General features: G+C 68.8%; 101 protein-coding genes and 3 tRNA genes (2 of these 104 running past the window's edge). 56 read left to right on the plus strand and 48 right to left on the minus strand.

Annotated elements, in window-relative coordinates; translation table 11 throughout:
* From murJ (C1746_RS04070) to glnII, 6 genes are all read right to left on the minus strand, one after another.
* Positions 1–281: the beginning of a murein biosynthesis integral membrane protein MurJ gene (gene murJ, locus C1746_RS04070; RefSeq protein WP_162867364.1), read on the minus strand. Its footprint begins 1,258 nt before the window's first position; the window shows 281 of its 1,539 coding nt (coding positions 1–281); its start codon is at positions 279–281; its stop codon lies beyond the left edge, outside the window.
* Positions 282–469: 188 nt separating this feature from the next.
* Entirely contained in the window at positions 470–2,662 is a 2,193-nt protein-coding gene (locus C1746_RS04075) for a (Fe-S)-binding protein (RefSeq protein ID WP_116713404.1), read from the minus strand.
* Between the two features lie 128 nt (positions 2,663–2,790).
* The gene (locus tag C1746_RS21885) at positions 2,791–3,591 is read right to left on the minus strand and encodes an ABC transporter permease (protein WP_162867365.1); all 801 of its coding nucleotides are present in this window, start codon (positions 3,589–3,591) and stop codon (positions 2,791–2,793) included.
* Complete coding sequence (locus tag C1746_RS21890) at positions 3,588–4,511, minus strand: ABC transporter permease (RefSeq protein WP_162867366.1); 924 nt, start codon at positions 4,509–4,511, stop codon at positions 3,588–3,590. The genes C1746_RS21885 and C1746_RS21890 overlap by 4 nt, the downstream gene beginning before the upstream one ends.
* Before the next feature lie 56 nt (positions 4,512–4,567).
* Positions 4,568–5,662: an ABC transporter ATP-binding protein gene (locus C1746_RS04085; RefSeq protein WP_116713406.1), complete on the minus strand. Its 1,095-nt coding sequence runs from the start codon at positions 5,660–5,662 to the stop codon at positions 4,568–4,570.
* A 163-nt stretch (positions 5,663–5,825) separates the two neighbouring features.
* Complete coding sequence (glnII, locus tag C1746_RS04090; protein ID WP_116713407.1) at positions 5,826–6,839, minus strand: glutamine synthetase GlnII; 1,014 nt, start codon at positions 6,837–6,839, stop codon at positions 5,826–5,828.
* A 227-nt stretch (positions 6,840–7,066) separates the two neighbouring features.
* On the opposite strand from glnII, the gene C1746_RS04095 reads away from it, so the two are divergent.
* Complete coding sequence (locus C1746_RS04095) at positions 7,067–8,599, plus strand: GGDEF domain-containing protein (protein ID WP_116713408.1); 1,533 nt, start codon at positions 7,067–7,069, stop codon at positions 8,597–8,599.
* Between the two features lie 5 nt (positions 8,600–8,604).
* On the opposite strand, the gene C1746_RS04100 is transcribed toward C1746_RS04095, so the two are convergent.
* The 3 genes from C1746_RS04100 to C1746_RS04110 form a co-directional block, all read right to left on the minus strand.
* The gene (locus C1746_RS04100; RefSeq protein ID WP_116713409.1) at positions 8,605–9,801 is read right to left on the minus strand and encodes an ABC transporter substrate-binding protein; all 1,197 of its coding nucleotides are present in this window, start codon (positions 9,799–9,801) and stop codon (positions 8,605–8,607) included.
* A gap of 90 nt (positions 9,802–9,891) precedes the next feature.
* Complete coding sequence (locus C1746_RS04105) at positions 9,892–11,448, minus strand: hypothetical protein (RefSeq protein ID WP_116713410.1); 1,557 nt, start codon at positions 11,446–11,448, stop codon at positions 9,892–9,894.
* Positions 11,449–11,479: 31 nt separating this feature from the next.
* Positions 11,480–14,167 carry a PepSY domain-containing protein gene (locus C1746_RS04110; protein WP_116713411.1) on the minus strand — a complete coding sequence of 896 codons (2,688 nt, stop codon included), beginning with the start codon at positions 14,165–14,167 and terminating at the stop codon, positions 11,480–11,482.
* A gap of 289 nt (positions 14,168–14,456) precedes the next feature.
* Between C1746_RS04110 and C1746_RS04115 the strand changes: the two genes are divergently transcribed.
* The 8 genes from C1746_RS04115 (at position 14,457) to C1746_RS04145 (ending at position 21,232) form a co-directional block, all read left to right on the plus strand.
* On the plus strand, positions 14,457–15,035 hold the full coding sequence (locus C1746_RS04115; protein ID WP_116713412.1) for a DUF6529 family protein: 579 nt from the start codon (positions 14,457–14,459) through the stop codon (positions 15,033–15,035).
* Between the two features lie 42 nt (positions 15,036–15,077).
* The gene (locus C1746_RS04120) at positions 15,078–15,578 is read left to right on the plus strand and encodes a cupredoxin domain-containing protein (protein WP_116713413.1); all 501 of its coding nucleotides are present in this window, start codon (positions 15,078–15,080) and stop codon (positions 15,576–15,578) included.
* Between the two features lie 65 nt (positions 15,579–15,643).
* Positions 15,644–16,636, plus strand: coding sequence for a hypothetical protein (locus C1746_RS04125; protein WP_162867367.1), 993 nt, complete (start codon positions 15,644–15,646; stop codon positions 16,634–16,636).
* A gap of 143 nt (positions 16,637–16,779) precedes the next feature.
* Positions 16,780–16,929 carry a hypothetical protein gene (locus tag C1746_RS21895; RefSeq protein WP_162867368.1) on the plus strand — a complete coding sequence of 50 codons (150 nt, stop codon included), beginning with the start codon at positions 16,780–16,782 and terminating at the stop codon, positions 16,927–16,929.
* Positions 16,930–17,042: 113 nt separating this feature from the next.
* Entirely contained in the window at positions 17,043–18,881 is a 1,839-nt protein-coding gene (gene dnaK / locus C1746_RS04130) for a molecular chaperone DnaK (RefSeq protein WP_116713415.1), read from the plus strand.
* 3 nt (positions 18,882–18,884) lie between these two features.
* Positions 18,885–19,565, plus strand: a complete 681-nt coding sequence (locus C1746_RS04135; protein ID WP_116713416.1) for a nucleotide exchange factor GrpE — start codon at positions 18,885–18,887, stop codon at positions 19,563–19,565.
* A gap of 54 nt (positions 19,566–19,619) precedes the next feature.
* Positions 19,620–20,822 (plus strand): molecular chaperone DnaJ, encoded by a 1,203-nt coding sequence (gene dnaJ, locus C1746_RS04140; RefSeq protein ID WP_116713417.1) that lies wholly within the window; start codon positions 19,620–19,622, stop codon positions 20,820–20,822.
* Entirely contained in the window at positions 20,822–21,232 is a 411-nt protein-coding gene (locus C1746_RS04145; protein ID WP_116713418.1) for a heat shock protein transcriptional repressor HspR, read from the plus strand. The genes dnaJ and C1746_RS04145 overlap by 1 nt, the downstream gene beginning before the upstream one ends.
* An 83-nt stretch (positions 21,233–21,315) precedes the next feature.
* On the opposite strand, the gene C1746_RS04150 is transcribed toward C1746_RS04145, so the two are convergent.
* The 8 genes from C1746_RS04150 to C1746_RS04180 form a co-directional block, all read right to left on the minus strand.
* Positions 21,316–22,425, minus strand: coding sequence for a peptidoglycan DD-metalloendopeptidase family protein (locus tag C1746_RS04150; RefSeq protein WP_205711701.1), 1,110 nt, complete (start codon positions 22,423–22,425; stop codon positions 21,316–21,318).
* A 31-nt stretch (positions 22,426–22,456) separates the two neighbouring features.
* Positions 22,457–24,286: a hypothetical protein gene (locus C1746_RS22415; RefSeq protein WP_205711702.1), complete on the minus strand. Its 1,830-nt coding sequence runs from the start codon at positions 24,284–24,286 to the stop codon at positions 22,457–22,459.
* Positions 24,283–26,667 (minus strand): ATP-binding protein, encoded by a 2,385-nt coding sequence (locus tag C1746_RS04155; protein WP_116713420.1) that lies wholly within the window; start codon positions 26,665–26,667, stop codon positions 24,283–24,285. The genes C1746_RS22415 and C1746_RS04155 overlap by 4 nt, the downstream gene beginning before the upstream one ends.
* Positions 26,658–27,047 carry a TcpE family conjugal transfer membrane protein gene (locus C1746_RS04160; protein WP_116713421.1) on the minus strand — a complete coding sequence of 130 codons (390 nt, stop codon included), beginning with the start codon at positions 27,045–27,047 and terminating at the stop codon, positions 26,658–26,660. The genes C1746_RS04155 and C1746_RS04160 overlap by 10 nt, the downstream gene beginning before the upstream one ends.
* Positions 27,044–27,268 (minus strand): hypothetical protein, encoded by a 225-nt coding sequence (locus C1746_RS04165; protein WP_116713422.1) that lies wholly within the window; start codon positions 27,266–27,268, stop codon positions 27,044–27,046. Before C1746_RS04165 ends, C1746_RS04160 begins: the two co-directional genes overlap by 4 nt.
* Positions 27,269–27,335: 67 nt before the next feature.
* On the minus strand, positions 27,336–28,226 hold the full coding sequence (locus C1746_RS04170; protein WP_116713423.1) for a hypothetical protein: 891 nt from the start codon (positions 28,224–28,226) through the stop codon (positions 27,336–27,338).
* Positions 28,223–29,143 (minus strand): LysM peptidoglycan-binding domain-containing protein, encoded by a 921-nt coding sequence (locus tag C1746_RS04175; protein ID WP_116713424.1) that lies wholly within the window; start codon positions 29,141–29,143, stop codon positions 28,223–28,225. The genes C1746_RS04170 and C1746_RS04175 overlap by 4 nt, the downstream gene beginning before the upstream one ends.
* Positions 29,144–29,417: 274 nt before the next feature.
* The gene (locus C1746_RS04180; RefSeq protein ID WP_116713425.1) at positions 29,418–29,888 is read right to left on the minus strand and encodes a pyridoxamine 5'-phosphate oxidase family protein; all 471 of its coding nucleotides are present in this window, start codon (positions 29,886–29,888) and stop codon (positions 29,418–29,420) included.
* Between the two features lie 115 nt (positions 29,889–30,003).
* Here C1746_RS04180 and C1746_RS04185 point away from each other — a divergent pair, with 115 nt between their 5' ends.
* A complete protein-coding gene (locus C1746_RS04185) occupies positions 30,004–30,867 on the plus strand; it encodes an SDR family oxidoreductase (protein ID WP_116715560.1) in 864 nt (287 codons plus the stop codon).
* 82 nt (positions 30,868–30,949) lie between these two features.
* On the plus strand, positions 30,950–31,705 hold the full coding sequence (locus C1746_RS04190) for an alanyl-tRNA editing protein (protein WP_116713426.1): 756 nt from the start codon (positions 30,950–30,952) through the stop codon (positions 31,703–31,705).
* A 22-nt stretch (positions 31,706–31,727) separates the two neighbouring features.
* Here C1746_RS04190 and C1746_RS04195 read toward each other — a convergent pair whose 3' ends face one another.
* On the minus strand, positions 31,728–34,388 hold the full coding sequence (locus tag C1746_RS04195) for a cell wall-binding repeat-containing protein (RefSeq protein WP_116713427.1): 2,661 nt from the start codon (positions 34,386–34,388) through the stop codon (positions 31,728–31,730).
* A 245-nt stretch (positions 34,389–34,633) separates the two neighbouring features.
* Between C1746_RS04195 and C1746_RS04200 the strand changes: the two genes are divergently transcribed.
* Positions 34,634–35,668 (plus strand): DM13 domain-containing protein, encoded by a 1,035-nt coding sequence (locus C1746_RS04200; RefSeq protein ID WP_116713428.1) that lies wholly within the window; start codon positions 34,634–34,636, stop codon positions 35,666–35,668.
* 153 nt (positions 35,669–35,821) lie between these two features.
* Positions 35,822–37,816 carry an SDR family oxidoreductase gene (locus C1746_RS04205; RefSeq protein ID WP_116713429.1) on the plus strand — a complete coding sequence of 665 codons (1,995 nt, stop codon included), beginning with the start codon at positions 35,822–35,824 and terminating at the stop codon, positions 37,814–37,816.
* Between the two features lie 21 nt (positions 37,817–37,837).
* On the opposite strand, the gene C1746_RS04210 is transcribed toward C1746_RS04205, so the two are convergent.
* Positions 37,838–38,329 (minus strand): GNAT family N-acetyltransferase, encoded by a 492-nt coding sequence (locus tag C1746_RS04210; RefSeq protein ID WP_116713430.1) that lies wholly within the window; start codon positions 38,327–38,329, stop codon positions 37,838–37,840.
* A 61-nt stretch (positions 38,330–38,390) separates the two neighbouring features.
* Here C1746_RS04210 and C1746_RS04215 point away from each other — a divergent pair, with 61 nt between their 5' ends.
* The 3 genes from C1746_RS04215 to C1746_RS04225 are packed head-to-tail and all read left to right on the plus strand — an operon-like array spanning position 38,391 to position 41,611.
* A complete protein-coding gene (locus C1746_RS04215) occupies positions 38,391–39,308 on the plus strand; it encodes a c-type cytochrome (protein ID WP_116713431.1) in 918 nt (305 codons plus the stop codon).
* On the plus strand, positions 39,301–40,224 hold the full coding sequence (locus tag C1746_RS04220) for a QcrA and Rieske domain-containing protein (RefSeq protein ID WP_116713432.1): 924 nt from the start codon (positions 39,301–39,303) through the stop codon (positions 40,222–40,224). Before C1746_RS04215 ends, C1746_RS04220 begins: the two co-directional genes overlap by 8 nt.
* A gap of 16 nt (positions 40,225–40,240) precedes the next feature.
* Positions 40,241–41,611 carry a cytochrome b gene (locus tag C1746_RS04225; protein ID WP_116713433.1) on the plus strand — a complete coding sequence of 457 codons (1,371 nt, stop codon included), beginning with the start codon at positions 40,241–40,243 and terminating at the stop codon, positions 41,609–41,611.
* A 58-nt stretch (positions 41,612–41,669) separates the two neighbouring features.
* Here the strand turns inward: C1746_RS04225 and C1746_RS04230 are convergent, their stop codons facing one another.
* The 4 genes from C1746_RS04230 to C1746_RS04245 form a co-directional block, all read right to left on the minus strand.
* On the minus strand, positions 41,670–42,041 hold the full coding sequence (locus tag C1746_RS04230; RefSeq protein WP_116713434.1) for a hypothetical protein: 372 nt from the start codon (positions 42,039–42,041) through the stop codon (positions 41,670–41,672).
* Between the two features lie 26 nt (positions 42,042–42,067).
* Positions 42,068–43,201 (minus strand): glycosyltransferase, encoded by a 1,134-nt coding sequence (locus C1746_RS04235; RefSeq protein WP_116713435.1) that lies wholly within the window; start codon positions 43,199–43,201, stop codon positions 42,068–42,070.
* Positions 43,201–44,352, minus strand: a complete 1,152-nt coding sequence (locus tag C1746_RS04240; RefSeq protein WP_116713436.1) for a glycosyltransferase family 4 protein — start codon at positions 44,350–44,352, stop codon at positions 43,201–43,203. The genes C1746_RS04235 and C1746_RS04240 overlap by 1 nt, the downstream gene beginning before the upstream one ends.
* A 267-nt stretch (positions 44,353–44,619) precedes the next feature.
* Entirely contained in the window at positions 44,620–45,060 is a 441-nt protein-coding gene (locus C1746_RS04245; protein ID WP_116713437.1) for a DUF5318 family protein, read from the minus strand.
* 121 nt (positions 45,061–45,181) lie between these two features.
* On the opposite strand from C1746_RS04245, the gene C1746_RS04250 reads away from it, so the two are divergent.
* Positions 45,182–45,718 (plus strand): PadR family transcriptional regulator, encoded by a 537-nt coding sequence (locus C1746_RS04250; protein WP_162867369.1) that lies wholly within the window; start codon positions 45,182–45,184, stop codon positions 45,716–45,718.
* On the plus strand, positions 45,718–46,824 hold the full coding sequence (locus C1746_RS04255; protein WP_116713439.1) for an inositol-3-phosphate synthase: 1,107 nt from the start codon (positions 45,718–45,720) through the stop codon (positions 46,822–46,824). Before C1746_RS04250 ends, C1746_RS04255 begins: the two co-directional genes overlap by 1 nt.
* Positions 46,825–47,046: 222 nt before the next feature.
* On the opposite strand, the gene C1746_RS04260 is transcribed toward C1746_RS04255, so the two are convergent.
* Together C1746_RS04260 and C1746_RS04265 are read right to left on the minus strand one after the other, a co-directional pair.
* The gene (locus tag C1746_RS04260) at positions 47,047–48,525 is read right to left on the minus strand and encodes a CCA tRNA nucleotidyltransferase (RefSeq protein ID WP_205711704.1); all 1,479 of its coding nucleotides are present in this window, start codon (positions 48,523–48,525) and stop codon (positions 47,047–47,049) included.
* A 118-nt stretch (positions 48,526–48,643) separates the two neighbouring features.
* Entirely contained in the window at positions 48,644–49,720 is a 1,077-nt protein-coding gene (locus C1746_RS04265; protein ID WP_116715561.1) for a type IV pilus twitching motility protein PilT, read from the minus strand.
* A gap of 104 nt (positions 49,721–49,824) precedes the next feature.
* Between C1746_RS04265 and C1746_RS04270 the strand changes: the two genes are divergently transcribed.
* The 8 genes from C1746_RS04270 to trxA all read left to right on the plus strand — a co-directional run bounded on the left by C1746_RS04270 (position 49,825) and on the right by trxA (position 59,111).
* Positions 49,825–50,259 (plus strand): NUDIX hydrolase, encoded by a 435-nt coding sequence (locus C1746_RS04270; protein WP_116713441.1) that lies wholly within the window; start codon positions 49,825–49,827, stop codon positions 50,257–50,259.
* Positions 50,256–52,418: a DUF6049 family protein gene (locus C1746_RS21900; protein WP_162867370.1), complete on the plus strand. Its 2,163-nt coding sequence runs from the start codon at positions 50,256–50,258 to the stop codon at positions 52,416–52,418. The genes C1746_RS04270 and C1746_RS21900 overlap by 4 nt, the downstream gene beginning before the upstream one ends.
* Positions 52,415–54,175 carry a murein biosynthesis integral membrane protein MurJ gene (gene murJ, locus C1746_RS04275; protein WP_162867371.1) on the plus strand — a complete coding sequence of 587 codons (1,761 nt, stop codon included), beginning with the start codon at positions 52,415–52,417 and terminating at the stop codon, positions 54,173–54,175. The genes C1746_RS21900 and murJ (C1746_RS04275) overlap by 4 nt, the downstream gene beginning before the upstream one ends.
* A 27-nt stretch (positions 54,176–54,202) precedes the next feature.
* Positions 54,203–55,747, plus strand: coding sequence for a protein kinase domain-containing protein (locus tag C1746_RS04280; protein WP_116713443.1), 1,545 nt, complete (start codon positions 54,203–54,205; stop codon positions 55,745–55,747).
* A gap of 5 nt (positions 55,748–55,752) precedes the next feature.
* Entirely contained in the window at positions 55,753–56,337 is a 585-nt protein-coding gene (locus C1746_RS04285; protein WP_162867372.1) for an RNA polymerase sigma factor, read from the plus strand.
* 63 nt (positions 56,338–56,400) lie between these two features.
* Positions 56,401–57,627, plus strand: a complete 1,227-nt coding sequence (locus C1746_RS04290; RefSeq protein WP_116713445.1) for a hypothetical protein — start codon at positions 56,401–56,403, stop codon at positions 57,625–57,627.
* A 125-nt stretch (positions 57,628–57,752) separates the two neighbouring features.
* Complete coding sequence (gene trxB / locus C1746_RS04295) at positions 57,753–58,700, plus strand: thioredoxin-disulfide reductase (RefSeq protein WP_116713446.1); 948 nt, start codon at positions 57,753–57,755, stop codon at positions 58,698–58,700.
* A gap of 87 nt (positions 58,701–58,787) precedes the next feature.
* Positions 58,788–59,111 (plus strand): thioredoxin, encoded by a 324-nt coding sequence (gene trxA, locus C1746_RS04300; protein ID WP_116715562.1) that lies wholly within the window; start codon positions 58,788–58,790, stop codon positions 59,109–59,111.
* Positions 59,112–59,180: 69 nt separating this feature from the next.
* Here trxA and C1746_RS04305 read toward each other — a convergent pair whose 3' ends face one another.
* Together C1746_RS04305 and C1746_RS21905 are read right to left on the minus strand one after the other, a co-directional pair.
* Positions 59,181–59,828, minus strand: a complete 648-nt coding sequence (locus C1746_RS04305) for a GNAT family N-acetyltransferase (protein WP_162867373.1) — start codon at positions 59,826–59,828, stop codon at positions 59,181–59,183.
* Entirely contained in the window at positions 59,825–59,992 is a 168-nt protein-coding gene (locus C1746_RS21905) for a hypothetical protein (protein ID WP_162867374.1), read from the minus strand. The genes C1746_RS04305 and C1746_RS21905 overlap by 4 nt, the downstream gene beginning before the upstream one ends.
* A gap of 69 nt (positions 59,993–60,061) precedes the next feature.
* Between C1746_RS21905 and C1746_RS04310 the strand changes: the two genes are divergently transcribed.
* Together C1746_RS04310 and C1746_RS04315 are read left to right on the plus strand one after the other, a co-directional pair.
* Positions 60,062–61,294 carry an aminotransferase-like domain-containing protein gene (locus C1746_RS04310; protein WP_205711705.1) on the plus strand — a complete coding sequence of 411 codons (1,233 nt, stop codon included), beginning with the start codon at positions 60,062–60,064 and terminating at the stop codon, positions 61,292–61,294.
* A complete protein-coding gene (locus C1746_RS04315; RefSeq protein ID WP_116713448.1) occupies positions 61,291–62,253 on the plus strand; it encodes a D-alanine--D-alanine ligase family protein in 963 nt (320 codons plus the stop codon). The genes C1746_RS04310 and C1746_RS04315 overlap by 4 nt, the downstream gene beginning before the upstream one ends.
* Positions 62,254–62,322: 69 nt before the next feature.
* Here C1746_RS04315 and C1746_RS04320 read toward each other — a convergent pair whose 3' ends face one another.
* From C1746_RS04320 to rpmH, 8 genes are all read right to left on the minus strand, one after another.
* Positions 62,323–63,222 (minus strand): ParB/RepB/Spo0J family partition protein, encoded by a 900-nt coding sequence (locus tag C1746_RS04320; protein ID WP_116713449.1) that lies wholly within the window; start codon positions 63,220–63,222, stop codon positions 62,323–62,325.
* A complete protein-coding gene (locus C1746_RS04325; RefSeq protein ID WP_338066478.1) occupies positions 63,219–64,133 on the minus strand; it encodes a ParA family protein in 915 nt (304 codons plus the stop codon). Before C1746_RS04325 ends, C1746_RS04320 begins: the two co-directional genes overlap by 4 nt.
* Before the next feature lie 72 nt (positions 64,134–64,205).
* Entirely contained in the window at positions 64,206–64,853 is a 648-nt protein-coding gene (locus C1746_RS04330; protein WP_162867375.1) for a 16S rRNA (guanine(527)-N(7))-methyltransferase RsmG, read from the minus strand.
* A 110-nt stretch (positions 64,854–64,963) separates the two neighbouring features.
* Positions 64,964–65,473, minus strand: a complete 510-nt coding sequence (locus tag C1746_RS04335; RefSeq protein ID WP_162867376.1) for a Jag family protein — start codon at positions 65,471–65,473, stop codon at positions 64,964–64,966.
* 70 nt (positions 65,474–65,543) lie between these two features.
* A complete protein-coding gene (locus C1746_RS04340) occupies positions 65,544–66,590 on the minus strand; it encodes a YidC/Oxa1 family membrane protein insertase (RefSeq protein ID WP_116713453.1) in 1,047 nt (348 codons plus the stop codon).
* On the minus strand, positions 66,590–66,925 hold the full coding sequence (gene yidD, locus C1746_RS04345; protein ID WP_240598839.1) for a membrane protein insertion efficiency factor YidD: 336 nt from the start codon (positions 66,923–66,925) through the stop codon (positions 66,590–66,592). The genes C1746_RS04340 and yidD overlap by 1 nt, the downstream gene beginning before the upstream one ends.
* Entirely contained in the window at positions 66,922–67,266 is a 345-nt protein-coding gene (rnpA, locus tag C1746_RS23130; RefSeq protein WP_116713454.1) for a ribonuclease P protein component, read from the minus strand. The genes yidD and rnpA overlap by 4 nt, the downstream gene beginning before the upstream one ends.
* A 52-nt stretch (positions 67,267–67,318) precedes the next feature.
* Positions 67,319–67,453 (minus strand): 50S ribosomal protein L34, encoded by a 135-nt coding sequence (rpmH, locus tag C1746_RS04355; protein WP_116713455.1) that lies wholly within the window; start codon positions 67,451–67,453, stop codon positions 67,319–67,321.
* Between the two features lie 391 nt (positions 67,454–67,844).
* Here rpmH and dnaA point away from each other — a divergent pair, with 391 nt between their 5' ends.
* From dnaA to C1746_RS04410, 12 genes are all read left to right on the plus strand, one after another.
* Positions 67,845–69,263: a chromosomal replication initiator protein DnaA gene (gene dnaA, locus C1746_RS04360; protein WP_240598843.1), complete on the plus strand. Its 1,419-nt coding sequence runs from the start codon at positions 67,845–67,847 to the stop codon at positions 69,261–69,263.
* A gap of 323 nt (positions 69,264–69,586) precedes the next feature.
* A complete protein-coding gene (gene dnaN / locus C1746_RS04365) occupies positions 69,587–70,708 on the plus strand; it encodes a DNA polymerase III subunit beta (protein ID WP_116713457.1) in 1,122 nt (373 codons plus the stop codon).
* 22 nt (positions 70,709–70,730) lie between these two features.
* Complete coding sequence (recF, locus tag C1746_RS04370) at positions 70,731–71,912, plus strand: DNA replication/repair protein RecF (protein ID WP_116713458.1); 1,182 nt, start codon at positions 70,731–70,733, stop codon at positions 71,910–71,912.
* 10 nt (positions 71,913–71,922) lie between these two features.
* Positions 71,923–72,234, plus strand: coding sequence for a DciA family protein (locus tag C1746_RS04375; RefSeq protein WP_116713459.1), 312 nt, complete (start codon positions 71,923–71,925; stop codon positions 72,232–72,234).
* A 199-nt stretch (positions 72,235–72,433) separates the two neighbouring features.
* Positions 72,434–74,476 carry a DNA topoisomerase (ATP-hydrolyzing) subunit B gene (gene gyrB, locus C1746_RS04380; RefSeq protein ID WP_205711707.1) on the plus strand — a complete coding sequence of 681 codons (2,043 nt, stop codon included), beginning with the start codon at positions 72,434–72,436 and terminating at the stop codon, positions 74,474–74,476.
* A gap of 49 nt (positions 74,477–74,525) precedes the next feature.
* Positions 74,526–77,132, plus strand: coding sequence for a DNA gyrase subunit A (gyrA, locus tag C1746_RS04385; RefSeq protein WP_116713461.1), 2,607 nt, complete (start codon positions 74,526–74,528; stop codon positions 77,130–77,132).
* 106 nt (positions 77,133–77,238) lie between these two features.
* Positions 77,239–77,625 carry a DUF3566 domain-containing protein gene (locus C1746_RS04390; protein WP_162867377.1) on the plus strand — a complete coding sequence of 129 codons (387 nt, stop codon included), beginning with the start codon at positions 77,239–77,241 and terminating at the stop codon, positions 77,623–77,625.
* Between the two features lie 30 nt (positions 77,626–77,655).
* Positions 77,656–77,729: transfer RNA gene (locus C1746_RS04395), tRNA-Ile, on the plus strand.
* A gap of 476 nt (positions 77,730–78,205) precedes the next feature.
* A complete protein-coding gene (locus C1746_RS23310; protein WP_462686284.1) occupies positions 78,206–78,319 on the plus strand; it encodes a DLW-39 family protein in 114 nt (37 codons plus the stop codon).
* A gap of 10 nt (positions 78,320–78,329) precedes the next feature.
* A tRNA-Ala gene (locus C1746_RS04400) sits at positions 78,330–78,402 on the plus strand.
* Between the two features lie 247 nt (positions 78,403–78,649).
* The gene (locus tag C1746_RS04405; RefSeq protein WP_116713463.1) at positions 78,650–79,183 is read left to right on the plus strand and encodes a GNAT family N-acetyltransferase; all 534 of its coding nucleotides are present in this window, start codon (positions 78,650–78,652) and stop codon (positions 79,181–79,183) included.
* Complete coding sequence (locus C1746_RS04410; RefSeq protein WP_116713464.1) at positions 79,180–79,503, plus strand: hypothetical protein; 324 nt, start codon at positions 79,180–79,182, stop codon at positions 79,501–79,503. Before C1746_RS04405 ends, C1746_RS04410 begins: the two co-directional genes overlap by 4 nt.
* A 114-nt stretch (positions 79,504–79,617) precedes the next feature.
* On the opposite strand, the gene C1746_RS21910 is transcribed toward C1746_RS04410, so the two are convergent.
* Positions 79,618–79,848, minus strand: a complete 231-nt coding sequence (locus tag C1746_RS21910; RefSeq protein ID WP_162867378.1) for a cell division protein CrgA — start codon at positions 79,846–79,848, stop codon at positions 79,618–79,620.
* Between the two features lie 99 nt (positions 79,849–79,947).
* Here C1746_RS21910 and C1746_RS04420 point away from each other — a divergent pair, with 99 nt between their 5' ends.
* From C1746_RS04420 to C1746_RS04435, 4 genes are all read left to right on the plus strand, one after another.
* Positions 79,948–80,715, plus strand: coding sequence for a class E sortase (locus tag C1746_RS04420; protein ID WP_116713466.1), 768 nt, complete (start codon positions 79,948–79,950; stop codon positions 80,713–80,715).
* A 199-nt stretch (positions 80,716–80,914) separates the two neighbouring features.
* Complete coding sequence (locus C1746_RS22420; protein ID WP_205711708.1) at positions 80,915–83,719, plus strand: AMP-binding protein; 2,805 nt, start codon at positions 80,915–80,917, stop codon at positions 83,717–83,719.
* On the plus strand, positions 83,716–84,318 hold the full coding sequence (locus C1746_RS04430; RefSeq protein ID WP_240598845.1) for an anthranilate synthase component II: 603 nt from the start codon (positions 83,716–83,718) through the stop codon (positions 84,316–84,318). The genes C1746_RS22420 and C1746_RS04430 overlap by 4 nt, the downstream gene beginning before the upstream one ends.
* A 15-nt stretch (positions 84,319–84,333) precedes the next feature.
* Complete coding sequence (locus tag C1746_RS04435) at positions 84,334–85,305, plus strand: NAD(P)/FAD-dependent oxidoreductase (RefSeq protein WP_116713468.1); 972 nt, start codon at positions 84,334–84,336, stop codon at positions 85,303–85,305.
* Between the two features lie 13 nt (positions 85,306–85,318).
* On the opposite strand, the gene pknB is transcribed toward C1746_RS04435, so the two are convergent.
* The 7 genes from pknB to C1746_RS21920 all read right to left on the minus strand — a co-directional run bounded on the left by pknB (position 85,319) and on the right by C1746_RS21920 (position 94,077).
* Positions 85,319–87,250 (minus strand): Stk1 family PASTA domain-containing Ser/Thr kinase, encoded by a 1,932-nt coding sequence (pknB, locus tag C1746_RS04440; protein WP_116713469.1) that lies wholly within the window; start codon positions 87,248–87,250, stop codon positions 85,319–85,321.
* A 57-nt stretch (positions 87,251–87,307) separates the two neighbouring features.
* Positions 87,308–88,795 (minus strand): peptidoglycan D,D-transpeptidase FtsI family protein, encoded by a 1,488-nt coding sequence (locus C1746_RS04445; RefSeq protein WP_116713470.1) that lies wholly within the window; start codon positions 88,793–88,795, stop codon positions 87,308–87,310.
* Between the two features lie 79 nt (positions 88,796–88,874).
* Positions 88,875–90,266, minus strand: a complete 1,392-nt coding sequence (locus C1746_RS04450; protein ID WP_116713471.1) for an FtsW/RodA/SpoVE family cell cycle protein — start codon at positions 90,264–90,266, stop codon at positions 88,875–88,877.
* Between the two features lie 25 nt (positions 90,267–90,291).
* On the minus strand, positions 90,292–91,755 hold the full coding sequence (locus C1746_RS04455) for a Stp1/IreP family PP2C-type Ser/Thr phosphatase (RefSeq protein WP_116713472.1): 1,464 nt from the start codon (positions 91,753–91,755) through the stop codon (positions 90,292–90,294).
* Positions 91,752–92,210 (minus strand): FHA domain-containing protein, encoded by a 459-nt coding sequence (locus C1746_RS04460; RefSeq protein WP_116713473.1) that lies wholly within the window; start codon positions 92,208–92,210, stop codon positions 91,752–91,754. Before C1746_RS04460 ends, C1746_RS04455 begins: the two co-directional genes overlap by 4 nt.
* A 3-nt stretch (positions 92,211–92,213) precedes the next feature.
* On the minus strand, positions 92,214–93,056 hold the full coding sequence (locus tag C1746_RS04465; protein ID WP_116713474.1) for an FhaA domain-containing protein: 843 nt from the start codon (positions 93,054–93,056) through the stop codon (positions 92,214–92,216).
* Positions 93,057–93,360: 304 nt separating this feature from the next.
* Positions 93,361–94,077: a hypothetical protein gene (locus tag C1746_RS21920; protein ID WP_162867379.1), complete on the minus strand. Its 717-nt coding sequence runs from the start codon at positions 94,075–94,077 to the stop codon at positions 93,361–93,363.
* Positions 94,078–94,162: 85 nt separating this feature from the next.
* On the opposite strand from C1746_RS21920, the gene C1746_RS04480 reads away from it, so the two are divergent.
* The 12 genes from C1746_RS04480 to C1746_RS04535 all read left to right on the plus strand — a co-directional run bounded on the left by C1746_RS04480 (position 94,163) and on the right by C1746_RS04535 (position 107,964).
* A complete protein-coding gene (locus C1746_RS04480) occupies positions 94,163–95,098 on the plus strand; it encodes an oxidoreductase (protein WP_205711709.1) in 936 nt (311 codons plus the stop codon).
* Between the two features lie 264 nt (positions 95,099–95,362).
* Complete coding sequence (gene heR, locus C1746_RS04485; protein ID WP_116713476.1) at positions 95,363–96,190, plus strand: heliorhodopsin HeR; 828 nt, start codon at positions 95,363–95,365, stop codon at positions 96,188–96,190.
* Between the two features lie 69 nt (positions 96,191–96,259).
* A tRNA-Leu gene (locus tag C1746_RS04490) sits at positions 96,260–96,344 on the plus strand.
* A 458-nt stretch (positions 96,345–96,802) separates the two neighbouring features.
* Positions 96,803–97,888 carry a Fic family protein gene (locus C1746_RS04495; protein WP_162867380.1) on the plus strand — a complete coding sequence of 362 codons (1,086 nt, stop codon included), beginning with the start codon at positions 96,803–96,805 and terminating at the stop codon, positions 97,886–97,888.
* Between the two features lie 11 nt (positions 97,889–97,899).
* Complete coding sequence (locus C1746_RS04500) at positions 97,900–99,681, plus strand: potassium channel family protein (RefSeq protein WP_116713478.1); 1,782 nt, start codon at positions 97,900–97,902, stop codon at positions 99,679–99,681.
* A 150-nt stretch (positions 99,682–99,831) separates the two neighbouring features.
* Positions 99,832–101,742, plus strand: coding sequence for a YegS/Rv2252/BmrU family lipid kinase (locus tag C1746_RS04505; RefSeq protein ID WP_162867381.1), 1,911 nt, complete (start codon positions 99,832–99,834; stop codon positions 101,740–101,742).
* A 38-nt stretch (positions 101,743–101,780) separates the two neighbouring features.
* Entirely contained in the window at positions 101,781–102,761 is a 981-nt protein-coding gene (locus C1746_RS04510; RefSeq protein WP_276309952.1) for a sodium:calcium antiporter, read from the plus strand.
* A gap of 125 nt (positions 102,762–102,886) precedes the next feature.
* Positions 102,887–104,194 carry an oligosaccharide flippase family protein gene (locus tag C1746_RS04515; RefSeq protein ID WP_116713481.1) on the plus strand — a complete coding sequence of 436 codons (1,308 nt, stop codon included), beginning with the start codon at positions 102,887–102,889 and terminating at the stop codon, positions 104,192–104,194.
* Positions 104,195–104,232: 38 nt separating this feature from the next.
* Entirely contained in the window at positions 104,233–105,315 is a 1,083-nt protein-coding gene (locus C1746_RS04520; RefSeq protein WP_162867382.1) for a GNAT family N-acetyltransferase, read from the plus strand.
* A 2-nt stretch (positions 105,316–105,317) separates the two neighbouring features.
* Positions 105,318–105,965: a GNAT family N-acetyltransferase gene (locus C1746_RS04525; RefSeq protein WP_116713483.1), complete on the plus strand. Its 648-nt coding sequence runs from the start codon at positions 105,318–105,320 to the stop codon at positions 105,963–105,965.
* Positions 105,962–107,230, plus strand: coding sequence for a carboxylate--amine ligase (locus C1746_RS04530; RefSeq protein WP_162867383.1), 1,269 nt, complete (start codon positions 105,962–105,964; stop codon positions 107,228–107,230). The genes C1746_RS04525 and C1746_RS04530 overlap by 4 nt, the downstream gene beginning before the upstream one ends.
* A complete protein-coding gene (locus tag C1746_RS04535) occupies positions 107,227–107,964 on the plus strand; it encodes a hypothetical protein (RefSeq protein WP_116713485.1) in 738 nt (245 codons plus the stop codon). Before C1746_RS04530 ends, C1746_RS04535 begins: the two co-directional genes overlap by 4 nt.
* Here C1746_RS04535 and C1746_RS04540 read toward each other — a convergent pair.
* From C1746_RS04540 to C1746_RS04560, 5 genes are all read right to left on the minus strand, one after another.
* Entirely contained in the window at positions 107,956–108,741 is a 786-nt protein-coding gene (locus C1746_RS04540; protein WP_205711711.1) for a glycosyltransferase family 2 protein, read from the minus strand. The genes C1746_RS04535 and C1746_RS04540 overlap by 9 nt on opposite strands.
* Positions 108,738–110,219: a hypothetical protein gene (locus C1746_RS04545; protein ID WP_116713486.1), complete on the minus strand. Its 1,482-nt coding sequence runs from the start codon at positions 110,217–110,219 to the stop codon at positions 108,738–108,740. The genes C1746_RS04540 and C1746_RS04545 overlap by 4 nt, the downstream gene beginning before the upstream one ends.
* On the minus strand, positions 110,216–111,115 hold the full coding sequence (locus tag C1746_RS04550; RefSeq protein ID WP_162867384.1) for a hypothetical protein: 900 nt from the start codon (positions 111,113–111,115) through the stop codon (positions 110,216–110,218). Before C1746_RS04550 ends, C1746_RS04545 begins: the two co-directional genes overlap by 4 nt.
* A gap of 59 nt (positions 111,116–111,174) precedes the next feature.
* The gene (locus C1746_RS04555; protein ID WP_205711712.1) at positions 111,175–111,969 is read right to left on the minus strand and encodes a glycosyltransferase family 2 protein; all 795 of its coding nucleotides are present in this window, start codon (positions 111,967–111,969) and stop codon (positions 111,175–111,177) included.
* A 285-nt stretch (positions 111,970–112,254) separates the two neighbouring features.
* Positions 112,255–115,343, minus strand: the 3' portion of a protein-coding gene (locus C1746_RS04560) for a cell wall-binding repeat-containing protein (RefSeq protein WP_116713489.1). Its footprint extends 2,182 nt past the window's final position; only the last 3,089 of its 5,271 coding nucleotides appear in the window; the start codon falls outside the window, past its right edge — the gene reads right to left on this strand; the stop codon is at positions 112,255–112,257.

Raw genomic sequence — 115,343 nt, forward strand, 5'->3', positions numbered from 1 at the left:
AGGGTGGCGATGGTGTTGAACGTGCGGATCGCCCGGTCGGGGCGGCCGTCGGCAAGGTCGCCGGAGATGCTCGGGAGCATGCTCGTCACGACGGCGGTCGACAACAACGCGATGAGGACGTTGGGGACGCTCTGGGCGACGAGGTAGGCGTCGACCTCCGCGGAGGCGCCGAAGACGGCGGCGATGGCGGTCTCCCTCGCGAACCCGAGGAGCTTGCTGACCACGGTCGCGACCGTCACGAGGACGGCGGCGCCCATCAGGCCTGAAGACCCGCGGATCACGAGCCCGCGTCCGTCATGTCGACGCCTCCGCCGGGTCGGGGCCGATCATCTGCCTGCCCAAGCTGGTGGGTGGCCTTCCCCTCCCTGGCGGGCGGTACCTCCACCCACCGGGATCGACCCCCAACCGGACCATCCCTCGTGTACCGGCCAGGCCGAAACCGGGCGGGCGCGATGGGATCGAGCTCCGGCTACTCCGCCGGCTCCAGCTCGGGCTCTGCCTCCTCCACCGACCCGCCGTCGTCCGGAGCGTCCGGCAGGAACGTCTGCGCCAGGACCTGCGCGACGTCGAGCACCTGGACCTCGCCCTCCGACAGCACCCCGTCGGAGACCCGGTCGTTGGCGCCGTCTTCCAGCATGTTCTTGCAGAACGGACACGCGACGGCCACGACGTCCTGCGGTGGTTCACCCGCGACCGGCGGGGCGTCGCGCAGTGTCGTGATGGCCTCGTCGACGCGGTTGAGGTTCACCCGTTCGCCGACCTCCTCCATGAAGAACTTCGCGCCGCCGGCACCGCAACAGAAGCTCTGGTTGCGGGACCGGCCCATCTCGACGGTCTCGACCCCGTCGACGGAGGACAGCAGGGAGCGCGGCTCCTCGTAGATCTCGTTGTGCCGGCCGAGGTAGCACGGGTCGTGGAACGTCACGCGCTGGCCGTCGCCCGACCGCTGGGGGGAGAGCTTCCCGTCGACGATCAGCTGGGCCAGGATCTCGGAGTGGTGGATGACCTCGAAGTGGCCGCCGAAATCGGGGTACTCGTTCTTGAGCGTGTTCAGGCAGTGCGGGCACGCGGTGATGATCTTCGTGACACCCGCGTCGTTCAGCGTCTCGATGTTCATCTGCGCCATCATCTGGAACAGGTACTCCATCCCGAGGCGGCGAGCCGGGTCGCCCGTGCAGGCCTCCCCCTGACCCAGGACGGCGAACGACACGCCGGCGGCCTGCAGCAGCTGGGCCGTTGACACGGTGGTCTTCTTCGACCGGTCTTCGAACGCTCCGGCGCAACCGACCCAGAACAGGTACTCCACCTCGGCCATGCTCTCGACGTCCTCACCCAGGACCGGGATCTCCATGCCCTGGGCCCACTCCAGCCGCTTGGTGCCTCCGGCTCCCCAGGGGTCACCGGAGTTCTCGATGTTCCGCAGCATCGCGCCGGCCTCTTGTGGGAAGGCCGACTCCATCTGCGCCTGGTAGCGGCGCAGGTCGACGATGTGGTCGACGTGCTCGATGTCGACGGGGCACTCCTCCACGCACGCTCCACAGGTGGTGCAGGACCAGAGCACGTCGAAGTCGATGACGGCGTTGTCCTGGCCGGGCTCGTCACCCACCAGCATCATCCCGAGGACGTCGACGTCTTCGTGGGCGTCTCGTCCGCCGTCCAGCAGGTACGGACCGGCCTCGAAGAGGTGATCCCGCAGGTCCATGATCAGCAACTTGGGCGAGAGCGGCTTGGCGGTGTTCCACGCCGGGCACTGCGACTGGCAACGGCCGCACTCGGTGCACGAGTAGAAGTCCAGGAACCGTGAGAAGCCGAACTGCTCGATCTGGCCCACACCGAGGACGGTGTCCTCGTCCATGTTCTCGATGTCGATCAGCTCACCCTCCAGTGCACCCAGCGCTTTCGGGGTCCGGCTGAAGGCGACCTGTGGCACGATCGCCAAGACGTGGAGGTGCTTGGAGTACAGCGTGAAGACCAGGAACCCCCCGAAGGAGGCGATGTGGGCGAGCAGGGCGACGACGCCGATGACCTCGAGCGTCTCGAGCGGGATGCCCTCCATCTGCTGGCCGAACCAGCGGCTGACGAACGCGCCGTCGGAGTAGGGGAGGAGGCCCTCCTCGAACCGGACGCCGCGGAGGATCAGCACGGAGTAGACGAGGAAGAACTCGAAGAAGAGGGTGTACCAGCCCTCATCCAGGTTCGAGCCCGAGAACCGGGATGAGCGGCCCTCCCGTCGTGGGGCCTGGGTCAGTCGGATGATCGCGAAGCCCACGATCGACACCAGCACGAGGAGCGCCACGAAGTCCTGCAGGAAGCCGAGCAGCTCCGTCCACCAGTTCCCCGGCCCGAAGAAGGGGATGTGGAAGTCCTTGTCGAAGACCTCGCCGAGCGCTTCCAGCGTCAAGGTCTGATGGATGATGAAGGCGTAGAAGATGAACGCGTGGAGGACCCCGGGGACGGTCCACTTGAGCAGCTTCTGCTGGCCGAGGACGTGCTGGAGCTGCCAGCGGATGGTGTTGAGGGCGGTGCCCTTCATCCGGTCGGGCATCGGCTGGGCGATCCTGACCAGGTCGATCAGGTACTTCGCCCGCCGGGCGGCGATCGCGAAGGCCGCGCCGAACAGCACCAGGCCACCGACGATGCGGATGAGGTCGAGGGTCTCCATACCGGCGGATGGTAACGGAGCCGGGCGCGGCCGACGAAGTTCGGTGTTCCCGGGATTGGGTCACATGTTGCAGGAACCCGCCACGACGCGGGCTTCGTGCACCATGTCACACCATGGCCGCGCCCGGATCAGGCCCGGTTCGTCTGCCCGCGCCACAGGAGGTAGGCCAGGCCCGTGGCCACCAGCGCCACGACCAGCAGGATGCTGGAGGCGGCCGCCACGTCCGGGCGCACGGCATGCCGCACCTGCGGCCACACCACGGTGGGAAGGGTCCGGACGTTGCCGCCGGCCAGGAACAGGCTCATGACCAGCTCGTTCAGGCTGGCGACGAAGGCCAGGATGGCGCCGACGACCAGGGCCGGGCCGAGCAGTGGGAGGGTGACCTCCCACGTTGCTCGGGCCGCGCCCGCGCCCAGAGACCGTGCCGCCTCCAGCAGACCCGGGTCCAGTCGGTCGTGAGCGGCCTTCAGCACGAGCATCGCCAACGGGAGTCCCCAGAGGCTGTGAGCCGCCACGATGGACAGCAGCGACCCGCGGATGCCGAGCGCTTCGAAGGCGACCAGGCTCTGCATGCCGAGGATCACCGTCGGCACGGTTGCCGGGATGACGATCGCACCGGTCAACCAGCGCAGCCGGGGCGTGCGGCTGAGGCCGATGACGAGCGGCAGCGCCAACGTCAAGCTGACGGCCGCCACCAGCACACCGACGACAGCCGAGTTGACCAACCCCTGCCGGTACAGCGGATCGGTCAGGACGATGCCGTACCAGTCCAGCGTCAGCCCTGTCTCGATCGTGGGCAGGCCGATGGAACGACCGGGGAAGAACGAGACCAGCAGGCTGATGACGAACGGCGTCACCAGGAAGGCCACGACCGTCGCGGCGAACAGGTGGAATCCGCTGCGCCGCAGGAATCCCAGGGCGACGCTCACGCCGAGGCACCCCCGCGCGGCTCCGCCGAGCGCCGTTGGATGGCGCGGAGGACGAGGTTGGCGCCCCCCAGTGCCAGCCCGAACGCCCCGACGGAGAGGATCGCCCACCCGGCAGCGTCGACCCACTGCAGACGCTCCAGCGCCCGGAGGTAGACCTCGACCGCGACGGTGTAGTAGGGCGGGTTGCCGAGCACGAGCGGACCGACGAAGGCGCCGACCGCCCAGACCGCGCTGATGATGGCGGCACCGACCACCGCTGGCCACGCCGGCCGGATGACCGTCTCGAGGTAGGCCCTGACCGGTCCAGCGCCCAGCGACCGTGCCGCGTCGAAGTGGCGGCTGTCGGAGGCCTCGAAGGCGGCGAGCAACAACAGGACCGGGTATGGGAGGACGACCAGGACCTCGGTGAAGACCACGGCGAAGAGGTTCCCGAAGAGCCGGAGAGGTTGATCCACGATCCCAAGCCCGAGGAGGACGTCGTTGATGACCCCGCCCGAGCCGAGGGTGAGCAGGACCCCGTACAGCAGCACCAGCAGGTTGACCAGCTTGGGCAGGGCAACAGCGGAGATGAGTGCGGCCTTCACCCAGCCCCGGCGGGTGTGGATGTAGGCGGCGAACGGGACCGCGACGGCCATGCACACGCCCGTGATGATGATGCCGGTGCGGACCGTCACGCCCATCACGCTGCGGAAGAGCCGCTCGCCGGCCACGTCGAGCAGGTTGGCGGGCCGGAAGACGGAGAGGTCGAAGAAGGTGCCGGTGCCAGCAGGCGGGTCGCCTGCCACAGCCACCCGTCCGACACCGATGAAGGGGAGGACGAACACGACCAGGAAGAACAGCACAGCAGGGAGGGCGAGCCAGGCTGGCCGGCCGGCCCAGCTCCGGCGGGCGCCGGCGGCCGGGGACGATGCAGTGGTCATGGGCTCAGCCGCAGCCGCCCGGCGTCCGGCATCCACGAGGGGTGTTCTGGAGGAGGTCACGCCGTCGTACCGGGCAGCAGACGGACGGCGGAGACTCGCGCAGTGACCGTCACCGCGTCCCCCTCGGCGATCCGGGCCTGACCGTCGGGCTGCTGTTCACGGACGGTGATTCGTCGCCCGGCTGCCTCGACGGAGTACGTCGCGGTCCCTCCCGCGTAGAAGACGCTGCGGACGGTTGCCTCTCCGGATGGCTCCAGTCGAAGTGCCTCGGGACGCAGGCACGCGACGGCGTCCGCCGGCCCAGCCGTCCCTCCACCCGTGACGCCGCCCTCACTCCGGCTCTCGGTGGCGTCGCCGGGGAGTCGGTCCAGGGCACCCGCGATGCCGGACACGGAGACACGCCCGTTCTCGGTCGCCTCGACGGGCAGCAGGTTCATGTCCCCGAGGAACGTCGCAACGAACGCGTCGACCGGTCGCTGCCACAGCTCGACAGGTGTGCCGACCTGCACCAGCCGGCCCTCCCGCAGGACACCCACCCGATTCGCGAAGCTCAGCGCCTCCTCCTGATCGTGCGTCACCAGCACGCTGGTGATGCCGACCGCAGAGGTGATCCGGACCAGCTCTTCGCGCAACGATTCGCGGAGACGGCGGTCGAGATTGGCGAGGGGCTCGTCCAGAAGCAGCAGGCCCGGCGAGGGCGCCAACGCCCGCGCCAGCGCCACGCGTTGCCGTTGGCCGCCGGAGAGCTGGTGCGGCTTGCGATCCGCCTCCCGCTGCAGGCCGACCAGCTCCAGCAGCTCGTCCACCCGCTCCCGTCGTTCGATCTTGGCCACCTTGCGCATCCGCAAGCCGAAGCCGATGTTCTGGCGAACCGTCCGGTGCGGGAAGAGCGCGTAGTCCTGGAAGACGACCCCGACGTTGCGCTTCTCCGGTGGCAGGTGGTCCACGGCCTCCCGGGCCAGCGACACCGATCCCGCATCGGGCGCCTCGAAGCCGGCCACCAACCGCAGGATCGTGGTCTTCCCCGACCCGGACGGCCCGAGCAGTGAGAATCGCTCGCCCGCCGAGACCGTCAGGTGCACGCCGTCGACCGCGCGGACGTCCCCGTAGTGCCGGACCAACCCCTCCAGCTCAAGTGCCACATCAGACATTCGCCGTGAAGGGTATGTCGGTCCGGCGCCGGCTAGCCGTGCACTTCTCCCGAATCGCCCGTGCACGTCTTCCGGGATATGCGGCAGAACTGCACCAGAAGCGAGAACGGCCCCCGGCTCGGAGGTGAGCCGGGGGCCGAATGTGGCGTGTCGTACCTGACTGCTAGGCGAGCGCCCCACAGATCGTGTTCGTCAGCAGCGCCGTGACGACGTACGGGTCCGCGTTGGCGTTCGGACGACGATCCTCGATGTAGCCCTTCTTGTCCTGCTCGACCTGCCACGGGATGCGGATGGACGCGCCGCGGTCTGAGACGCCGTAGCTGAACTGGTCGAAGCGCTGGGTCTCGTGCTCACCCGTCAGGCGATCCTCGATGCCGATGCCGTAGCCGGCCAGGTGCCGCTCCGGTACGCCCGCTTCACCCATGGCGTCGCACGCCGCGATGATCGCATCCCACTCGTTGCGCATCGCCTCGGTCGAGAAGTTGGTGTGCATCCCCGCACCGTTCCAGTCGCCCTTCATGGGCTTGGCGGCCAGCGAGATCTCGATGTCGTGCTTCTCGCCAACCCGGTAGAGCAGGTAGCGGGCGATCCAGAGGTGGTCAGCGACCTCCAGCGTGTCAGCCGGGCCGATCTGGAACTCCCACTGCCCGGGCATGACCTCCGCGTTGGTGCCGGAGATCTTCAACCCAGCCTCGATGCACAGCGTCGTGTGCTCCTCAACGACCTCACGACCGTGGATCTTCAGCGCACCGACGCCGCAGTAGTACGGACCCTGCGGACCGGGGAACCCGCCTTCGGGGAACCCGGCAGGCCAGCCCGTCTTGACGTCCAGCATCGTGTACTCCTGCTCGAGACCGAACAAGGGCTTCTGGTCGGCGTAGGTCTCCAGTGCCTCCCGAGCCGCTGCCCGCGTGTTGGTCGGGTGCGGTGAGAGATCCCTGGTCAGGGCCGTCTCACACATGACGATGATGTCGTCACCGCCTCGGATCGGGTCGGGGACGACGCGCACCGGCTGCAGGACGACGTCGGAGTTGTCTCCGGTCGCCTGGTTCGTGGAGGACCCGTCGTACCCCCAGATGCCCGGCTCGTCACCGTCTGCGAGGATCTTGGTCTTGGAACGGATCTCGGCAGTGGGTTCGGTGCCATCGATCCAAAGGTATTCAGCCCGGAAGGCCATTGATTCAGCTCCTGTCAGTTCTGAAATCGCGAACGTAAGTCACACAGTGGAACCACGCCGTGTTACAGCCATGTTTCGTACACGACTCGGCTCGGCAAAATCGTCCGCCGCGCTCAGGCGACGTGGCCAAGTGGCCGAGATATGGGGTCGAGGTTCACTTCTGCGCGCACGGGTCGGGCTGCTTTCGTACGTCCTACATCCCGACGCCGCACCACACCCCTACCCACATGATCGATTTCTCCACCACAACCGATCCGCAAGCCGTCGCCCACCACGAGGCGATGCTCCTCGGTGCCGCGGTCGGGTACGGCGATGGGACACTGGCCACCCTGACCAGGTCCCGCGAGGTGGCGCAGGACAACGGCTGGACCGACGTCCTGCTGGCGCTCCGCAGGGTGGAGGTCGCACACGCTCGACGGTGGAACCCCGATCGCTACGCCGATCTGCTTGCCCTGGCCGAGCGGGAGTCCGTCGCTGCCGGCAACGACGCGAGTCTGGCGCTGTGCGTCCTACGGCAGGGCGTCGACACGTTCAACGCGGGCGACTCGAGCACGTTCCTGACCGACGTGGCGGCCGGCGCGGCGCTCCTGCGCTCGGACACCTCTCCCGTCCTTGATCGGGCTGCTGGCTTCTTCACGCTGGGCGCCGCCTTGGACTCCGCGCGGCTGTGGGAGTTGGCCGAGGAGTCCTACGCCGAGTGCGAGGCGCTGTTGTCGACGTTTCGCGGCTTCGACCCGCTCCGACGCTTCCTCTGCCACAACCGCGCGGAGGTCGTGTTGATGCGGGCCCTCGCGCTGGCCGAGGCCGGGCGAATCACGGCGTCTGTCGACGCGATGCGGGACAACGACGAGATCATCGAAGCAGGGCTTGCCAACGTGGACGTGCCGTTCAGCGTGAGCCGCATCAGGGCGCTCCTCGCCGTCGCGAGACGCCTGACCGACCAGCCGGTGGACCAGGCCGAGGTCCAGGCGTTGGTCACCGAGTTGCGGCGTCATGCCGACGAGCCGGTGACCGAACTCGTTCTGCAGCTCCTGCCCTTCGACCCTGATGATCCACCCCCGCCTCCCACGACCCACGAGAGCCTGTTCCACACCACCGGACTGCTGCTCTACGCGCAGGGCCTGGGCGAGGCCCGTGCCGCCCCGGACCTGGTGATCGAAGCCCACCGTGCCCACGCCGTGGCGTTGGCGGACCACAGCTGGCGCTCACGACGCTCGGTGGTCGAGGGCGTTGCGGCCTCCATCACCTCCTACCACACCTCCGAGGACCGGGAGCGGTTGGCCCGCCAGGTGGTGACCGACCCACTCACCGGTCTCGGCAACCGTCGGGCTCTGGATGCGATGCTCGAGGAGCAGGCCGGCCGCCAGATGGTCATCCTCGTTCTCGACCTGGACAACTTCAAGCAGATCAACGACACGTACGGACACCAGGCGGGGGACGCCGTCCTGATCCGCTACGGCGACATCCTCCGCGACGTGGTGGAGACCTGGACCCGGAGCGACGAGGCGCTGATCGTGCGCCTGGGTGGTGACGAGTTCATCGTCCTGTTCCCCGGCGGCAGCCTCGAACGGGGCCGGGACCTCGTGCGGGCCATCGAGGAGGAGTTGGCATCTCAGGACTGGTCTGAGCAGACCCCGGGCTCCACACCGGGGACCAGCATCGGGATGGCCAGCGGGCCCGCCGGATCGGACCTGTTGGCGCAGGCCGACCGCGGCCTGTACGACGAGAAGAGGCGCCCGGCCACCACCTTGCGCCGCTGACCTGTCTAGGCGCGCAGGACGTCGTTGTCCCAGACCTCGGCGATCCGGTCGGCGTTCGCGGCGTAGACGTCGTAGGGGTAGTACTTGAGGTTCGCGAAGTCCTCCTCCGACGCGGGGAAGGCCGCCGCCCAGACCTCGTCGGAGGCCGCGTAGGTCTCTGCGATGTCGGGGATCGCGCAGGAGTACTCACCTGACTCCGCCAGTGACTGCTGGAACTCGCGGCTGCAGATGTGGTCCAGCGCAGCCAGCGACAGATCGACGTTCCGGACGTTCTGCGGCACGGAGAAGAACAGCTGCACGTAGGCATCGGTGCCGGAGGGGATGGTCCCCTGCACGGGTTCGCCGTCCTTGATCGGAGCGAGCAGGCCGTTGCCATGGATGTTGCCGGCCGCCACCTCTCCGTTGACGAGGGCGTTGACGCCGTCGGCCGTCGAGGGCCAGTAGAACTGCACCTGATCACCGTTCGCGGCGGCGAAGGCCAGGACCCCCTCCAGGTCGTCCTCCAGCAGTGCGACGCCCATGCCGGGCTCGAGCCCCTCAGCCTCCGCCATCATCTCGGCGAAGGTGTAGAGGGACATGTAGCTGAGGTTGTAGAGCATGAACCCGCGCTCGGGTGTCCGCTCGAGCAGTTCCCCCCACGTGGTGAAGGGCTCGGCTTCCAACTCGGTATTGGTCGCCAGGGTCATGGCCGAGGAGTGGAAGGGGATCCCGAACCCCTCGTCGTAGACCGTGGCGTTCAGGAGATTCGGATGGAAGTTCGCCGCAGCGTTCGGCACGCGGTCGACGTCGAACTGCTGGAACAGGCCCTGCTCAACCGCCGGCAGGCCCTGGGTGGGGTCGGTCAGGACCAGGTCGAACGGTGGCGCCTCAGTCGGTGCCGCGTCCAGTCGCGCGATCCCCTCGGTCCAGGCCGAGTCGATGGTGACGGATGCGCCCGTGGCAGCCTCGAACTGGGGGACGAAGAAGTCGCGGTACAGGGTCTCGGTCAGGCCCGAGTAGACGAGCAGCGTGATCTCCTCGCCGTCGAACTCGTTGCCGGCCGCCTGCGGTGACGCGGACCCCTCCGTCGCGGGCGCTGGGGACTCCGGCCCGGGTGAGGACGCCGTGTCCTGCACGCTGGCGCAGGCACCGAGCAGTGGCACCGCGCCGAGGCTCAGCCCGGTCGCGCGCAGAAGTGAACGGCGTGAAATCTTGCGTTGCATGACAAGCCCCTGTAGTCGCAATCGTGAGTGAGAGCGGTCGGATCCTACGTAGTTCTACTGAGCAACGCAGTGGTCACCCTTCGAGTTCCCTCAGTTCCCGGCATCCTCGGTCGCTTGCTGTTCCTCGAGGGTGGGGCCGCCGACGACCTGGAACTCCGCGAGACCAACCGACTCGCCGGTCCGCTCCAGGGTGAGCTCCAGCGAGTGCTGGCCCGACGGCCAGCCGGCCTGTGGGACCTGCCGCGTGAACCGCGTGATGCCCTGGCCCGGACTCAGGTCGGCGCGCTCGAGACCGAACGGCTGCCCCTCCACCGTCCACTCAGCGATCAGGGCGTCGTCCGGCTCGGCCCCGTCGTACTCGATGGTCACGGAGATCGGGTCGAACGGATCGGCGGTCGGGTTGTCGAAGTCCGGGTCGCTGCCGATGCCGACGGCGACGCCGGCGCGTGACAGGACGAACGCGGGCCCCGGGTCGGCTGGTGGAGCGGCTTCGGAGACCTCGGCACCGGCCTCGGCGTCATCGGGACTCGGGTCATCGGTCGGGGTGGCGTCATCAGCATCGGGCGTGGCCGCAGCGGCAGCGGCGTCGGCACCGTCGACGGCCGCCGGGGTGACGTCGTCCGCCGGCTGCTCGCTGGCGGAGTCTCGGCCGGAGGTGCGCCAGAAGTAGAGACCCACCAGGGTCGCGACCAGCAGGACGACCACGATCCAACCCCACGGCGTGCGGCGCGGCGGCCTGCCGGGGGTGCCGAGCTCTGGCTCTTCCTGTGCCTCGGAGAGGTCGATCTCATCGGCATCCCGCTCGTCCAGGAACTCCCCCTCGACGTCGGCGTCCTCCACGTCGGCGTACTCGTCCCCGTCGAGGTATGCGCCCTCGTCGAGGTACCCGTCCTGGTCGACGTACTCGCCCTCGTCGACGTACTCGCCCTCGTCGACGTACTCGCCCTCGTCGAACTCCTCCGCCGACGATGACTCCTCGACCTGATCGTCGTCCGCGCCTGCGAACCACTCCGGTTCCAGCGGCTCGCTCTCGATGACCGCGGGGTGGGCACCCGCAGCGGACTCGCGAGCCGGATCCGACTCCTGCTCATCAGCCTGCCCCTCGGCGGGGGTCAGCGGTCCCTGTCGGACGGCGACCTCGTCGAGCAGATCCTGGGGGACGTCGACCTTGGCGATCTCGATCAGCTCATCGCGGCCGGTGAGGATCATCTCCCGAAGGTGCCCGAGTGCCTCGCTCTGTCTCGCCGCAGCGACGTCGGCCGGGTTGCCGACGGCCAGGCCGCCGAGGCGCTCGGGGTGGGTGATCTCGAACTGCACGTCGGGTCCCAGCGCCTCCAGGCGTCCGTGGGCCAGTTCCGTCCTGGCCTCACGGGCATCGACGCTCGCCAGACCGGCCGCGGAGTCGAGCCCGATCCCGATCGCGTCGTGCAGGAGCGCCAACTCGGATGCGGGGCACATCGTGGGGGCGGTCACGGCGGCGGCACGGACCCGTCGCAGGAGGATCTCACGGCGGAGTTCGTCGTCGGCACCCGGCACCTCAGGACGGGCGACGGCAGCCAGGACCGCGGTCCTCGCGGTCTGCTCACTGCCCGTCAACCACCACGCGTAGGTGTAGGCCAGGGCGACCTCTGCGGACTCGACGTTCATTGGTTCGGCTGAAGGGTACAGCGCGACCTGATCAGCCGATGATGGGCAGCAGCACGCCGTCCACGTCGTCGTCCGGGATGTCCTCGGGCAGGACGAGCGCCTCGACCGTCCCCTCCGGTCCGGTGATGCTGAACCCGGTCACCTGGCCCTCGTCCTGGGCCGCGACGTCGATGACCCGCAGCACCCACGGTTGGGTCGCGCTGGGCGGATAGAACCCGGCGCAGACGTCGGCAGAGGCGGTCAGGGAGAGGTCATCGTCGGAGTTCTGCGAGTCCGGCTCCCAGAGGTCGACGCGGCAGAGGATGTCCGTGGTCTCCGACAGCAGGTCCACCACCAGGATCGACACCGACAGGTCCCCGACGTAGGTGTGCTGGATGTCGACCTGGGCGGTCACCTGGCCCGCGGCCGGTGGTGCTTGCCCGGCCGGGGGATCAGCCGCAACCGGCTCCTCAGTTGCGTCCTGGGGCGCAGCGGGCTCCGCCGTCGGTTCGGCCACCGGCGGTGCCGAGGCCACCGGCCCATCGACGCCCATCGGGGTCGGGGTGGTCGCGCCGATCTGGGCCGTCACCCCGACCGGATCGTCGTCCGGGATGATCTGGGGCAGGGAGGACGCCAGGAAGCGCCGGCCCGCATGGCTGATCGAGAACTGGAAGAGCGTCCCCTCGTCCTCCACCGCGAAGTCCCTCGCGGTCAGCAGCCACACCGAGTCGGGGCCCGGTGGGAGGAACTCGGCACACGTGGTTCCGTCCAGCCCGAAGCGGCCCGTGATGTTGTCCTCGGAGTCGTTCGGGTCCGGCGAGACCAGCGTGGCGCTGCACAGCTGGGTGTTCTGGCCATCGACGACATCGAGCACCAGTTCGATGTCACCGCGGTAGGTGTGCTGGATCTTGACGCCGACGACCGAGTCGGCCGCTTCGAAGTCGTCGAGGCCGTCGATCTGCGTCATCGGCGTGCCGCTGGCCTGCAGGCCGCGTGCCGCGAACACCTGCTGGATGATGTCGGCGTTGGTGCTCGCGTAGAAGGTCTGGTCCGACACGGCGAAGGCCGTCGCCGCATCATTGAGGTCCAGGGTCGGCGTGAGGAAGGGCAGCGAGCCGAGGAGGGTGCCGTAGACCTGGTCGCGCACCGCGTCGCACGGGTTGGTCTGGCGGTCCTGGCACTGGTTCGGCGTCAGGCCGGTCTCGCGGTCGAGGACCTGCCGGAAGATCTCCCACACGGCCCCGGTGAAGATCTCGCCGTCCAGGTGGACCTCGAACCGCAGGTCGTCGGGGTAGACGAGCTCGCGGTCGACGCGGCGGATGCACACGCCCTGCTCGGCCCAGTGGAAGAGGCACTCGACATCGCCGTTGCGGAACTCGAGGGTGGTGAAGACGCTGGCCAGGTCGGCGAAGCCCTCGTGGAAGGCGATGCCCTCCTCCGTGCGGATGTTGGGGACGGCGGCCTGCAGCAGTGCGTGGCCGTACTCGTGGATGATGCCCTGGGCGTCCTCCGCTTCGTTCACCCCGTCGCCGCCGCTGCCCATGCGGATGAGGTCCTCGAGGAAGAGGTACTGCGCGTTGTCGGGGAAGTCCCGGGCGATGGGCTCGAAGTCGACGGGGTCATCGGCGTGATAGCGGTACCCCAACTCCTGGACGATCTGCTGGGAGTAGTCGATCCAGTAGTAGGTCATCCCGGATTCGAAGGTGATGTCCTGGCCACCTCGGCCACCCTGGCCGTGGACGCCGTCGGGGTCGCTGTAGGCGGCCAGGGACGGCGGGGTGATCTGGGCGTAGCGGCCGATCAGGTCGCCACCAGCGGGGTTGGTGAGATTGGCGAGGGGCACCCCGACCAACGTGCTGTTCGCCTGGGCGGGACTGATGCCGGGGTTGCCGCTGGCGTAGATCGGGTCGACCACGAAGATGCACGCGCTCGGCGGCGCCGGGGCGTTGCAGCCGCCCGCTTGGGCCACCTCATCTCGTCCAGCAACCTCCGCATGGCCTGCTCCGTCGCGGGCCTCGGTGCCGTTGTCAGGCGGCGTTCGGTAGCTGTGGTCCGTCGAGAGCCGATCGACGCTGAGGACCTGTCCGTCGGTCGCGTCGACCACGACGGCGTAGCCAGCCGGTGGGTCCTCGGTCGTGACCTGCACCTCCCAGCCGAGCCGCAGTTCGGTCCCGACCTCGAGCCACGTAGCCGTGGTGGTCGGGTCCCCGACCACGGTCCCGGGGACGGCCTTCTCCGCGATCTCGAACGCCTCGTCGGCCGTCAACTCCTCGGTCACGCCGTCGCCGGGGAGGGTCTCGGTCAACGACTGGCTGGCCCCGATGACCTCGCCGTTCTCCCGGACGTGCACGATGAACTGGGCGCCGCGAACGCTGACCTCGTCGTGCTGTTGGACGAAGGTGAGGTGGGTGACGTCGGCGGTCTGACTCACCTGCTCGAGGAAGAGCTCCTCTCGCAGCATGTCGGTCAGCCCCGACTCCTCGGCGATCCAGGTTCCAGTGGCGTCCAGGATGGCCGGTTCCACATCGAGGTCGACACCGGGGGCGAACATCACGGCGTCGCCCCCAGCGCCGCCCCCAGCCTGCGTGTCCTGCTCCTGACCGTCGGACTGCTCGCTGGTGGTCTCCCCTCCATCTTCGGGCTCGTCGCCTCCGCCGGTGCACGCGGCCGCAACAACCGCCAGGACGAGGAGCAGCGCGAGGACGCGGGGAGTGGCCGATGGCGCGCGTGAGTCGGTCATTGCGAACGATCCTGATCTGCTTCGGACTGGCTGACCAGCAGATCCTACGTTCGTAAGCACCTCGACATGGTCGCCCGTGGACTGAGTGGGGCCTCACAAGGCCCGGTTGCGGCCGGGTCCGGACCGCCGGTCGGACGACGATTGCGACCCGATTCGAAAAAGATCCGAACCGAATGACGGGGCGTCCCGTACAGGTCACCACAGGCCCACCGCTCCGCCCCCCGGGTCCGAACCGGCCGGGCGAATCCACGTCGCCGGGTCGCCCGGCGCCCCCAGAGGAGATCTTGGCATGTCGACACTCGACCCCCCCGCGCTCGACGCGACCGGCACGACCGCCCCCCGTCCCGCCAGTCGGACACTGATCCGCCTGACCGTGATCGGGGCGCTGGTCTCGGTCGCACTCGGCACCTACGGCCAGGTCCACACCGCCACCGGTGAGCGGATCGTCACCTTCGGGTTCGCCGACACCATCACCATGAAGGCGTGGCTTGCCACGGGGGCAGCCGCCCTCGCCGTGGTCCAAGCCGCCTCCGCGGCGTGGATGTTCGGTCGGCTGCCACGGGTCGGCCCGGCACCGTCGGGAGTGGCCGCCGTCCACCGCTGGTCCGGGACCGTGGCGTTCGTGCTGACGCTACCGGTGGCCTACCACTGCCTCTGGTCACTCGGCTTCCGCTCCGCCACACCGCGCGTGCTGATCCACTCCGTGCTCGGGTGCCTTTTCTACGGCGCCTTCGTCACCAAGATGCTGACGCTGCGCTCCGAGGACCTGCCGGGCTGGGCCTTGCCGGTCGTCGGCGGGGTGCTGGTCGCGCTCCTGGCGGGTCTGTGGACGACGTCCTCCCTGTGGTTCTTCACGACCTTCTCCTGACCTCCCCTCAACTGAACCACGACGCCCGAAGGAACCACCGCCATGCGCTCGACCATCACCCCCACCCTCGCCATCTGCCTGATCGCCGGCATCGCCGCCGGGATCGCCCTGGCCCGACCCGCACGCACCGTCGCGGTCGCAACCGACGTGGCCGGCGTGGTCACCCAGGCGCCCGATCCGGTCGCCGCGGACCCGGCCTACGGCGCCGGGGGCCAGGCCGTGACCCCGCCACCGCCAGGTGCGCCGGGTGAGGCGCCGGCCGCCACGCAGCAGGCCGCACCGCCACCCGCGGCACCGACTCCCGTGCTGACGATCAGCGACTTCTCCTTCACCAGCCCACCGACGGTGCCGCCCGGATCACCGATCCAGATCACGAACGCCGACGGCGTCCCCCACACCGTGACGGCCACCGACGGGCAGTTCGACACCGGCGAGATCGCCGGCGGGGCGACCGCCACCCTCACCGCGCCCACGGCACCGGGTCAGTACTCGTTCTTCTGCGCCATCCACCCGTCCATGACCGGTGTCCTGACCGTCGCCTGACACCCCCACGTTCCACGACCGAAGTCCCCGTCAGCTACCGCCAACACGAAAGAGAGATGAGATCCATGAACACCCGATTGATCCTGATGACCGTCGTCGCCGCACTGCTCCTCGCCGCCTGCGGAGGAGACGCGGCAGAGACGACCGCCACCGCACCACCCGACACCGCCGTTGCTGCGGCAACCACCGAAGCCGCGCCGCCGGCACCGGCCCCGACCGTCATCTCCGCCAGTGCGGGGCAGACCGATCTGGGACCGACGCTCGTCGGCGAGAACGGCCTGACGCTGTACGGCTTCACCAACGACACCCAAGCTGCGTCCACCTGTGGCGGAACCTGCGCCGAGGCATGGCCCCCGGTCATCGTCAGCCCGGACTGGGACGTCGCACCCGACCTGGACGCCGGCATCTTCGCCACCACCACCCGCGACGACGGCTCGTTGCAGCTCGTGGCCGGACGCTGGCCGCTGTACTACTTCGCCGGCGATGCCGCTGCGGGTGACATCAACGGTCAGGGCTCAGGCGACGTGTGGTTCGCCGTCGACCTGGACGGTGGGCTGTACACCGACCAAGCCGCTGCTGCTGACGACGCCGCTGCTGAGGAAGCCGCCCCTGAGGCGGCGGATGGGGCCGAAGCCGAGGCGGCAGCCCCCGCCACCATCGTCTCCACCGGCGACACCGACCTGGGCCCGGTTCTGGTCGACGCGGATGGACTGACCCTGTACGGCTTCACCAACGACGTCGACGGTCAGCCGACCTGCGAGGACGACTGCGCCGACGCGTGGCCGCCGGTGATCATGGACTCCGCCGAGCTGCCCGAGGGCCTCGACGCCGAGGTCTTCAGCGTGGTGGAACGTCCCGACGGTTCCTTCCAGCTCTCCGCCGGTGTCTGGCCGCTGTACACCTTCGCTGGTGACGGTGCCCCCGGCGACGTCAACGGGCAGGGCTCGGGCGACGTCTGGTTCGCCGCCACGCCGGAGGGCGGGCTGATCCGCGACGGTGCCGACGCCGCTGCTGCAGAGGAGGCCCCGGCGGAGTCCGACTCCGACGACGGCTACTAGGCTGCCCGCCTTCCACGACGACTCTGGGTCCGCAGATCTGGGCAACCGCCCAGTCCTGCCGGACCCAGAGTTGCGTTGTGCCTGGTCACACTGCCGTCCAGTACGGTGAGCACACCCCAGCCACCACCTCCAGGAGACCTGCGATGCTCGACCCCGCCATCATGTGGATCATCGGCACCGTCATCGTGCTGCTGCCGTTCGTCCTCACCTACGTCTTCCACAGCCGCAACCAGTCGGACTCGCGCGGGCGTCGGGTCAACCGACGCTGGCAGGGACACTCCTTGATCGAGTGACGTATAACCTTATAGCGGTACGCTCAGGTTTCCTTGCGGATCTGAGGTAGATCGCTACACTCCGAACCACGCGTTCACTTGCAAGCACCAACACTCGTGCGGAGGTAGCACACATGCCAAAGGCCGTCGGTATCGACCTGGGGACCACGAACTCGGTGGTCTCCGTCCTGGAAGGTGGGGAACCCACCGTCATCGCCAACGCGGAGGGCGCCCGGACGACCCCCTCGGTGGTCGGCTTCTCCAAGTCCGGAGAGGCTCTGGTGGGTGAGGTCGCCAAGCGGCAGGCCGTCACCAACCCCGACCGGACGATCATCTCCGTCAAGCGGCACATGGGGACCGACTGGTCCACCGACATCGACGGGAAGACCTACACCGCGCAGGAGATCTCCGCGCGGATCCTGATGAAGCTGAAGCGGGATGCCGAGGCCTACCTGGGTGAGGACGTCACCGACGCGGTCATCACCGTGCCGGCGTACTACGCCGACGCCGAGCGGCAGGCCACCAAGGAGGCGGGCGAGATCGCTGGCCTCAACGTCCTCCGCATCGTCAACGAGCCGACCGCGGCCGCGCTGGCCTACGGGCTCGACAAGGAGGGCGAGCAGACCGTGCTCGTCTACGACCTGGGTGGTGGGACGTTCGACGTCTCGGTCCTCGAGATCGCCGACGGCGTCTTCGACGTCAAGTCGACCTCGGGTGACACCCGCCTCGGTGGTGACGACTGGGACCAGGTGGTCATCGACTGGATGGTCAAGTCCTTCAAGGACACCGAGGGCGTGGACCTGTCGGCCGACAAGATGGCCCGACAGCGTCTGAAGGAGGCGGCGGAGAAGGCCAAGAAGGAGCTCTCGACCGCCCAGGACACCCAGATCAACCTGCCCTTCATCACTGCTCGCGACGGCCAGCCGCTCCACATGGAGCTGACGCTGACCCGGTCGCAGTTCCAGCAGATGACGGCCGACCTGCTCAAGCGGACCGAGTCACCCTTCAAGCAGGCCATCAAGGACGCCGGCATCTCCACCTCCGACATCGACAACGTGATCCTGGTCGGCGGCTCGACCCGGATGCCCGCGGTCGTGGACCTGGTTACCCAGCTCTCCGGCGGCAAGGACCCATCCAAGGGCGTGAACCCGGACGAGGTCGTCGCCGTCGGTGCCGCACTGCAGGCCGGTGTGCTCCGCGGTGAGGTCAAGGACGTCCTGCTCCTGGACGTCACGCCGCTGTCCCTCGGCATCGAGACCAAGGGTGGCGTGATGACCACGCTCATCGAGCGCAACACGACCATCCCGACCCGCAAGTCCGAGGTGTTCTCGACCGCGGCCGACAACCAGCCGCAGGTGGAGATCCACGTGCTGCAGGGCGAGCGCGAGATGGCCGCCTACAACAACTCTCTCGGCAAGTTCGAGCTGACCGGCATCCCACCGGCACCACGCGGCGTCCCGCAGATCGAGGTCACCTTCGACATCGACGCCAACGGCATCGTGCACGTCAACGCCAAGGACAAGGCCACGAACAAGGAGCAGTCGATGACCATCACCGGTCAGTCGGCGCTGCCCCGCGAGGACATCGACCAGATGATCGCGGATGCCGAGAAGTACGCCGAGGAGGACCGCAAGGCCCGCGAGGCCGCCGAGGTCCGCAACGCCGCCGACAGCATGCTGTTCCAGTCCGAGCAGCTGCTGAAGGACAACGGCGAGCAGATCGACGCCAGCCTGAAGGCCAAGCTGGAGGAGGCGCAGGGCAAGCTGCGCGAGGCCATGGAGGGCGAGGACAACGAGGCCGTCAAGACCGCCTCGGACGAGCTCACCCAGGTTTCCCAGGAGATCGGCCAGGCCCTCTATGCCGCGTCGGCGGACGCCGGTCCGGCCGCAGCTTCCGGCCCCTCAGCCGATGACGACGACACGATCGTCGACGCCGAGGTCGTCGAGGACGAGGACGAGCCGGGGGCTGCATAGCCCGTGGCCGACAACTCACCTGACAACGGCGCACCCGACGAACCCGTCGACGACGCGCCGGCTGACCCCGACGTGCTCGACATCGAGGAGGGGGGCGCCGCCACAACTGGCGCGGCCCCGCCCGACGGTGATGAGTACGACGCCGGCTCGCTTGGAGCCGTTCCCGCCGAAGAGGAGGGACCGCCGGTCGATCGCCCCGAGTTGGGCGAGGACCATGCCGGCCCCAAGCCCGAGCCCGACCCCTTGGAACAGGCCCAGGCCGAACGGGACGAACTGCGAGACCAGCTCCTCCGGGCACGCGCGGACTACGACAACCTCAACAAGCGCCGCCACAAGGAGGTGGCGGCCGCCCGAGGTCGCGGCGCAGCAGCCGTGATGGAGGGCCTGCTCGAGGTCCTCGACAACTTCGGCTTTGCGCTCCAGGCAGCTGCGAGGTCTGAGGACGCCCAACTGGCGAAGGGCGTGCAGCTGGTCCACGACCAGCTGCTCGAGGCGCTCGAGAAGGCCGGCCTCTCCGAGGTCGACGGGGTGGGATCGGTGTTCGACCCCGCGCACCACGAAGCGCTGATGAGTGAAGCCGACGGCGAGGACCGCCCGCAACCCGAGGTCGCCGAAGTCCTCCGAGTCGGCTACCGCTACCACGACCAACTGCTGCGCCCCGCGTCGGTCAAGGTCGTGGAGTGACCCCCAGCATCATCGCGCTGCCGCGCGAGCATCGACACCAGAGAGGAGGACCCGATGTCACAGGCTGATTGGCTCGAGAAGGACTACTACAAGATGCTCGGTGTGGCATCGGACGCCTCGGCCGACGAGATCCGAAAGGCCTACCGGAAGCTGGCCCGGGAGAATCATCCCGACGCCAACCCGGACAACCCGAAGGCAGAGGAGCGCTTCAAGGAGGTCAGTGAGGCCAACAGCGTCCTGTCGGATCCATCCAAGCGCGCCGAGTACGACCAGTTCCGCCAGTTGGCTGCCAGCGGTGGATTGGGGGGCGGCGGGTTCGGCGGCTTCCAGGGCGGCGCACCGTTCGGGGGCAGCACGCAGAACATCGATCTGAACGACCTGCTCGGCAACATCTTCGGCGGTGGTGGCGGCAGCGCCCGCGCCTCCGCTGGTCGTGGTGGCAGGCCGACCGGCCCGCGACGCGGCAACGACGTCAAGACCGGCGTGACCCTGTCCTTCGAGGACGCCATGGCCGGAGTCACGGTCACCCTTCGGGTACGCGGCAACGCCGTCTGCTCCACCTGCTCCGGCATGGGGGCCCGCCCGGGCACCTTCCCCCACCGCTGCGACCGGTGCGGCGGCCAGGGTGTGGTCAATGACAACCAGGGCCTGTTCGCCTTCTCCCAACCCTGCCCGGTGTGTGCCGGTCGCGGGGAGGTCATCGACGACCCCTGCCCGACCTGTGCCGGCTCGGGTATCGAGCAGCGGACCCGAACCGTCAGGACCCGGCTGCCCGCCGGGGTGAGGGACGGTCAGACGGTGAAGCTGCCCGGCAAGGGCGAGCCTGGCATGTACGGCGGTCAGCCCGGGGACCTGCTGGTCGAGGTGACGGTGGCCGAGCACGACGTCTTCGTCCGCTCGGGTGACAACCTCAAGCTCAGCGTGCCGATCACCTTCGCTGAGGCCGCGCTCGGCGCCCAGATCTCGGTCCCGACCCTGGATGGCTCGGTCACCCTGAAGATCCCCGCCGGGACGGAGTCCGGACGGACCTTCCGCGTCCGTGGCCGGGGTGCCCCGAAGCGCGGGAAGGGCAAGAAGTCCGGCGGCGACCTGCTGGTCACCGTGACCATCACCGTCCCACAGAAGCTGACCAAGACCCAGAAGAAGGTCGTGGAAGACTTCGCCGCGATGGACGACTCCGATCCGCGGGCCACGTTGAACGCGTTGTCACGCAACGGCGCGACGGCGGATGCTGCGAGCGAGGACGTGGACGTCTGATGCGCGAACGTGCGGTGTACATCATCTCGGTGGCTGCCGAGCTGTCCGGTGTGCACCCCCAGACGCTGCGCACCTACGAGCGGCGCGGGCTGCTGAAGCCCCACCGAACCCCCGGCGGAACCCGACGGTACTCCGCGCGTGATGTCGAGCGGGTCCAGCTGATCCAGGAGCTGACCCAGGGCGACGGCATCAACCTGGCCGGGGTTCTGCGGATCCTCGCGCTCGAGGACCGTCTGGACGAGATGCAGGACCGGCTGGCGGCCGCCCAGCAGGAGGTCGAGGACGTCAAGGCCGAGGCGCGCGCAGCAATCCGTGAGGTGCAACGCTCCCGGACCAGCGACATCGTGCTGTATCGCCGCCCGACCGACGTCGAGCGTCACCAGGGCGCCCAGCGCGGCCGTCGGCGCTGAGCCGCACGCGCTGCTCGTCCACTCGGTCCGGATGATCCGACTCGGGGGACACGCACGCTGGAAGACCGCTCCCGAGCTGAGGCTCATAGGGTGACGCCCTGACTGGCCAGGAAGCTGTGGGGATCCGTGGTCCCGCCCCCTGCCGGGTAGACCTCCAGGTGCAGGTGGGGACCGGTCGAGTTGCCGGTGCTGCCGCACGCAGCGATGTGCTGACCGGCCACGACGGTCTGGCCCGGTGAGACGACGAACGAGCCGTTCTGCAGGTGCAGGTAGCGGGTGCGCAAGCCCTCACCGTGGTCGACCCACACCACATTGCCGGCGCCGCCCTCCCGGCGGGTGTGGGCTACGGTTCCGGACCCGGCTGCGACGATGGGACTGCCTGCCGGGCAGGCCAGGTCCAGACCGGCGTGGAACCTCCTGGCACCGCTGATCGGGTGGATCCGATAGCCGTAGCCGCTCGAGATCCGGACGTACTGGGGGGCCGGGTTCACCCACGCGCCACCGCCGATCACCAACGGCTCACCGTCCAACGTCGTGGCTGCGGCCAGGTAGGTGGTCATCCACGTCAGCACCTCCTGCACGTACTCATAGGACCGGTTGTACGCGCCGACGGCCTGACGACGACCGGTGTCGGAGTCGATGGCATCACGGGCCGCCGCACAGAGGTAGGTGGCCGCCGAGAGGGCCGCGTCGAAGAAGTTGTGCGGGTCGGCCTGCCCGTTCCCGTCACCATCGCTGCCGTAGGCGGCCCAGGTGCCGGGGATGAACTGCATCGGTCCGAGTGCACGGTCGTACCCGGTGTGGCCGTCCAGCCGGCCGTCGTCGGTGTCGAGGATCGGCCGCGTGCCGGGGAGTGAGCCGTCCAGCAGAACGCCCTGGATCGGCGGCCGGACATCGCCGTCAGCTGCGGCGACCGACCCCCCGAAGCGCCCGTGGTCGGTCTCGACCTTGCCGATCCCGGCCAAGAGGGCCCACGACACCGGACAGGGCCCGCCATCGGTCTCGTCGCGTTCGGCCAGTCGTTCGGCGGCGTGAGCGTAGGCGCGCGCTGCCGTCTCGGGGATGTCCTGATGTGTCCGAACGAGCGCCGCGCCCGAGTCGGCGCCACCCGCGGCGACGAGGACGATGAGCGCGACCACGAACACAACCGGCAGCACCGGCGCGACCAGGATGACCACCTTCCAGCCGGTCACCGTGAACAACCCGCTGTCGCGGACACACCGATCACGTCCCCGAGGCCTGCTCTCGCGGCTGCTGGGTGCGCCGGGACATCGCCCGCAGGCGACTGCCGCGATTGAGCGCCGTCGGTGCCAACCCCGTGCCGAGTCCCTCCAGCCCCTGCCTGACGACGGTGATGCCGGCCTTGACCGCCACCGCGCCAGCATGGACGTCGGCCGCAGTGGCGGCGGCCCTGGCCGTGCCGCGGGCGACCGCGCCGCCGACGGCAGCACCGGGACCACGACCCTGCGCCCCGACGTCGGCGCCCGGGCCGGCCACGCGTGCGGCGGTGCTCCTCGCGGCGAACCGCATCGACTTGAACACACGCCCCCGGACGATGACGAGGGCCCACGCGAGCACCAGCGCAAGCGCCATCCTGACCACGATGGGCTGACCGAACGCCCGATCCAGGACCGTCCCGACCGAGGTCAGCAGCAGAGAGAGGAAGAAGCCCGACCCCATGAAGAGGACAGCAACCTTCAGCAGGCTGTGGAACCATCGGGCGAGCAGCTCCCGGCCGGCACCGGGCGCGATGCCGGCCACGAAGGCAACGGGCATGGCGAGGATCAGCAGGACGCCGGCCACCTGCGCGATCAGCAGGGTGCCGGCGGTGAGCATCACGGCCACCCCGAACGCGGCGGTGGCCACCGCATAGGCACCCGAGGCCATGACGCGGCTGGCACTCATCCTGGCGTTGAACAGGCTCATGTTGGGGCAACCGACGTCGTTCATCCAGCGGCGCGGCTCGTCGATGTTGTCCCAGGCACGCTGCTCGACCAGTTCGCCGGCGACCGCGCCGCAGGCACTCTCGGGATCCGGGATGGACCCCCACTGCAGCACCATGAACGGCTCGTGGACGAAGGTGTCGAAGTGGTTGTTCAGCACGTCGTCGAAGCGGCTCTGCGCCGGAACACCGCCGGCGCAGTAGTCCGACCGTGCCTGGTCGGGGTCGCCGTCGGTGCTGCCGAGCTCCATCATCCCAACGGTCAGGTCGCTCATGACGGACAGGCCGGTGCAGGCCGTGTTCTCCGCACCGTGGAGCAGGCCACCGCCGATCAGAGCAATGGACACTGCCACCAACACCTCGCCCATGGCTGCTTGTGCTCGGTGGCGGAAGATCTGCCACCCAGCGTGTGCGATCGCTAGCAGCAGCATCAGCTCGCTGAGCGGGATGCCGGAGCGGCCACCACGGAGCAGGTGGCCGTAGGACTGGCTGAGCGCGGACACGTCACCGCTGAGCAGGTGGGCGATGTCGAATCGCAGGACCAGTCGGAGCACCCACCCCGCAACCGTGAACACCCAGACGCCGATCGAGAAGAAGAAGCGCGCGATGGTGACGAATGCCCGATCCACCAGGTCGACGGACGCGCCGAGTTCGTAGTGGGCGAGGTTCCGATCTGCTGGGCTGGCATGCTCGCCCAGCAGTTCGGTGACGAGGTCAACCGCGGAGAACTCTTCCTCGTCGTAGCCACGGATGTCCTCCACGACATCTGGCACGCTGCTCGGGTCCCCCCGCTCGGGTGAGGCTCCCGACCCGAGTCCCTCGATCGGGGCGAGCACCGGCGCCTGGTCATCCGGACCCTCGTCGGCCTGGTCCACGTCATCCGGCGGCGGGGCCGGCTCGTCCAGTGGCGCCCCGACCGAAGCCGGTGGGATCTCCGACGGCGTGGGGCTCCGCACCGGCTCGGGCGTGGTGTCCGGGCGTGGCTCAGTCGGGCCGCCGGTGGCCTCGTCGGCCAGGGGTTGCGCCCCGGACATCGACGGTGACCAGACCACCGCGACGACGACCACCAGCAGCCCTGCCCATCGGAGGCGTCTGCCCCGACCGGCCGTCATGCGGCTGCCGCCGGTGTGGTGTCCAGCGCCTCCTCGACTGCAGCGGTGGCGGCCGGCAGGACCTGGACGAGCCCGACGCGGTCCTGCACGTCGCGAAGCAGGCACTGCCCGGTCTGCAAATCGGCCGTGACCAGCCCGATCAGATCGTCGGTTGCCTCCAGGCCCAGGAAGTCCAGACCGGCGGCTGCGGCGCCGCGACTCTGCCGGAACAGCATCCGCATGCCCAGGAGGTGGCTCAGGGCATCGTCCCCGAGGTCTCCGGGGTGTTGGGAGAGCAGCCACACGGCGGCGTTGTGCTTGCGGCCGTCGCGGATCGAGTCGAGCAGGAGCTGTCGACCCTGGGGGCTGGCCGTCAACGCCCAGGCCTCATCGATCAGCGTGGCGCCGAACCGCTCGCCGTCCTCGAAGGTCAGGGTCCGCGCGACGGCGGCGACGAGGTACAGCAGCGCCTGGCCGAAGATCTGCTCGGGGAGCAACTGGCGGGCCAGGTGTTCGTGCAGCATCGCCTCGCGGTCGGGCAGCGAGAGTCCGGGCGCGTGGAAGCAGATGTAGTCGGCGTCCAGTGCCAGTGGTGGGCGATCGGCGAACACCAGCTGGGCCAACGGATGATCGGTGTAGCTCGCCAGCTTGCGGCGCAGACCGTGCGCCGCGGGCTCGTCGTCGGCTTCCAACGCACCGAGGACGTCGGCCAGCACGCCGCCCGCTGCCGCCACGCGGCGAACGGCCTGGGCCAGGACCGCTCCGTCGACGTCGGAGGGGGTGGTCCGCGTGAGCAGGGTGAGGAACCCGAGCGCCACCCGGACTCCGGTCTCGTCGCCGAACACCCGCAGTGGGTCCATGCCGACCTGGGTCTGCTCGTCCAGTCTGACCACGGCGGCGTCACCTGGAACCGCACAGGCGAGGGTGGCGTACTCGCCGGCTGAGGTCCGGTCGAGGGTCACGACTCGCCCTGCGCGGGCGATCGTCCCCAGCAGCAGGCGCTTGATGAAGTAGGACTTGCCGCTGCCCAGGGCACCGAAGATCCCCAGGGAGCCGGACCGGTTCGTCGCCGGTCCGAAGGCCGGGTCCAGCAGGACCGGCGCGGGCTGCCCGCCGGAGAGGTTCAGCCCGATCGGGATGCCCTGGGGGTCCCCGACGGCGGTCCCTGCCACCGGGACGCCGGCGGCCAGGTCGCGGGGCAGGAGGTGTTGGGTGTAGTCGCGGCAGACGGCTGGCACGGTCGAGCCGGGTAGACCGGCTTGGAACAGTGCCACCTGGCCGCCCGTGGGTCGGTGCAGGCTGTACCCCCACGGCTCCAGCAGGTCCTTCAGTCCCGCGGCCCGGGTGTCCACCTCGGCCGGCGAACGGCCCGCGACGACGTAGGTGATCGTGACCAGCAGCTCCGGGTCACCGGGGTGAGCCACGAGGGACGCCTGTTGGTCGTCGACCCCCTCCAGCGCCGAGGCCAGCGTCCGGGGCGCTCCGGCGGGTTCCCCCTCGTACTCGGCGTACTGGGCGTTCAGCTGCCGCTGCTGGCGTCGGGCCCGGGTCTGCGCCTCGATGTTGGGTACGGCTTCCAGGCGGGCATGCCAGTCGACGTCGAATGGGGCCAGGTCCGCCATGCCGAACCACTCACCACCGCCGGGGTAGGAGAACCGAGCCGGCATCTCGGAGACGACGAGCGCGCTCTGATAGGCCGTGCCGACGTCGGTGTCGACCCGCAGGTACCGGCGATGACGAGGGCGTCCCGGGTCCTCGGCCGTCCCGCCTTCCCACAGCACCACATCGTCCAGGTGACGGCTGGCCGTCAGCCGCTCACGGCGGGCCAGCGGCGGTGCGTCCAGTCCGCGCAGCGCGGCTCGGCGATACAGCCATCGGAGCTCGCCAGGACCCACCTGGTCCACGTCGATCGTCCGAGCCAATCGGCTGCCGAGGTCGGCAGCCCGCTGGGCGGCGACGCCGCGGTCGGTCTGGGGCGTCTCGGCCACCGGGATGCCGAAGGTGCCTGCGACGGCCGCGCAGGCGCTGTCGAACACCGTGCGAGCCCGGGGCCGGATGATCTGTGCCGCCAGGTACACCCGCCGCTCGACGGGCCGCTGCTCGACCAACCTGCTCAGGGGCTGTCGTGCGTGGGTTCGCCATCGGGCGGCGGCGGCTGCGGGGACGGCGGCGGCGACCCGCTCGGCCAGCTCCCGGGCATCAACCGGCCGCGTCACACCGATCAGTTGGGAGACCCGTGGCAGGGCGACGATGGCATCCTTGACGCGGGCGTGCAGAGCAAGCTTTCCCTCCGAGGGCAGGAAGGGATAGCTGGGCAGTTCCACACGCCACACCGCCCACACGGCCCCGTCGCGCGTCCAGATCCGGTTGCCGTCGATGTGCCGGGCCGGGGTCAGGGCCACAGCGCACCTCCGTCCGCCGGTCGAAGGGTGTGGGGTCGGACGGCCCGGACGGGCTGACCATCCCGCACACCTTGTCGTGGCCGTGCGGCGTAGGTCAGCAGACCGAGGGCGTAGCGCCCGGGCGACCGTCCCTCGACGCGGGCGTGCCTGACCGCCCAGGCCAGGACGAGGGGCAGGAGCATGGCCACGACCAGATCGAGTGCGCCCGGGAGGACGGCCCAGAGGTGTCGGGTGGACACCTCCAGGATCACCGTCGTGAGCAGCACGCCGACCTGGGCTGGCGTCAGTGGCGTGGGGAGTGCGTAGCCGCCGACCTTGCCGATCACCAGCGGGAATCGTCGGGCGTGGGTGTAGGTCCGGCACTCCATCGCTCGCGTCACTGCACCCAGGTCTGGGCGTCGACGTCGATCTGCCCCTCGAGCAGTTCGACGTTGCCGGTGGCCCAGACGACCAATCCGGCCATGACCACGGCGGTGATGGTGGGCACCAGCGCCTTGGTCTTCCACCACACGCCGGCGACGTAGACAGAGGCGGCGACAGCTATGGCTGCCTGGATGACGGTGCCGAACTGGTTGATCATCTGACTCAGGAAGTCGATCACGGTGTTGCCTTTCGGTTGGTGGTGGAACAGTGAGCTGGCGTCGGAGGCTGCTCGGGTTCGAGCGAGCTCACCCCGTGCCGGGCGGGGCCTCCAGCGGCACGGCCGGGAGGACGCTGCGGACTTCGAAGTGCGTGCCGCTGCGATCCATGAGCAGGGGGAGGTGCATCACCTCGATGCGCCCGTCGGTTCCGATCGTCCGGGCCTCGACCAGGGCGATGGCCTGGGTGGGGCCGTAGGGCGAGGCAGCGATTCGCTGGACGTTCACCTCCTGCACCGGGTGCAGGAGCGGCTCGACCTGGGCGTCGGTGGCGACGTAGCGGTCGAGCTCACCCGCCCCGCTCAGGTAGGCGCGGGCGAAGCCGCCAGCGGACTGGTGGGCCGGGTCCTGCTCGTCCGGTGGCTGCAGCGGTGGCAGGAGCGACTGGGGGTGGCTGTCGGGGGCCGGCCGGCTCACGCGCGTGGGGCGCATCTCGACCAGCGGTCCGGTGGGCGACATGGCGATGGTCACCTGGTAGGTCAGGACCACGCCGTTGTCGGCGACGCCGACGGTGACGCCCCAGCGGTCCGGCCCAGCCCGCGCGACACCGAGGGTGGCGACGTGGTCAGGCCGAGCCCGGCGTGCCGTGACGTCGGCCTCCAGGAGTTCGGTGGGGACCGACCGGTCGATCGCCGCGACGGCGAAGGCTCGCGCCGCGGGTTCGAGCCAGGGGTCGACGGTGCGCCCTGCAGTTCCGAGGTGGGCGATCACGGCGAGTTCGGCCAGTCCGGTGACGCCGGCCGGTGGTGCGGGCGGCGCCTCCGGTGGGAGCGCAACAGGCGGTCGCAGGAGCGCCGCGGTGCCGATCAGTGGCCCGAGGACCACAACGGTCCACAGCGCCGACGTCAGGAGCCTGACCCGAACCCGCGGCGGGATCGCGGTTCGATCCACGCCGCGGGCCGCCGCCCCCATCGTGGTCACGACGCGACCACCACATCAGGTGGCGGCAGGGTGAGGACCTCGCCGGGCCGGATCAGGTCCGGGTCGCCCGAGGAGACGGTCTCGGCCTCGAGGTTCGCCTCGATCAACCGCAGCCAGTAGGCGTGGACCTGGCGATCGGTGGGACGGTCCTCGCCGCCAGACAGCGCCCCACGGGCGATGACCCAGAGGTTCTCGCCGACCGCAACGGTGTGCGAGTCGACGCCGGCTGTCGGTGGTGCGGGGGCCGCGACGCCCGGGCCTCCTGCGGGCGTCGCAGACTGAACCGAGTCCGGTGGGGGTGGGCCGTGACCCGTGGAGGGCGGGACCGCCGGGGGTGCAGGAGTCGGCGTCGGGGACGCCCCGCCGGGGCCGGTCGTGTTCGGCGGGTCGACTGGATTGGGGGTCCTGACCGGGTCGACCGGGTTCGCAGTTGGGGCAGGGTCGACCGGGTTCGCAGTTGGCGCGGGGTCGACCGGGGGAGCGGTGACACCGATGGGGTCGGAGCCGATCACCGGCACCGGCGGGGATACCACCTGCTGGACCGGGACGGCCTCAGAGACCTGCGACGCCGCTGCCGCCGGGCCGGCGGCCACGGTCAGGACCAGCGTTGCCCCGACGGCGCGGTTGACCACCCGCTGGACCCATGCGGGCGCGATACCCGGCCGGGGCCCGGCCGCCCCACGATGCGAAGCCGTCCTGGCGTGGACCAGAGCCCCGACGAGGTCGACCACGGTGCCGAGGAGCAACCACCAGGTCGCCAGCCAGGCTCCGAGGTGGACCGTGGCCGTCAGCAGGTCAGCCAGTTCGACCGATCGGACCCACGTCACGGTGAGCTGCGCCCGATAGGGCAACGACAGGGAGTGGGTCAGGGCCACACCGGCGCCCTGGGCCGCAACCAACAACAGCAGTCGTGTCATGGCTGGGCACTGTACGGCCTATCAAGCTAGGCCAGCAAGTCTTGGCCTGTGTAAAACCATGTCAACACTTGCCATGCCCCCTTGGACCGGCGCCTCAACACGCCTGAGTTGGCGCACCGAGAAGACCAGGTGAGAGCACTGCCCAAGGGGCATCAGCCCCGACGTCCATTCGACCCCACGTTGGACACACCTGGGCGGCTGCCCGATGGCCGCTGCCTGACAGCCACCGGCTGAGCGCCGCGACCCCCTCGCCGTGCGCCCCGGTCGTCGCTAGCTAGACGTCGATCGTTCCTCGCCCGCCCGCGTCGGGCGTGTCATCGGTCACCACGGCCTTGCCGATCTGGAATGCCTGCACCAGCTTGTTCGGTGCGGTCCAGTACTCCCAGACATCCGCGGCGAGGTGCGCCACCACGGCATCGGCCTTGCCGTTCTCGAACCATGCGGCCGTCGCCTCGTCCCATAGCTCGTCCAGCAACTCGGCGCTCTCGGAGATGGTGAGCGTCCCGGAGATCGACACCCACACGTCGTCGTCGGTCAGGCTGACGTTCGCGGCCCGTGCCCCCGACATGACCCACTCCGCACCGCTGTCCACGACGAAGACCACGTGCCCCTCGTCATCGATGTCCTGCACGGTGAGGGGCCGCGCTCGGAGTCGTCCGGTCACGTCCATGGTGGTCAGCATCGCGATCTTGACATCGTCGATCTGGTCGCGGACGTCCTGGAGGGAGAGTTGTTCGTCAGCCATGGTTCTGCCCTAGCCGAGGTGGCCGGGTCTGAATCACCACAATTCGTGCCGGGCGATGCCACGGGTAGCCTCGTCGATCCTGTCGGAGACCCACTTCCAGGAGGACACCCAGACCATGGCCGGAGTAGAAGGACGAGTCGTCATCGTGACCGGGGCAGGTGGCGGGCTGGGGCGGCAGCACGCGCTGCTGCTGGCCTCCCGCGGCGCCAAGGTCGTGGTCAACGACCTGGGTGGGAAGCGGGACGGGACCGGTGCCGGCAGCCAGATGGCCGACCAGGTGGTCACCGAGATCGAGGAGGCCGGGGGAGCGGCCGCTGCCAACTACGACGACGTTGCGACGGAGGAGGGCGGAGCAGCTGTGGTCCAGACCGCGCTGGACGTCTTCGGCCAGGTCGACGGCGTGGTCAACAACGCCGGGATCCTCCGGGACGGCACCTTCCACAAGATGGAGTACGCAGCCTGGGACGCGGTCCTCAAGGTGCACCTGTACGGGACCTACAACGTGACCCGGGCCGCGTGGCCCCACTTCCGCGAGCAGTCCTTCGGGCGGGTGGTGATGACCACATCCACGAGTGGCTTGTACGGCAACTTCGGCCAGACCAACTACGGGGCCGCCAAGCTCGGGATGGTCGGCCTGATGAACACGCTGGCCCTCGAGGGGAAGAAGTACTCGATCGGGGCGAACGCCGTGGCCCCCATCGCGGCCACCCGCATGACCGAGGACATCTTCGACGAGGCGTCGCTCGAGAAGTTCGACCCGGCGTACGTCTCGCCCCTCGTCGCCCATCTGTGCAGCGAGGAGATGACCGACAGCGGCCAGATCATCCTTGCGGGCGGCGGCAACTACGCCCGGGTCGCTTTCAGCCAGTCGGCCGGGGCGTCCTTCGAGGACATACCGACCCCGGATGCCATCGCCGAGCAGTGGGACACCATCACCGACATGGACGGTGCCAGCCTCGGGATGCCCTTCAGCGGTTGAGCCTGCAGCCACGGAGCCAGCGCCTGGTGCGTTCGCCGGATGGCCGGCGAGGTGGCCGGTCCAGTGGTCCTAGGATCCCCGTATGACCGAGCCGACCGACGAGCTGTACAGCACCGACGCCTACCTGCGGACCTTCGAGGCCACGGTGGTCGCGGTGGACACCGATGCCCACCGCGTGGCGCTCGACCGCTCGGCGTTCTACCCCGGCGGCGGTGGCCAGCCCGCGGATCGTGGCCTACTGGCGGTGGACGGCGGCGCCGACGGGATGCTCTCGTTGGACGTCACCAAGGTCGGCAAGACCAAGGCGCTCGTCTGGCACGAGTTGGCCGACGGAACACCGCTGCCCGACCCGGGCACGCCGGTGGAGGGGACGCTCGACTGGGAGCGCCGGCACCAGCTCATGCGGACCCACACCGCCCTGCACATCCTCTGCGGCGTGATCTGGGCCGACTTCGGTGTGGCCGTCACCGGTGGGAACATGGAGCCCCTCAAGGGTCGGCTGGACTTCGAGCTCGACGCCATGTCTGCAGAACTCGGCCAGCAGGCGCAGCGGCGGATCAACGAGGAGATCGAGCGGGCCCGCGAGATCATGGTCGACTTCATCTCACGAGCTGAGGCCGATGATGACCCGGCGCTGATCCGCACCAAGGCCAACCTCATCCCAGCCTTCATCGACCCCCTCCGCGTCATCGACATCGCCGGTCTGGACCGGCAGGCCGACGGCGGCACCCACGTTGCCACCACGGCGGAGGTGGGTCGGGTGGAGGTCACCAAGACCGAGTCGAAGGGCAAGGCCAACAAGCGCATCCGCCTGGTGGTCAACGACGCGGCCACGTAGGGCACGATCTCCTGGTGGACCGCTACTCGAAGCGGACCTCGACGGTGCCGTACAGCTCGGCCACCAAGCCGTCTTCGGTGAGGCGCAGTTGGCCATCGCCATCCTCGTCCTCCCAGGCCACCACCTGTGTGCAGTCCGGCCCAGCGGAGCTGTCCAGCGCCACTGATGCCTGATCGTCCTGCACCTCCACGTGAGGCAGGAGGGCCGCGCCATCGACGGACTCACCGTTCGACCGAACGATCAGAGCTGTGCCGGTGTCGGTGCTCCCGAGTGCATCGGCTCGGCCGTCGCCGTCGACATCGGCCTTCTCCAGCTGGAGCTGATCGTTGATCGTCACCGACGAGCTTGCGCACGGCAGCAGGCCGACGGCGAGCGTCTCGGGCAGCACCTGGTCGGGGAAGAACGGCTCGGCCTGAATCGTCACCGCATCGCCGACCGCGACGGCCTGGTCCTCACCGAGACGGAGGAACTGACTGGCGCCGGCGTCGCTGTCCACCGGTCCTCGCGCGTCGGTGACCCCGATGGCTGCGGCGAGGACGTCCACACTGACGGCCGCCGTCCCACCGATCGCCTGGACGGCGTCGGGGAGGGAGGCCGTCGGATCGGCCAGGTAGGACACCGCACCGCTCCCGAGGCGCGTGGGCGACTCGGTCAGGACGATCGGGGACCCCGTCACCGCGCCGTGGGGACCTGCGGCCAGGACGTCGACGAAGAGGTCACCCCGGCCCAGAAGGACGCTGGTCCCGGGTACCCATCCGGCCCGCACGGAGAGCTGGGCGATGCGCTCGACGGTGCGCAACCGATCAGCGCCCGCGACCCGCTCGACCGTGATGTCGAGGTCGGCGATCTGCTCCTGCACCGCAGGGGTGATCTGATCGTCGTTCCCCAGCAGGTAGACCTGCTGGATCTCGAGGTCGGTCAGGGACTGCGCGGTCTCTTCAGGCAGTCGGTCGGTCTCGGCCAGCAGGATCGGGAAGCCCTGCGCCGCGGCGGCCGGCGCCGCAGCGAGCGCGCTGGCGAAGTCGCCACCCTGGGCGACGAATGCGGTGGTCTGCCCCTCGACCTCGTTGATGCCTCGCTCGGCGGCGAGCAGCTCGGCGGCGCGTGCAGCCGTGGCGAAGCGGTTGGGCCCCTCGACTCGCTGGACGTCGGTGACGGAGTCCGGGAGCGCACTCACCACGGCCTCGCCGACCGCTGCGGTCCCGCCCATGATGATCGCGGTGCTGGCACCGAGGTCGGTGATGGCCCGCGCCGTCTCGTCGTTCAGGCGGTCGGAGTCAGTCACCAGGACCGGTACGTCACCACGGGGTGAGAGCGGCGCTGAGGCGAGCGCGTCGGGGAAGTCGTCAGCCCTCGCGAGGATGACCTCCTCCGCGCCGTCGGGGTGGTCAAGGGCGGCCAGCTCAGCCGCAGTGTTGTAGCGGTTGACGCCATCCACCCGCGCGGGGACGGTGCTGCCATCCGGGATCGGGCCGCCCTCCGAGATCACCTGGACGTCGAAGGTGATGTCGTTGACCTCGACTCCGCGGTTGGTGTTCTCCCCGTTCACGACAGCCACCGAGACCCGCTCGGCCTCGTCCAGGCCGTCGAGTGACAGCGTGACCGTCCCGTTCTCGAACTGGCCGGAGCGCTGCTCCACCGTGCCGTCCATTCGTGACGCGACCAGCGCAGCACCTCCCAGCAGGTAGTCGGCAGTCGACACCTCCACCGTGACGTCGGCCGTCGGCTGGATGTCGTAGACGGCGTAGGCGGCAGGGCTCAGCGTCGTGCTCGCCGAGCCGTCCGCCCCGATCGTGTCCTGTCGGGCGACCTCCGGGTAGGTGACCACCTCACCCTGGGATGTGTCCCGCGGGAACACGCCCGGCTGGTTCCAGATCATCGACGCCTCGGCGAACTCGACGAACTGCTCGGCGAATGACGAGCCCCGCTCGACCAGTTCGTCATTCATCGCCGCCAGCGGCAGGCCGTTGTTCTGCGCCGTCCGGGCCCAGATGTCCTGGATCAGCGCCAGGTCGAACTGGTCGTCCAACCACTGCATGACCACGTGGGCGCCGTACTCGGTCGCGCCGTCCTCGGCGTCACGCAGGGGCACATCGGTGTTGCCCGCGTAGGCGAAGATGTCCCCGGTTCGAACTCGGTCGGTGTTGGCCACCTCCTCGAAGGTCGATGTCGCCTCACGGAGCCACGGCTGGGTGATGCCCGAGATCGCAGCCTGTGTCAGGTGGTGGAGCTCGTGAAGGGCGATGCCGAGGATGTCCTCGTCCGCCATGTCGACCTCCATGCGAATCGACCCGGAGATCGACGGGCACTCGGGTTCCTCACAGGCGCCGTCATAGTCGGCGAGTCCCAGTTGGCCCATGAGGTCCTTCAGGTAGACGTCGATTCGTCCGTCGCCGCCGAGCTGGCCGTCGTCGAGCGGCGGCCTCCACCCCTCCTGGATCACGGTCAGCTCATACGCCTCGTCGAAGGCCGCGGCCATCCGTTCTGCCACGTCTCGGCTCGTCGCATCTGGTGAGGACTCATCGGTGGTGTAGTGGATCCTGAACCGCTCGGTGTCGAGCGTCTCGGGGAGGTCCGAGGGTCGTGGCTGCCCCACCGTGAACTCCTGCTCCTGGGCCGTGGCGGGCGCTGGCAGCACCAGCAGCAGCAGTGCGAACATCGCTACGAGGAGGCGACATGACATGACAGTTCTTCCTTCGGTCGTTGGACGACGGTCTCACCCCCGAAGACGTGTGGGGGACCCTCTGGGTTGACGTGGTCTCCCGCAGGTCACGCCCGAACGGCGACGAGTGTGACATTCGGGGTGGATCGGCAACGCACCCCGGTGTGGTGGTGCCCGGCCGTTCGTCGCGCAAACGCCCGACAAGGGTCATTACAGTGTCGTAAGAACTGGAGTTACCCACGCCGACGACGCGTTCACTGGACCCCATGAGCACCCAACAGGCACCACACCACACTGCTCCGCCGCCCCCGCCGCCGTCCGGCCCACAGCAGCCGTCATCCGGCGCGTCGCTGGCCCCGCGCATCGTCCTCATCGGACTGCCGATCCTGGTCGGCATCGTCGTCGGGATCACCCGCCCCGAGGTCTACACGGCCCTGTTCAACAGCCCACAAGCCATCGCGATCGTTGCCGGGATCATCGCCGCCATCCTCGGCCTCTCGGCGCTGCTCCGCCGCTACCTGTCGAACCAGTGGCTGATCACCGGTCTGCTGCTGGTCCCACTGGCCGTCGTCGGGTACCTGTTCATCGCGCCCTACTACGCCGAGGACGTGGTGGTCGACGAGGCACTCCCCGGCCTGGAGACCGCTGCTGTCAGCGCCGACCAGGCCGAGGAGCCTGCGGGGGCCGCCGATGCTGAGGCCGGGTCGGCTGAGGCCGAAGCTCCGGCCGACGACACCGCGGAAGCGCCGACTGATGCCGAAGGGTCGGCCGCGGATCCAAGCGTTGAGAACGAGGAGGCCGTCGGGGACAGTCCTGCCCAGGACGGAGCGGCCCAGGACGGAGCGGCCCAGGACGGGGCTGCCGACAGCGCTGCCGAGCCAGCCGGCGAGCCGGACGTCGCCCAACCCGAGGACGTGGAGCCCGAGCCCGCCCCCGAGGAGCCGGCAGCCCCTGCCGGCCCCGTGCAGCTCAGCAACGGCACCTTCGTCGGCCTGGACAACCACTTCGCTGAAGGCGAGGCCGCGATCTACACGCTGGAGGACGGCAGTTCGATCGTCCGCCTCGAGGACGTGAACCTGCAGCAGGTCCCCGAGGCCGTCGTCTACCTCGTTCCGGGCACCAACCAGGAGGGCCTGGCAGAGGGCAACATCAACCTGGGACCGTTGACCGGCAACGTCGGCTCGTCCAACTACGCCATCCCGCCGGAGGTGGACCTCCCCGCCGGCGAGTGGACCGTGCTGGTCTGGTGTGAGGTGTTCGCCTCACCCGTCGGCGGCGCCACCCAGGTCGCGATCGGCTGATCCCCAGCACCCCCCTGCGTGTGGTTCAGGTTCCGAATACGCGACCAGAACCACACAGTCCCGGTCGGCGCCGCCCTGAACGCGCCGTCCAACGGCACGTAGGGGGCGGTCCAGGCCGGCGCGCACCTGGCCACGTTCGTTACGCTCCACGACGTGACCTACTTCATCACCGGTGGGACCGGGTTCATCGGGCGGAACCTCATCGAGCGGCTGGCCCGCCGGCCCGGGACGATCCACTGCCTCGTCCGTGCGGAGTCGGTGGGCAAGCTGGCGGCCATCGGTCGCCGCTACGGCCTCCAGGAGGACCGCCTGATCCCGGTCATCGGCGACCTGACCCTCCCCAACCTGGGGGTCGACGCCGCCACGATCGAGGGCCTGGCCGGCCAGGTCGACCACCTGTTCCACCTGGCGGCGGTGTACGACATCACCGCCGACCCGGAACGCCAGCGGATCGCCAACGTCGACGGCACCCGTCGGATGCTCGATCTGGCCGAGGCCATCCAGGCCGGCACGGTCCACCACATCTCCTCGATCGCCGCCGCCGGGACCTACCGAGGGACGTTCACCGAGGACATGCTGGAGGAGGCAACCGGCCTGTCCGACCCGTACTACCGGACCAAGCACGAGTCCGAGAAGTTGGTCCGGTCCGACTGCACCCGCCCGTGGCGGATCTACCGACCCGGCATCGTCTTGGGGGACTCACGCACCGGCGAGATGGACAAGGTCGACGGACCCGCGTACGCCTTCGGCCTGCTCAAGCGGCTGCGCCACAGCCTGCCGGGCTGGTTCCCCCTCATCGGCATCGAGGGCCGGCGACCCAACCTGGTCCCGGTCGACTTCGTCGCCGACGCGCTGGACCACATCGCCCACACCCCGGACCGGGACGGCCAGACCTTCCACCTGACCGACCCGAACCCGCAGACCGCCGGCCGGGTCCTGAACACCTTCGCCAAGGCCGCCGGAGCCCCCCGGTTCGGGATCCGGATCGACCCCGGCGTCTTCGATCTGGTCCCGAACACCGTCACGCTCGGCCTGATGGCCCTGGCACCGGTTCGGCGCATCGTGCAGGCCATCACGGACAGCACCGGCATCCCCCGCCAGTTCTTCACCTACGTGTCGAACCCGACCACCTTCGACTCGACCAACACCCAGGCGGCGCTGGAGGGCACGGACATCGACGTCCCCGCCGTCTACAGCTACGCGGACAAGGTCTGGGACTACTGGGCCCGCAACCTCGACCCCGCCCTGTTCGAGGACCGCTCGCTGGCGGGCGCGGTCGCCGACAAGCGGATCATGATCACCGGGGCCTCCTCCGGCATCGGACGGGCGGCCGCCCAGCAGATCGGCGCCGCCGGTGGGACGGTCCTCCTCGTGGCCCGGAGCACCGAGAACCTGGAGGCGACGAAGGCCGACGTCGAGGCAGCCGGCGGCACCGCCTTCGTCCATCCCTGCGACCTGACCGACGACGATGACGTCGCCCGCCTCGTCGAGGAGGTCCTGTCCACCCATGGCGGGGTCGACATCCTGGTCAACAACGCCGGTCGGTCGATCCGCCGCGGGTTGGCCATGTCGTATGACCGGCTGCACGACTTCCAGCGCACCATGCAGCTGAACTACTTCGGCGCGCTCCGGCTGATCCTGGGGTTCCTCCCGGGGATGCGGGAGCGACAGTTCGGCCACATCATCAACGTCTCCTCCATCGGTGTGCAGACCAACGTCCCACGGTTCAGCGCCTACGTCGCCTCCAAGTCGGCGCTCGATGCGTTCAGCCGGTGCGCCGGCACCGAGATCATCGACGACAACTGCCACGTCACCACCATCTACATGCCACTGGTCCGCACCGAGATGATCACACCGACGAAGATGTACGACGCCTTCCCGGCCAGCACGCCGGAGACGGCCGGCGGCCTGATCTGTCGCGCCATCATCGACCGGCCGAAGCGGATCGCGACCGGTCTCGGCAACGCGGCTCAGGTCGGCCAGGCCCTGGCCCCCAAGCTGATGGACGCCATCCTGAACACCGGCTACCACCTGTTCCCCGACTCCCGGGCCGCACGCAACGGCTCGTCCGAGGTGGCGACCGACGAGGACGAGGCGTCGTCAGAGGGCCTGGCATTCGCCCACCTGCTCCGCGGCATCCACTGGTAATGCTCGCTGAGCCCCAGCCGCCTAGCTGAGCTCCAGGCAGAAGCCCTCCGCGCGCACGCCCGGCGCCGGCTCGTGATCCAACTCCGGCATGCGCACGAACCCGTCCCGCTCGACGATCTCCCGGATGGCGTCCATCATCTTCATGACCGTGGCGACGACACGACCCTTGTTCGAGGCCCGAGCCTCCTCCACCACCCACCTGACCAGGGCCGTCCCGATGCCCTGATTGCGCTGGTCGGGCAGGACCGCCAGGAGGCGGATGGCGACGGTGCCCTCCTGGACGCCACGCCACTCGCGGAACATCGTCACCGTTCCGACGATCTCGCCCGACTCGTCGACCGCAACGACGATGTCCCCGTCGTGCTTGCGCCCGTGCACGTTGGCGATGTCGCGCGCGAACATCGCCCAGGCGTCCGGTGACATGGCGGCGGCGAACTCGGCGTACGCATCGACGACCAACTGGGCGACTCCGTCGAGTTCCTCTTCGGTGGCGAGCCTGATCGTGAGTTCCATGTTGCCAAGCGTAGAGGCTGGAGAGCCCACCGAGAAGTCGAGAGTCTGCTAGTAAGGAACTGTGCAGACGACCCCGTCCCGAGCCAGGACCTACGGAGCGTGGTTCGTGGTCGTCGTCGCGCTGCTCGCGGTCGCGGTGCTGAGCCTCCGCCCCGCCAGCGCGGTCGAGGGTGACGAGGAGGATCCGATCGCCAACCCCGTCGCCTTCGCCGAGGCCAGCTACGCGGGCGTCTGCGCCGAGTGTCACGGTGGCGACGGCAACGGCGGCGTCGTCCCGGGCAGCGAACGGTTGGCGCCGTCCCTCCGGGACGAGGGCGTGACGGAGGCCTACATGGACCTCGTGTTGCGGACCGGCCGGATGCCCCCGCCGGGCGACCCCTTCGACAACCGGGCGCGCGAGGTCTTCTACACCGATGCCGAACGTGAGGCGATGGTCGACTGGTTGGTGGCCGAGTTCGGCCTGGAACGCGACATCCCAACCGTGGAGGAGGGCGACGTCGCCGTCGGCCTCGAGCTCTTCGCGCTCAACTGTGCGCACTGCCATGGCAACACGGGTGCTGGAGGCAACGCCGGCCAGGACGCCTTCACGCCCACGGTGACGGGCCTCGGGCCCATTGCCGTGGCTGAAGCCATCCGGGTCGGCCCGTTCGAGATGCCGGCCTTCAACGACGAGACGATCACGCCGGAGGAGGTCAACGCCATCACGAGCTACCTGGAGGCCGTCGAGGAGAAGGGCGGCACCCCGCTGTTCGGCCTGGTCGAGTTGAACCCGGTGTTCGCCTCGGGCTTCGTCGCCGTCTTCGCCGCGGCACTGATCGGCTCGCTCCTCTACATCGGTGGCCGGCCGCAGCCCTTCGAACAGGTCCCGGTCGGCGACGCGATGGACCACCCCGACACCACACCGATCGAGACCGAGGTCGCCGAGCCGGAGGGCACCACGCCGATGCCCGACGACGACCAGGAGGATCCAGATGGCTGACCCGGCATCCCCCGACCCGTCACCTCCCAACCAGCAGGCGACCCCGGCGGCACCGGTCGTCGACCTCGAACCGGAGCACGAGCTCATCGTCCTGGCCCGGACGACACCCGAGGCCAGCAGTGCCAACGACACACTGGTCATCGGCACGGCCATCGGCGCCGCGGTCTTCGGAATCGCCTTCGCGGTCAGCCTGGTCATCGGCCTGCCGATCGGCTGGTACGGCATGTTCCTGGCCCTGGCGTTCTTCAGCCTGGGCCTGTCGATCCGCCGCTACTTCTTCGACCGGTTCCCCGAGATCGAGGCGGCCGAGCTCCGCGAGGTTCCCGACGACCAGCCGGAACGGCCCGTCAGCAACGTGCCGGCGCTGGCCCGCCGACCCCTGCTCACGCGGGTGCTGCTGGGCTCAGCCGGAGTCTTCGGCGCCAGCTTGCTGGCCCTGGTGCCCTCGCTCGGCCCCCGCGTGGGCGAGCAGCTTCGATCGACGCCCTGGGCCAGTGGTGTGCGGCTGAAGACGACCGAGGGTGAGGACATCCGCGCGGAAGACCTGGCGATCGGGACGGTCGTGACCGCCTGGCCGGCCGACAACATCGGCTTCGAGCGCGCAGCCGTGCTGGTCATGCGCTTGTCCGACGAGCCCGCCGAGCCGACCAACATGGAGTGGGTCATCGAGAACTCGCTGGTCGCCTACTCGAAGATCTGTACGCACGCCGGCTGTCCCGTCGCCCTGTTCCGCGAGCGGGAGAACTCGCTGTTCTGCCCCTGCCACCAGTCCACGTTCGACGTCCGACGGGCCTGTCAGCCGACCTTCGGACCGGCCACACGCCCCCTGCCGCAGCTGCCGCTCGGCACCGACGACGCGGGCTTCCTGATCGCCCTGGGCGACTTCGTCGAGCCGCCCGGCCCCTCCACCGGTTGAGGATGGTGATGTTGTAGTGACTCCCCTGTTCAGTGCACTGTTCGACTCCCTCGACAAGCGCATGAAGCTGAAGGGCCCGACCCGTCAGGCGGCCAACAAGGTCTTCCCGGCGAACTGGTCGTTCCTGCTGGGTGAGGTGGCCACCATCTCCTTCGGCGTCCTGGTCGCCACCGGGATCTTCCTGACCCTGTTCTACCGGGCCTCGACGGACCCCGTCGTCTACACCGGCTCCAACGAGTTCTTCAACGGCGTCACCCTGCCGGCCGCCTTCGAGTCGGTCATCCGCCTGAGCGATGACATCCCGGGTGGTCTGTTCGTCCGACGGGTGCACCGAGCCGCCAGTCATCTCTTCATCGCCACGATCGTGCTGCACATGCTGCGCATCATCATGACGGGTGCGTTCCGCAAGCCACGCGAGCTGAACTACCACGTGGGCATCGGGCTGTTGACGGTGTCCTTGGCGGAGGGGTTCCTCGGCTACTCCCTGCCGTACGACTCGTTGGCAGGCACCGGGATCCGCGTGGCCTACTCGATCGTCCTGTCGATCCCGTACGTCGGGGAGAACGTCGCCTTCTGGGTGTTCGGGGGCGAGTTCCCGACCGGCGACATCATCCCGCGGTTCCAAGCCCTCCACGTGTTCGTGCTGCCGCTCGTGATCTCGGGGCTGATCGCGGTGCACGTCGCCATCCTGATCCGGCAGAAGCACACCCAGATGCCCAAACCGGATGTCGACGGGCACACCTACATCGTCGGCAAGCCGCTCTGGCCCGGCCAGTTCGCCGAGTCCACGACGTTGTTCCTGTGGGTCGGCGGGTTGCTCGCTCTCTCCTCGACGCTGATCCCGTGGAGCGATGTGGAGCTGCTGGGCCCCTACCTCCCGGGGGAGGTCGGCAACAACGCCCAGCCCGACTGGTTCCTGTTCTGGACCGATGGGCTGCTCAGAGCCCTGCCGCCGTTCGAGTTCACGATCCTCGGCGGCACCTTCAACACCGTGTTCGTCGCTGGGGCGGTGATCCCCGGGATCATGTTCGGGCTGCTGATCGCCTACCCGTTCCTCGAACGGAAGGTGTACAAGCTGGAGGGGGATTGGCACGTCCTGACCAATCCGCTCGACATCCCGCTCCGCGGTGCGATGGTCATGGGAACCTTCTCCTTCGTCCTGCTGGCATCGGCCAACGCCACCAACGACATCCTCTCGCGGATGATCGGCATCCCCATCGAGACGATGGTCTGGGTGTTCCGCCTGTCGATGCTGTTCGCGCCACCGCTGCTGGCCTACGCGGTGTACCGCTACTCGAAGCAGCGGCTGATCGAGACGGGCTCGCGGGTCGCAACCAACGAGCAGGAGGCCCAGAGTCGCTTCGACGCCTCACAGGTCTCGGGCTGAGAACCCCGTCAGCGGCTGAACACCCCGTCAGGGGCTGAGAACCCCGTCAGCGTGCTGATCAGCGGGGCAGGATCGCCCGCACGGCGCTGGCCAGGTCCCGGCTGATCTGGCCGGCCGGGACTGCCCGCGCGACCAGGCTCGCACACGCGGGCCACTCATCTCGTGGGTGCCACGTCACGGCGACGACCGGTGGCGGGTCACTGCTCAGGGCACGAAGCCGGTCGAGGGTCGGGTCGGCCGGCGACAGCACGGTCACCACGGCCTGCTGCTCGTCGACGGCGGCACGCAGGATCCGGGCGACCACCACCTCCTCGTCCCGGTCGAACGCGGCGGTCCGGCACACGAGGACATCGGCGGAGCGCAGCAGCCCGGCCAGCAGCTCGACGGTCCCGCCGTACCGGGCAACCACGACGACCCCGCCTGCCGTCACGTCCTCACATCCCAGCCGACGCGCGATCAGCCACGGCGGAGGGCCTCCTCAGGGGCTGCTGGCACATGACCATGGATGGCCAGCATCCGGGTCACAGCCCGATCCCACGTGAACGGTTCGGCAGCGGCCCGTGCGGCGGCCCTCGCCTCGTCGGCGCCCGAGAGCAGCTGTGTGATGGCTCCGGCCATGGCATGGCCATGGTTGTACGCGCTGGCCCCGAAGGGCTCCTGCAGGATGTCGGCCAGGGCGCCGGACTGCGACGACACGACCGGTGTCCCACATGCCAGCGCCTCGAGCGCCGTCAGCCCGAAGGTCTCCAGCGGGCCCGGACAGATGGCGACGTCGGCGGCGGCGAGCACCTCGGCGACGTGCTGGCGGCTGCTGAGATGACCGAGGAAGGTCACGGGCAGGTCGCGCGCCTGTCGCCGGAGGGCACGCTCGCTCGAGCCCGTCCCCGCGATGACGAGGTGCGCGTCGACGCCCTGCTGTCGGAGCACCGCGAGCGCATCGAGGGCTGATCCGGCCTGCTTCTCCGGCGACAGCCGGACGACCATGGCCAGCAGCACGTCGTGCCCGTCACGCAAGCGGCGACCGACCACCGGGCTGCGATGTCGGGGATGGAACTGATCGACGTCAACTCCCCAGTCCACGACCTCGACCGGGAGGTCTGCGGCGAACTCCTGACGGGCCCAGGCGGAGGGCACCACGACCCGGTCGAAGCGGGCGGCGGTCCGACGATTGTCCCGCCGGGCCATCAGGGCCGGACGGATCAGCCACGGCAGGTACTGGTCGGCCAGCCGATCCAGCCGCTCGTGGACCACCATCGTCGAGGGAACACCGGCACTGGCAGCCCAGTCACCGAGCCCGCGCAACGTGGAGCGGTCGTGGACCTCCAGCCGGTCGGGTCGCACCTCGTCCAGGGTGCGGCGCACCGCTCGCAGGTTGGTGATCATCCGATACCCACCGGTGCCCGGCACCACCGGGGAGGAGATGGCGATGGTGAGGCCGTGCGGGCCGATCTCGCGGTCGAATGCCGGCCCCGGTCGGATCAGGATCGTGTCGACGCCGCGCGCCGCGTAGCCCTTGCGGAGCGCCGCGATGGTGCGGGCGATCCCACCGGAGGTCGGCGAGATGAAGTTCGCCAGCTGGACCACCCGCATCAGCCCACCGCCGCCCTGGGTCGTGGATGCTCCTGGAGCACCGACGGGGCGACCACGGCCTCGTAGTGGCCCACGAGCTCATCGGTCAGGGTGCTCCAGGTCCGGTGCGCGACGCCCGGCCGTGCCGCCAGGGCGAGGCGTACTCGTTGGTCAGCGTCGTGAACGAGCCGGGCGACAACGCGCCGCAAGCTACGCCCGTCGCCCGCACGGTACAGAAGTCCGTTGTGGTTGTGCCTGACCAGATCCAGGGGTCCGCCGATCGCCGGAGCAATCGCCGGAACGCCGCTGGCCAACGCCTCCTGGATCGTCTGGCAGAAGGTCTCGTGGGCGCCGGTGTGGACGAACAGATCCAGGCTGGCGTAGATCCGTGCCAACTCGACCCCGCCCTTGTAGCCCGTGAAGACCGCGTCGGGCAGCTGTCGGGCCAGCTTCTCCCGGTCGGGGCCGTCACCGACCACGACCAGACGGGCGCCGGGCGTCCCCCGCAGGGCGCGGAGCAGGCCGACGTTCTTCTCAGGCGCCAACCGGCCGACGTAGCCGATGAGCAGGCAGTCGCCGTCGTCGCGACCGGCGCCCAGTGCTCGTCGTATCTGCGCGGACCGCTTGGTGGGGTGGAAGTGCGTGCTGTCCACTCCGCGGCCCCACAACGCCACGCGTGGGACGCCATGTCGTCGGAGATCCCAGGCAGCCGACCGAGACGGGGCCAGGGTGCGGTGCGCCATCGAGTGCAGGTGGCGGGTCCACCGCCAGGCGAGGTTCTCGGCGGCCGCGACCTTGTAGTGCCGGGCGAACCGGGGGAAGTCGGTCTGGTAGACCGCGACGCTCGGTGTGCCCATGCGCCGGGCGACCGACAGCGCCCACGCGCCCAGCGCGACGGGACCAGCCACGTGGATGACGTCTGGTCGGAACGCGGCGAGGTCGTGGAAGGTGTCCGCGGTCGGACGACCCACCGGGATGGCCTGGTAGCCGGGGAGTGGAACCGATGGCGTGCGGACGACGGTGATGTCACCGAAGCGGGCCGGCCCGGGACCAGGCCCGACGATGAGCACATCATGCCCGCGGGCGTGCAGCTGTTCGCTGACGCGAGCAACCGAACCGGACACGCCATTGATGGTGGGGAGGAATGACTCGGTCACGATGGCAACTCGCATACAGCGAGTGTGCGGGCCACGCCAACGAATTGCCCGGCCTCTGGGTTACCGCCAGGCGAACTCCCGCAAAAGGTCCGCCCCGCCAACGGGGGGTGGCGGGGCGGACATGAATCGCTGCTCTACGGGGGGACGAGCAGCGACTGGGAGGATGAGATACGGGGGGTCCCATCGCTCGGTTGCGAGTATGGCACCACCCCACAGCAAGATCAACGGCACAACAGTATTTAGGCCACAATTCGTAAGATCCAGTCGCAAGATCCAACCGAGCTAGCGTGGCCTGTCAGCCGGCTGCAGCAGGTGCCGCCCCGGCAGGTGGTCGGTACCGAACAGCTCAGCGGTCACCAGATGGTTCCAGCCGCACACCAGGCAGCACTCGACCGTGTAGGCGGTGAAGCTCGCGTACCGGCTGGCCAGGTCATGGAGTTCGTCCGTCGTCCACACGACCCGGCCGGACCGTTGTCGGAGCGAGGACCCGAACACGTAGGTCACCTCACGCAGGGTGGTGTCCCGATCGTGTGGCACGGCTGCCCGCTCGTCCGCCAGTCGGCAGATGGGACAGGTCCGCGCCGTGACCCGCCCGACGTTGGCCGCTGCTCGTAGGAGCTCCGGGTGGGCATCGACCACGTCCTGCACGGCCACGGCGCCGCGCGTGACCTGGCTGACCAAGGCGCGCTTGGCCATCCGATAGTCGATCCGTCCGGTACTCATGGGCAACCTTGAGTCTGCCAGGGCACGTCAACCGCGGCGGTGTGGGCGGGCTGTCGCTACCGTTGCATGTGTCGCGGCGCTATATCGCCCCGATATATCCGCCGTTACCGAGGAGATCGCGTTGCTCGACCTGGCCATTCTGGGCCTGCTCAAGGAGGGCGCGATGCACGGGTACGAGCTGAAGCGCCAGCTGGGGCAGCGGCTCGGCTTCTTCTGGACGGTGTCCTACGGCTCGCTCTACCCCACGCTGCGCAAGCTCGAGGCCGGCGGGTACGTGGAGCGCATCCCCGATGCGGACAGTCGGTCGCGACGACGCCAGGTGGTCCAGATCACGGCGGCTGGCGAGGCGAGGTTCCTCGACCTCATCAGCCAGCGCTCCACCAGCGCCTGGGAGGAGGAGAAGTTTCCCCTCCGCTTCGCGTTCTTCACCTACCTGCCGACCGAGACGCGGGTCTGGCTGCTGCAGCGGCGACGCGATTACCTGCTCGACCGCGTACAGGAGGGCGAGTCGGGCCTCAGGCGGGCGACGCGCGGCCGCGCGGACAGCTACACGATCTCCCTGATCCGTCATGGCGTCGAGCGAACACGGCTTGACCTCCGGTGGATCGAAGACCTTCTGCTTGCTGAAACAACCCCCCACTCCAAGGAGACAACCTGATGAGTTCTGTGCCCGACACCGGTCACACCAGTTCACGATCGGTTCGCATCGCCATCGTCGGCGTCGGGAACTGCGCCAGCTCGCTGGTGCAGGGCGTGACGTACTACGCCGACGCCTCACCTGACGAGCGCGTTCCAGGTCTGATGCACGTGGAGCTCGGGGGGCTCCACGTCCGCGATCTCGAGTTCGTGGCTGCGTTCGATGTCGACGCGAAGAAGGTCGGACGGGACCTCTCCGAGGCGATCGTGGCCGAGCCCAACAACACCATCACATTCGCCGATGTGGCCCCGACGGGTGTGACCGTGCAGCGTGGACCGACGCTGGACGGCTTCGGCGAGTTCTACAGCCAGGTCGCCACCGAGTCCGACGACCCCGTCGTCGACGTCACTCAGGCGTTGAAGGACGCTCGTGCCGATGTGCTGGTGTGCTATCTGCCGGTGGGGTCGGAGGAGGCCGCCAGGTTCTACGCCCAGTGCGCCATCGACGCTGGCGTCGGGTTCGTCAACGCCCTGCCGGTGTTCATCGCCACCGACGAGGCTTGGGCCGCGAAGTTCGAGGCAGCCGGCGTGCCCATCATCGGGGATGACATCAAGAGCCAGGTCGGTGCGACGATCACGCACCGGCTGCTGACGAAGCTCTTCGAGGACCGTGGTGTGACCGTGGACCGGACCTACCAGTTGAACTTCGGCGGGAACATGGACTTCATGAACATGCTGGAACGCAAGCGGCTGACGTCGAAGAAGCTGTCCAAGACCCAGTCGGTGACCTCGCAGATGATCGAGCCGGTGAGTTCCGACCGCATTCACATCGGCCCGTCAGACCACGTCCCGTGGCTGGAGGATCGCAAGTGGGCCTACATCCGCATGGAGGGCCGCAACTTCGGTGACGTGCCACTCAACGCCGAGCTGAAGTTGGAGGTCTGGGACTCCCCGAACTCCGCCGGTGTGGTCATCGATGCCGTCCGGTGCATCAAGCTGGCGCAGGAGCGCGGCATCAGCGGGCCACTGCTCGGCCCGTCCTCCTACTTCATGAAGTCCCCACCCGTCCAGTACGCCGACAGCGTGTGCCATGACATGGTCGAGGAGTTCATCGCCACGGAGGGCTGATGGGATCGTCACCGACGTTCCGTCCTTCGGCGATCACTCCCAGTAGCAAAACCGTTCCAGGAATTCCCAGTTCTTCACCTCAACCGTAAACCCCGTCGATGTAGTTCGAGGTCGACCCCACCACAGGTTATGTCATCCTGATCCGGACTCGGGATCTCCTGACCAGGGGAAACGCGGCGAGGCGCCATCTGGCGCACGTACGCCCTCTGATGATCCCTCTGACTACCCCTTCTGGTCCTTGACCTTCGGTGGTATGCGCGTTCCGACGGGCGTCAGTCCCTCACCGGCTGCCCACTCGTCCAGCAACTCGTAGGCGACGTCCTCTGACACCGGCCCACGTTCCAGTGCCTGGTCCTTCAGGTGGTTCCAGGCCTTCCCCACCAGAGGACCGGGCTCGATGCCGAGATAGGCCATCATCTGCGTCCCGTCGATGGCCGGGCGTACGGCGTCCACCGCCTCCCGCTCCGCGAGGATCTCGATCCGCTCCTCCAGATCATCCATGGCCCGTGCGAACCGGCGGCGCTTCCGCTTGTCGCGGGTGGTGACATCGGCCCGCGTGAGCAGGTTCAGACGACGGAGCCGGTCGGTTGTCTCGGCATCGTGGACATACCGCCGCACCGCCGAGTCGGTCCACTCGCCGTCGGAGTACCCGTGGAACCGAAGATGCAGCCGCACCAGCTCGGACACCTCGCGGATCATGTCCTTGGAGTACTTCAGCTCACGCATCCGGTGACGCGTCATCCGCGCGCCGACGACGTCGTGGTGGTGGAAGCTCACGGTGCCATCGGGGTGGAACTCCCTGGTGGCCGGCTTCCCGATGTCGTGGAACAGGGCCGCCAACCGCAGGATCAGATCGTCCGCGTCGCACGACTCCACCACCGCCAACGTGTGGGCGTAGACGTCCTTGTGGTGGTGGGCGGGATCCCGCTCCATCTGCAGGGCCGAGACCTCCGGGATGATGTACTCCGCAAGCCCCGTGCCGACCAACAGGTCCAGGCCGCGCCCGACGTGTTCGCCGACCATCAGCTTGTCCAACTCGACCTGGATGCGCTCTGCGGAGACTGCAGTCAGATCTGCGGCCATGGCGGTTGCGGCGGCTACCGCCTCGTCGTCCGGCACGAACCCGAGTACCGCGGCGAAGCGGGCCATCCGCAGCATGCGCAGCGGGTCGTCGGAGAAGCTCACCTTCGCATCCGAGGGCGTCCGCAGCGTGCCGGCGCGGATGGCCTCCCAGCCGTGATGCGGGTCCACGACCAGTCGGTCGGGCACGCGGACGGCGATGGCATTGATGGTGAAGTCCCGCCGAGCGAGATCTGCCTCGATGCTGCTGCCGAAGTTGACCTCCGGGTGCCGCGAGCCGGCCGTGTAGGCATCCGACCGGTAGGTCGTGATCTCGATGGTCTGGTCACCACGCGCGGCGCTCACGGTGCCGAACCTGGCCCCGGTCAACCAGATCGTGTCCGCCCAGCCGCGCAGCACGCCCTCGGTCTGCTCGGGCGTCGCAGAGGTCGCGAAGTCGAGATCGCCGCTCACCGCGGCTGACGCGCGCCCCATGAGGACGTCCCGGACGATGCCGCCGACCAGGAACAACTCATGGCCGGCCTCGTCGAACAGGTGGCCCAGCTCGTCGGCCACGGCGACGTCGATCAGCGCACCGAGCACCTGCAGTTGCTCGGCACGGGAGTCGGCGGGGCTGGCCATGCCATACATCGTACGGGGCGCAGGGCTGGCGCCGGGTGACCCGACGGGCACGGCAGGTCGCGCCTGCCCGGGCACCGCCCGCCAAGCCGGCAGGGGTTCCCGACCGGCTGCAGGAGACCTAGGCCACGGGAAGTCCGGCGGCGCGGACGTTGATCTTGAAGTCGTGCGGGCTTGTGGACGCGGCCAGCGCATCACGGAGGTTGATGCGGCCGCTCGCGTACAACTCGAGCAGGTGCTGGTCGAAGGTCTGCATCCCGTAGTAGGCACCCTCGGCAATCGCGTCACCGATGTCCTCGGTCTTCTCCGGGTCGGCGACGAACTCGTACAGGCGCTGCGTCATCACGAAGGTCTCGAGAACGGCCACCCGTCCGCCGTCGACCTGCGGGACGAGCCGCTGACAGACGATGCCCTTCAGCGCGTTGGCCAGCGACAGTCGGGCCTGACCCTGCTGATGTGGGGGGAACATGTCGAGAATTCGGTTGACCGTCTCGGTGGCATTGGTCGTGTGCAGCGTGGAGAGCACGAAGTGCCCGGTCTCCGCGGCCTGGAGCGCGGCGGTGACCGTCTCGACGTCTCGCATCTCACCGATGAAGATGACGTCCGGGTCCTGCCGGGCGACGGAGCGCAGGCCCGTGGTGAAGTTCTCGGTGTCCACACCGATCTCACGCTGGTCGATGATCGAGAGGTTGTCGCGGTGGAGGATCTCGATCGGGTCCTCGAGGGTCACGACGTGTGCCCGGCGTGAGGCGTTGATGTGGCCCAGCATCGCGGCAGTGGTCGTCGTCTTCCCCGACCCGGTAGGTCCGGTGACCAGGACCAGACCGCGGTGCTCCTCAGCCATGGCGCGGCAGACCGGGGGCAAGCCGAGCTCGGCGAACGACTGGTTGCCCACGGAGACCTTCCGCAGCACCAGCCCCGTCGATCCGCGCTGCTTGAAGACCGCAACGCGGAACCGGCCGAGACCGCTGACGGAGTAGGCCGCGTCAGCCTCCTGGCCTCGGTTGTAGGCCTCGAGGGCCCGGCCGCCGAGCACCTCCAGAGCCATCGCCTCGGTGTCCTCCGGATGCAACCACGGCAGGTCGTTGACCTCGTTGAGGTCACCGTCCACCCGGATGAAGGCGGGGCCGCCGGCCTTGAGGTGCAGGTCCGAGCCGCCCTTGTCGACGAGCACTTGGAGATAGTCCCTGATCTTCATGCCGTTCGTATCGGCAAGCCACCCCACCTCCTTGACCAATCCGGTTCACGGAGGGCCACGACGATGGCCCAAGACAGCCTGGGGAGCACGTAAGGTGAAGGCCGTTGGCCAGGTATCCGACCAAACACGCGACGTCCGCAGGCGGGCTGGTTCTCGATGACCGTCCGGACGGCCGTTGGGTTGTCCTGATCGCGCATCGTGGGGCCGATGGCCGACTGCAGTGGACCCTGCCGAAGGGCGGTCTCGAGCACGGGGAGAGTCTCGAGGCAGCAGCGGTCCGTGAGGTTCGGGAGGAGACGGGCCTCGACGCCGTCATCCTGCGGAAGTTGGGGGTCGTCGACTACTGGTTCGTGTGGCACCCCGACAGGGCCCGGTACCACAAGTTCGTCCACTACTACCTCATGGCCTTCGAGGGCGGCTCATTCGACGACCGCGACGACGAGGCCGAGGACGTGGCCTGGGTGCCGTTCACGCAAGCGCTGGAGCAGCTGTCCCACGCCAACGAGGTCGAGCTGGTCCAGAAGGCTGCCGCGGCGTGACCGGATGGCAGCTCCGGCGCCCGACTGCGCCGCTCCGGATGCTCACGACCCTCGCGGCCGCCGTCCTGCTGGTGGTGGTCGCGGGGCCGGCGGGTGCACAGTCCGAGCAGGCAGCGCCCGACCCGGCCGGCCCGCTGGGTGCGTTCGAGCTGGTCGAGATCGATGCCGTGGTGGAGCACATCCCAACCGATGAGGAAGGCGACTCACAGGAGGAGCCCGCACCCCAGCCGATCGCGCTGGGCCTGCAGGTCGACACCGGCCCCGTGGCGCGCAGCGACCTGCGCGTGGTCACGTCGGTCTACACCAGCACACCGGATGTCGAGTCCCTCCGAGCGGCCGTGGCGGGTGAGTTGCCGACGCTGTTCAGCTCCACCTCATCCGAGCTGCCCGACCTGGCTGCGGGCACCTCCCGGGTCGTCCGCCTGGACCTGAATCCAGAGGAGTTGGCGTTGCGGGGCGAGGACCGGACGGGCGTGTACCCGCTGCAGGTCCAGCTGTTCAGCGGTGCCGAGCTCCTCGGCACGCAGACGACCTCGGTGATCGTGTTGCCCGAGCGGCAGGCCCGGCCGCTGCCGACCACGCTGCTGCTGGACGTCGTGGCGCCCACGGCCCCGTTGCTCGGGGATCAGCCCGACGCCGGATTCGCCGAGCTGCTGCGGCCCACTGGCGCGGTGCAGTCGACCAGCACAGCGCTGGAGGACCTCGTGGCGCGGGGCACCGCCGCCGGACTGACGCTGGCGGCGGACGGGCGAACGCTCGAGGAGCTCTCCGGACTGGCCGACGGCTGGGTGACCGCTGATGACGCGGTGGTCGACGCGGCCTCCCGGCCCGCCCGGCGGGCCGACCGTGCCATGGATGTGCTGGCGGCCCTGGCGCGCCGCAGTGACACCGAGGTCGTGGCGTATCCGTACGGGCCTGCCGATCTTGTGGCGCTCGTGCGTGGCGGGCTGGCCTCCGAGGCCCGAGCCGCTGTCGCCGACGCTTCGGCCACGGTCAGCGACCTCCTCGACCAGCCGGTCAACGGTCAGATCGTCGTGCCGCCGGCCGGCCTGGACGCTGCGACCCTGGCGGTGGTCGGCCAGACCGACCCCTCAGCCGTGGTCCTCCGCGAGCGTGCCGTCACCTTCGCCGCAAGCCAGACGCTGGAGCCGCTTCGTCGACTGCGAACTGCGGACGGCGGCGAAGTGCGGGTGCTGGTACCCGACGCAGGGCTGAGCGACGGTCTGCGGAACGACCCGTCCACCGCGGGCCTGCAGTCCTTCTTGGCGGAGACCGCGCTCGCCTGGCTCTCGGCGGGCGAGGCCCAGGCCTCCGCCGGCGTGCTCCTCGACATCGATGCGCTGAGCCTGGGCGCCGATGACGGGCGTCCGGCGCTCGACCTGACCGCCGTCCACGACGCCATCCTCGCGGCGCCGTGGCTGCGGCCGGTGTCGCTGTCGACCATGACCGAGGAGCTGCAGCCGTCCGCGCGGCTTGCGCGGCTCGCCTACGGCCCGGATGCGGTGGCCGCAGAGCTGCCGCCGGAGTACATCGCCGCGTACGGCCGGGCACGAGACGCCCTTGACCCGTTGGCCTCGATGCTCCCTGCAGATGACCGCTCGCCGTTCGGGTTCGCCCAACTGCTGGAGCCGATGCCCTCGACCCGGTACCGCCTCCCCTCGCGTCAGACCGCGGGCCTGCTGCGCGGCAACCAGGTGATCACCCGCCTCGATGCCCTGACCCGGGCCGTCGAGATCCTCCCCAGCGCGTCGATCACCCTGACCGCCACGACCGGAGAGGTCCCGGTCACCGTCGCGAACACCAGCGACGTCACTCTGCGGGTCCGAGTGGCCCTCGACTCCCGACGCTTCGAGTTCGACGAGGGCAGCAGCCAAGACATCACCATCACCCCGGGCGCCTCACAGCGCCTGAGCTTCGCCGCTCGATCACGGAATCCGGGTGGCTTCGCCCCGATCTCGGTCGCCCTGACCGACCCCGCGGGCACCCTGACGCTGGCGACGACCCAGCTGTCCGTGCGCTCGACCGCGATCCCCGTGGTGGGTCTGGTCGCCACGATCGGCAGCGCCCTGTTCCTGACGGCCTGGAGCGTCCGTCGGCTCAGGCGACGGACGATCGGCACCTCCGCAGCGCCCGACACCAGGCAAGAGAGCGCCGCGTGACGGGTGAGGGGCCTTCGACGGCCAGCCGGCTGCCCGATTCCTCACGCGGCTCGTTGCTCGTGGCGGCCGGGATCGCCCTCTCACGCGTCGCCGGCCTGATCCGTGAGATCACGATCGCGGCGTTCTTCGGCAACAGCGTCGCCACCGACGCCTTCAGCGCTGCATTCCGGATCCCCAACATCCTGCAGAACCTGCTGGGCGAGGGGGTCCTGTCGGCCTCCTTCATCCCGTCCTACACCGGGTTGTTGGCTCGGGGCCGCACCAAGGAGGCCGGCAAGGTGGCCGGCACCATCCTGTCCCTGCTGATCCTGGTCACGGCCGCCTTGGTCCTGGTCGGCGTGTTCGCCGCGGACACCCTGGCCGGCATCTTCGCACCCGGCTTCACCGGTGCCCGCCGCGAGCTCACCACCACACTCATCCGCGTCGTGACGCCGGGCATCGGCCTGCTGGTCCTGTCGGCCTGGTGCCTGGGGATCCTCAACAGCCACCGCCGCTTCTTCCTCTCCTACGTCGCCCCGGTCCTGTGGAACCTCGCCCAGATCGTCGGTCTGCTGGTTGCCGGCGTCTTCGCGTTCACCGAGATCGAGGGTGCGGGGACCGTGGTCACCAGCGACGCCCGGGGATTGATCATCGTCCTGGCCTGGGCAACCGTTGCGGGTGCCGTGTTGCAGTTGGCCGTCCAGATCCCCACCGTGGCCAAGTTGGAGCCGGACCTCGAACTGTCCCTCCACATCGACCGGGAGTCCGGAACGGTCCTCAAGCGATTCCTGCCGGTGGTCGGTGCCCGCGGGGTGGTGCAGCTGAGCGCCCTGCTCGACACCCTGCTGGCGTCGTTCCTCGTGGTCGGCGCTGTGTCGGCGCTGCGGTACGGGCAGGTGCTCTACATCCTCCCGATCAGCGTGTTCGGGATGAGCATCGCCGCCTCGGAGCTGCCCGAGCTGTCGTCCGACGCTGCGGTCGGCAAGCGGGACGAACGGGTGTCCGCGATCCGCGTGCGTCTGCGGACCGGGCTGGCCCGGATCAGCTACTTCGTGGTGCCGACAGCCCTGGTGTACGTCGTCGCCGGCGACCTGATCGTCGGGACGCTGCTCCAACGAGGCGAGTTCGAGCGCAGCGACACCGTGCAGGTCTGGTCCATCATCGGGGCGTACGGGATCGGCCTCGTGGCAGCGACCTGGGCACGCCTGCTGCAATCTGCGCTCTACGGGATCGGCGACACCACCAGCCCGGCCCGAGCCAGCCTGGCCCGGGTCGGCACCTCGCTCGTGGCCGGTGCGATCCTGATGGTGCAGTTCGACCAGATCGGCCTTGGTCCGGAGGGTCTCACCGTCGTGGGCGACCTTCCGGCCTTCTCGCTGGTTCCGGCTGAGGTGCGGGAGGCAGCTGACACGATCCCGCGCCTGGGGGCCATGGGCCTGGCGCTTGGTGTATCCGTCGGCTCGTGGGTCGAGTTGCGGCTCCTGCGCGACCGCCTGACGCGTGTCGTGGGCCGCTTCGACGTCGTCGGCGGCGTCCGGGACAACGTGCTGCAGGCGGCGTTCCTGGCCGCTGGTACGACGGTTGTCGTGCGGCTGATCACCGAACAGGTCCCGGTCTTCGCTCGCGGGGTGCTGGCCGTCGCCGCGGCGACGATCACCTACCTGCTCGCCAGCAAGAGCCTCGGCTTCCCGCTGGCTCGTGCGCTGAACGGTCGCGGACCTGACCGCCGACCCGCCCGGACGGCCAGTGCCCGGCGGTCCAACGACGGCGGTCGTTGACGCCGACCTACTGTGGTGCGGAGTTCGATGGGACCTCCTGCAACCTCTGATCTCCTGGCGAACCGATACGTTCTCGAGGAGCACATCGCGGTCGGTGGCATGGCCGCTGTGTGGCGTGCTCACGATGAGGTCCTGGCCCGCACCGTGGCGATCAAGATCCTGCACGACGACCTCTCTCGTGACGCCACGATCCGGGAGCGGTTCCGCCGTGAGGCGGTTGCCGCCGCCAAGCTGGTCCACCCGGGAATCGTCTCCCTCTTCGACACCGGACTGGACGGCGACCGCGTCTACCTGGTCATCGAGTTCATCGACGGCCAGACCCTGGCCGACCGGCTCAAGGAGGGCCCTCTCGAGCCGGACGAGGCGGCCCGCATCACCCTCCGGATCGCCAGCGCCTTGGCCCACGCTCACGATCGCGGGATCGTCCACCGCGACATCAAGCCGGCCAACGTGCTGCTGACCGCGGACGGCGGCGTCAAGGTCACCGACTTCGGCATCGCCAAGGCCGCTCGTGATGCCAGCCTGACGATGTCGGGCCAGATCATGGGCACGGCCGCCTACGTCGCCCCCGAGCAGCTGACCGCAACCGGCGAGGCCGGCTCACCGTCGATCGATGGCCGCGCCGACCTCTACGCCCTCGGGCTGTGCCTGTACGAGATGGTCACCGGACGCAAGGCCTTTCCGGGAACGGACCCCGTGGCGGTAGCCCGCGCGAGGCTGACCGCATCCGCCCCGCAGGCACGACGAGTGCGGGCCGACATCCCCAAGGGCCTGGAAGCCCTGATCACCGAGCTGACCGCCTTCGACCCCGAGAACCGTCCCCAGTCCGCCCACGTCGTGGTGCAGGCACTGCGCCCCTTCCAGCCGGATCCGGCCATCCCGCTGGTGACCGAGGTCGACCCACCCGCGGAGAGCGAGTCGATCCGGTCCGAACTGCGGTGGCTCTTCCCCGTCGCGGGCCTCCTCGTGCTCGCAGGGGGGCTGGTCGGCATCGGCACGCTGAGCGGGCCGGTCGAGCCGACGCAGATCTCGCTCCTGGACGCCCAGGAGGTGACCCCGCCTCCGCTCGCGGGGCCGACGGACGAACCGGAGGTGCCGGAGGCGACCCCCGAGCCCACCCCCGTCGAGTTCGGCCCCATCACCGCCTTCGACCCACCCGGCGGCGACGGAACGGAGCAGGACGACGAGTTGGTCAACATCGCCGACGGCGATCGCGAGACCGTCTGGACCACAGAGCAGTACGACACCGCCGCCTTCGGGAACCTGAAGAACGGGGTGGGCTTCCACATCGATCTGCGGTCACCGACCGCGATCTCGTCCGTGGCGTTGACCGTTCCTCGAGGTGGCTTCGATGTCGAGTTGCGCGTCGCCGACCGTCCGGACGCCGATCCGGCGAACTGGGCGACGATACAGGCCATCAACGACATCCCCGCAGGCACCACCACGTATGGACTGCCGGACATGCCGGAGGCCCGCTATCTGCTGGTGTGGATCACCGGTGACCTGCAGCCGTTCCGGTCACAGTTCCGTGCAGAGGTAGCCGAGGTCGTGGTGACGACTTTGGCATCCTAGTGGGGATGTCCGAGACACATGCCAGCGGGGGGGAACTCGACGACGAACAGCTCGTCGCGGACTTCGTGGCGGGCGACGAGCAGGCCTACGCGGCGCTCATGGACCGCTATGCCCGGCGCGTCCACGGCATCTGCTACCGCTACTTCGGCAACACCACCGACGCGGAGGACGCGGCGCAGGACGCCTTCGTGACGCTGTACCGCAAGGCACACCTGTTCAGCGGCAAGTCCAAGTTCTCGACCTGGATGTATCGGGTGACGACCAACGCCTGCAACGACCTGGGCCGCAAGCGAGCCCGGCGCCCGCAGAAGGCCGACGCCGAGGTGTCGGACCTGCAGCTCGAGGAGCCGACGGACGCCATCGGACAGAAGACCCTCCAACTGGAGCTGCGGAAGGCGCTGATGCAGTTGGAGCCCGACTACCGCGACGCGGTCGTCGCCCACACCGTCGAGGGGCACCCCTACGCCGACATCGCCGAACGCACGGGTGTGGCCGTGGGGACCATCAAGTCGCGGGTCCACCGGGGCCACGCGAAACTGGCCAAGATCCTGTCCGGGGAACCATCTGGCCGCGCGCCACCTCATACCTAGCGGGCACACGCCCGCCTTCCCCGACCACTCCGGTCCCATCAACGCGGATCCACCAGCCACGGCATGAACCAACCACCCGACATCGCAGAGCAGCTCGCGGCCTTCCTGGCCGGCGAGCTGGATGACGACGCCGCGGCGGCTGTCCAGGCCCGGATCGATGGTGAGCCGTGGGTGGCGGAGCTGGCCGACCAGACCGCGGACATGCTGATGGGATTGGGTCAGGTCGATCAGATCGAGCCGGCGCCCGGCTACGAGGACCGGCTCCGTGCCGCGGTCGCGCAGGAGCTGGGACGCCCGGTCGAGGACCTGGTCCCCGACGCTCGCTCGCTGGCCACGGCCGCGGCGGCAGCCACGGGCTGGGCGACCGAGAAGGAACCTCAGCCAGGTGGATCAACCGGCGCAGCACGCGCGACCCAAAGCCGGCAGGACCGCACCCGAACTGGCCGGTTCCTGGCCATCGCCGCCGGCTTTGCGCTGGTTGCCGTCGCGGCGGTGGGCACGCTGGTCAGTTCCGACTTCGGCAGCGGTGACGACGGCGACGCTGAAGCCGCAGCGGATACCGCAGAGGTGGACGACTCGGGCGATGAGGCGACGGAGGGCCGGAGCTTCGACTCGGCGGCTTCGGACGTCGGGGAGGAGTCGTTCGACGAAGAGGCCATGGCGGACGAAGCCGGGGAGGAGGCCATGGCGGAAGAGGAAGCCGTGGAAGACGAAGCCATGGAAGACGAAGCCATGGATGAGGAGGAGCCGGCCGACGACGGCGATCAGGCGCTGGCCCAGGACGAGGCCGTGGAGGAGGACGCGGCTGCGGATGCCCAGGAACCCACTGAGGGGCCCCAGGCGGCGGCAGACGCAACCGGAGCCGACCAGACAGCGGCCGCAGCGGTCGGACCCCAGCAGCTGACGCTGGGCAGTGTTCCCGGTGGTGTCGAGGAACTGCGGACACTCGTTGCCGACGCGCCCGCGGCGACGGCGCTGCTCGGCACCCCCGTCGACCAGGTCGCCGAAACCGCCGAGAACTACCTCAGTGAGCTCCTTCGAGCCCAGCCGTACGCTGATGGGACACCCGCCGGACAGTGCCTGGAGCAGGTCCTGACCGAGGCCGCGGCCGCACCGCTGACGGCTGAGGCGGACCTGGTGCCGGCCGTGGCCGCGCGCGTGGACCTCCCTGCTGGCCCGTCCATCGCCTTTGCGATGGTGCGCTCGGCGAATGGGACGCAACTCGACCGCGTCGACGTGTACGTGGTGGATGCCGCCGACTGCACGCTGCGACAGGTCCTCGGCGGCTGACCACCACCTGCCGGTTGGGCACCTCCGAGTCGGGAATACTGATCGCCTCGTGTCGTTGAGATCTGTCGCACGACACCCCGCACTGCACCGCCAGACGCCCCGACCCCCTCGTAGGTACTGACCCAATGAGTGACTCCCCCTCCAGCGACTCTGCCCGCAACGTGGTGATCGTCGGCTCCGGCCCCGCCGGGCTCACGGCTGCCTTGTACGCCGCGCGAGCCGATCTGGAGCCCCTGGTGATCGAAGGTCAGGCGGCGGGCGGGCAACTCATGCAGACCACGGAGGTCGAGAACTTCCCGGGCTTCCCCGACGGACGGATGGGCCCGGAGCTGATGATGGACTTCCGCAAGCAGGCGGAGAAGTTCGGGACCGAGTTCCTCACCCGCGACGTCGACGAGGTCGTCCTGACCGACGGGTCCCCCTTCACCCTCACGGTCGGCTCCGAGGAGATCCTGGCCAAGACCGTGATCATCTCCACCGGCGCCACCGCTCGGTGGCTCGAACTGGAGAACGAGCAGCGACTCATCGGCAAGGGCGTCTCGGCCTGTGCGACCTGCGACGGCTTCTTCTTCCGGGATCGGGAGCTGCTGGTGGTCGGTGGTGGCGACTCGGCCATGGAAGAGGCGACGTTCCTGACCAAGTTCGCGTCGAAGGTCACCGTGGTCCACCGCCGCGATGAGCTGCGCGCATCCAAGATCATGCAGGACCGCGCCTTCGCCAACGACAAGATCGATTTCCTGTGGAACACCGAGGTCGTCGATGTCCTGGGTGAGGACCAGCTGACCGGAGTGGTCCTGTCCGACACCACGACCGGGGAGACCCGGGAGCACGCGACGGACGGCTTGTTCCTCGCGATCGGGCATGACCCCACCTCGGCCCTGTTCCTCGGACAGGTCGACACCGACGAGGACGGCTACATCCTGGTGGAGGAACCAACCACCGCAACGAACATCCCCGGTGTCTTCGCCGCCGGCGACATCACCGACCGGATCTACCGCCAGGCCATCTCAGCTGCCGGGCAGGGCTGCAAGGCGGCGATGGACGCCGAGCGGTGGCTCGAAGCCCAGCACTGACCCCTGCCCGCCACGGAATACGACGGTCAGCCGGATCGTTGATCAGACCAGATCACCCCGCCAATCAACACATGTGAGGACATGAACATGAGCAACGCCCCCGCAGTAACCGACGCCACCTGGACCGAAGAGGTGCTGCAGTCCGACAAGCCCGTCCTGATCGACTTCTGGGCTGAGTGGTGTGGCCCGTGCCGCATGGTCGCACCCGTCGTCGACGAGATCGCGCAGGAGCAGGCTGAGCACATCAAGGTCGTCAAGCTGAACGTCGACGAAAACCCCGACACGGCACGGCACTACAAGGTCATGTCCATCCCCACGATGCTGGTCGTCTCCGACGGCGTGGAGAAGAAGCGGATCGTCGGCGCCAAGGGCAAGGCTGCCCTGCTCGGCGACCTGTCGGAGTTCCTGTAGTCGGTCGCCTCACGAATGCTGTGAGATCCCCCACCCCGGCCCCCGCGGCCGGGGTGTTCCCTGTCCGGATCAGGGGCTGACGGCTCTCGACTCCAGTGCGGGACGGCCTCGGACGGCCTCGCGTCGCGACAGGGTGGCTGCGACCCCGCCGAGCGCGTGGCTCATGGCCTCCGCCCACCGGATCGTCCGAGCGGTCTCGATGCGATACAGGCCCAGCTCGGCGTCCGCCCGGTAGAGCCGGAAGCCCAACGCCGTCAAGGCCGCGCCCGGCAGGATGCATGACCCCGGCCGATCGGCCTCCAGTGCGCCGTGGCGACCGAAGGCCTCCACCGCCGCGGTCTCGTGCAGCAACGCCTCCCGCATGACCGTCTGCAAGAGCTGTCGCGCCGCGCCTGACCGCCGCACCTCCGGGTCGACCCAGATGGTGGCCAGGACCAGCGCGTCCTCGCTGACGTGCAGCCCCAGGACCCGAGTCCTGCGCAGCATCGAGGGTGGCGCGAAGACGCAGAACGCGACCAGCCGCTCATCGGCCCAGATCCCCTTGGCAGGCGCCCCCCAATCGAGCTCGACGGACTTCCACCAGGCATCCTGCCCGGCCTCGTCAGAGCCACTGTCGGTCGAGTGCGTGCCCACCTCCTCGGATTGCCAGAAGAGGCAGCCGCGGCACGGGCCTGGCAGGCTCTCCAGGTCCTCCACACGCAGGTCTCGCACCCTCACCTGATGCGTCCGTCCTCGTCCGGTCGACGCTCGGTCAGACGGGCCAGCAGGCCCACGGCCACGCCGAGCAACAGACCGACGACGGTGCGCCGCAGCAGCGCTGTGCCCTCGAGCGCTCGAGCCGAGCCGCCGGCTTCCGAGCCGGTTGGATTCGCGCCGGACATGGCCCTCCAGCCTACGCCATGCGCAGTGGTCCGTTCGGTGGCCGGCGGCGTCCCAACTACTCTGGAGCCATGAGCGTCCTCGATCCCCATCTTGCGCGGTATGCCGCACGCGCCAAGGGCATGACAGCCAGCGAGATTCGGGCGCTGTTCGCCGTCGCCTCCCGACCCGAGGTGGTGTCCCTGGCGGGTGGCATGCCGGACGTCAGCGTCCTCGACTACGACCAGGTCGCAGCCGTCGCGGCCGAGGTCATGGCCAGCCAGGGGGACGTCGCCCTCCAGTACGGCGGCGGTCAAGGGTCTCCCGAGCTCCGCGAACAGCTCTGCACGGTCATGCGCACCGAGCACGTGAGCGCCCGGCCGGACGATCTCGTCGTCACCGCCGGAGGGCAGCAGGCCCTGGATCTCCTCGCCCGACTGTTCATCGATGCGGGCGACGTCATCGTGGCCGAAGGACCCTCCTACGTCGGTGCCCTGAGTGCCTTCGGACAGTACGAACCTCACATCGTGCACGTCCCCATGGACGAGGGTGGGCTGATTCCCGAGGCGTTGGCCGAGACACTCGACCGACTCCGCGACGAGGGCCGGACGCCGAAGATGCTGTACACGATCCCGAATCATCAGAATCCTGCCGGTGTGTCGCTCGACCTGGAACGGCGCCAGGCCATCCTGCGCTTGGCCGAGGACCACGACCTGATGGTCATCGAGGACAACCCGTACGGCATGCTCGACTTCAAGCACGAGACACGAACCCCACTGGTGACGCTTGCGCCGGAGCGGGTGATCTACATCGGGACGCTGAGCAAGATCTTCTCCCCCGGCATGCGCGTCGGTTGGGTCCTGGCGCCCCGGTCCGTCCGTGACCGACTGGTCCTGCTGAAGGAGGCATCCGACCTCTGCCAGTCCAACGTCACCCAGGCGATCGCCGAGGCGTGGCTGCGGACCCAGCCATGGATGGACCAGGTGCGTGCCTTCACCGAGCTCTACCGCGAGCGGTGCGACGTGATGTTGGCCGAGATCGAGACGGCCTTTCCCGCGGAGGCGGCCGTGGCTGCACCTACAGGAGGGCTGTTCGCCTGGGTCAGCCTGCCGCCTGCCATCGACACCGGAGCCATGTTGCCCCGGGCCATCAATGCCCGGGTCGCCTACGTCCCCGGACGGGCCTTCTTCGCCGATGGCGGAGGAACCCAGCAGATGCGACTCAACTTCAGCTACGCCGACAGCACCAAGATCGCCGAGGGGATCCGTCGCCTGGGCAAGCTGATAGGGGAGGAGCTGACCCTCCTGGAGGCGTTCGGCCGATGAGCGAGGAGACACCGGCCACGTTGTCCATCGCGGTCATCGCTGGTGGCCTGTCGTTGGAACGCGACGTCAGCCTCCGCTCCGGGACCCGTGTGGCTGCAGCGCTCGAGAGTCAGGGTCACGACGTGACGCTGCTGGACGTCGACCAGCACCTGCTGGACACACTCGAGACCGCACGGCCCGACGTCGCCTACATCGCCCTCCACGGCCGCATGGGCGAAGACGGAACCGTGCAGGGCCTGCTCGAGCTGCTCGACATCCCATTCACCGGTCCGGACGCTCGGGCCTCAGCAGCCTCATGGGACAAGGCCGTGGCGAAGGGTGTGTGGCGGCGGGCGGGTCTTCCGACACCCGACTGGGTCTCGTTGTCCTCCGACGCCATCCGGGATCTCGGGGCCGCCAGGATCCTTCCGCAGATCGTGCAACGACTTCCCCTCCCGCTGGTGGTCAAGCCCGCCCAGGGTGGTGGCAGCATGGGTGTTGGTTATGTCAACTCAGCTGAGCAGCTGACCGATGCGCTGATCGGCTCATTCCGCTATCACCCGGTCGCCGTTGTCGAGCGATTCGTCGCAGGTGTCGAGGTCGCCGTCTCGATCGTCGACGACCAACCACTCCCGGTCGTGGAGATCGAACTGCCCGACGAGGGCGGGGAAGACGTCCACTACGACTTCGCGGCCCGATACACCCCCGGCGGCGTCACCCTGCACGCTCCGGCACGTCTGGGCGAGACCGTGCTCAAGAACGTCACTGAAGTTGCGGTCGCTGCGTACAGGGCGTGTGATGCTCGGCACGTCACACGAGCAGACATGATCGTCGACCCGGGGGGGAATCCCTGGCTCTTGGAGTTGGACACCTCGCCAGGGATGACCGAGACCTCGTTGCTCCCCGCGGCGGCGGATGCCGCAGGGGAGACCTTCGCCGCCCTCTGCGACCGCATCGTCCGGGCCGCTGTGGATCACTGAACAGGCTAAACGCGCTCAGATCCACTCTGACGGGAGATAGCAGCTACCTTGTGCCCGTGGGTAGGCCGACTATCCCGCCAGGAGATCGCGACCAGCTCCGCGGCCCACGATGTCCAGGAGGCGCTCCAGGTCTTCGGCGCCGGAGAAGTCGATCACCAGGCGACCCCGCTTCAGGGAGCCCTTGATCTGGACCTTCGTGGCCAGGGCGTCGACCAGTCGCTGCTCGACGTGCGCAAATGTCGACGCGGACCGCTCGCGGGCGGCACTCGCCAGTTCGTTCATCTGGGCATCTGCCGCACGAGCGTGCCGCTCACTGATGGTTCGGACGAGCTCCTCGGTGTTCCGCACCGACAGCCCTTCGGCCAGCACCTGCTGCGCGACCCGGACCTGCTCATCCCGCTCGTCCAGGCTCAGGAGCGCTCTGGCGTGGCCTGCGGAGAGGCTGCCCGCCACGACGTGCTCCTGGACCGGTTCGGGGAGCGCCAACAGGCGCAGGGCGTTGGAGATGGCTGACCGTGATCGGCCCAGCTTGGTGGCCAAGGCGTCGTGGGTCATGCCGAAGTCGTCCAGCAGCTGCCGGTATGCCGTGGCCTCTTCAATCGGATCCAGATCGGCACGGTGGACGTTCTCCACCAGCGCTTCGGTGAGGAGCTGGTCATCTGCCGTATGCCGAACCACGACAGGCACGTCGACCAAGCCCGCCATTCCCGCGGCCCTGAAACGCCGTTCACCGGCGACGATCTGGTACCCGCCCTCAGGACGAGGTCGAGCCACGATGGGCTGCAACATCCCGACCTCGGCCAGGCTGATGGCAAGTTCGTCCAGCAGCGCGTCATCGAAGTGATCGCGTGGCTGACGTGGGTTCGGATGCAGGTCGCCAAGAGGGACCGTTATCAGTCCGGACTCCCCTGGGGCCGCTGCGGGGATCAACGCACCCAACCCGCGGCCCAGACCACCTTGCTTGCTCATGCCGACTCCTTGTTGTCCAAATCGCGGTGCTGTGCATCGAGGCGTTCGATGACCTCACGAGCCAGCCGCCGATAGGCCATCGAACCGCGGGATGCTGGGTCGAACTGGGTGATCGGCTGACCGAAGCCGGGGGCTTCCGCCAGACGGACCGTCCGCGGCACCATGCTCTGAAACACCAGGTCACCGAAGTGTTCGGTCACCTCGTCGACGACCTGCTGACTCAGGTTCGTGCGGCCGTCCGCCATGGTCAGCGCGAAGCCCAGGATGTCGAGCCCAGGGTTGAGTTGGCCCTTGATCAGCTCGGCGTTTCGACGGAGTGCACCCAATCCCTCCAAGGCGAAGTACTCGCACTGGATCGGGACGATCACACCGGTCGCCGCAGCGAGGGCGTTCACGGTCAGCAACCCCAGACTGGGTGGGCAGTCGACCACGATGACGTCGACGTCGGCACGGACGGACTCCAGCGCACGAAGCAACTTGTGCTCCCGACTGAACGCACTGACCAACTCCACCTCAGCGCCAGCCAGGTCGATGTTGGCGCGAACCAACCGCAGGCCCGGTTGGCTCGTCGCCACGATTGCCTGCTGGATCGGGGCGTCGTCAACGAGGACGTCGTAGATCGTCGTCTCATCGGGTGCCGCCCGCAGACCCAGGCCCGAACTGGCATTTCCCTGTGGGTCGAAGTCGATCAGCAGGACGTGGAGCGAGCGCTCGGCCAGCGCTGCGGCCAACGAGACCGCGGTTGTTGTCTTGCCGACGCCGCCCTTCTGGTTCGCCACCGCAAGAATGGGGGCGGGCGAGTAGCGGCGGGCCTGATTCTGCGTGTGGGGGGCGCCCCACCCAACTGGCGGGTCGGCCTCCGTGGGTGGCAGCACGCCAACAGGCGGAGGGGCTGGAACAGCGTCGCTCAAGTGTCTACCTCGTCGGTGTTCCACGTGAAACATCGGGTGTGGAACCCGTGGTCGATGATCCGTGCGTTGCGTCTAGCGTCCGCCGCCCAGGGGAGCGGACTGAGGAAGCCCGTTTCGACGTGGAATCCCACGTGGAGGGCCACCGGATGCAACGATGCTAACAACAACCGTGCCACGATCCGCGGATGCAGCACCGCTCACGGGCACGTCGGTCGTCGCGACCTCCTTCATACGCAGACGCCCCGAACACCGCTGGAAGTACCCGCGCTCTTGCTCCACCGATGCCCCTTTCACGGCCTCCAACCGCCCGCGAGGACGGAGGAACCCCCTGGACAGCTCAGCCACGATGTCCAGTCGGGCCAGCGCACGGGACACGACGCCGTCGTAGAGCCCTCGATAGGCCTCGTCGCGCGCCAGCTCCTCAGCCCGACCGGCCACAGCTCGCGCATTCTCCAGGCCGAGGATGTCGATGAACTCGTTCACGGCATCGACCTTCTTGCGTCTGGCATCGATCAGCGTCCAGCCGACGTGTGGCCGGAGGATTGCTCCCACCAGCCCCGGCAATCCCCCACCCGTCCCGAGGTCGATCCAGTGCTGACCGTCCCCCGTCCGGATGAGCTCGATCACGGCCCGACACTCCGGGAGGTGGATGCTCTGGAGCAGGCCCCGATCACGGGCGGAGACCAGGTTGTGTGGAGACTCGCTGATCAGCTGGCCCAAGAGGTCCAACTGCACCTGCTCGGACGCATCAGGCGTTTCACGTGAAACGCGAGCCGGTTGGGGCCGGCTCGCGTTCGGGTCAGGATCGGGGTGCTCTCCCGCTGAGTCCATCAACTCTGCGGGTGGATGACCACGCGTCGGCGTGGCTCGGCACCCTCGCTGGCCGATGTCACACCACCGGATGAGGACACCAGGTTGTGCATCATCTTCCGCTCGAAGGCATCCATCGGGTCGAGCTTCACGGGTTGGTTGGTCTCTCGTACCTCGGCAATCGCCTCGCGGCAGTGCTCTCGCAGCTTCTCCAACTGTCGTTCGCGATAGCCCTCGACGTCAACCCGCACGTGGCTGCGTCGCTCGGTTTGTCGTTGCACCGAACTGCGGACCAGTTCCTGGAGGGCATCCAGCGTCGCCCCTCGCCGGCCGATCAGCAGGCCACTTCCCACATCCTGGAGCGTCACGACAGCCTGGTCCTCCTTCACGACGATCTCGATGTCGCCAGGCAGGTCGAGGATGTCGAGCAAGCCTTCCATGAAGTCGGCGGCGAGATCTGCATCTTCGTCCATCTGGTCCAGCACCGAGACCTCATCTTCCGGCGCGTCGAGCTCAGGTTGTGCACTCATGTCTTGCCTTTCATGTGGTGTAGCGGACGGCCGCCGGATGGGGGAGTGACTCGCCATCCGTGCGGTTCGCCTAGGACTGTGACTTCTTGCCTGTTGATGGGCTGCCGCTCGACTTGTTCGACGACGACTTCCTCGAGTTCGACTTCTTGCCCTGATTCCTCTGGGCTTGGGACTTCCCGGCCTGTCCGTTCTTATTGCCGTTGCCCGAGCCGTTCTTCCCGTCGTTCTTGCCCTTCGAGTCCTTCACGACGTCGGAGGACTGGTCGCTCTTGCCAGAGACGTCGCGCTTGCGGCGCGCTGCCGCCGCACGCTTCTTGCGACGGTGCTCTTCCTTCCGAGCCTCAGCAGCGGCCTCCTCCTCAGCAGCGACCTTCCGGAAGATCAGTGCCTGCTGACCCATGGTCCAGAGGTTCGTCGTCACCCAGTACAGCACCACGCCGATGGGGAAGGTGAACGACAGGAAGCCCAGGAAGACCGGCATCACGTAGAGCATGATCTTCTGGACCTGCGCCTGCTGATCGTTGCTCGTGCTGTTGGGGTCATTCGCGTTCCGGGCCTGCATCTGCTTCTGCGACCAGTAGGTCGTGGCAACCTGCAGGATGACCAGGGCGATGGCGCCGATCTCGAAGCTGCCCTGCGCGGTGTTGGTGAGGCTCTCGATGCCGAGCCACGGCGCACCTTCGAGCTCGGGGATGCGCAGCGAGTCGTCACCGGCCGGCTGCAGCACACGGAACAGGGCGAAGAAGATCGGCATCTGCAGCAGCAGGGGCAGACAGCCGCCCACGGGGTTGACACCGTGCTCCTGATACAAGGCCATCTGGGCCTCGCGTTGCTTCTCCTTCAGCTTCTGATACCGCTCGGGATCGGTCTTGCGCATCCCCGGGTCGGCTTTGTACTTGGCCTGGATCTTCTTGAGCTCAGGCTGGATCTGCTGCATCCCGCGCATCGAGCGGGTCTGGCGCACCATCAGGGGGATCAGGAAGATCCGCACGGTGACGGTCAGCAGGATGATGGCAATGCCCCAGGCGAACTGTCCGACCAGTGGCTCCAGCAATCCTTCGTAGAATCGCAGGATCGCCTCCAGGCCATCCAGTAAGCCGTTCCATATTGCGCCCATCAGGCCACGCTCTCCTCAGTGTCGTTCATCGGTGCCCTGTTGACGGCGGTATCGACGAACGTGTGTTCGGTGTCGGTGTTCTTCCTCGGGGGAACGGGGTCAAGGCCCGTTCCACCCCATGGGTGGCAGCGCAGCAGACGCCGCGTCGTGAGGTACAGGCCCTTGAATCCCCCGTGCACGCGCAGTGCCTCGAGGGCATAGGCGGAGCAGGTCGGGTGGTACCGGCAGCGGTCCTGCATTCTGGGAACGAGCCGGTAGAGCCGAATCGGCAGTTGCAGGATCCATGCCAGTGGCGACGCGGCTGGGACGTCCACGGTGCGGTCTGACCCGGTCACGACAGCCTCACCCGTGCGGTCGCGCGTGAGATGCTCTGGTGAACCTCATCGCGCAACTGCCCATACGGCGCGCGGTCGGCCCCGGTCTTGCCACTCACCACAAGGTCATAGCCACGTGGCAGTGGCTGCTCACGAAGCGCAGCGCGGATCCGGCGCTTGGCGGTGTTGCGCATCACGGCATTGCCGACCCGCCGTCCGGCGACGACGGCGACGCGGGTGTGGTCGACGGCACCACGACCAGCGTGGACGAGGACATGCCGTGACCCGGCGGCACAGCGCGCTCCGATCACTCGTCGGATGTCTCGGGCGGAGCGGAGACGCGCGGTTCTCACAGCCTCCACGGTATCGACATGCGTGCGGTGCCGTCCGAGCAGATGGGGGGTGACGACGGTCTCAGGCCGACAGACGCTTGCGACCCTTGGCGCGACGCGCCTTGATGACGCGACGTCCCGCCGGCGTCGACATCCGGTTGCGGAAGCCGTGCTTGCGCTTGCGGCGGCGGTTGTTTGGTTGATAGGTGCGCTTCATGGGTGACCTCGAACATCGAGTGGGGTCTCGCAGCCGGGAACGTGACCGTCCCGCGCGAGGGTGAAGTTGGTGCGGCGCGTGCGCTGAACTGGTGGTCATAACTGGTGGCCGGGCACTCGTCGTCAGGGTTCGGAACCCGTGGTGCGGCCTCACGCGCGAATCACAAGGGTACCGACCCCCCTCTGGTGGCGTCAACCACGACCAATCGGCCCTTGTTGGCCCTCCTGGCCTGTGCCAGACTCGCATGCCTTGTCACGTCGTTCCCCGTTGGTCCTGGCGACGGCGACAGTCCGTTACCGGCACCTCCAGCAGCCAGGACCATCGTGATGGTCACCGAACACCCCTACGGGCAGCGGCCGCCTGCCTTCACACCGCCACAGGACCCAACCTCTTGACCGATCTCAACCCCTCCGATCTCGACGACGCGTGGAAGGTTGCGGTCCAGACCCTGTCATCCAGTGTGTCCAGTGCCGCCCAACTGACCTGGCTCGACGACACCCAGCCGGTGGGGCTCTCGGACGGCATCTTCGTCCTCTCGGCGCCCAACCCGTTCGCCCAGGAGCAGATGAAGCGGCGCTTCAGCGATGACCTCGTCAACGCCCTGTCCGGAGCCGTCGGCCAACCGGTCCAGGTGCTGATCACTGCGCGGGCCGATGACACCCCGGCGGAGACGATCAGTGCCCCCGTCCCACTGGACGACCCGCCGGAGATGCGGTTGGTGGAGAACAAGCCCTCGCCCTCTCCGACGTCGACGGTCACGTCGAACTCGCTGGCCGAGGCCAACCTCTCAGACAAGTACGTCTTCGACCGATTCGTGATCGGACCGGGCAACCGGTTTGCTCACGCGGCGGCCTTCGCGGTCGCCGAGGCGCCGGCCAAGGCCTACAACCCGCTGTTCATCTACGGCGACTCGGGGCTCGGTAAGACCCACCTGCTCCAAGCCATCGGTCACTACATCGGCCGGCTCTACCCGCGGACCAAGATCACCTACGTCACCAGTGAGCAGTTCACGTCGGAGTTCATCGAAGGCGTGCGGCGCGGCCAGCAGGCCCAGTTCCAGCGGCGCTACCGCGACGTCGACATCCTGCTGATCGACGACATCCAGTTCCTGGAGAAGGCCGAGCGGACCCAGGAGGAGTTCTTCCACACCTTCAACGCCCTGCACCACGCCGAGAAGCAGATCGTCCTCACCTCCGACCGCCCACCGCGGCAGCTCGAGCGCCTGGAGGCGCGACTCGTCACCCGCTTCGAGATGGGTCTGCTCACCGATGTGCAGCCACCCGACCTCGAGACACGACTCGCCATCCTCCGGCGCAAGGCGGACATCGATGACGTCGCGGTGCCAGGCGACGTGCTGGAACTGATCGCGGGGCGCATCTCGACCAACATCCGGGAGTTGGAGGGGGCGCTCATCAGGGTGATCGCCGCTGCCAGTCTGTCCAAGCAGCCGGTGACCATGAGCCTGGCGGAGACGGCACTCAAAGACGTCTTCCCCGAGGCCCGGACCGGCGACATCACCGCCGAGCTGATCATCGACGAGACCGCCACCTACTTCAACCTCACGCCCGAGGAGCTGTGCTCCAAGAAGCGAACCCGCTCTCTGGTCAACGCGCGACAGATCGCCATGTACCTCACCAGGGAGCTGACGGAGCTGTCCCTGCCGAAGATCGGTGAGGCCTTCGGAGGTCGTGACCACACCACCGTCATGCACGCGAACAAGAAGATCACGAAGCTGATCAAGGAACGGGCCGCCACGTTCGAGCAGATCCAGGATCTGACCAGTCACATCAAGCTGCGTGCCCGGGGTTGAGCCGTCCTCCGCACGTCCGGGCAGGTCACCGATCCGTCCACAGCCACCATGTGGACAACCTGTCGACAACCTCGCGCTGTGCACACGCGACGAGGCAGACTGTGCGAACACCACATGGCATTCAGGGAACTACACGAGTGCCACACACGAGCTGCACATCACTACACACACGACGAAGAGGCTGCTGACCAGGCACAACGCGCGTTGTCCACAGGTACTGACAGCCCCTACAACTACAACTACATCTTGTACATACGAGTCCTTCTCAACCCCGTAGGCCGATCTCGCGGTGGATATCGCATCCCCGCGACCAGGAGTAGACGATGAAATTCAGGGCGGAACGCACCGAGTTCGAGGAAGCCATCAAGTGGGTTCAGCGAACCGTCGGTGAGCGGGTCAGCTTCCCCGCGATGGCCGGCATCAAGCTCAGCCTCTCCGGTGACGTCGTCACGCTCTCCTCCACCAACGGGCAGGTCGACTCCGAAGTCGAACTCACCGTCCAGGGCGAGCGTGACGGTGGGGCGCTGGTGTCCGGCAAGCTCCTCTCCAATGTGGTCCACCTGCTGCCGAACGATGCGGTCGAGCTCGACGTCTCCGGTGACGCCCTGCACATCACGTGCGGTCGCGCCAGCTTCGAGCTGCGGCTGATGATGCTGGAGGACTTCCCCCAGCTGCGCGTTCCGGCAGAGGATGCTCCAACCGCAACCCTGAAGGCGCAGGAGTTCTCCGATCTGGTGGGCCAGGTCGCGAAGTCCGCCAGCACCGAGGACGCGCGAGCCGTCCTGACCGGCGTCAAGCTCGAGGCGGGTGGTGGATCGTTCACCGCCTCCGCCACCGACTCCTACCGGCTCGCGATTCGGTCGATCCCCTGGGAGGGAGAGGGAGAGATGACCGCGCTGGTGTCCCGGCGCGCGCTCGACCAGGCCAAGGCCGCGGCCGACATGCTGGGCAACGACGTCACCATGGTGCTCGAGCCCAGCTACGCCACGTTCTCCTTCGCCGATCGCCGGCTGGTCTCGACCCTGATCGAAGGGAAGTACCCCGAGGTCCGGCAGCTCATCCCCGATGGGTTCGAGCGGCGCCTCCGGGTGGATCGACTGGCCCTCGCCGAGGTCGTTCGTCGAATCGCGGTCGTAGGTGAGGCCGACAAGTCGATGACGCCGGTCATCATGGAGATGGCGGGCAACAGCGTCGTGGTCAAGGCTGACTCCTCGGAGGCCGGCCAGGCCGAGGAGTCGCTGCCCGTGGAGCTGGAGGGTGAACCGTTGACCATCGCCTTCAACCCCCGCTTCCTGATCGACGGGCTGGACGCCCTCGGTGGCGACCAGGTGAGCTTCGAGTTCCGCGACGAGCTGAAGCCGGCCATCATGCGCCCGCCGGCGCCGGAGCAGGGTGACGACGAGCCGGAGGACTTCCTGTACCTGCTGATGCCCGTCCGCGTCTGATCGCCACCTCCCGCGTGCCTCGGTGAGGCTCACCACGCTCCAACTCCTCGACGTCCGCAACTACGAGCGGGTCGACCTGACCCTCCAGCCCGGCGCCACGCTGTTCGTCGGCCCCAACGCCCAGGGGAAGACGAACCTGTTGGAGGCGGTTGGCTACCTCACCCTCGGACGCAGCCATCGCGTCTCCAGCGACCAGGCGTTGGTCCGCGCGGGCACCGCCGCGGCCGTGATCCGGGCGGAGGCACGGACTGACGACGGACAGCGCGTCGAGGTGTCGGTCGAGTTGCGACAAGGTCGCAACCGCATCCAGGTCAACGGGCAACCCATGCAGCGCATGGCGGATGGCTTCGGGCTGATCAGGTCGGTCATGCTCGCGCCGGAGGACCTCTCGCTGGTCCGGGGAGACCCCAGTGACCGGCGCCGGTTCCTGGACGACCTGCTCGGTGGTCGCCGGGCCACGTTCCTCGGCGTGCGCAGCGACATGGACCGCGCGCTGGCCCAGCGCAACGCGCTGCTCAAGGACGGGCGTGCCAGCGGCCGCCTGCCACTGGATGTGTTCGACGTGTGGACCGACACCTACGTCAACAGCGCAGCCACGGTCCTGGCGGCGCGGCTGGCTGGCGTCCACGCCCTCACCGATCCGGTTCGGGAGGCCTACCGGGATCTGGTCGCGGCAAGTCCCGAACAGGACGTCTCTCGCTTGCCAGTCCTGCGATACGAGATCTCCAACGGTCGGTCCGTCGAGGGTCGGACCGGGACCGCGGTGCCCGACCCCGCGGCGCTGGCGCAGGAGCTTCGAGCGTCGCTGGACGAGCGTCGTGCCGATGAGCTGCGGCGCGGGACCACGCTGATCGGCCCGCACCGCGACGAGCTGTTCCTGGGCATCGGTGAGCTGCCGGCGAAGGGGTACGCCAGCCACGGCGAGCAGTGGTCGCTGGCGCTCTCGCTCAAGCTCGCGGCACACGCCGTCATCGGGGAGGTGGGTGATGAGCCAATCGTCCTGCTGGATGACGTGTTCGCCGAGCTGGACGAGTTTCGGCGGGGTCGCCTGGCGGCACGGTGCGCGGCCTTCGACCAGGTGCTCGTGACCTCTGCGATGGGGACCGAGGTCCCGCTGGAGGGGATGCGGTTCGCCGTCCACGGCGGTACGGTCACCCGCCCGCCCACGGACTGGTCCGCAACTGGAGGACCAGCGGAACTCTGAGGATCCCCCTTTGCGCAACGGCCGGCCCGCTCGCCCCGAACCCCAGCCGCTCGGTCGGGCGCTCGAGGACCTCGTCATGCGGCGTCGCTGGGGCGGCCGCCTGGATGGCGCCCGCATCTTCGACATCTGGGACGAGGTCGCGGGTGAGGAGATCGCTGGCCACGCCACCCCGGTGAGGCTGCACGGCGGGGTCCTCGTGGTGCGCGCGGAAGACGCTGGCTGGGCAACGCAACTGCGGTACTTCGTCGGGGAACTGCAGGGCCGCGCGAACTCGCTGCTGGGCCCGGACACCGTGCGCTCGATCGAGATCGTGGTCGGCTGACCACGACGCGGCGCGTCGTGGGCCTGTGACCTGCACCTTTGCGCCCTGGTTTCGCCTACGGGGGCGACGCCCATGCCCTGCTAGTCTGGGAGTCCACGACACGCCCGCGGCGCGCAGCGGCGATATGAGAACCGAAACGGTCGGTTCCGACGCTCAGCTGAACAGGGGTCGACACCGCCGTGGCCAAGGAGTTCGCGCGATGGCAACCGACGACGGCACACCCGAGGATCAGGTGGGCCAGACGGCCGACGGCAGCCCCCGGCCACACGACTACGTCGCCTCCGACATCACGGTTCTCGAGGGCCTCGAGGCCGTCCGCAAGCGACCCGGGATGTACATCGGGTCCACGGGGCCCCGGGGTCTGCACCACCTGGTCTGGGAGATCGTCGACAACTCGGTCGACGAGGCCATGGCCGGCCGGTGCGACGAGATCGTCGTCGAGCTGCTGGACGACGGCTCGATCACGATCAGCGACGACGGGCGTGGGATCCCAGTGCTCGAGCACCCCACGCAGAAGAAGTCGACCTTGGAGGTCGTGCTGACCGTCCTGCACGCCGGCGGGAAGTTCGACAACCAGGCCTACGCGGTGTCCGGGGGACTGCACGGTGTCGGCATCTCCGTCGTCAATGCGTTGTCGAGCCGGCTGATCGCCGACATCAAGCGCGACGGGTACCTGTGGCGGCAGACCTACCGTCGCGGTGTGCCCGATGCACCGATCGAGCAGGTGCGCGAGATGGTGGCGGGGGAGGGCACCGGGACCACCATCACGTTCTGGGCCGACGACGACGTCTTCGAGACCACGGAGTACAACTGGGAGACGCTGACCACGCGGTTCCGCGAGACGGCCTTCCTGACCGCCGGACTGCGGATCACCGTCACCGACCTGCGGGAGGGCAAGGTCGACGAGAACGGCGACCCGCTCCACGCCGAGTTCCACGCCGAGGGCGGCCTGTCCGACTTCGTCCGGCACCTCAACTCGACCAAGAAGACCGAGGTGCACGGCGACATCATCGCCTTCACCGGTTCGGAGGACGACCCGACTGAGGGCATGGCGGAGGTGGACGTCGCCCTGCAGTGGTCCAGCGAGTACCACGAGTCCATCCACTCCTTCGCCAACACGATCAACACCCACGAAGGTGGGACCCACGAGGAGGGGTTCCGCGCCGCCCTCACGTCCGTGGTGAACCGGATGGCCAAGGACGTCGGCGTCCTGCCGACCAAGGGCAAGGACGGCATCGAGAACCTGGACGCCTCCGACATCCGTGAGGGCCTGACTGCGGTGATCTCGGTCAAGCTGGGCGATCCGCAGTTCGAGGGTCAGACCAAGACCAAGCTGGGCAACACCCACATGCGCTCCTTCGTCCAGCGGACGGTCAACGAGCACCTCAAGACCTGGTTCGAGGAGAACCCGACGGAGGGCAAGCGGATCTTCCTCAAGGCCATCTCCTCCGCCCAGGCGCGGATGGCGGCGCGGCAGGCGCGTGACCTGACCCGACGCAAGGGGCTGCTCGGCGGCTCGTCGCTGCCGGGCAAGCTGGCGGACTGCCAGTCGCGGGACCCCGCCGAGTGCGAGCTGTTCATCGTGGAAGGCGACTCGGCGGGCGGCACCTCCAAGCAGGCTCGTGATCGCTACTTCCAGGCGATCCTGCCGATCCGCGGGAAGATCCTGAACGTGGAGAAGGCGGGCCTGACCAAGATCCTCGAGAACAAGGAGATCCAGGCGCTCATCACCGCGATCGGGACTGGCATCGGCGAGGAGTTCGACGTCTCCAAGGCCCGGTACCACAAGATCGTGATGCTGATGGATGCTGATGTCGATGGCGCGCACATCCGCACGCTCGTGCTGACGTTCCTGTTCCGCTACATGCGCGAGCTGATCGAGGCCGGCTACGTCTACATCGCCCAGCCCCCGCTGTACCAGGTCCAGCCGAAGGGTTCGAAGTCGAAGAAGAACATCCAGTACGCCCTGAACGACCGCGAGCTCGAGCGGATCCTGGCCGACATCGAGTCGAACGGCGGGAAGAAGCCCGAGATCGGTCGCCTGAAGGGGCTCGGTGAGATGGACGACTACCAGCTGGAGGTCACCACCATGGCCCCCGAGTCGCGCCACATGCTGCAGGTGGGCCTGCAGGACGCCGCGGCGGCAGACCAGATGTTCTCGATCCTGATGGGCGACGACGTGTCGTCCCGCCGTGACTTCATCGTGCGCAACGCCGGCAACGTCGAGTTCCTCGACGTCTGATCGCCCGTACCCGTGAGCCACCCCGAGCCGCTAGCCAGAGAGTCCAGCCATGTCTGATGTGACCCCACCTGTCGACGAGACGCCCGGCGACCCCGAGCAGCCGTTCGTCGAGACCTTCGAGCCCGTCGAGATCGAGGATGAGCTCCAGCGCTCCTACATCGACTACGCGATGTCGGTCATCGTCGGCCGCGCGCTGCCCGAGTCGCGAGATGGTCTGAAGCCGGTTCACCGCCGCATCCTGTTCTCCATGTGGGAGGGCGGCATGCGGGCCGGGACGCAGCACCGCAAGTCGGCGGCGGCCGTCGGCGACGTGATGAAGAAGTACCACCCGCACGGGGACTCCTCGATCTACGACGCCCTGGTCCGCATGGCCCAACCGTGGTCGATCCGGTACCCGCTGGTCGAGGGGCACGGCAACTTCGGCTCGGTCGACGGTGACCCTCCGGCAGCTATGCGCTACACAGAGGCACGTCTCTCTCCGTTGGCTATGGAGCTTCTCCGTGACATCGAGGAGGAGACCGCCGACTTCGTCGACTCCTACGACGGCAGCGAGATCGAGCCGCTCATCCTGCCCAGCCGCTTCCCCAACCTGCTGGTCAACGGCTCGGCTGGCATCGCGGTCGGGATGGCCACGAACGTCCCGCCGCACAACCTGACCGAGATCTCCAATGCGGTGATCGCCCAGATCGAGAACCCGCAGATCACGCTGGACGAGCTGATGGAGATCGTCCCCGGGCCCGACTTCCCGACCGGCGCGTTGATCATGGGTGTGTCCCCCATCCGGGAGGCCTACGAGACCGGCCGCGGCAGCATCCGCATGCGCGCCGTGGTCGACATCGAGGAGACCAAGAGCGGCGGCGAGCGGCTGGTCGCCACCGAGCTGCCCTACCAGGTCAACAAGGCCAACCTGGCCCTCAAGATCGCCGATCTGGTCGAGTCGAAGCGCATCACCGGCATCCGCGACATCCGCGACGAGTCCAACCGCAAGGGCAACCGCCTGGTCATCGAGCTGAAGCGGGACGCCAATGCCCAGGTCGTCCTGAACCAGCTGTACAAGATGACCCAGCTCCAGGACACCTTCGGGGTCATCAACCTCTCGCTGGTGAACGGCGTCCCCCGGACGATGGGCCTGAAGGACACCATCGCCCGGTACATCGATCACCAACTCGACGTCATCACCCGGCGGACCGAGTACCGGCTGCGCAAGGCCCGCGAGCGTTCCCACATCCTCGAAGGCCTCATCGTCGCCCTGGACAACCTGGACGACGTGATCGCGCTGATCCGGGCTTCGGCCTCCGCTGAAGCCGCCTCGCAGGAGCTGCAGTCTCGCTACGACCTGTCCGAGATCCAGGCCCGCGAGATCCTCAACCTTCCGCTGCGTCGTTTGGCCGCCCTCGAACGACAGCGCATCCTGGACGAGTACGCCGAGCTGCAGGAGCGCATCGCCGACCTGGAGGACATCCTGGCCAAGCCGGCCCGGGTCCGCGAGATCGTCAAGACCGAGCTGGCCGAGATCCGTGACAAGTTCGGCGACGCCCGGCGCACCCGTATTCGCCCCGGGGACGGGGACCTCGACATCGAGGACCTGATCCCCGAGGAGGAGATCGTCGTCACGATCACCCAGGGTGGGTACATCAAGAGGGTCAAGGCGAGCGAGTACCGCACCCAAAGGCGTGGCGGGAAGGGCATCACCTCGGGTGCCCTCAAGGACGAGGACATCATCTGGGACCTCTTCTCCACCTCCACGCACCACTGGGTGCTGTTCTTCACCTCCACGGGCCGGATGCATCGGATCAAGGCGTGGCAGATCCCGGAGAAGAGCCGGACCGCCCGCGGGGTCTACCTGGCCAACGTGCCAGGCTTGGAGCTCGACAAGGACGAGTTCGTCCGGACCGTCGTCCACCTCGAGAGCCTCGAGCAGGAGGACAAGCACCTGCTGTTCACCACGAAGAAGGGGCTGGTCAAGCGGACCCGGCTGGAGGAGTACGACTCGCCTCGGTCCACGCTGATCGCGATCAACCTGCGGGACGGCGACGAGTTGATCGATGTCCGCCTCACCAGTGGCTCCGACGACATCATCCTGGTCAGCAAGAAGGCCCAGTCGATCCGCTTCACCGAGACCGACGCGCGAGCCATGGGGCGCGGCGCATCGGGCGTGAAGGGCATGGACCTGGCGGAGGAGGATGAGGTCCTGGCCTGCGCCATCGTGCAGGAGGAGGGCTACCTGGTCGTCATCACCGACGAGGGGTTCGGCAAGCGAACACCGCTGGAGCGCTACCCCACCCAGCGGCGCGGCGGCAAGGGCGTGCGGACCGCAAAGCTCTCGGATGCCCGTGGCAGCCTCGTCGGTGCTCTGGTGGCCGGGTACGAGCAGGAGATCTTCGTCGTCACCGACCGCGGCACGATCATCCGGATGGACGTCAAGGACGTCCGCCCGACCGGTCGGTCGACCCAGGGCGTGCGGATCATGACGCCGAAGGCCGGAGCCAAGGTCGTCAGTGTCGCCAAGGTCATGGAGATCGAGGACGACGAGCTCGGCGGCGAACCGGATGCGGGCGGGTCCGACGGTCCCGACAACGAGGAGGTCCACGGTACGCCGGACGGCCTCGCGGATGACCCGGGGGAAGACGGGGATGACCTGGGGGAGGAGGAGTGACCCGACCGAACGGTCTGCCGGCCACGAGCGAGGAAGCGGTTAGACTCACCGGCGTATGTCCACGACACAACGGGCCACTCGTGCTCGAGGGAACGGCAGGAACAGCGTGAGCACCCAGGCTCCGACGCGTGAGCGCGTCCGCACCGGTCAGGTGGTCCGTCGCCGCGCCACCGTGCGGCGTGTGGACCCGTGGTCGGTGCTCAAGCTCTCGGTGATCTTCTACTTCTGCTTCCTGCTGGTGGTCATGCTCGGCCTGGCCGTCTTCTGGTCGGTCGTGTTGCGGATCGGGATCATCGACACGCTGACCAGCTTCCTCAACGATCTGCAGCTCACGCTGGTGATCAACGGGTCAAACATCGCCCGGGCGATCTTCCTCCTGGGGCTGCTGAACGTGGTGCTCTGGACGGGTATCAACGTGTTCCTGGCCTTCCTCTACAACCTGGTCTCAGACCTGCTCGGAGGGCTCCGGCTGGAGCTGGCAAGCGAGGAGTAGGCGCCGTACACTCCTCTGCTCCGCACGTGCGGGCCATTAGCTCAGGCGGTTAGAGCGCACCCCTGATAAGGGTGAGGTCCGAGGTTCAAGTCCTCGATGGCCCACGGGGACCGACTCGCTGCGCTCGCGGTGGACGTCCCTCGCCTGCCGGCTCGCTCCGTCGTCCCCGTGGGCAAGCCCAGGTGTTTGCCTCCGGCGGGCGTTCGGGCCACGCAGGCCCAGCGTGTTCGGCTCAGGGGCTGGTCGTCGTGGGCGGTCTGGGGCCGACTCGCTTCGCTCGCGGTGGACGTCCCTCGCCTGCCGGCTCGCTCCGTCGTCCCCGTGGGCAAGCCCAGGTGTTTGCCTCCGGCGGGCGTTCGAGGCCACGCGGGCCGAGCGTGTTCAGTGGTTGTTGGTTCTGATGGGCGGTCTGACCTGGGCGTGGCCTGGTCTGGTGGGTGGACTTCACGCCCGCAGGGCGGGGGAAGTCCACCCACCTCGCCTTGGCGGCGCGTCACGTCAGACCCCCGCGCCCGTCGTGCCCGAGGCCTGGTCGGGCGCTATATTCACAGTCCGATCCCACAGGAGCGTGACTCACACGATGAAGAAGTTGTTGCTGGTCCTGGCGGCCCTGACCGCCGGAGCCCTGGCGCTCAAGCGCCAACGGGACCGCGAGCTCGACGAAGCGATCTGGGAAGAGCCACGCGACCTCTAACTCCATATCTGGGGCCATAGCTCAGTTGGTAGAGCGCTGCCTTTGCAAGGCAGATGCCGGCGGTTCGATTCCGCCTGGCTCCACGGGCGACGACTCGCCTTCGGCTTCGCGTAGCGTCAGTTGCAGCCTCGCTGCCCCTTCCGCCTCCCCCGTGGACGAGTCCAAGTGTCCTCCACTTCGCTCGGGTCGTTCACGGCCACGCAGGCCAAGCTGGCTCGGTAGGCGCTCGATTCGTGAGCCGGTGAGAGTCAGTCACGCCCACGACCGCGAGTGCACTCGCTGGGCTGGAGGCAACGGGGCACCCCGCGCCCGCGCCTCTACCCTGGCGGCATGGCCACCGACGTCGTGCTGCGAGCCTTCACCGAGGAGGACGTGACCGGGTTCAAGCGGTACTGGGACCAGCTCGAGCCGGCCACCGACCGGGACGGCATGAGCTACGCGAGCACCACGAAGGACGACCAGAGCTTCGCCGAGGACGGCTTCCTGAGCGACGAGCGGGGTCGTCTGGCGGTGATCGCCGACGGGACCTTTGCTGGGTTCGTCGGTTGGCGCCGCCGCCAGAACGCCGGGAACAGCATGGCCTGGTGCTGGAACATCGGCGTGGGGATCCTTCGGGATCACCGTGGCCAGGGCATCGGCACCGCCGCCCAAGCCCAACTGGTCGACTACCTCTTCGCGACCACACCCGTCGAGCGGATCGAAGCCTCGACCGACGAGGAGAACCTTGCGGAGCAGCACGTCCTGGAGTCCCTCGGCTTCACCCGCGAAGGTGTCCTCCGGGCCGGCAACTTCGCCCAAGGCCGCTGGCGCGACATGGTCATGTACAGCATCCTCCGCAGTGAGCACCAGCGAGGCGACCGGTGAAGCGCCTGATCCTGGTCGTCGTCCTCGCCGGGTTCGTTGCCGCCTTCACCGGCCAGATCCCGATCGAGTGGGTGCTCGCCCCGCTCCTCGGCCTGTTCATCTACGCAGTTGGCGTCGCCTCTCTCGGATCCCTGAGGCGGGGAGCCTCCTACATCCCGGACGGACCTCCCGAACCCGTCGACCCAGCCGAGGAGCGGGTCAGCTACTACTGCACCGGCTGTGGGGCAGAGTTGCTCCTGCTGGTCCGCGGATCAGCGACGGCCCCCCGCCACTGTGGCGAGAAGATGCACGAACGCATCGAGACGCCACGCCTCAACTGAGGCGGGTTGTCCACAGTTGTGGAGAAAACTGTGGATCAAACAACACACTCGTAGTACACACCGTGTGGCCATCCACAGCTGAGGACAACCTTGGGGACACCGCCCCGAGGACCGTCAGCGCCAACGACTCAGGATCACCAAGCCGGCGGCCATGAAGATGAACCCGCCGATGATCCAGAGGTTCCCGCCCGGGATCGAGCCACGCAGCAGATAGGTGAGCAGGATCACCACGATCCCGGACCCGATCAGGCCGGTCCCTGCGATCGGCACCCACGTCGGCGAGGGCGGCGGCTTCGCCTGCGGCGGCGGCTTGTACTGATCGCGTTTGGACTTCGATTTGGCCACGGTGGCAACCCTTTGTGGACGGGTGAACAGAGGTACAGGGAACCAACAGGGTATCGCCGACGTTGAAATCGTGATCAGAGGAGCCCACCCTTGACCGTCATGCGACTTGTGCTCCGCTCCGTCGGCTGGCTGTTCATCACGGCCGGCGCCGTCGTGGCCCTGTACCTCGTCTACTCGCTGTACTGGACGGGGCGGACCACCAGCGGGGCTCAAGAGCGACTGCTGGAGGAGCTCGCCCAGGCAACGAACTCCGAGAGCGAGTCCGACTTCGACCTCGAGGTCGGCCCGCTGAGCGAGCTCGACGCCGATGGCTCCGACCCAACGGCCGAGATCCCCCAGAGCGAGCCCTCCCCAGGTGAGGCCATCGCCGCACAGTTCGAGGAGGGGGACGCCATCGGCCTCATCGAGTTCTACCGACCGAGCGAGGACACCTCGATCGTCATCGATGACCCCGTCGTGGTGGTCGAGGGTGTCTCGATCGAGGTGCTGAAGGAAGGACCAGGCCGGTACCCCTCCACGTCATACCCGGGCCAACCTGGCAACTTCGCCGTCGCGGGACACCGCACCACCTACGGAGCGCCGTTCTGGAACCTGGACCAACTCCAGGACGGCGACGAGATCCACGTGACCGACCGCGAGGGGACGACCTGGATCTATGAGTTCTCCGAGGAGGTCATCGTCGCCCCGGCCGACGTCTCCGTGCTGGACGCCAACCCGTTGGAGAGCGACCGACCCGTGCTGACGCTGACCACCTGCCATCCACGGTGGTCCCAGCGGGAGCGACTGATCGTCCACGCGGAGCTCAGTGAGGAGCAGATGCCACTGGTCGCGGCGGGCACGATTGCCATCGGCGAGGGGGCACCGTGAACAAGGCCGTCAAGGCACTGGTGATCCTGGTCGCGCTCGCAGCCGCCGTGGTGATCCTCTTCACCTACGTCTTCCCCTGGTTCGACGCGACCTTCATCACCGACCCCACCCTCTGAGCCGGGGTGACCCACTCGGGTGTGGCGTGGAAGACTGTTGAGCCGTAGCTGTCGAAGTGGACAGCGCAGAAGACGAGGAACCGGTGGCAGACCAGGACCCCAGTACCGAAGATCGGGCCGCGCTCGCGGAACAGGCTGCGCGTGACGCCCGGCGTGTTGCCGCGCAACAAGCAGCCGCTCGGCGCGCCAACCAGGCCGCTCGGCGGGCTGGTGGCCCAACCCGCCGTCCGCCTGCCGTCCGGACGTCCTCCGGGGCCGAGCGAACGAGTCCTCCGGCGCCGGTCGTGGGGCAGCGCCGCCCGGTGTCGGACGCGCCCCCCGCGACGCGCCCCCGCAGCCGAACAGCGTCCCCGGCCCGCCCCGCGTCCCCGCGGCATGGGGGCGACACTCCTCTGTCACCGGCAGCACGCCGCGGCGGCGGTCCAACGCCGACCCAGCCCCAGCCCCGTCCCGGCGCTCGTCCGCCCGCCGTCCGTCGAACGCCGCCGCGGCCACTCGATCGCCCGATCGTTCGCGAGGTCGACCCTGGACCGTCGCCCGCCCCCGCGGCGGAGCGACCGGAGCGAGCCTCGGAGCCCACGACCCCCGCCCCCGCGGACCCCTCTCCCAGTCCCACTGAACGCGAGGGCATCTACAGCGGCCAGCCGACGACCATCCCCGAGCTGCCCTCCCCGCCGTTCCCCCGCTCGAGCAGCGGGGCTGCCGAGCCGGCACTGCGCCTTCCTGACCCGCCTCGTCCCGCGCCGGCGCAGGACGTCACCTCGGCTGACTCGCCTCACGCCGGATCCGGGCCGGAGGAGGAGGCCACAGCGGGCACCGACGGACCGACGGGAGGTGGACCCGACGCCGCAGCACCTGGCGCCCCCGTCTCGATCAAGACAGCCAAGATCGACATCGAGTTGCCTGATGCCGACGACGTGGGCCCGCAGGTCCTGCGGCCGTTGCCGGACCCGCCTCGGGACACGATCGACGCCGACCACACCGCGGACGAGGCTGACGCAGCGGACCAGACCCCCACCACCGACCCGCCTCCGGACGTCGCCACGCCATCGACGGACGGCCCCACCGAGGACGCCACCCCCGACGACGCCCAACAGGACCCCACCCCCGAGGACGCCACCCCCGAGGACGCCACCCCCGACGACGACCCACACCATGACGACCCCTCCGGCTCGACCTCGAACGTGGACCCGGTCGCCGAGTCCAGCACGGCGGCTGACGAGGACCCCCTAGCCCGCGCCGAGTCCCCGTCCCCGGACGCCGTCGCCACGCAGGCCACCACCGACCTGAGCGAGGTCGTCGGCACCTGGCAGAGCGGCGTCGACGCCACCGCACGACCCTGGATCCGGCAGTACGCCCCCGGTGTCCCGGACACCTACCGCTATCCGCTGGTGCCCCTCACACGGCTGCTCGATGATGCCGCCCAGGACTTCCCCGACACGCCAGGGATCTCGTTCCTCGGCTCCCGGGTGACCTTCCGACAGATGGCCACGCAGGTCGATCAGTTGGCGACCGCGCTGACCGAGCTCGGCCTGAAGGCGGGGGACCGCATCGCGGTTGCGCTGCCGTGGATCCCCCAACTCGTCCTCATGCTGAACGCCTGCTGGCGGCTCGGGGTGGAGGTCGTCCTCATCGACCCCGAAGAGTCGCCGGAGGTCGTCGCCGAGGGGATCCGCGAGACCGAGCCCGCGGCCATCCTCATCCTCGACACGACCTACGGCGGGCTGGTGGAGTTCCGCAGCCAACTGCGGAGCGTCCGTCACGTCATCGCCACCGGCCTGCTCGACGCCCTGCCGGCGATCAAGGCGCGGATGCAGTCCATCCGGCTGAAGGTGCAGCATGCCGCGATGCCCGAAGCCGACGGCGTCCTGCCGTTCCGGGCCGTGCTCGAGTCGGCCAGCCCGGTCGCCACCCAGGCCGCGGTCGATGTGGAGGCGACCACCGCCACCAGCACGGTGATCGGCGGCGTGACGTACGCGGCCTCCCACCACAACGTCCTGGCTGGAGCCTTCCAGGCCCGCCTCTGGATCCCGGACGTGAGGGCGGGGCGGGAGAGCGTCATGGTGGCCGGCAACCCAACCGACTCCTTTGGGCTTGCCGCCGGGATCGGACTCGCCCTGCTGTCCGCCGCCACGCTGGTGCTGCCGGACCCGCGCCCCGGCGGGGTGGCCAAGTCGATCGACGCCGAACGGCCCACGATCCTGGTCACGTCGATGGACCAGGTCCGGACTATGTTGGCGCCGGCCTCCAAGCGCCGGGATCTCTCGTCGGTGCGCGTGACGATCGCGCGTGGGGTGCACTTCGACCCAGTCGTGAAGCGTGCGGCCGAGAGTCGGACGGCCGGGCGGTTTCGGATGGCCTACTCCGGGGCGGCTGTCTCGGGCATCGCCCACGCCGAGTCCGTGTACGCCGATGGCGCCAGCAACGGGGCCGGACTGCCGGTGACGGACACCGTCGTGGAATGCCTGGACGACGCCGGGACACCAACCGAGCCAGATACCGTCGGTGCGCTGGTGGCCAGCGGCCCCCAGGTCGCGGGCGAACAGGTCCCGCTCGGACTGATCGGATCGATCAGCGCCGCAGGGTATGTCAGCGTCATCGGAGCCGGTGAGTCCGTTGTTCGACTGAGCGACGGGGCAGCCGATGTCGGCGTCGTCCGGACGGCCTTGCGCCGTAGCCCCGACGTCGTCGAGGTTGAGGTCCAAGCCGTTCCAGACGGCCGCGGCGTCGGCCTGGCGGCCCGCGTCTCGGTGACGAGGGAGGGCATCACGCAGGACACGCTCCGGAAGGTCCTGACCGAGAACGCCCCGGCACAGAGCCACCCGACCGAGTGGCACATCGAGGTCGTGTCGGCCGGAGTCGACCCGGACGAGGAGTCGACCCCGTGACCATCCTCCTGATCGACAACTACGACAGCTTCACGTACAACATCGCCCAGGAGATGGGGGAGTTGGGGGCGACCGTCGAGGTGGTCCGCCACGATGCGTTCTCGCTGGAGGACATCCGGGCGACTCCGCCGACGGGCATCGTCATCTCGCCCGGGCCCGGCACGCCGGATGACGCCGGACTGTCCAAGGACGTCATCCGGACCTTTGCTGGCAAGATCCCCATCCTGGGTGTCTGCCTCGGTCACCAGTGCATCGCAGAGGTGTACGGCGGTGACGTCGTCGGGGCGCCAGAGTTGGTGCACGGCAAGACCTCGCTCATCCATCATGACGGTGCAGGGGTCTTCGCCGGACTGCCTGACCCGTTCGCGGCCACCCGCTATCACTCGCTGATCGTGGACCCGCAGACGATGCCGGAGGTGCTGCGGGTCACGGCGCGGACCGGGACGGATGCGCCCCATCCGGGCCTGATCATGGGGCTGCGACATCGGACCCTGCACGTCGAGGGTGTGCAGTTCCATCCCGAGTCCATCCTGACGACACACGGCATGACGCTGCTCGGCAACTTCCTCGCAGCGCTCCCGCTTCCGGCCGCAGCCTGACGCCGGCCCGCCATCGTGACCACGCCCAACGCTGACACGCTGATCGTCGGCGCAGGCCTGGCCGGCTTGGTGGCCGCTCGATCGCTCGTCGAGGCAGGTGCGCGGGTGACGCTGCTGGACAAGGGCCGCTCGCCCGGCGGTCGGCTGGCGACCCGATACGCCGAGACCGGGAGGGGGCTGGCGCGGTGGGATCACGGTGCCCAGTTCTTCACCGTCCGCAGCGACGAGTTCGCCGCGCTGATGGCCGACTGGCCGGTCCGGGTGTGGCACCACGGCCCGGATCGTGCTGCCGACGTGACCACGCGGCCCGATCAGCGCAACCCGGGTGGGGACGGCCACCCGCGGTACGTCGGCACCGATGGGATGAACGGCATTGCCAAGCACCTCGCCGCGGGGCTGGAGGTGCAGACCGACGTCCGGGTATCGGTGATCCTCCCGACCAGTGCGGGGTGGACCGCCCGCGCGGACGACGGCCGTGAGTGGTCAGCCCGCCGCGTGATCGTGACCAGCCCGATCCCGCAGACCATCGACCTGCTGCACGAGGTCTCCCTGCCGGCCATGGTCACCAGCCTCACCTACCAGCCGTGCCTGGGGCTGCTGGCGACCCTCGACAGCTCGCCGCTGACGCAGGCCGTGCAGTTCGAGGGAGGCGACGTGCACTACATCGCCGACAACGCCAGCAAGGGCATCAGCCGCGTCGAGGCCGTCACCGTCCACGCGGGTGCCGAGTGGTCGCGGGCGCACTACGACGCAGCCGATGCGGACGTGATCGCTGTGCTCTCGGACCTGGTCGACCCCTGGCTGGCCGGGGCGGCGATCACCTCGGCCCAGGTGAAGCGCTGGCGGTACGCCCAGCCGGTCGAGCCCCACCCCGAGCGCGCTGTTCGAGTGGCCGACGGCCTCGTGCTGGCCGGGGACACCTTCGGCGAGGCGAAGGTCGAAGGGGCGGCGAGGTCGGGTCTGGCAGCCGCCGCCCTGCTCACCTGACCCGTGCGGCCGCTCAGGAGGGGGCAACCACGTCCGGCGGCTCGATCGGCTCCGGCGTGTCCGGCGGATCCGGGGTCGGCTCCGGTGGCTCGATCGGCTCCGGTGGCGGCTCTGGTGGCGGGAGCGGCTCGGGCGTGTTGGTCGGCTGCGGCTCGGGTTCCGGCTCCGGCTCGGGCGTGGGCGTCGGGGTTGGCGTGGGCGTCGGGGTTGGCGTCGGCTCCGCCGGCAGCACGATCGTGACCACCTGCCCGACCTCGACGTCCTCACCCTCCTCCGGGTCGGACTCGATCACCCGGGCCTCACCCGTCTGGCTGATGTCGATCGAGGTCTGGACCAGCGCGCACCGCTCGCCCGGCTCGGGGTCACACGCCTGCTCGATGCGCTCGCGCGCCGCCTCCTCAGTCAGGTCGATCACGAACGGCATCGGGAAGATCTGCTGACCGGCCGAGATGACCAGGGTGATGGCCTCACCCTCCTCGACCTGGATGCCGGCGGCCGGCTGGGTCCGGATCGCGAGGCCCTCCTCGATGGTCTCGCTGCCCTCCTCGATGACGTCGCTGACCTCAAGACCCAGGGCTCGCAACGCGTCCTCGGCCTCCGCCTGCGTCTGCCCCTCCACGGACGGGATCGTCACCGTGCCACGCCCGGCGGAGAGGATCAGCACCACCGTGCTGCCCTGCTCGACCTCGGTGCCCACCGCGGGTTCGGTGCGGAGGACCGAGCCCGGTGGAGCGTCGGAGTCCTGCTCGGGTGTCCCGAACTCGGGCTGCAGCCCGACCTCGACGAGTCGGGCCTGCGCCTCCTCCTGATCCAATCCGACGATCTGGGGGATCGCCACCATCTCGAGGGTCTCGTCACCGTCGCCGGTCACACCCGTGAAGAGGTACGCGGCGATGCCGATGAGTGCGGCGATGAGGATGACCAGGAAGGCGTAGGCCGCCAGCCGGCCGGGGTTGGAGGAAGAGGGCTCGCTGTAGTACTCCTCGCGGGGCGGCGGGGCTGGCTGGGGTGCCGCGGCCACCAGCGTCGGGTTGGGCGACGCAGCAGCCGCCTCGGCCCGCGGGATGGCCTGGGTGGCCGCGAAGGCAGCCTCGGGGTTGGTCGTGACCTGCCGGCCGGCACTGGCGCGACGGAGGTCGGCCGCGAAGTCCTTGCCCGTCTGATAGCGCTGAGCCGGGTCCTTCGCGAGCGCCTTGAGGACGACGGCCTCCATCTCCGGGGAGATCTCGCCGTTCAGGCTGCGCGGGGTCGGCGGGGCCTCGCTGACGTGCTTGTAGGCCAACGCCACCGCCGAGTCGCCACTGAAGGGCTGCCGACCGGTGACCATCTCGAACAGCACACAGCCCAGGGCGTAGATGTCGGTCCGGCCGTCGACCCGTTGGCCCTGCGCCTGCTCGGGGGCCACGTACGCCGCGGTCCCGAAGATGGATGAGGTCTGGGTCACCGACTCGACGTTGACCGCTCGCGCGATGCCGAAGTCGGTGACCTTCACGCGACCGTCGTCGCCGACCATGATGTTGCCGGGCTTGATGTCGCGGTGGACGATTCCCCGCTCATGGGCGAAGTGGAGGGCCTCAGCAGCCTCGCCGGCGATCTCGGCGGCCCGGACGGGCAGCACACCCTCGCGCTTCATGATCTCGCGCAGGGTCCGGCCGGCGATGTACTCCATCACGATGTAGGGACGGCCGTTGTCGGCGCCAGTGTCGTAGACCCCGACGACGTTGGGGTGGTTCAGGGCTGCGGCGGACTGTGCCTCGCGCCGGAAGCGCTCGATGAAGCTGTCGTCGCTGGCGTACCGCTCGTGCAGCATCTTGACGGCGACCTGGCGGTCGAGGACCTCGTCGTAGGCCAGCTCGACATCGGCCATGCCGCCCTGGCCCAGCAACCCACGCAGCACGTAGCGGCCAGCGATGACCCGCCGGTCCTGTCCGTCTGTCGTGCTCACCGTGGTATCACCTTCTGCTGGTCGTAGGGTCTTGCCTCGCCGCGGGTCTCACCCGCGCTACTGGACACCGAGCGCCGCCTCCAACACCGTACGAGCAATCGGGGCCGAAACGCCGCCACCGGTGCCGCTTTCTCCGGCATCTCCGCCGCCCTCGACGACGACGGCGACGGCGACCACCGGGTTGTCGGCGGGGGCGAATCCGATGAACCAGGTATCCGGTGCCTCCCCCTCACCCTGCTCAGCTGTTCCGGTCTTGCCGGCGACGGGTACACCCGGGATCGCGGCGTTCTGGCCGGTTCCGTTCTCGACCACGGCGGTCATCATCTGGGTCAGGCCGGCGGCGGTCTGCGGGCTGACGGTCTGGCCCGTCGCCACGCCGGCGATGGTCTGCCGCTGTGGGGGGTACTGCCTGACGACCCGGCCGGCGAAGTCCTGCACCTCGCTGACCAGGCGAGGCCGCATCATGATCCCGTCGTTGCCGATGGCGGCCGCCACGAGGGCCATCTGCAGCGGCGTCACCCGCACGTCGCGTTGGCCGATGGCGCTCTGAGCGGTCGAGGGCTCGTCCAGCTCCTTCGGGATCCGGCTGGTCTCGGTCGGGACGTCGAAGTCGAGGTCGCTGTTCAGGCCGAAGGACTCCGCGGTCTGGACCAGCGCGTCGGCGCCGAGCTCCAGCGCGATGATGCCGAAGGTGGTGTTGCACGACACCTCCAGTGCCCGCTGCAGGGTGATGGAGGTGCCATCGTTGCAGGGCCGGCCGCGGGAGAAGTTCCCGATCTGGGCGGTGGTGAGCGGCAGGTCCAGCAAGGTCGGGTCGGCGTAGGTGTCGCTGGGCCGGCCACCCCGCTCCAGTGACGCAGCGGCCGTGATCACCTTGAAGGTGGAGCCAGGGGCATAGAGCTCGGAGATGCTGCGGTTCAGCAGCGGGTTCAACGGGTCGGCGTTCAGGCTCTCCCAGGCGTCGCGGATCGGACCGGGGTCGTGGGAGGACAGCAGGTTCGGGTCGTAGGTCGGCGCCGAGACCATGGCCAGGACGTCGCCGGAGCGGGGGTCGAGGGCAACCACCGCCCCCGTCTGGCCCCGGAGGGCATCGATGGCGGCCTGCTGGACGGCCGGCTCGACGGTGGTGACGATGGTGTCGCCCTGCCGCTCGCGGCCACGAAGGGCATCGCCGAGGTTGCGGAACAACGTCTCGGGCGCAGAGCCCTGCAGGAAATCGTTGTACTGGCTCTCGACCTGGGTCCGCCCGAAGATGAAGGAGTGGAACCCGGTGATGTGGGCGTAGGCCGGGCCCTGCTCGTACTCGCGGAGGAAGCGCAGCTGGTCGTCGGTCTCCCGGGACGCCGCGATGGTGACCTGGTCCGCCCCGGTGCCTGCGGTGATGGCGCCACGCCGGATGTCGTACTCGGCCAGCAGTTGACGTCGGTTGCTGCTGTCGTTGGCCAGATCGTCGGCGCGGATGACCTGCAGCCAGTTCAGGTTGAGGAAGAGCAATCCGAACAGCAGGAACGACACCCAGGCGGTGCGGCGAATTGACCTGGTCATGTGTGCGCTCCCCGAGCCAGCCTAGAATCCCGCCGGCTCGGAGGCTGGCGGCTCGCGGGGAGCGACAGTGTCGAACCTGTCATTTGCCCACGCGGGCCAGGTTGCCGGACACCCCGCTGGCATCCGCCGCCGGACGCGCGGCACTGATCATCACCAGCAGCGCGATCAGGATGTAGTTGGCCAGCAGCGAGGATCCGCCCTGCGACATGAACGGCAGGGTGATGCCGGTGAGCGGGATCAGCCGAGTGACGCCGCCGACGATCACGAAGACCTGCAGGCTGAACACGAACGTGAGCCCCGCCGCCAGCAGACGGCTGAAGTCGTCGGGTGCTCGCAGCGCGATGGTGAAGCCACGCCCGGCGATCAGGAAGTACAGCAACAGGATGGCCGTGGTCCCCAGCAGACCGAGCTCCTCACCGAGGGCGGCGAAGATGAAGTCCGTGGGGACATCCGGGATCAGCTCGGGGTTCCCCTGGCCCCAGCCGACGCCGGCGACACCTCCGGTCCCGAGGGCGAACAGCGACTGGACGAGTTGGAACCCGGTGTCCTGCGCGTCGGCGAACGGGTCCAGCCAGATCGCGACACGGGTCTGGACGTGGCTGAACTGCGACCACGCGGCCAGCGCGCCGGAGGCGAACAGCAGCCCGCCGGCGGCCACGTAGGCGATGCGGCCGGTCGCCATGTACAGCATGGCGACGAAGATGCTGAAGATGAGCAGGGAGAGGCCCAGGTCGCGCTCGAAGACGAGGACGGCCAGCGAGACGATCCACGCCAGCCCGACGGGCCCGAACGCCCGGGCGGGAGGGACGTGCAGCGGGCCCAGCCGAGACGTGGCGGCCGACAGCAGCGCCCGCTTCTCCGCCAGATAGGAGGCGAAGAAGATCACCAGGCCGAGCTTGGCGAACTCGCCCGGCTGCAGGCTGAAGCCGCCGGGGACGCGAATCCAGATCCGCGAACCGCGCCCGAAGTCGGTGCCGATGACGGGGAGGAGTGGGGTGACCAGCGCCACCACGGCGACCAGCCCGATGATGTAGCGGTACCGGTCGAGGATGGTGTGGTCGCGCAGGAACAGGATGGTCCCGCAGAACAGCGCGATGCCGACGATCGTCCAGATCGTCTGCAGCGGCGCCAGCTGCAGCGCACCCTCTCGCGTGCGGACCGCGAAGTCGATCCGGTTGACCATGGCCAGGCCGATCCCGTTCAGCAGGAACCCGATCGGCAGCAGCAGCGGGTCGGCCCCCGGGGCCAGCCGCCGCACGACGATGTGGGCCGCGGCGGCGAGGGCAGCCAGGACGCCGCCGTAGGCCAGCAGGCCTGCCGGCAGCTGCGGGCTCTGCGCCAGGTTGACCAGCGTGTAGGCCGACAGCGTGATCAGGATGGCCAGGATCAGCAGCGCCAGCTCGGTGAAGGCGCGACGACGGTCAGCGGCCGAGGCCGCGGTGGTGTCGCGACCTCGTCGGAACAGCTTCATCGGCGCCCCGTGATCAACGTGGTCATCACTGGTTCGAGGTGGGTGACGGGTCGGGCTTCTCCGTCTCGGCCGTCGGCGACAGCGGGCTCACGCCCGAGGAGCTACCGGGTCTGCTGGACTGCTGGTCCAGCGGTGTGGGCTCGGGCGGGGCGGCAGGCTGGGTGGCCTCCGGTGTGGGCGAGGGCGCCAGCTCACCCGCCTCGGCGTCGGACTCCTCCAGATCCCCCTCCGCCTCCTCCATCGCGGGCAGCAGGATCTGCTCGACGTGGGTCTCCGCAGCCGCGACGCTCGGGAAGGACAGGCCGGATTCGAGGCCCTGGTGCAGCCGCATCGGCAGATCATCCAGCTCGAACGACTGCTCCTCGACCAGGCTGAACAGCGGCCAGCCCAGCACGCTGCCCTGGATGCCCCGGTAGATGCCGACCTGCTCGGCGTCGTCGACCCCGATGAAGACCTGGCGGTTGACCAGCACCAGGGCGCCGCCGGCGAGCAGCGCGAGGATCAGGATGATGCCGACGATGATGGCACCGACCCGACGCCGACGGTTGACCGGCGGCGGGCTGGTCGAGGTGGTGATGGTCGGGTCGCCGTTCGACAGCTCCGACAGCCGCTGCGCGTCGAGCGACTCGGGAGGGGCCGTGTCGGCACTCTGCTTGGCGGCCTGTGCCAACGCCCGGGGATCGCCCAGCTCGGCGGTGACGTCGTCGTCGTGGCTGGCCTTCGGGATCTCGGCCGGGGCGGCGACGACCGGGCCCTCATCACCCTCGACCCGCAGCAGGACACAGGTGATGTTGTCCGGGCCACCGCTGGCATTGGCGGCGTCGATCAGGCGCTGGCACGCGATGTTGCCGTCGGGCTCGGTGCGGAGGATCTCGGCGATGAGGGAGTCCGCCACCGGTCCGGTCAGGCCGTCGGAGCAGAGCAGGATCTGGTCGCCGCCTCGGAGTTCCAGCGGCGTCTCCATCTGGTCCACGACCAGGGAGGACTCGACGCCGATGGCACGGGTGATGACGCTGCGCTGTGGGTGCGTGGCGGCCTGTTCGGGGGTCAGCCGCCCCTCCTTGACCAGCTCCGCGACCAGCGTGTGGTCCTCGGTCAGCATCTCGAGCATGCCGTCGCGCAGCAGGTAGGCGCGGCTGTCGCCGACGTGGGCCAGGTGGAGGGTGCGCTCGCGGACCATGACGGTGGTGAGCGTGGTCCCCATGCCACGGAGGTCGGGGTCCTCCACGGCCTTGCCGATGACGACCTGGTTGGCCTGGCGGACGGCCTCGGCCAGGGCTTCGGTGGCGGCGGAGGGGTCGCTGTAGGTCTCCTCGTCGATGGCGCGCAAGGGGCCGAGGGCGGCTTCGGAGGCGACCTCACCGGCCGCGTGCCCGCCCATCCCGTCGGCGACGGCGAAGACGGTGTTGCCGACCATAAGGTTGTCCTCGTTGACCTCGCGGAACAGCCCCTTATTGGTGTCGCCGAAGGCGTGGATCACGAAGGTCATCGGCGCACCTCCACCGTGGTGCGTCCGAAGGAGATCTGGTCGCCAGCTCGCAGCGGTGTTGGTGCGGTCAGGCGGACCTGGTTGAGGTAGGTGCCGTTGGTCGAGCCCTCGTCGGCGATCTGCCAGCCATCGTGTCCCCCGTCGATCCGCGCGTGGAAGTCGCTGGCGTAGGGGTCTGACAGGACCACCGTCGCGGTGTTGTGTCGCCCGAAGGTGATGCTGCGTCCTTCCTCCAGCGGCATGACCCGTGGCGCACCGTCAGGGACGTGGATCACCAGCTCGCGCGGCCGAGCGCGACGCTGCTTGGCGGGCCGTCCGCGGCTGGCGATGGCCCGGGCTTGGGTGGAGCCGGGGTTGGCGACGTCCTTGATGACCCACCGCACCGCCCGCGCGACGAAGGCGTACAGCAGCACCAGGAACAGCGCCTGGAGGACTGTGAAGACGATGGGTGGCAACGATCATCCGCCGCTGAGCAGGAACGAGAAGGTGATGTCGCCGACCTCGACCCGGTCGCCGGGCTTGATCTCGGACACCTGGACGCCGTGGCCGTTGACCCGGATGCCGTTGGTGGACCCGAGGTCGGTGATGGTCCAGCGGTCGCCTTCCTGCTGGATCCGGGCGTGGCGTCGGCTGACCGCCGCGCCGGTGAGGGTGATCTCGCACTCGGGCAGCCGGCCGAGCACGGTCGAGCCGGGGTTGAGGGGGAACAGCTTGCCGGCGTCGGACCCCTCGACGGCCCGCAGGATCGGCTTGTGGCCCGCCGCTGCCGGTCCGGCGGCTGCGGCGCCGTCGTCGCTGGGCGAGTTGGTACCGGCGGTTGGGGCTGGCTGGGCTTGCGCTGGCTGGGCCTGCGCCGGTTGGGCGTGTGCTGGCTGGGCCGGGGCTGGCGGGGAAGGTTGCTGTGCTGGTGGGGAGGGCTGGCGTCGCGCGCCAGGGGCCTCGCTCTTCCCACGCAACTCGAAGGTGCCGACCCGGATCTCGTCGTTGCGTTCGAACTCGATGCGGATGGGCCCCTGGGTGCGCCAGCCCTTGTCGTCGGCGGTGCGGCGGGCGACGTCGGCCAGTTCGCGCTGGAGGGAGCGGGTGAAGCCGCTGAAGCGCTGGAGGTCCTGCTCGGAGAGCGTGAATCGGTACACGTTGGGCACGTACACGGCGTCGACGCCGACATGCTGGTAGTCGGCCTGGTAGCGCTGGACGGCCTTGGCCATCTCGACCGGCTGCAGGCCGGAGCGAAAGGCGCGGGCGAAGAAGCCTTCGACTGCGCCTTCGAGACGCTTCTCGAAGTCTCTGAGAATGCTCATGGTTGGTGAGGGGTTGCCTAGCGGTGTGTTCGTGGAAGCTGACCCAGAAGTCTACGGTTTCGCTGACGGGAGGGTCCGCTGGTCGAACGGGAACCGGGAGGTGTCCGCGAATCGTCCGTCGTGGGCTCCGCATTCGACCGTCGTGGTTCTCCGGACTCGACCGTCGTGGTCTTCGGATTCGACACGATCGGGGCCTGACCCACGTATGCGGTCGAATCTGCACGATCGTGGACTTCTTCGCCCATGGACGCCGAACTCCACGATCGTGCCGGCCGGTCAGCCGACCGCGGCTCGGCGACGCCGGCTAGCGGCCTGTCCAGACGTCCAAGACGGCTTGCGCGTCCAGCCCCTCACCGTCCGACCAGCCGAGCCAGATCGTGCTGACCCCGCTGTCCAGCCCGGCGAGGTCGACCAGCCAGATCCCCGGGTTCTCCTGTTCGACGGGGAGCGGTGTCTGCTCCGGGGTCTGGTCAGGCGCGGTCAGCTGCTCCGAGACCGAGGCGGACAGCTCTCCCTCGTCGTAGGTGACCACGAGTTGGGCGTCGGCCTGGAGGGTGACCTCCACCTCCGGCAGCCCGTCAGCGCACACGGTTGGGCCGAACCCCTCCGGCAGGCAGTAGGAGAACGGCGCGACCGGCGCGGAGTCGATGTCGGAGGAGACGCCGAAGGAGGTTGGCCCTAAAGGCTGCGGCGGAACCTGGGCGTCGGTCCCCGGTCCCTCCGCAGCGGGACCCTCGTGCTCTCCTGGCGGTCCGGCCCCGTCGCCAATCCCACCGTCGGGCTCGACGGGGATGGGGCCGGTGGGCAGCTCGCTCGTGGTGGGTTCGGCCGGCTGGGTGGGTTCGGCCGCGTCGGCGGGTTCGGGCGGGTTGGTGGGTTCGGGCGGGTTGGTGGGTTCGGCCTCGTCGACCGTCCCTTCCGTGGCGCTGGCCGGATCTTCACCACCCGCGGCGAGCCCTGGCCCGTCGGCGCAGGCCGCAACCAGGAGCAGGGCAACGGTGAGCAGGATGAGGCGGGGCACGGCGGACTCCTCTGGTGTGGGGTCGGACACAGCAGTCTGACGTATGCCGCCAGCAGATGGTTGCATCGGCCACTAGGGTTCTGCCATGGCTGAGATGACGTGGACGCTTGCCGACATCCCGGACCAGACGGGACGGGTGGCCGTGGTCACCGGGGCCAACAGCGGGATCGGCCTGATCACAGCCCGAGAGCTGGCCATCAAGGGGGCCCATGTGGTGATGGGCTGTCGGAATCTGACCAAGGGCGAGTCGGCCGTAGCGGACATTCGGGCGGAGGCGCCCTCAGCGGCCCTGGAGTTGGTGCAGCTCGATCTGGCGAGCCTGGACTCGGTCCGCGCATTCGCCGCAGAGGTCAAGGGGCGTCACAACCGGCTGGACGTCCTGGTGAACAACGCCGGGATCATGATGGTGCCGGAGGGGACGACGCAGGACGGGTTCGAGCTGCAGTTCGGCGTGAATCACCTGGGTCACTTCGCGTTGACCGGTCTGCTGTTCGATCTCCTCGCCGAGACCGATGGGAGTCGCGTGGTCACCGTGTCCAGCAGCGCCCATGCCTGGGGGACGTTCGACGCCGAGGACCCCATGTTCCAGACGTCCCCGTACGACAAGCGGGAGGCGTACGGCCGGTCGAAGCTCGCCAACCTGCTGTTCACCTACGAGTTGCAGCGTCGGGTCGAGCAGGCGGGGCTCGACGGACCGGCCGCGCTGGCCGCCCACCCCGGTGTGGCAGCCACCAACCTGGGTGACCACATGCTTCGGGGGTGGTACGCCAAGCCGGTGAAGCTCCTCATGAACGTGGTCTTCCCGTCCGCAGTGCAGGGTGCGTTGCCTACGCTGCGGGCAGCGGTCGATCCCGATGCCGAGGCCGGGGAGTACTACGGCCCTGATGGGTTCCAGGAGGCCCGGGGCAAACCCGTGGTGGTCCGCTCGAACCGGGCCTCGCGCGATGAGACGGATGCCCGGAAGCTCTGGGAGATCTCGGAGGAGTTGACCGGGGTGCGTTTCCGCGGCCTGGAGGGCTGAGTCGCCGATGGCACGGCGCGCTCGGCAGCTGGGACCGCGGTGGTGGCGGCGGTGGCGCCAACGGCGGCGGCGGATGACCGAGGTGCGTGACGGCGGACCTCCCCGCCAGGCACACCAGAAGCACGCACACCCCGGAGACTTCCTCGAAGGCTCCTTCAACCAACCGGGCTCACACCAGCCGCCGAGCTCGGGCCCGACGAGCCGACGTTTGGCGGGGCCGGGAGCGGTCAACGGTGAGCAGACCACCGTCGACCGGAGCGCCTCATGACCTCCATCAACAATCCCGCCGTCCACGCCTCCTCCGACAGCGCAGCCCAGATCGAGGTGAGTTCGGAGCGGGCCACCAATCTGCGGCGGTGGAACATCGCCATGGGCACGCTGCACGGCATCTCCGGCGTGGTCATGTTGATCCTCGCCAACGACTTCACCCTGCCAGTGGGCGCCCGGTACCTGCTCGGCCCCCCGGGCACCGGCTTCGAGGACGCCACGACGACCGAGCTGTTCGCCTTCCCGCTGGCCATCGGCACTGCGGGCTTCCTGCTGCTCTCGGCCCTCTTCCACGGGATCATCGCCACGGTCGGGTTCTCGCGGTACCTCGACGAGTTGCGGCACGGGCGGAACCGCTTCCGCTGGGTGGAGTACTCCGCCTCCTCCACGTTGATGATCGTGCTGATCGCGATGCTCAACATCACCGAGTTCGCGGCCTTGATCGCCATCGCCGGAGCCAACATCGCCATGATCCTGTTCGGCTGGATCATGGAGATGGTCAACCGCCCCGGGGAGCCGGTCTGGTGGACCCCTTTCGCCTTCGGCTCCGTGATCGGCTTGGTGCCCTGGCTGGTGCTCGCGTTCTACCTGGTCCAGCCCGGCACACCAGAGGGGTCGCCGTCGGCGCCCGGCTTCGTGTACGGCATCGTCTTCACGATCTTCGTCTTCTTCAACACCTTCGCGGTGAACCAGTGGGCGCAGTACGCCCAGAAGGGCCGCTGGAAGGACTACCTGGTGGGTGAGAAGACCTATCAGGTGCTCTCGTTGGTGGCGAAGAGCGCGCTGGCCTGGCAGATCTTCGCCAACACGCTCATACCGGCGTAGCAAAGGCGCGGGCTGGCTGGCCGGGCTGGCCCTCGCTACACTCAGCGACTCCTCAATCCATTGAGCCACGGGCGAGTGGCGGAATTGGTAGACGCGCACGGTTCAGGTCCGTGTGTCTTCGGACATGGGGGTTCAAGTCCCCCCTCGCCCACCAGCCGGTCGAAACGCAGTCTGACCTGGAGTTTCTCCGATGTCGTGCACTTCGGTCGCGTGTGTCGGTTCAGCGCTGTTGTAGGCGCGATGACCCAGCGATGACCAAACAGCAGCGGTTCGGCGCGAGACGGGGCGCCTTGGGGTGGGACGATTTGGGACTCGGAGGAGTGGTTCCAGGTGACATGGGGACGGCCTCCTGGCTGAGGTGCCGTGGTGGCTAGGTGCGGTCTGTGGCGAGTCGTTCGGGCCAAGTTGAGCCGTTCAGCGGCCTGCGATCAGAGGGTCCAGCCTCACTCGAGGACCCGGACGCGTCGTCTTCGCAACGTTCGTTGAGGCCGATAGGCTTCTCTAAAGGGAAAGGCCCATCTCGTTTGGAAGAACTTGGACGCGCACAGGTACGTTGACAAGACGTTCGGGGCGGTCCGCACGCTCCCCGGTCCGCATGGGTACGACCACTACGTGCCAGCACCTGTGCCGCGCGGCTTGGATCTGGACCAAGACACGGTTCGCAGTCTCTCCGACGCCGACCGTGCGCTCGGGCGCTTGGCCGGCGCCGGGCGACTCCTTCCCAACCCGCACCTGCTCGTCCAGCCATACCTGACGGCGGAGGCGCTGGCCAGTTCGCAGATCGAAGGCACACAAGCGTCCTTGAGCGAGGTGCTGGAGGCTGCCGCCGACGACGGGGACTCCGACAGCGTCGATGTCCGTGAGGTCCAGAACTACATCGCAGCCTTCGAGCTCGGCCGTCGGCTGCTCCAAGACCTGCCGCTCTCACTCCGGCTGATCCGGGCCGTCCACGAACGTCTGTTGACCGGCGTCCGAGGCGAGGAGAAGAACCCGGGTGAGTTCCGGACGAGCCAGAACTGGATCGGGCCACCCGGCATGGGCTTGGCGGACGCCAGCTTCGTCCCCCCCAGACACGACCCGGAGATGACCGGAGCGCTTGCGGACTGGGAGCGGTTCCTCCACGAGCGCGAGGGCGGTCTTCCGGTCCTGGTCGCCTGCGCGTTGATCCACTATCAGTTCGAGACCATCCACCCGTTCTTGGACGGCAACGGCCGGATGGGGCGTCTGATCATCTTCTTGTACCTCCTCGATGTGTGCGAGTTGTCTGAGCCGCTCCTCTACCTCAGCCCGTGGTTCGAGCGCAGCCGGCAGACCTACTACGACCGCCTTCAGGGAGTGCGGGAACGCGGGGAGATGCAGGCGTATCTCCAGTACTTCCTCGACGGCGTCGCGGTCCAGGCCCACGACGCGGTAGCTCGTGCTGAGCGGCTCACGGACCTCCAGCAGCAGTACCGCAGCGATCTGACCGGCGACCGGAGCAACGCCGTCCACCTTGTGGACCTCATCTTCGCGAACCCGTTCGTGACGACAGCGAGGGTGGTGAGGGAGCTCGACATCAGCAGCCCGGGCGCGCTCAACCTGATCCGCAAGCTCGAGGGGCTGGGCTGGCTGCAGGAAGCACGCGTGTCCGGCCGTGGGGGGCGTATCACATGGGTCGCGGGGGAGATCATGCGGTTGCTGACCGCGCCGTCGGGATAGGAACGCGTGCGATGCTGAAGTCACTCGGGCAGACGCTGGCGCAGCTGACCCAGCGGCTGTCGCGCACCGACGACCTGGTCGTCGTGCCCGACGAGGTCGAGCAGGCCCGCCGCGGGCGGCGGCAGCGCACCGTCATCACGCTCCTGTCGATCTTTCTCGCGTTGGTCGCCGTGTTCAGCGCCGCCTTCCACGAGTTGATGGCGCTGGAGGGCCGGTCGTTCTCGTGGCCGACCAGCGTGTACTGGACGCTGACGACCATGACGACGCTCGGCTTCGGCGACATCACCTTCGAGTCCGATGCCGGCCGCCTCTTCTCCGTCGTCGTCCTGCTGTCCGGATCCACCTTCCTGCTGGTCGTGCTGCCGTTCGTGTTCATCCAGTTCGTGTTCATCCCCTGGATGGACGAGCGTGACCGCCGTCGCGCTCCCCGCTCCGTACCCACGTCGGTGACCGGCCACATCATCCTGACCCAGCTCGGACCGGTGGAGGAGTCGCTGATCGAGGACGCTAACCAAGCCGACGTCCCCTACGTCGTGATCGCGGAGGACCTCGACGAGGCCGGTCGGCTGCACGATCGCGGTCAGACGGTGATGGTCGGCCCGCTGGACGATCCCGAGACCTGGCGGCGCGCCCGCACCGAGCATGCGGCGCTGGTCGTGGCGACCAGCTCTGATGAGACCAACACCAACGTCGCCTTCACCGTTCGCGAGGTGGCCCCGGACATCCGCATCGTCGCCAGCGCCAACAAGGCCGCGTCGGTGGACATCCTGGAGATCTCGGGAGCTGACCACGTCTTCCAGCTCGGAGAGGTGCTCGGTCGGGCGATGGCGATCCGAGCCCTCGGGCTGGGTGGGCACACCAGCGTCATCGGCGAGTTCGCCGGCCTGCAGGTCGCCGAAGCCGGCGTCCACGGCACGGAGCTCGCCGGCCGGACGCTGGCCGAGCTCGGGTTGCGCACTCGGCTAGGCGTGGGACTGATCGGTGTCTGGGACCGCGGAGAGTTCGAGATCGCCACCGGTGGCAGCGTCTTGCACGAGTCGGCACTGCTGCTCATGGCCGGGACCCACGACGAGTTGGCCGCCTTCGATGCCGCTTACGCGGTGGAGACCGGAAGCGCACCCAGCGCGGTGGTGATCGGCGGTGGCCGCGTCGGCCGCAGCAGCGCACGGAATCTCCAGGACGAGGGCGTGCAGGTGACCATCGTCGAGCAGATGACCGACCGGACGAGCGCCGATCTGTCCTACGTCGTGGGGGACGCCGCCGACCGCGAGGTCCTCGCCGAGGCCGGCATCGACGACGCCGAGGCGCTCCTGGTGACCACCCACGACGACGACACCAACGTCTACCTGACCCGGTACCTGCGGGGGCTGCGTCCCGACGCCCGCATCATCTCCCGCTCACGGCTGGACCGGAACGTGAGCACCCTGTACCGGGCCGGCGCGGACGCGGTCCTGTCCTACGCATCGACCGGGTCAGCGGTCATCTGGAACCAGTTCCGCAGCGACGAGACGCTGCTGGTCGCCCACGGGCTGAACGTCTTCCGGTCACCGGTGCCGTCAGAACTGGCCGGATGCACGCTGGCCGACAGCCACCTTCACAGGCGGACCGGCTGCAACGTCGTGGCGGTCCAGCTTGGTGAGGAGATCCACGCCAACCCCGCGCCTGACGAGCCCCTGCCGGCTGGCGGCGAGCTCGTCCTGGTGGGCACCGACGCCGACAAGGCGAGGTTCCCGACCGTCTTCCCCAACGCCCGCAGCCGGGCCCGATTCCGGTTGGGCCCGGGGTCCCGCTGAGTGCCGTGGCCACCCAGGCCGTTCCGGAGTCGGCTCTCCGCACGTCGTCATCAGGCAGACGCGCGGCTACATCGCCAGCTGATGCTGGACGAGCTCTCAAGACCGGGCAGACTGCCCCCCAGTTCGTGTCGTGAGTCGGAGGAGGTTGACGTGGACAGGCTCGGCTGGTTGAGGCGGCAGGCAGGGCGCGGTGCGCTCGCCGCAACGCGACGGAGCCTGTGGGTCGCCACGCAGGGGGTCCGGGTGGCAGAGACGTTGGCCAGCTCGCTGGACACCGACGCGCGTCACGCCCTGCGGAACCGGCCGCAGGGTGAGGAGCTGGACCTGACGCGGGATGACGGCGCCCGTGTGCGCGTCCACCTCGCGGGTGACTCGGACGGTGACGTCGTGGTCCTGACCCACGGGTACGGATTGACTGCAGCGTCGTGGAACCTGGTCGCAACGCCGCTGGTCGAGCAGGGGTTTCGCGTCGTGACGTTCGACTGGCGCGGACACGGCGACTCGATCAACGACGACCGGCACGTCACACCGGATGAGCTCGTCAGCGACCTGCGAACCGTCTTCGAGCGCCTCGACCTCGACGACGTGTTGCTCGTCGCACACTCGACCGGCGGATTCATCACGCTCGCGACGCTGGTGGAGCACCCAGACTTCGCTGACCGGCTGCGCGGGATCATCCTCGTCGCAGCCCTGGCAGGTGACCTGCTCGACGGGGCGCCCGCAGGCGACACCGACTGGCAGGCCTCCCGCACGAGCGTCCCTGCACGGCTGCTGCGCAACACGACCCTCGGCCTGCTGCTCGGCGGCTTCGCGCAGGGCGCCGGCGTGTCCTCGGCAGTGTCGGAGGAGCTTCTCGACCAGTTCGCCCACACTGACCACGATGCACTCGCGACCCTGATCGCAGCGCTGTCCAGCCGCAGCTACTACGGTCGGCTGCACCGCATCGACGTACCGGCCATCGTCGTGGTCGGCGGAAGCGACAGCACCATCCCCGAGGGCCACGGCCGGTCCATCGCCAACGAGATGCCCAACGCTCGCCTGATCACCGTGGACGGCGCCAGCCACCTCCTCAACTGGCACCGGCCCCAGCGCATCGTCGACCTCGTGGTCGACTTCGACGCCGCTGCCGGCCCGCCCGAGGAGGCTCCCGACTGCCGCACCGCCTTGGTCGTGCTGAACCCGGCATCCGGAGACCACGACGCCGACGAGACCCAGCACGCCATCACCGAGGCGTTGGGCGCCGCCAATCTCGACGTCGAGGTGCGACGTACCCAGGGCGAGGGTGACGCGCGGCGGTGGGCCGCTGAGGCCGCGCGGGAGCGCAGCCACGATGTGGTGGTCGCCGTGGGCGGCGATGGCACGGTGCGCGAGGTCATCTCGGGTGTGACGTCGGCCGAGGGTGGCGTGACGGTGGGGATCGTGCCGACAGGGACCGCCAACCTCCTCGCACGTGCCCTTCGCATACCGATCGACGACCGCAGAGCTGCGGCGGATGTGATCGCTGGAGGTGGCGCGCGTCATCTGGACGTGCTGCACCTCGTGGAACGCGACGAGCACGCGGTGCTCATGGTCGACGCGGGCTTCGATGCCAAGTTGGTGCGCGACGCGTCCCGAGGTGTCAAGGACGTGCTCGGCTCGCTGACCTACATCCTGGCTGGGCTGCGCAACACCGTCGGGCTCGAGGAGCGGGATCTCGAGCTCGAGGTCGACGGCGAGCGTCGCACGATACGGGGCCACTCCGTGCTGTGCCTGAACGTCGGACGCATCGGGCAGAGCGTGATCGTGGATGCCGACATTCGACCGGACGACGGCCGTCTGCACATCGGGGTCGTGCGCCGACCCACGCCATGGCACGTGCTCACGACCGCTGCTGGCATGGCAGTACTGGGTCAGGATGCCCATCCCAACACGGAGTGGTTCTCTGGCCGGAGGGTACGGCTGTCGGCCGAGCCCGCGATGGCGCTGCAGGTCGACGGCGATCCTGCCGGCCAGACCCCCGTCGCGGTTGAGGTGCTGCCCTCGGCCGTCCAGGTTGCGGTGCCCGAAGAATCGGGCCACTGATCAGTGTCCTGTGGGCGCTCCCCTGGGCCGTCACGGCGTTGCTGGTTTCCGGTGGCGTCCTGGTGACCGCGGGTGTCCGACTGACGAAGGTCGTCGATGCCCTCGCCGACCGTCTCGGGATCGGGGAGGCGCTCGCCGGCGCGGTGCTGCTCGGCGCCGCGACGTCCCTACCCGGCCTGGTCACCACGGTCGTCGGTGCAGCGTCGGGTGATGCCGGGTTCGCGGTCTCCAACGCCGTCGGTGGCATCGCCGCGCAGACGACCTTCTTGGCCATCGCGGACCTGTCGTACCGGCGTACCAACCTCGAACATGCAGCGGCGTCGGTCCCGAACATGGTCCAGGCCCTGGTGCTGACCAGCCTCATCGGCGTCGTTCTTGCTGCCACGGGAAGTCCGGATGTGACCGTGCTCGGCATCCATCCGGCGACGGTGCTGCTGGTGGGTCTGTACCTCTACGGGTTGGCGCAGGCACGCCGCGCACGCCAAGCGCCGATGTGGCAGCCGGAGCAGACCGACGACACGGTGGTCGACGAACCGGACGAGGACGGTCTCGGGGTGTCGAACCGACGGCTGATCGCGGAGTTCGGTTTCCTGGCGATCGTCGTCGGCGGAACCGGTTGGGTGGTTGCGACTGCAGGGCTCTCGATCGCTGCCGATACCGGTCTGTCCGGCTCTCTGGTCGGGGCGCTGTTCACCAGCGTCATCACCTCCCTTCCCGAACTCGTCACGGTCGTGACCGCCGTACGGATCGGGGCCCTGACGTTGGCTGTCAGCGACATCATCGGGGGCAACACCTTCGATGTGCTCTTCGTCGCCGTTGCCGACGTCACGCTGCGTGAGGGCTCGGTGTACCACCTGGCGGACACCCGCGCGGTCTTCCTCATGGCATTGACAGTTGTCATGACCGCGGTCCTGGCCGCCGGGATGCTCGAGCGCGAGGAGCGCCACATCGGCTTCGAGGGGATCGGCATCCTGGCCCTGTATGCCCTCGGCGTGGCCTCGCTCATCACGCTCGGCTGAGCCAGTCCGCGACGGTGGCCCGAGGGGGCGGTCGACGACGTCGATGCGTCCGGTGCCGCAGTGTGTACTCGGTACGCTCGACACCGACGGGTCAGAACCCGAGATGCTGGATCACGGAGCGCCGCATGGACCTGGATGGACGTCGCCGGCTGGCGGGCAACGCCGGGTGGCTCGTCGCCGGCACCGTCCTTGCCAGGGGCCTCGGCTTCGTCGCCGCCGCGCTGGTCGGCCGGGCGCTCGGCGCAACCTCGTTCGGGGTCTTCTCCTACGCCCTCACGCTGTTCGTCGCGTTCAGCCTGGCCGCAAACCTCGGGCTCGAGAACCTGGTCGTCCGCAGCACCGCTCGCGCTCACCCGGGGCAACGAGACCCAACTGAGGGGGCGGAGACCGTTGACCAGGTGCTGGGCACCGTCGTCGCGGTGCGGACCCTGGCTCTCCTCCCGGGAGCAGTGCTGGTCGCGATCCTCGTGTTCGGCCAGGACATCGCCTGGCCAGTCGTCATCCTGCTCTTCGTCCACGCCCTCGCCAACGCCTCGGTGCTGCTGTCCACGGCTGTGCTCCGGGGCCGCGAGGAGATGCGCGGCCAGACGCTCATCGTCGGCGTGCAGGGCGCGCTGACGGCGGCACTCGTCGTCGGCTTGCTCACGCTCGGGGGATCCGACCAGCGTCTCCAGACCGTGGCCGCACTCAGCTACGCCGCGGCATCGCTTATTGCCGCCGCAGTCGGGTGGACCATGCTGCGCCGCCGAGGCGTCCGGGTGCGACTACCGAGGTCCGTCGCCACAGCCCGTCGGGCACTGGTCACCAACCTGCCCTTCACCTGGGCCCTGCTCGGCCTGCTCGTCTTCGACCGACAAGCGGTTGTCGTGATCGAGCGGTTCGGCACCGACGCCGAGGTGGGGTGGTTCAACGCCGTGTACCTGCTGATCCTCGCGCTGGTCAACCTCCCGCTGATCCTGATCAACAGCGCCTTCCCCACCCTCTCGCGTGCCGCGCGTGCGGCCGACTCCGACGAGGCCACCACACTCGTCCGCCGGCTCCTCATGACCACGGTCGCCCTCGGCGTTCCGCTCAGCGTCCTCGTGGGCTGGACCGCGTCGTGGGTCGTCCCCCTCCTGTTCGGACAGGAGTTCGCGCCGGCCGCCCAGGTGCTGAGGGTCCTGGCCGTCGCTGTCCCCTTCCTGTTCGCCGCCATCGTCCTGCAGGGCGTGCTGCAGGCCCTGGATCGACCATCGGATGCTGCTGTGGCGTTCTGGATCGCCCTGGCCATCGGCATCCCCGCGACGGTGGTGCTCGCAGCAGCAGGAGGACACCTGGGCGGGGTGTGGGGGTACGTCGTCGCGGCAGTCATCCTCGCGGTCGAGATGGGCCGCCGCACCGCAACGGTCATGTCGGATCGACGTGTCGCACCGCTTCCGCCGATGGTGCGTTAGAGGAGTCCCATGCCCACGCACGAACCGTCGACCGCCTGGTGACCCGCATCACCTACGCGAGGTCCGTCGACGACGTCGACCCCGAACGGTGGGACGCCGTCGCCGGCACCGAACCCTTCGGTCAGCACCGCTGGTTGCGCTTCCTCGAAGGATGCCTGGCCGACTTCGAACCGCGCTACGTGTTGCTCTGGAGCGGCGGCGACCTGCGCGGCCTGGCGACCTGCCACCTCCAGCGGACCGCCCACGCCTCGATCCTGCTGGACAACGCCGCGCTTCGCCGCCTGGCGTCCGCGACCATCCGTCTGCTTCCCCCCTTGACGTGCACGGTGCCGGTGCTGAACCGGACCGGGCTGCTGGTCCATCCCGCCAGCGACACCGCCAGCATCACCGACCAGCTCGTCACCGCCGTGCGACGACTCGGCGTCATCGAGCGAGCACCGTTCATCGCGTTCAGCGATCTCGATCCCGCTCGCAGGGACCTGCTGACGAGCAACCGCACGCTGCCGGAGGTGACGCTGCCACCCGACGCCGTGCTCGACCTGTCGGCGCGAACCTACGAGGAGTGGGAGCAGGATCGACCGCGCAAGCACCGCGCCGAGATCCGCAGGGTGCGCAGCCGGGCGGGTGACCACGGGGTCCACGTGGAGGGGGTCGCGCTCAGCGAGGTCGACGACGATCACGTGGATCACCTGCTGGCCAGCGTGGCGGAGCGCCACGGCAACGCGGTGCTGTGGCGGTCCGGAGCCGTCGGGCACGCCCGACCCCGGCTGGACGATGACCACGCGCGGTTGCTGATCGCCCGTCAGAACGGCGATACGATCGCGTGCGTCCTGCTCCTGGCCAGCTACGGGTCAGTCCTGGTGAAGTGGATCGGCCTCGACTATCCGCGTACCGAGCCGAGCTTCGCCTATCACCTGCTGATGACCGAGACCGTCCGCCACGCCCTCGATCTCGGGGCACGTCGCCTGTCGCTGGGCACCACCACCTACACCCTGAAGAAGAAGATGGGAGCACGGATGGAGCCACGCTCACTCGTCCTCGGAGTGCGCCCCCGCGCAGCCGACCGTCTCGTGGCCGCCGTGCTCGACGCGCGACGACGCCGTGACGAGGCTCCGGGCTGACCGTGAGCGTCCAGATCGCGCCCGCACAGCCGGGGGAGGAGGAGGTGGCGGAGCGCCTCGTCCTGGAGAGCTTCCCACAACTGTTCACACTCCTGATGGGCAGCCGCTCGACAGCCACCAAGCTCGCCGTGCTCACGAACCTGCGCCGCTGCCGACAGGATCCGACGGCCGGCATCGTGCTCGCCCGGGTCGGCGCCGACGCGGTGGGCGTCGTCGCCTACGAGACGCCTGCTGAACCGTCGGCGCCGCTGCGATCGCGGGTGACTGCCCTGCGCCCTCTCGGGGTTCTGGGAGCCCTGCGCTTCATCGTCCTCGGCCGCCTCATCATCACCGTCGCAACGCCCCCCGAGCACGGGGTCTACATGCGCAACGCAGCGATCGACCCTGCTCATCGGGGTGGAGGCATCGCCTACGCGCTGGTCATCGAGGGTGAGCGGATGGCGGCACGCGCTGGCTATCAGTCCTCCACCGTGTTGGTTGCTGCGCCGAACGTCCCATCACACCGCCTGGTGGCCAAGCTCGGCTACACCGAGGTCGACCGGATACGCCGGTGGTGGCGCGGGGTCCTCCTCGGGGAGGGCACCTTCGTCGTGTACCGCAAAGCCTTCGGAGACGCCCCCGGAGGACAGGATGAGGAGGGCTCGCAGTGAGACGGAGGGTGCTCCTCACCGACGGCGTGATCCGCCGCACATTGGCGGCGACTCGGGACCTCGATCGCAACGGGATCGCCACGACGGTGGCGGAGTCCACCCGGATGAACATCTCGTTCTTCTCCCGTCACTGCGACCGTCGCCTCTTGCACCCGTCGGTTCGGACTGATCCAGACGGGTTCCTCGAGGTCCTCGAGCACCACCTCGCGCGGAACCACCACGACTGCCTCATCCCGATGGAGCAGGACACCCTCGACCTGATCCTCGACTCGCGGGACCGCGTCGAGGCGCACACCGTGCTGCCCTGGCCCGACGCAGCGACCTACAGCGTGTTCCGCGACAAGGCCCAGACCATCGCCCTGGCCGAGCGCATCGGTGTCCCGCACCCGCGCACGGTCCAGCCGTCGAGTCCGGCCCGGGTGTCCGCCGAAACCGCGCACCTGCGCATGCCGGTCGTCATCAAGCCCCGTAGGAATTGGGCGTCTCGGGGGTTGCGGTGGACCGCGGATCGAGCCGAACTCCCGGCCCTGTACGCCGAGGTCCACAGCCGCTACACCGATCCGCTGGTGCAGGAGATGATCCCACCCGGCCCGCAGTTCCACGTCGGTGCGCTGCGGTCGGCCTCCGGCCGCTTCATCGCCACGACCGCCATGCACGAGTTGCGGCACTACCCCGCCACGTTCGGCGTCGGGGTCTCGACGGTCCAACGATCCGTCGACCGGCCCGACCTCGTCGACCTGACCTGTCAGCTCCTCGATGCGGTCGACTGGGTCGGGGTTGCCGGCGTCGACTTCCTCATCGACCCGCGGGATGGCACACCGGTCCTGATGGAGGTGAACCCACGGTTCTGGGGTCCACTCCAGGCTCCGATCCACGCCGGGGTGTCGTTCCCCACGCTGCTGGTCGACCTCGTCACCGGACGGGAGCCCACGGTCCTGCCGACCCCGCGGACGGGTGTCGTGACCCGCTGCCTGCTGCCGTATGACCTGCTGCACTTCGTGACCAACCCCGACCGCCTCCAGATGGACCCGAGCTTCTTCCACCACGACGCAAACACCCACTTCGACGTCCTGTCCCACCGCGACCCACTTCCGGCGCTCGGATTCGCCCTGACGCTCCTGCGCTACGGGTTGGACCCGGACGCCTGGCGGTTCCTGGCGCACTCCGAGACGGTCAGTCGGTCGCTCGGGCGACTCCGAAGACGGGCCGTGCACGACCGCGAAACAGCCGGGCATGAAACAGCCGGACATGGTGCAGCGGCATGAGTGCCCCCACCGCACACCGCGAGACCCGCGGGGACACCACGGCCGACCTTCTCCGCAGCAACGCGGTGGCCCTCGTGTCCACCGTCCTGGCGGTGGCTCTGGCCGCCGTCGTGCTGTTCGTGTTGCCACAGGAGCGCGAGGTCAGGAGCCTCGGGATCTTCATCTTCAAGCTGCTGCCGTTCGTCTTCGCCGCAACGGCGATCGCGACGGTCGACCGTGCTGTGATCGACCGGTTTGCGGTCAAGGCGCTGCTCCTGGTTGCTGCCTACCTCGGGTTCTTCCTGTACCTGGTGCCGAAGATCACGTTCAACCGCGAGAGCTTCGAGGACCTGTACGCGATCCTGCTGATCACCGCTCCCTACGTGATCCTGACCCTGGTGCTCGCCTACCGGCTGGGCGGCGGACCCCCGGGCAAGACCTTCCGCCTCGCCATCGCGCTGCTGCTGCTGATGATCTCCGGCCTGGAGGACCTCGCCTACTTCACCGTCAACGACGACCCGTCGTGGCCCGACCCCTTCCCCGAGACGTGGGACTGGGTCTCCCACATCACCGTCCGCATCGGACGTGCGCCGACCCGCGAGGACATCATCGTCGTGGCGAGTCTGCACGTCGTGGCCGCACTGGCGGTGCTGTTCCTGCCCTTCGATCGGATGTGGCGCGCACTGCGTCGTCGTGTCGGGTTGGACCGCGATGCCGCCGCTGCTGATGCAGACGAGCCGGTCGGATCAGCGTGATCGAGAGCTGCGCGCCAAGCCCACGGCAGCCGCAGGCGGATCGGTCGTGAAGTTGGCCACCTGCTCGGGTGTGCCGAGCATGCCGACATCTTCCAGCGCGAGCCTCGAGATCCGAACGGCTGCGCCATCGGCAATCAGCTGGTTGTACAGCGGAGCCACGTAGCGCTCACCCTTCTCCTCGCGGTCGGGAACTTCGTAGTAGGACTCGTAGGCCGCCATGTAGCGGGCCGCGCTGTCGAACCAGTACAGGCCGATGGTCGCGTGATCGGAGATGCGCACCTTCTCGCGCAGCTCGACGACGTCGCCATCGGCGTTGGTGCGGGCGAAGGACCAGCCCTCGCCAGGCGCAGGAAAGCACGGAATCCACCCGCCGCACACCTCGGGCGTGGGCGGATCGAGGACGGCGGGGTCGACGAAGGTGTCGATATTGTAGATCACCAGCGGTGCCTGCGCGACCGCGAGCTCGGCGAGGAGCAGCGCGGTGGTCGCCTGGCCGTCGGTCTCCTCGTCGAGTGTGAGGACGTCGATAGCGGCGATGCCCAGGGCGTCGGCTCGTTCGCCGATGAACGCCGCCGCACCGACGCCGCTCCGTGCGGCGAAGCAGAAGCGCCAGCCGGCCAGCCTGAACACCTCGAGGCTCCGCATCGACCAGTCGAACAGCGGGGCGCCGAGCGCCTCGATCTCGTACTTCGGGCGGTCGTACCCAGCTTGGCGAAAGCGACTGCCGCGGCCCGCCATGGTGATCGCCACCGTCCCCACCGTCTGCGTTCGGCTCACCGGTGCCCCCTGGTCACCGCATGGCCCTCCAGTTCCTGGAGGATGTCCCGGGCGATGAGGACGTAGCCCAGCAGCTTGCGCGGGTGCTCGCGATGGAGGGGAAGCATGGAGAGGAACAGCGACGCCTCGACCGCCCGGACCTGGTCGTAGTCCCAGCCGTGACGATCCAGCCGCGCGCGGTACGCCTTGTGCATCCACGGAGGGGGGCCTCCCCGGTGCAGCTGCAGGTCCAGTCCAAGCCCGTCGTCGACCTCGACGGAGTACAGCCCGTTGTTGACGAAGTCATACCCGCCGCACACGGAGTGGGAGAACTTCGCCAGGTCGTAGAGCGGATGCAGCAGCGCGTCCTCGCGCACCACGGCCCCACGCGGGTCGATCAACCGCATCAGGCCGATGCGCTCCTCGAACAGGATGTTGGAGAGGCAGGGGTCCCCGTGGCTGAACGTCAGCCGATCGGCATAGCTGTCGTCCAGCGCCGACTCGACCAGCCGGGTTGCGCGGTCCGCGAGCGAGGACAAGCCACCGGGCACGCCGGCGACGGCCAGGACCGATTCCAGCTGAGCAGCCTCGGGCATCTCGAAGAAGTCCCCCAGACGACGGTGCATCTTGTCGAGGATCTGGTTGCGGCCGGCGTCCCGTACCGCGGGTCGACCAACCACGTCGGCGTCTCGGCTGTCGAGGTAGTCGAAGAACTGATCGAGCAGCTGGTCGAAGGCGTCCTCGGAGAGGCGGCCCAACACGAACTGCAGGGCCGCATCCGGGACTCGCACGTACTCCATCCGGTAGGAGGCCGTCCCGCTGGACTCCTCGAAGTCGAACGTCGGCAGGAGGAAGCGGCGCATCCGAGGTGGGGCCAGCGTGAAGAAGCCGTGCTCGGCGCGCATCTTCGCAACGTCCTGCGACCGCTTGACGAGAATGCCGGCGTCGACGGTCAGCCGGTTCGAGGCGCGCGGCTCGGTGGCGCCGGCGAGGAAGGCACGCAGGGCCTCGGGTCGGCGCAGATCGACGAAGGTGACATCGTGGGATGCCGTCGGCGATGTCTCAGCCAGGCGGAGGACCTCGGAGCGGCGTTCGCGGCGGTCTCGGGTGGCCAGCAGCGCCACCATGTCGCGGGCCGGCAGGACCATGGGGGCGTCGTCATCCAGCAGGGGCGCGAGGAAGGTGGGTTCGACGGCGTAGCGCATCTTCTTGATGAGGAAGTCGAGCCTCGAGACGTCGAGCGGTGCGGCGACCAGTGGCAGCCGGAGCCACGATGTCCCCCCGCGGGCGGACTCGATGCGGCGGATGAGACGGTCGGCGTCCTCGTCGGACCGGAGCACGGTCACCTCGTCCGCCGAGGCGGCCGCCGCGGTCACCTCATCGCGGTACCGCTGTCGGCGCCTGAGGAGATCGCCGAAGTGGATGTCGCCCACCAGGCGGCGTACCTCTGGCGGGGGTACTTCGCGGTCGTCGAGGATGACGTGCAGTTCGGCGCTCATCGGGAGGTCATCCTCATTCGGGCGAGTGCGGGTGGGCGTCGAGGCTCCTCACCGCGACGGAGCAGGTAGAGCCCGGTCACGACAGGCCACGGGGTCAGGACGGCGAGTAGGGCGATCGCGAAGGAGATCCGAACGGCTGGAGCCCCCGCCACGCCCCCTAGGTAGGCGACCTGGCGTTGCCCGAGTAGCAGGAGCGAGTCGGTGACACCACCACCCCCCGCAGCGACGATCACCAGCCAGCAGAACGTGAACTCGAGCAGCCATATCAGCAGCGAGAGGACGCACAGTTCCGGTCCGCGCCGACGTGCCACCTCGGCGCCGTGCACCACGACCTGTCTGACGGTGTCGATCGACCGCAGGACCGAGAGGGTGTGGGCGCTGTTGTGGTTGAGGAGCACGTATCGCTGGACGTCGCCGAGGAGGCGCGGACCGACGAAGACCACGGTCAGGGGCACGATCGCAGCGAGGGCGATGAGGACGCCGAAGAGGGCTGGCGCGGCGTCCTGAGCCAGCAGCACCAGCAAGACCGGTACCAGGAAGAGCGAGTCGAACATGCGGTCGAGCAGCAGCACCACGACGGCGTAGATGGCCGTCCCACCCAGTCGCCACAGCTCGTGGAAGCGCAAGAGCTCACCAGACTTGAAGGGCAGGACCAGGGACGGGGGTGTGGTCACCAGGTGCACGGTTGCGGCAGTCCGACCCGACACCCCGAGCATGTCCACCGACAGCGCCGCCAGTCGCATGGCACGCAGCACGTGGCTGAGGAGGTAGAGAAGGCCGGAGGCGAGGACGGCTCCGACGGAGATCCGCGTGGCCACCGGCCCGAGGAACACCGCAGCGGTCACCGCGAGCAGGCTGGCGACGACGACCGCTCCGATGCGCCACCGCCGTGTCATGACCGGGCCTGGCCGGAGGTCGGTGTCGTGACCGTGCTCCCCCCGGCTCTCCGGCCGCCTCACCCGCTCCATCGGCTGAACTCGGTGGCCGGGTAGCTCGCCCTGGGCCGCTCGCGGTGCTCGGCCTGGAAGAACCCTCGTCGGTCTGCCAGCCGGCGCCCCAGCAGGGCGAGCATCTTCAGTCCCATGCGGCCGAGCCTCGCGTTGGACACCTGGTCCTCCTCGCGCCAGGTGAGCGGGAAGAACGCCAGGCGCTCGTTCCGCGCCGCGAGCGCCAGGATCAGGTAGTAGTTGAAGGTCAGGTCGTCGGCGAAGCGACGGTGGAACCCGTCGGCGAACCGGTCGACGCCGAAGAGGTTCAGCCCCGAGCCGAGGTCGTGCAGCCGCCTGCCCGAGACGGCCGAGAAGATCCAGTTGAAGAGGTGGTTGGCCAGGGTCCTGACGGTGGAGTAGTTCTCCAGCTGCGAACCGGGCAGGAACCGTGCGCCCAGCAGGAAGTCGACGTCCTCGTGGGCACCGGCCTCGAGCATGGGGACGAGGTCGGTGATCGAGCCTTGGTCGTCACCGTGCAGGACGACGAGGTGGTCGTAGTCGTTCGCCATCGCGAACTCGATCGCCACCTTGTGGGAGCCGCCGAGCCCATAGTTCTCGTCGTTCTGCAGGATCACCCGGGTCGGCACCGGCGCGTCGGCCAGCGCGGCGGCGGCTGCCTCGACCGTGCCGTCGGTCGAGCGGTTGTCGATGCAGACGATCGCATCGACCCAGGGCTTGACTGCCGGGTTGTCGAACTGCGCGACGACACGGGGTATCTGTGGAGCGCAGTTGTACATGGGGATGAATACGAGGAGGCTCACTCCCGTTGCTTCTCCGATGTCGAACGATGGCGGCGGCGATGCACCCGACGGGCCCCATGAACGCAGACACGAGAGCGCGTGTCAACGTGGGCCGTGCCTGCGATCGGTCAGTGGATGATTCGCCGCTCGGCCAGGCGGGGAGAGCCGGAGTGCGCGGTGGCCGACTCGGTCCGACGATCCACGGCCGACTCCGCTCTCGGGAGCAGCAGTGGGTCGGACGGAGAGGAGGGGCAGGCCACCTCGCGCGACGCGGCGGCCAGGATCACCCAACGCCGAACCAGCTGATCAGCAGCCTGTGCCCGACACCCGGTCCGAGAGATCGTCTACGACCGAGTCCGAGACCGCGTCCGATCCGCCATACGTGAACCACCCGGCCACGTCCGACTCACTGCAGACGTAGGCCGCCACGTCTGGATCCAACGCGTCATCCGGCGTCAGCAGCAACGGCCCGTACAGCCGTGCCATGTGCGGACCGCCCGTGAGGGCATCGGCGAACACGCTCGACCGGGCCAGCCCGACGACACCCGGGTCGACGAACCAGCGCTCGGCGACGGCCACCGAGGTGCCCTCGCGTGACGCCCCAGCTACCGCCTCTGCCGAGGGGTAGGCCGCGACCGCCAACGCACCGACCGCGGCGACCTGCGCCCCCGGATGTGCAGCCAGCCAGGCGTCCGTCGCCGGATGCGGCTGATCGGCCGCCGAGAGCAGGATGGCGCCGTCGTGCACACCGGCTGCGGGGCCGGCCGCCAGCGCGGCGGCGAAGTCGTCATGGGTCGCGAGCATCACAACCCGTGGTCCGTCCAGCGCATCGGCGACCGCGACCGCTGTCTCGAACCGGGTGGGCCCGGCGAACCGCTCCACCGGATGGCCCATGTCGGCCACGATCTGCGCGACGCCATCGGACACCACATCGGTTCCGCCCAGCACGAACACCGGCCGTCCGCGCGGCAGCACACGGGCGATCTCCTCAGCCGTCGCCGGGTGCAGCGTGTCGGCCTGCGTCAGCAGGATCGGGGCGCCCTCCTGGACCGCCAGCGACGTCCCGGCGACCGCGTCGGGGAACTTGTCGGCCGTGGCGAGCACCACGGCACCCGCGCCGCCGTCGGGGAAGTCTGCGCGAGAGATCTCCACCGCGGTCTCCACCCGGGATGGGCCCTCCAGGCGCTCACTGCCGACGACGAGGATGTCGTCGAAGCCCTGGTCCTGGCCGCCGACGTTGCCGGCGGTGTCGCGGAACTCCACGTACACCGTCGCGACCGAACCCGGACGCACGGCGCCCACATCCCACTCGGGAACAACCGTCCGGAACGGCTGCCACGGCTCATCGCTCAGGTCGACGTCGTTGCCGATCCGCATCTCGATCGCGCCAGGTGCGTCACCGGGCACGGCCCGGTCCTCCTCGTCGTGGGTGTGGCCGGGCAGCCGATCGTTCACCTCCAGATCCAGCCGGACTGTGGTATCCCGGGTCGACGCCGCGCCACCGTCGATCACGACCGAGCCAACCGGCGCGAACGGGTCGTCGCTCACGGTCGCCTGACCGGTCAGCACCACGGCTCCGGGGAGCGGCGCCCCGCCGCCCTCGGGCACGAACCACGGATGGATGCGGCACTGCCACTGCTCACCATCGGATACATCGCCGATGTGGTGGGACCGACCCGTCAGGCCGCTGGCCACCTGGACGAACGGGGCGCCGTCCACGCTGCACCACAGGTCCACGGTGTCCAGCTCACCTCGTGACGTGCTGCCCCACGCGACGTGGAGGAGCGGCAGACCGTCGCCGTCCAGCTCGGCGGCCAGCCAGGCACTGGTCAGGGGCCCCACCGAGTCGTCGTCGGGATCGCGAGGGTCGCGGTCGGGGCGCGGCGTGCAGGTCGCGGGGTCGACCTCGGCATCGTCGCGGTCACCGCCACCGTCGGTGTCGGAGGTGTCCGGGTGGGTGCCGGCGTCGAACTCGCAGCCGCTCGGGATCCCGTCGCCATCAGGGTCGCCGGTCGGGTCGGTCGGGTCGGTCGGGTCCAAGCCATGGTCGACCTCCCAGGGGTCGGGCAGCCCGTCGTCGTCCTCGTCGGGTGTGCGTTCGGCGCTGAATGAGCCCTGGTCCTCCCGACGGTTGCCATCCGTGTGGCCCACGACGTTCACGAGGTAGGAGCCAGAGGTGTCGGGGCTGTCGAACGCTGCCCCCGTCTGGTAGCTCCTGGCGTAGATGCCGTCGTCAGCCAGCCCGTCGCCGTGGTCCCCGTCGTCGAACAGGGTCATCTCGGTGGTCGGTCCATCGGGGGCGGCCACGGTCGCGACGACCTCCGCACTGGTCACCGGCCCATCCACGTCGACGAAGCTCGCCCGGACGGTGACCTCATCACCGTTGCCGATGTCAGCGGGGAAGGGCAGCAGGTCCAAGGCGAGGTCGGTCCGGGCGCTGGCGTTGACCACCAGTTCCTGACCGATGTCGACGGCGGTCAGTCGCCAGGTGCCCGGCTGCGGGTCCTGGACCTCCCAGACCTCGGCGATGCCTTGGCTTGAGATCCGACGGGCGGTGCCAACTGCAGGGCTGCCGCTGGGGTCCACCAACTGCGTGATGGGCCCGCCGTCCGAGGCCTCCTGCCAGGAGGTCGCCACCAGCAGCACATCGCTGGAGGGGTCCACCTCGATGGGCAGTCCCGCGGAGGCGCCGAGGCCGGTCACGTCGTCCACGGCCAGGTCGCTACCGCCGATGATGAAGCCGTCCATCGGGCCATCCAGCCGCAGGGTGCCGACCCGGTCGCCGGCACCGGGCACGAGGATGACCTCGACCTCGACGCCACCGATGGTCTGGCCGTCCAGGTCGGCCACACGATCCGTCACCACGCGCTGGTCGTTGATTTCCAGCTGCACGGTGGAGCCGGCGTCGACGAACACCAGGCGGCCGCCGCAGAGATCCTGCTCGAAGTCGAAGGCGGCGTTGAGTCCGAGTGTGGCCAGCAGCGGTGAGGCTTCGCCCGGCCCGTTGGACGGGCGGATCTCCAGCGAGCCGTTCTCCGAGGTGTCGCCGGCGTTGAACGGCGAGCCGGCGACGGAAACACCGCCGGAAGTGAACGATTCGCCGACGCTGTAGACCTCCAGCTCCTCACGATCGCTGAAGTCGGCGATCGCCAGCGGTGTGGTGCACTCGCCGAAGCCGTTGCCGGCCACGCTGAGCAGCCGCTCACGACCGGCGGCCTCGGTCAGCGCACGGTCGTAGACCCGGCCGACGTGATTCTCCCAGCCGACCTCTCCACCACCCACGATGCCCTCGTTCACCGTCGGCGTGCCCGGTGCGAGCGGCACCTGGCCGCTCACCGGAGCGTAGTCATAGGTGCTGCCGGGGACGAAGTCGGCCAGTTCCTCCATCAGCGCCT

The sequence above is a fragment of the Euzebya tangerina genome, assembly GCF_003074135.1.
Classification (GTDB): Bacteria; Actinomycetota; Nitriliruptoria; order Euzebyales; family Euzebyaceae; genus Euzebya; species Euzebya tangerina.

Excerpts from the sequence above, each read along its gene's own strand:
- C1746_RS04535 (WP_116713485.1), top strand. The coding sequence starts at position 107,227 with ATGAGTGCCCCCACCGCACACCGCGAGACCCGCGGGGACACCACGGCC.
- C1746_RS04500 (WP_116713478.1), top strand. The coding sequence starts at position 97,900 with ATGCTGAAGTCACTCGGGCAGACGCTGGCGCAGCTGACCCAGCGGCTG.
- C1746_RS23310 (WP_462686284.1), top strand. The coding sequence starts at position 78,206 with ATGAAGAAGTTGTTGCTGGTCCTGGCGGCCCTGACCGCCGGAGCCCTG.
- C1746_RS04220 (WP_116713432.1), top strand. The coding sequence starts at position 39,301 with ATGGCTGACCCGGCATCCCCCGACCCGTCACCTCCCAACCAGCAGGCG.
- C1746_RS04075 (WP_116713404.1), bottom strand. The coding sequence starts at position 2,662 with ATGGAGACCCTCGACCTCATCCGCATCGTCGGTGGCCTGGTGCTGTTC.
- C1746_RS04455 (WP_116713472.1), bottom strand. The coding sequence starts at position 91,755 with ATGACCTTCGTGATCCACGCCTTCGGCGACACCAATAAGGGGCTGTTC.
- C1746_RS04210 (WP_116713430.1), bottom strand. The coding sequence starts at position 38,329 with ATGGAACTCACGATCAGGCTCGCCACCGAAGAGGAACTCGACGGAGTC.
- C1746_RS04335 (WP_162867376.1), bottom strand. The coding sequence starts at position 65,473 with ATGAGTGCACAACCTGAGCTCGACGCGCCGGAAGATGAGGTCTCGGTG.
- C1746_RS04110 (WP_116713411.1), bottom strand. The coding sequence starts at position 14,167 with ATGACCGACTCACGCGCGCCATCGGCCACTCCCCGCGTCCTCGCGCTG.
- C1746_RS04285 (WP_162867372.1), top strand. The coding sequence starts at position 55,753 with ATGTCCGAGACACATGCCAGCGGGGGGGAACTCGACGACGAACAGCTC.
- C1746_RS04320 (WP_116713449.1), bottom strand. The coding sequence starts at position 63,222 with ATGAGCAAGCAAGGTGGTCTGGGCCGCGGGTTGGGTGCGTTGATCCCC.
- C1746_RS04185 (WP_116715560.1), top strand. The coding sequence starts at position 30,004 with ATGGCCGGAGTAGAAGGACGAGTCGTCATCGTGACCGGGGCAGGTGGC.
- C1746_RS04175 (WP_116713424.1), bottom strand. The coding sequence starts at position 29,143 with ATGACACGACTGCTGTTGTTGGTTGCGGCCCAGGGCGCCGGTGTGGCC.
- C1746_RS04515 (WP_116713481.1), top strand. The coding sequence starts at position 102,887 with ATGGACCTGGATGGACGTCGCCGGCTGGCGGGCAACGCCGGGTGGCTC.
- C1746_RS04125 (WP_162867367.1), top strand. The coding sequence starts at position 15,644 with ATGAACACCCGATTGATCCTGATGACCGTCGTCGCCGCACTGCTCCTC.
- C1746_RS21890 (WP_162867366.1), bottom strand. The coding sequence starts at position 4,511 with ATGACCACTGCATCGTCCCCGGCCGCCGGCGCCCGCCGGAGCTGGGCC.
- C1746_RS04420 (WP_116713466.1), top strand. The coding sequence starts at position 79,948 with ATGCGACTTGTGCTCCGCTCCGTCGGCTGGCTGTTCATCACGGCCGGC.
- rpmH (WP_116713455.1), bottom strand. The coding sequence starts at position 67,453 with ATGAAGCGCACCTATCAACCAAACAACCGCCGCCGCAAGCGCAAGCAC.
- glnII (WP_116713407.1), bottom strand. The coding sequence starts at position 6,839 with ATGGCCTTCCGGGCTGAATACCTTTGGATCGATGGCACCGAACCCACT.
- C1746_RS04290 (WP_116713445.1), top strand. The coding sequence starts at position 56,401 with ATGAACCAACCACCCGACATCGCAGAGCAGCTCGCGGCCTTCCTGGCC.
- dnaJ (WP_116713417.1), top strand. The coding sequence starts at position 19,620 with ATGTCACAGGCTGATTGGCTCGAGAAGGACTACTACAAGATGCTCGGT.
- gyrB (WP_205711707.1), top strand. The coding sequence starts at position 72,434 with ATGGCAACCGACGACGGCACACCCGAGGATCAGGTGGGCCAGACGGCC.
- C1746_RS04340 (WP_116713453.1), bottom strand. The coding sequence starts at position 66,590 with ATGGGCGCAATATGGAACGGCTTACTGGATGGCCTGGAGGCGATCCTG.
- C1746_RS04310 (WP_205711705.1), top strand. The coding sequence starts at position 60,062 with ATGAGCGTCCTCGATCCCCATCTTGCGCGGTATGCCGCACGCGCCAAG.
- C1746_RS04120 (WP_116713413.1), top strand. The coding sequence starts at position 15,078 with ATGCGCTCGACCATCACCCCCACCCTCGCCATCTGCCTGATCGCCGGC.
- C1746_RS04545 (WP_116713486.1), bottom strand. The coding sequence starts at position 110,219 with ATGAGCGCCGAACTGCACGTCATCCTCGACGACCGCGAAGTACCCCCG.
- heR (WP_116713476.1), top strand. The coding sequence starts at position 95,363 with ATGACCTCCATCAACAATCCCGCCGTCCACGCCTCCTCCGACAGCGCA.
- gyrA (WP_116713461.1), top strand. The coding sequence starts at position 74,526 with ATGTCTGATGTGACCCCACCTGTCGACGAGACGCCCGGCGACCCCGAG.
- C1746_RS04480 (WP_205711709.1), top strand. The coding sequence starts at position 94,163 with ATGGCTGAGATGACGTGGACGCTTGCCGACATCCCGGACCAGACGGGA.
- C1746_RS04255 (WP_116713439.1), top strand. The coding sequence starts at position 45,718 with ATGAGTTCTGTGCCCGACACCGGTCACACCAGTTCACGATCGGTTCGC.
- C1746_RS04085 (WP_116713406.1), bottom strand. The coding sequence starts at position 5,662 with ATGTCTGATGTGGCACTTGAGCTGGAGGGGTTGGTCCGGCACTACGGG.
- C1746_RS04315 (WP_116713448.1), top strand. The coding sequence starts at position 61,291 with ATGAGCGAGGAGACACCGGCCACGTTGTCCATCGCGGTCATCGCTGGT.
- C1746_RS04265 (WP_116715561.1), bottom strand. The coding sequence starts at position 49,720 with ATGAAGATCAGGGACTATCTCCAAGTGCTCGTCGACAAGGGCGGCTCG.
- C1746_RS04190 (WP_116713426.1), top strand. The coding sequence starts at position 30,950 with ATGACCGAGCCGACCGACGAGCTGTACAGCACCGACGCCTACCTGCGG.
- C1746_RS04115 (WP_116713412.1), top strand. The coding sequence starts at position 14,457 with ATGTCGACACTCGACCCCCCCGCGCTCGACGCGACCGGCACGACCGCC.
- C1746_RS04245 (WP_116713437.1), bottom strand. The coding sequence starts at position 45,060 with ATGAGTACCGGACGGATCGACTATCGGATGGCCAAGCGCGCCTTGGTC.
- C1746_RS21895 (WP_162867368.1), top strand. The coding sequence starts at position 16,780 with ATGCTCGACCCCGCCATCATGTGGATCATCGGCACCGTCATCGTGCTG.
- trxB (WP_116713446.1), top strand. The coding sequence starts at position 57,753 with ATGAGTGACTCCCCCTCCAGCGACTCTGCCCGCAACGTGGTGATCGTC.
- C1746_RS04550 (WP_162867384.1), bottom strand. The coding sequence starts at position 111,115 with ATGACACGGCGGTGGCGCATCGGAGCGGTCGTCGTCGCCAGCCTGCTC.
- C1746_RS22415 (WP_205711702.1), bottom strand. The coding sequence starts at position 24,286 with ATGACGGCCGGTCGGGGCAGACGCCTCCGATGGGCAGGGCTGCTGGTG.
- C1746_RS04465 (WP_116713474.1), bottom strand. The coding sequence starts at position 93,056 with ATGAGCATTCTCAGAGACTTCGAGAAGCGTCTCGAAGGCGCAGTCGAA.
- C1746_RS04450 (WP_116713471.1), bottom strand. The coding sequence starts at position 90,266 with ATGAAGCTGTTCCGACGAGGTCGCGACACCACCGCGGCCTCGGCCGCT.
- trxA (WP_116715562.1), top strand. The coding sequence starts at position 58,788 with ATGAGCAACGCCCCCGCAGTAACCGACGCCACCTGGACCGAAGAGGTG.
- C1746_RS04100 (WP_116713409.1), bottom strand. The coding sequence starts at position 9,801 with ATGCAACGCAAGATTTCACGCCGTTCACTTCTGCGCGCGACCGGGCTG.
- C1746_RS04095 (WP_116713408.1), top strand. The coding sequence starts at position 7,067 with ATGATCGATTTCTCCACCACAACCGATCCGCAAGCCGTCGCCCACCAC.
- C1746_RS04180 (WP_116713425.1), bottom strand. The coding sequence starts at position 29,888 with ATGGCTGACGAACAACTCTCCCTCCAGGACGTCCGCGACCAGATCGAC.
- C1746_RS04200 (WP_116713428.1), top strand. The coding sequence starts at position 34,634 with ATGAGCACCCAACAGGCACCACACCACACTGCTCCGCCGCCCCCGCCG.
- C1746_RS04260 (WP_205711704.1), bottom strand. The coding sequence starts at position 48,525 with ATGGCCAGCCCCGCCGACTCCCGTGCCGAGCAACTGCAGGTGCTCGGT.
- C1746_RS04145 (WP_116713418.1), top strand. The coding sequence starts at position 20,822 with ATGCGCGAACGTGCGGTGTACATCATCTCGGTGGCTGCCGAGCTGTCC.
- C1746_RS04240 (WP_116713436.1), bottom strand. The coding sequence starts at position 44,352 with ATGCGAGTTGCCATCGTGACCGAGTCATTCCTCCCCACCATCAATGGC.
- C1746_RS21905 (WP_162867374.1), bottom strand. The coding sequence starts at position 59,992 with ATGTCCGGCGCGAATCCAACCGGCTCGGAAGCCGGCGGCTCGGCTCGA.
- C1746_RS04195 (WP_116713427.1), bottom strand. The coding sequence starts at position 34,388 with ATGTCATGTCGCCTCCTCGTAGCGATGTTCGCACTGCTGCTGCTGGTG.
- dnaN (WP_116713457.1), top strand. The coding sequence starts at position 69,587 with ATGAAATTCAGGGCGGAACGCACCGAGTTCGAGGAAGCCATCAAGTGG.
- dnaK (WP_116713415.1), top strand. The coding sequence starts at position 17,043 with ATGCCAAAGGCCGTCGGTATCGACCTGGGGACCACGAACTCGGTGGTC.
- C1746_RS04105 (WP_116713410.1), bottom strand. The coding sequence starts at position 11,448 with ATGAACGTCGAGTCCGCAGAGGTCGCCCTGGCCTACACCTACGCGTGG.
- C1746_RS04235 (WP_116713435.1), bottom strand. The coding sequence starts at position 43,201 with ATGCGGGTGGTCCAGCTGGCGAACTTCATCTCGCCGACCTCCGGTGGG.
- C1746_RS04445 (WP_116713470.1), bottom strand. The coding sequence starts at position 88,795 with ATGACCAGGTCAATTCGCCGCACCGCCTGGGTGTCGTTCCTGCTGTTC.
- C1746_RS04405 (WP_116713463.1), top strand. The coding sequence starts at position 78,650 with ATGGCCACCGACGTCGTGCTGCGAGCCTTCACCGAGGAGGACGTGACC.
- C1746_RS04280 (WP_116713443.1), top strand. The coding sequence starts at position 54,203 with ATGGGACCTCCTGCAACCTCTGATCTCCTGGCGAACCGATACGTTCTC.